Genomic DNA, 115,343 nt, shown 5'->3' on the forward strand with positions numbered 1-115,343 from the left:
CGTTAGTAACCGTTAATGCCCCTGCTGAAGAAATTGCTATTGAAATTCAACCAGACCAATTACGTAAATACAACCTTACTCTAACGGACATTACTCAAGCTATTCGTCGATATTCGGCAAACTATTCAGCCGGCCAATTACGTACTGATGCAGGATTAATTGCGGTTCGAATTGAGAATCAATTTTACAACGGCGAAGAGTTTAGACTAATACCCGTTAAAATTGGTGATAACGGCTCTAAAGTGCTACTAGAAGACGTTGCCATCATTAAAGATGGATTTACCGAAGGTGTTCGATACAACAAATTCTCTGGTCAAAACTCGGTATTTATCCAAGTAAATGCCACGAAAGATCAAAATTCAATCGCTGTATCAAATTCGGTTAAAAGCTATATTGAACAGCGTAACCCTACGCTACCAGCGGGCATGGAACTAAAAGTACTTGTAGATATGACGTACTATTTAAAAGCTCGACTCAATATGATGCTGTCGAACCTTTTTCAGGGCTCTATCTTAGTCGCCATTATGCTAACTATATTTTTGAGATTTAGACTGGCATTTTGGGTCATGATTGGTTTGCCAGTGTGCTTTTTAGGCGCGGTTATGATGATGCCAATCTTTGGCGTTAGCATTAACGTTCTTTCACTCTTTGCATTCATTATGGTGCTAGGGATTGTGGTGGACGATGCCATTGTCATTGGCGAAAGTGCCTATACCGAAATAGAAAAGCACGGTGGCGGAGTTGAGAATGTTGTACGTGGCGCGAAAAAAGTTGCCACTCCAGCAACCTTTGGTGTATTGACTACTATAGCGGTATTCGCTCCGTTTTTTGCATCAAGTGGCCCACAAGGTTCGTTCTTTTATAACATTGCGACTGTGGTTGTATTTTGTTTAATATTTAGCTTGATAGAGTCGAAACTTATTTTGCCTGCTCACTTGGCGCACACTAAATTTAGCCCGATTAAAGAAAATAGCCTTCGCCATCGCTTTAACAAGCGCTTTAATTACTTTGTGAATGTTAAGTACAAAAATTTCTTAAAAAAATGTGTTGAGTGGCGCTGGGCAGTGATGATGGCCTTTGTTGGTATATTACTGGTCAGCATCGCGATGATGGCTGGTAGTCATGTACGTTTTGTACCACAACCTAAAGTACCTCACGATTTCCCTGATATTCGAATTGAAATGAACCAAACGGTTTCAGATCAACAAACCATTGACGCAATTCAAAAGATTGAAGAGATGGTGAAAAGAGTCGATCGTCAAATTGAGCAAGAAACCGGTCAAAAAATGGTTCGTGATATTCTAGCGTTTAACCAAGATCGCAGTTCAGGTCGTATAGTTATCCCTTTAGTTGATGAAGAGTTACGTCCATTTGACACCTTTGAAATTGCTCGTCGTTGGCGTGAACAAATGCCAGATATTCCTGGAATGAAATCTATCACCGTACAAGACCAACTAATGGGCGGTGGCGGTGGCCAAGGTGGAGGCGACTTCGGTTACCTACTCTATGGTCCTGATTTGCAGCAACTAAATGTTGCGGGTCGTGAGTTCATCACTATGCTATCTAAAGAGCCTGGTTTATTCGATATAAGTTCAACAATTGACCCTGCAAGCAAAGAGATTCAATTAGATCTTAAGCCAGTTGCTTACGACTTAGGCTTATCGTTACAGTCGATTGCTGGTCAAATTGGTGCAAGCTTTTATGGTGGTGAAGCACAGCGAGTTTTACGTGGTGGTGAAGAGATTCGCGTTATGGTTCGTTATCCACAATTAACACGCGAACAGTTCAGTGAGTTAAAATACGCCATCGTGACCACTCCTTCTGGCAAAGAAGTCATGTTAGGGGATGTTGTAACTCTCACTGAAAAGCCAGGTATAAGCTACATTCGTCGTGAAAATGGTTTCCGTAGTGTTTATATATACGGCTCGATTGATGAAGTGGTGGTTGAGCCTAATGAAGTGGTAAAACGCATCAAAGACGAGCTGTTACCTAAGCTGAAATCAGATTTCCCTGGTGTTAAGACTGAACTTGGTGGTTCGATTGAAGAAGAGCAGGCACAGCAAAACGAGCAGATCATGTTCTTTGTCGCTGGTTTGCTTATGATTTACATTTTATTGGCAGTACCGCTAAAGAGTTATGCGCAACCATTGATCATAATGTCGGTAATTCCTTATGGTTTTGTTGGTGCAGTTTGGGGGCATTACTTGTTTGGTATGGACTTAAGCATGATGTCAACGTTCGGCCTCATTGCAGCCGCAGGTGTTGTTATCAATGACAGCCTAGTAATGACAGATTATGTAAACCAAATGCGTAAACAAGGTCAATCTGTCGCACGTTCAGTTATTGACGCTGGCTGTGTGCGCTTTAGGGCAATAACACTGACATCAATTACAACATTTGTGGGCGTATTGCCTATTATGTTCGAAACCAGCTTACAGGCACGAATTGTTGTGCCTATGGCGGTTGCACTTGGTTTTGCCGTTTTGTTTGCTACGTTTGTTACATTGATTTTAGTACCTTGTTTATACATGGGCTTAGAAGACTTTAAAAACATCTTCCGTCGTAAGAGCAAAGTATCAACAACAATTGATAGCACTGATTATACAAACTACACAAAACCAGTTGCTGATTCAGAATAAGCATTTTTGCTCTAACTAGAGCAACTCGCTTGTACCAAAAGCCCTCTTAGCGCCTGATACGCAAGAGGGTTTTTATTTGCCATTTTAAAATTAAATCACTACTCTAGCGTTTTTATTTTGCCAGTTCGTAAACTTCAAACGGAGCCCTTTGGTGGTCGATTTAACTTTACTCGCGGTATTTATTCCTACCTTTTTTATTGTCAGCGTAACCCCTGGCATGTGCATGACGTTAGCGATGACGCTAGGTATGACTATTGGAGTAAAACGTACATTATGGATGATGCTAGGCGAAGTCATTGGTGTCGCTATCGTCGCGGTTGCCGCAGTTATCGGTGTGGCGGCTTTGATGCTTAAGTTTCCGACTGTGTTTACGGTATTAAAATTTGTTGGTGCAGGTTATCTAGCTTGGATTGCAGTTCAGATGTGGCGCAGCAAAGGAAAAATGGCAATATCTGACAATCCAGATAATGCCGTTATTCACTCAAACATAGGCTTATTTAATCAGGGCTTAGTAACGGCGCTGGCAAATCCTAAAGGCTGGGCATTTCAGGTTTCACTTTTACCACCCTTTATTAACCCAGATCTTGCACTACCCGTTCAACTAACCGTACTTGTGCTTATTATTATGTGCTCTGAATTTGTCTGCATGATGATGTACGCCACCGGCGGAAAAACCATTGGTCGAGTGTTAACCAAAAGCCAAAACGTGCAAAGGCTGAATAAGGTCTCGGGCTCCCTAATGATGATGGTCGCGGTGTGGTTAGCGTTAGGCAACTAGCGACTTTTCGCATTATCACAGCAACCTAATTAGTTTGAGTAGCGTTGTATTACACGTTACTCATCATGTTTATTCAAGAAGTCTAAAACCTGAGGGAAATGATCTTCTACGGCCGCAGGCGCGGTAAGAATATCAATGTGGTCGTAGTCTTTGGCGTTACCATTTTGTTTAGAAAGAAGTGTAAAACTGGCGTTCGGATTTTGGCATTCATCCATAAAAAGCTTTACGTCTGTTTGATGTCCTAATGAGTAATCGCTCACCCCTGTCAAATGCCAAGTTGGCGGCCAATTTGTGGATTTTGCGGCCTCTGCATAATCAAAAGCATCAATAGGATCAATCCATTTACTCTTGCTTACCCAAGCGATACTTTCAATAATTGCTTGTCTTGGCTCGGAATCGGCACCCACGTTCATTTTTTTTGCATCTAAATAGCCCGCCTTTTTGGTATACCAAGGTGCAAACCACTTCCAAAATAGATCAACTTTAAGCAAACGCTCTATGTTCATCACCGTCACTTGGCGCTTAGTACCAAACTTTACCATCGACTTCACTTTTTTATGTAAGTCCGGAAAACGAATGTAAGCACTTGCAAACATAACACCACCCCAAGAATGACAAATCACATGACATGCTTGTTGAGTTTCTTGATAGACATAGTCAACCAGCGCAGGAATATCTTTTGTCGTCACGTCATGATAACCATGATCGTTTTTTTCTTTTACCGATGGTGTACTAAAACCTCGGCCACGGTAGTCCGCAACAAAAATATCAAATCCTTGTTTTGCTAGATAACCAGCTAAGCCTTTTCCTGACTTAGTATAAAAAATACGACCATTCTCGATAGAACCATGGAGCATCAGAATTGGAGTGCGCCTTTGCTCGGAATTTTCCGTATGAATTCGACGAACATGTAATTGGTGGCCATGACACTCTACAAAATGTGAGCTTTGTTGGATTTGGGCTGAATGCAAAATAGTTACTCCACTGGTCGGATGACGATAAGCTTAATCATAACCACAAGAATATCAATGTAAATTGTATGTTTACTTTTTTGTGGCCATCACTAACACTAAGGTATTGAACCAATAAGGATACATATGGCTTTAGAACTGCAACGAGAAAAACTTAATGACGTTTTAGCTTATCTCAATAGCGTATTGTTAGGCAAACAGGAGCAAGTACAGCTAGCGGTGACTTGTTTATTAGCCAATGGTCATCTTCTTATTGAAGACTTGCCAGGTATGGGCAAAACCACTTTGTCACATGCATTAGCCGATGCCTTTGGGTTGGACTACCAGCGCTGCCAGTTTACATCTGATATGTTACCCGCCGATGTTATTGGTGTATCTATTTTTGATCAGCAGCAACAAGCATTTACCTTCCATAAAGGCCCTATTTTTTCACAACTACTACTTGCCGATGAAATTAATAGAGCGAATCCTAAAACGCAAAGTGCGCTTCTAGAAGCCATGGAAGAGCAACAAGTTAGTATTGATGGGACCACTCACACACTACCAAATCCACATTTTGTTATCGCTACACAAAACCCATCACATCAAAGTGGCACCTATCCACTGCCAGAGTCTCAGTTAGATAGATTTTTAATGCGAATCCAAATTGGTTACCCACCAGCCGATGCTGAGTTTAAGTTATTAAGTAAGACTCGTTCGACAAACTTAAGTTCTAGTAATGCCGATGACCTCAACGATTCTAAGAGCATGGCGATTTTATCGGCTGATGACTTAGCCCAACTTCAACATGCTTCGCTTCAAGTTCATAAGTCAGACGAGGTCATTCGCTATGTTATGCGATTGTTAGCCTATTCACGCACAGAGAATCTATTCCCAAATGCTTTATCACCTCGAGCGGGTGTTGCGTTGATGTCGGCAGGGCAAGCTTTTGCTTATATTAGCGGTCGAGATTTTGTGACGCCAGATGATATACAAACCGTTTTTGGTCCCGTTGCCGAACATCGACTTCGGGCTGGACGAGGAGCGATGTTTAACACAGACTTTAGCGCACAAATATTGGAAGCTGTGCCGGTCCATGACTAACCTGTTTCAGTCACCAATAAAAAGTTGGTTAAAAAGACGGTTCCCGCCGTCAAATCAGATGTCATTAGGCCATAAAAACATTTTTATTATGCCTAATAGTCATGGGTTTTGGTTGTTGTTCTGTATTCTGGTTTTGTTTATTTTGGGCACCAATTATCAAAATAACCCTATTTTACTGGTTTGCTTTTTTATCATCAGTATTGGTATTTACGCAATTCATACCGGATTTAACAATTTAAATGGTCTTACTATAAAGTTACTAAGTGTTAATAATGTCTACGCGGGGCAACATTGCACTTTGACCTTTGACATTTCTCATTCAACTTCTAACAACAAAGCCCAACATTTAACGGCAATAGTCGATGGTAAAAGGCACCTTCTTAAGCGTTCGTTAAGTCAGCCAACCATTTTTAGTTTATCTCTTACCCAAAGCCGTCGAGGCAAATTTACGTTGCCACCTATTATTTTTCGTAGCGACTTTCCCTTCGGCCTAATCAAAGCTTGGAGCTACTTCAGAGCGAGCTCAACGATAGTGGTTTACCCAACACCCGTAACCTCTGACTGGCAAATGATTGCACAAGCTGCACAGGATGATTTGGGGCTTGGTAATGATATCGATGTAATTAATAGTGGTGACACCAACTTTGAAGGCATAAAAAGCTATATACCAGGTGCAAGTTTATCGCACGTGGCGTGGAAGCAAGTGGCCAAGTCTTCTAGTGATAATTTAATGCTAAAAGAGTTCGTAGATTCAGAGCTGCACAGCATATTTTTATCGTTGGAGTCAGTGCCCTCAGCGTCGTTAGAGCTTGCATTAAGTCAGCTTACCGCCGCGTGTTTAGAACTACATCAAGCAAATAAACCTTTTGGGTTGTACTTGCAGCACAATGCACTTGCAACTATTACCGTTGCGCCAAGCGCTTCACAAATACACCTTGAACATTGTTTATCAGCTTTAGCTACATTTGCACAATCGAGTACAGACAATGATGAAAATAACTAATTATCGTTTGCCACATCTCGCCATTGTGTCGTTTGGCCTCGCGTTGCTAGCATCTATTGTTCTGCTAAAAGAAGCATTGATATTTAGCATTATTTCATCATCAATATTACTTGTTATCGGCAAGGTATGGTCCGCCTATAAAAGGCCAAATTTAACCTACTTTTTTAGTGGCAACTTAATGAAAAACATAGGCGCATTATGCCTAGCCTTGATGATAGTGCCACAGAGTATGAGTAGCGGGCTGTTAAATAGTATGGTGAACTTGTTATTTGCAGGCTCTGTAATGTGGCTATTTACCGCAAATCATAAAAAAACGACATGGAGTATTCAGGTTTTTATATCTATCGCGCTGTTGGTGTCTGTGTCTTTTATCTATCAACAATCACTTGAATATGCGCTACTTGGTTTTGTTATTTTAGTAGTGGGAATATTTGCCTTATTTCAAACTCAACATCACTTTTTACAGTCAGATGTTAATGAGCCTTTAACGTCTAACTTTGGTCTAAAGTCTTTTTCTATCATGATCTTCATAGGTGTAGTTGGCAGTGGCTTACTGTTTATTGTCATGCCTTCTCTCACCCCTTTTTGGAAATTGCCGCAACAAAAAGTAACACCAACCGGATTGAGCGATAGTATGACACCCGGCGATATTGCTAACGTTGCAAAATCATCTAGATTGGCCTTTCGCGCAGAATTTGCCAACGCGACAAACCCAAGTCACGCTGATATGTACTGGCGAGTTTTAACTATGGAGGAGTTTGACGGTAAATCGTGGCGACAAGCCGAACGTCGCAAAACGACAAAGTCGCGTCGTGATGAAATAGACAAAGCAGCGTTAGAACAACTCACACAAAACGCAGATCGATCCCTTAACTATTCGGTTATAGCTGAGCCTAATCAGCGTTCATGGTTGTATAGCTACGGCACCAGTTTTAGTACTAACCAAGACATATTTCTACTTAAAGATACTCGACTCATTCGCAATAAAAATGTAACACAAAGATTGAAGTACGACGCTAAACGACTTGCTAAGGACAACGCATTAGCGTTAACCGAAAGTGATGTTGCTATTAACACAAGGTTACCCAGCTCTGCACAACCAAAAGATAAAAGCTCTGCGACTTCACTCTTAAAAACAAAACAGCTGGCGGACGCTTTATGGTTAAAAGCTAAGGGCAATATTGAAGAATACAATCTTTTAATACTTAACTATTTTACTGAACAAAAGTTTACCTACTCCCTATCACCACCGCGTTTGTCTGGCGATCACGTAGACCAGTTTTTGTTTGTTACTCGCACCGGATTTTGCGCCCATTTTGCAAGCGCACACGCGGTTTTATTGCGGTTAAAAGGCATTCCTGCGCGTGTTGTTACTGGTTACCATGGTGGCGAGTTTAACCCTAATGGTAACTACTTTAACGTCTACGACAGCAGTGCCCATGCTTGGGTGGAATATTCAGCAAATAAGCTCAATTGGCAGCGGACCGATCCTACCGCTGCGGTTTCTCCAACACGCATTAGCCAAGGTATTGATCAAGCCTTATCACTGACAAATCAGGCAACAAACGATGCACTATCGATAGTAAAAAAAACGCCGTGGTTAAACATGTTAAGACAACACATTCAGTCTTTAGACTATTACTGGACAGTTTGGGTGTTAGATTTTGATCAGACTAAGCGACAAAATTTTATTTCATCGATGACACAAAACTTAAAGTGGCATCATCTGCTGTTGGTGATAATCGCGATTATTGTCATGTTACTCGGCTGGTTTACTTTTTCTAAATTACGGTCTCGTCGAACTATGTCATTAACGGAAAAACTGATTAAAAAGCTGTATAAACAACTTTCACATAAAGCAGGCGACTCGGAGTTAAGCGCCTATTCAGATCATGCACAAATCACTCAAATACCGACATTTAATTCACTGACATTAATGCAACACAAAAGCCTATTAATTGATAAGTACCCTCAATTTAACAATGAAATCACCGAGATTATCTCTGCGTTTGATCATTTCCTTTATGCCAAAAACTCTTCTTTAACCTACCAATATTTGTCCAACAAAATAGCCTCTATTTAAGTCTCATACTGTTTAAATCGGTTAAAATTAAACGAACACTTTGTCATCAAAGCGTCATCTTGCTTTCTTAAATCTGTCATTTTTATTCAGTAGATTGTGCTGCAGATATTTCAGATTAACTTTTTTATATACCTAAATTTAAATAAAACAGTTCGACTTTCGGAGAGCAAAATGGAACTTAAAAACATCTTTCGCATTTCACTAGTAGCAGCGGCCGTTTCTTTAACAGCTTGTGGTGGCGACATAAACATTACCCCTACAGTAAATGACAACAGCACAGTGACAGACAACAGTGTAAACAACTCAAACAATGTTGCAGCTCCTGAACCTGTGGTTGCAGTGGAGTGCGCAAGCTACGAGTCTTCAGTTGGTACTGTTGAAGGTGTTCAATCTGGCGATGACTGTTTGTACAATGATTCTTTCGCGAGCAAAAATATTTCAATCATGTCAAACATTACGTTTGAAGCATTACCAAATAACGGTGTTCACGTGTTTGATAATGCCCTTCAAATTGGTGAAGATGGCGATACAACTACAGGCTTTGTTGTGCCAGAAAACGGTCCAACAATGACAGTAAAACCCGGCGCAACCTTAGCGTTCAAATCAGGTGAAGCGATTATTCGTATTGCTCGTGGTGCTAAAATCCAAGCGATAGGCACTATCGATGCCCCTATCGTATTTACCTCTGCAAACGCTTTCCCTCGCTTAGACGATGCAGGCCAAGGCGCACAATTTGCAGACTGGGGCGGAATCATCATTAACGGTAACGGTATTACTGACCAATGTACTGATGCAGAACGTGCGGCATCAACTTGTAACGTAGCTTCTGAAGGTATTACTTCATACTTTGGCGGTAACGACAACGCTGACTCAAGTGGCTCTATCAAGTACGCAAAAGTGTGGTATGCCGGTTCAGGTCCTCGCGTAGGCGGTGAAGGTGATGACTTAAATTCATTAACGCTTAACGCAGTTGGTTCTGGTTCTTCTTTTGATTACATCCATATTCACCAAGGTTTTGATGACGGCATTGAGATCTTTGGTGGCGCAACAACGCTTTCACACGTTGCGGTAACTGATACCCAAGATGATTCATTTGATTTTGACGCAGGTTGGCAAGGTTCCGCTGAATTCCTATTTGTTAAGCACGGTACGGTAAATACTCGTGACGGCCAAGTTGCAAATATGGGCAATAACGGTTTTGAAACTGATGGTGAAAAGGGCGATACGTCGGCTGAAGCACCTGTAACAAATCCAACTATTTCAAACGTAACCATTATTACTACCGATGCTAATTCAGTGCGTGATGACGACCCTTCTCAAGCCTTTAAGTTTGATGATTCAGTTAAGTCTATGTACAAAAATGTATTAGTTGTAAAAGAAGCTGGCGCCAATACATCTTGTGTTGAGCACAAAGCTGATGGTGAGAAGAATGCCGATGCAATCACATTCAGTGGTTCGGTTATGGCTTGTGCGTCTGAGTTTGCGGGTGAAGCAACATTTGGAACTAGCGCGCCTGTCGCACTGCAAGGTACAGCTAAAACAGAATGGTTTGATAACGGCGGTGTTAACCAGCGTATCGCAGCAGGTTCTGATGTATTAGCTGCTGATGGTTTTTCAACAAACACGTCTTCTACGGCAATTACAGTAGCCGCGGATGCAACGGGTGCAGCAAACTTCATTGGTGCCGTGTCAGACCAAGATACAACATCTAATTGGTACAAGTGGGTTGAAATGGCAGTAACTGCTGCTTCTAACGACTAACCACTAGATTAATTAAATGGGCGCCTTATGAACGGAAATCTTCTACAGGCGCCTTTTTGTTGATGACCCAATTAGGATTCAAACATGTTAAATCGACGCAAGCTCAAAACCATCAGTGCAGCGGTCACGCTTGGTTTATTGGCACAAGCCAATATAGCCATCGCTGCCGATGAGGATGAAATAGAAGAGGTTGTTGCCGTTGGTACTCGTCTACAAGGCAGTGCTGCAGCAGTAATCGAAGAACGACGTGGACAAGCATTTGTAGCCGATATTTTAGGTGCGGAGCAATTATCTCGCACTGGCGATAGTGACGCTGCTTCTGCTCTTCGCCGAGTAACGGGCCTTACACTCGTAGACGGTAAATTTATTTATGTTCGAGGACTCGGTGAACGTTATTCAAGCGCACGTTTAAATGGTGCGAGTATTCCTTCGCCTGACTTAACCCGAAACGTTGTACCACTTGATATATTCCCATCTAGCATTATCGAAAGCTTATCTGTTCAAAAAGCTTATTCGCCATCTATGCCAGCGGCATTTGGCGGTGGTGCGATAAATATAAGAACAAAAACGGTACCAAAAGAATTTACCGCTGGTATTGAAATAGGCGCTAGCTACGACTCTTCTGCGGACAATGGTTTTACTTATAACCGTGATGATTCAGGTATCTCAAGTAACCTAAAAGAAGCCATTTCTTTTTACCGTGGTGACTTTGACACTGCTTCAATCGTAAATAAAAACGGCTTATTATCTGACGATTCAAGTTCAGCTGGTCAAAAAGCTAACTTAATTAACCAGGAACTATTAAAGTCTCTACCTAGAGAAATGGGCTTGTCTAAATCTTCATTGGATCCTGCTTACAATATCAAAGCGCATATTGGTAATAGCTTTGTATTAGAAGACTATGACGTTGAATTAGGTTTCTTAGCTTCCGTTGCCTATGACACAAAGTGGGATGCAGCAGAAAAGCGCACGGCAGTTCTTTCAAAAGATTTTGCTGATAACTGCGCAAAAGAATTAAAAACCTCTGATGACGCTCTCAACTCATGTTTTGAGACCATGAAAGACTCAGTTGAAACCACTGAGTCTGAGCGCATGAATGCCGTTCTTAACTTTGGTATCAAATACGATGCGCACAGTGTGTCATTGTCTAACTTACTGTTAACAGACAGTGAAGATGAAACAGATGTGTCAATACAGCAAAGTCCTGGCGGCAGTTCAGTGTTTTCCATTGTAGGCGATGGTCGTGCAAATCGAAATCATGACTTTAAGTATGAAGAACGTGAGCTAAAAGTAACTCAGCTTGTTGGCCAACACACGTTTGTAGATATGAGTGGAATTGGTTTTGATTGGCAATATACACGTTCAAAAGCCACAACAGACATTCCAGTTAATGCCACGTATCGCTTTAGAGATAACTTTGAAGGCGGCGAATATGCCAACTCAATTATCACTGGCGACCAAAACCGAGCGGTGTATTCATACACGGACATGGAAGATAGAGTAACGTCTTACGGCGGTAACTTTACCTTACCTGTTTATGCAGGTGATTTTGAACTTGAGTTTAAAGCCGGTTACGACTTTAGCGACCGCGCTAGAATTTATGAAACATCTAGTTTTGCCGTTAATAACAACTCTGGTGTTGCCATTGAAATCAACGACGGTTCACAAGACCCATTAACGAACAGCGAATATCTGACTGACGAATTCCTAAATGGTCAAAGTATTTTATTGTCATTTAATGAGCCAACGGCGCCTGATGCTGATGATTATTTAGCAGCTCAGAAAGTTGATGCTGGTTACGGCGCATTTGACATGATTTATCAGAATGCGTGGCGTGTTAGTGGTGGTTTCCGCTGGGAAGAGTTTAAACAAACATCAATTGGTACTTCATCTCTTATTTTTACTCAAGAAGACTTAAACATCTTTTATGATGAGCAGAAAATTGCCGATGGTACTATTCAAGAAGATGACATATTCCCTGCACTTTCATTTACTTACATGGGCGGTCAAAACTATCAAGTTCGCTTAGGTTATGGTGAAACTATTGTTCGTCCAGACTTACGTGAAGTTGTGCCAGTATCTTACTTTGATCCATTAACGGATATCCGCACTTTTGGTCGAGTTGGCTTGCAAAGTAGCCCAATCAAAAACTTAGATTTACGTTATGAATACTATGGTGATGCCGGTGATAACTTCTCAATTGCTGCTTTTTATAAAGACATAGATGCACCAATTGAAACCGTGTTAAGAATTGGTGATGACGACTATTCAGCAACCTTCACAAACGGTGAAACTGCTGAAGTTTATGGTATAGAAGCCGAATGGTTATACGACTTAACATCATTGTCTGACGGTTTGTTTACCTCTGGTAACGTTACCTTGTCGGATTCTGAAGCTGAGATTGATCCTGCGTTTGCTGGTAATTTAACAAATCCAGTTAAGCGCATGACAGGTCATTCAGAATATGTTGTTAACTTGCAGTTAAACTATGACTCTTCTGACGGTAACCATAGTGGTTCATTAGTGTATAACGTGTTTGGTGAGCGCATCCTGGCAGCAGGTGTAGCGGGCCGTGATGATGCTTATGAGCAACCATTCCATTCATTAGATATTGTTTATACCTACTACCCAGACTTTAACTCGAAAATTAAATTCAAAGTTAAAAACTTACTAAACGAAGATCAAGAAGTGACGCAGTCCGGCATTGTGATACGTGAAAAGGAAGTGGGCATGGGCTTTAGCATAAGCTATACCTATGAGTTTGATTAACGAATATTGCTAACAACTTACTCCCAAATTTAAAGCCATTTAAATGAACTCCCTGCTTTTAAATGGCTTTTCAATTTATATTCGTCTTTTTGGCACTTTATCTCTGCACGGTCACAATACATTAATTTATCAGTAACCTAGATGTCACATTCAGTCGTTTTAATTGAATAACTCTTAATCTATATTACGTTGATCATGCAAACTTCACTCGATAGCAACATTTCAAACGACCTAAATATAAAAAAAACACTACATACCGGTGATCTAGATAGCGCTCAATATTTAGAACAGTCGATGGAAATGACACTCTCACTCGAACACCTAAGACAGTTAGTTCACCGCCCATCAATTACCCCAAACGACGCCGGTTGCCAGCAATATTTAGCTCGCATTATGAAACAATGGGGCTGTTCAGTTGAGTCTTTCGAAAAGCAGGGTGTGAGCAATCTGATCGCAAAAATTGGTACAGGTCCCATTAGAATTGCATTTTCAGGCCATACCGATGTTGTACCTGCGCCATACCCAGAAAACTGGACATCCGACCCTTTCACTCTCGCTATTGATGGTGACAAGATTACGGGCCGCGGCGTTGCCGATATGAAAGGCGGTATCGCGTGTATGCTGGCGGCTTTTGATCTTATAAAAACGCAGTTAGATTTTGAACAGTTTACCTTTTACTTTTTAATTACCAGTGATGAAGAAGGTGAAGCTGAATTTGGCACCCAAGAAATTATCGATAAGTTAGAAGATCGTAATGAATTGCCACATTTATGTATTGTGGGTGAGCCAAGTAGCCAGACGCAGGTTGGCGATGTGTTGAAAATTGGTCGTCGCGGGTCCTTATCAGGTGAAATAACTATTTGGGGCCAACAAGGACATGTCGCCTATCCCACATCGGCAAACAATGCGGCACATAAAGCCATGACATTAGGCAGTTGGTTGAGCAGTTTGTCTTGGGACGAGGGTACAAAAGATTTCCCTGGCACTCATTTACAAATTACTGCCATAAACACCGGTGAATGGACCGATAACATTATCCCTGGGCAATGCACGTTGCAATTTAACGTCAGGTATAGCCACAAAGTTACTCAAGAAGAAATCATTAAACGTATTAATGATGGTTTGATGCAACTTAAGCAGTTAACTAGCGATATTAATGTGGTTTGGTCTAGACCTTGTATTCCTTACCTAACATCAGTAGAAATCGAAGATTCACATTATATCGAAGACGAAATTGATTCAAATATACAAAACTTTGACTTAATTATTGAGGCTGAAAAAGCCATTTTCAGCGAAATAAATATGTTTCCTCGGTTATCCGTGTCTGGCGGCACTTCAGATGGGCGTTTTATTGCAAATAAGGGCGCTCAAGTTGTAGAGCTTGGCTTACCTAACCACAGTATTCACAAAGTAAATGAGCATATTCACACAAAAGACCTTTTTCACTTGACGAAAATTTATAAACGCTTACTTTTAAACCTGATGGCTAAATAATATCGAATTTACTTTTTCTGTTGTGTAATAAATGTAATTCGCTTTTAGTAGTAAAGTTGTTAGCATCTCTATTAATAACAATAAATTGGAAGGAAACACCATGCAACTGAATACCGAACTCGTAAACAAAGCCATTGATATGGGCTTTGAGTATGCACCTAAATTAGGCTCAGCCATTTTAGTTCTAATTATAGGTTTGTTCATTGTTAAGCTATTTAGTAAAGGCTTTGAAAGCATGCTTAACAAGGGCAATACCGACGCTTCTTTAAAGCCGTTTTTAAGCGGCATAGTAAATATTTTACTAAAAGTACTTCTGTTTATTACTGTGCTTGGCATGATTGGCATAGAAATGACATCGTTCATTGCCATTTTAGGTGCTGCCGGCTTAGCCATAGGCATGGCATTATCTGGAACATTACAAAACTTTGCCGGCGGCGTGATGATCTTAATCTTCAAGCCTTATAAAGTTGGTGACTTTATTGAAGCGCAAGGCTTCGCTGGTACTGTTGCGCAAATTCAGATTTTCAATACGATATTAAGAACCGGTGATTTCAAAACTATCATCATTCCAAACGGCGCGTTAAATAACGCTTCAATGGTGAACTATTCTAAAGAGCCACGTCGTCGTGTCGATTGGACTTTTGGTATTGCCTATGGTGATGATGCTGATGTTGCAAAGCGCGTAATCAAAGAGTTATGTGATGCTGACGAACGTATTCTTAAAGATCCTGAAGTGTTTATTGCATTACACTCGTTAGCAGATAGCTCAGTAAATTTTGTCGTTAGAGCTTGGGTAAAATCAAGTGATTACTGGCCTGTTTATTTTGCGATGAATGAAAGCGTTTATAAGACATTCCCGAAAGAGAATCTCAATATTCCATTCCCACAAATGGATGTTCATGTTCATAAAACAGAAAGCTAACTTATAATTAGCTTGTATATACAGGTTTGGGTGAGTGATAACTTCGAATCTGTATAACTGTTAAGTACTATATTAAGAAGCGACATTATGTCGCTTTTTTTGTGACGTCTCTATGACAGTTGCAACAAAACTTTAACATTCCTGTCGTCTAACTGACATTTATCCTACCTAGAATTACTGCATCTTGATTTGATGGAGTAATTAAATGAAACGGTTCACTTTAGCAGTAATTACTGGCGCCTTAGCCTTAAATACTGTCTTTGCTACCCAAGCTAACGATCTGAAACCGGTAATAAAAGCCGGTAAAGAAATATCTAACCTTGCCGTGAATTCACAACAAAAAATTAATGGCATTGCTGAGCAAACTCAAACAAAGTTTCAGCAATACCAAATGGTCAATAAAGAGATCGAAGGCTTAAACATTTATAACGCCCAGCTTCAAAAGCAACTTCAAAGCCAGTATGACGAAATGAAGTCTTTGAATGCCGATATTGACCGTGTATCTGTTATTGAACGCCAAATTACTCCTTTGATGATTCGCATGATTGACGGTTTACAAAAGTTTGTAGAGCTTGATGTACCTTTTCTTCCAACCGAGCGAGCAGAACGCATTTCTAGTTTAAAAAACATGATGGACAGGGCCGATGTTGCGGTTTCAGAAAAATTCCGTCGTGTCTTAGAAGCCTACCAAGTTGAAATGGGATACGGACGCAGCATAGAAGCGTACTCAGGCTTAATTAACGTTGAAGGCCAGGAACGTGATGTCGACTTCTTACGAATTGGTCGCGTTGCACTGATGTACATCACTCGAGACGGTTCAGTTGCCGGTGTATGGGACAACGAAGCAAAAAACTGGCAACCAGCTGAAGATGAGTTTCGTATGCACATCACTAAAGGCCTAAGAATGGCTAAAAAACAGCTAGCTCCTGATTTATTGGTTATGCCAATAAAAGCAGCGCCATAACCACATAGTAAAATTAGAAAGGTTTATACAAAATGATTAACTTATTTAAACCAACTTTGTTGGCTATATTAGGCGCCGGATTAGCCTTTTCAGTAAGTACTCAAGCTGCACCAGCGGCTTTAAATTTAGATCAACTATTACAACAACTTGAGAAAGGTAAGCTAAACCAAACTCAAGAAAACAAAAACCGCGAAGCGCGCTTTAATGCAGAAAAAGAGGCGCAAACTGGTTTACTCAATCAAGCAAATAAAGAAAAAAGCGATGCATTAGCATTGTCTGAAAAGCTTGAAACAGAATTTGAACAAAATGAATTTAAGCTGGCTGATGTTTCTGAAGCACTGAATAAACGCATGGGCTCTTTAAAAGAGTTGTTTGGTGTTTTACAGCAAGTGTCTGGCGATACCGCTGGTAAACTAAAGACCTCTAACGTTTCTGCTCAGTTTCCAGGTAGAGATGTATTTTTTGAAAAGCTAGCTCAAAGCATGGGTGGTTCTTCAAAGCTCGCGTCTATAGAACAGATTGAACAAGTATGGTTCCAACTTCAAAAAGAAATGACCGAACAAGGCAAGGTAGTTCGCTTTGAAACGGATGTTGTTGAAGCCGGCGGCGCAAAAGTATCTAAAGAAGTGGTTCGTGTTGGTGCGTTTGCTCTTGTTGCTGATGGTAAATACCTTACGGTTTCACCAACAACTGGCACAGTTGCAGAGCTTGTTCGCCAACCAACTGGTCGCTTTACTGATACCGCAGCCGAACTGCAGTCTTCAAACAATGAAATTGTTCCTTTTGCACTAGACCCTACAGGCGGTTCAATATTAAACCTTTTAGTTCAAGCGCCTAGCACTAAAGAGCGTGTAGACCAGGGCGGTACCGTTGGTTATATCATTATTGGCATTGGTTTAATCGCTTTCTTAATTGCATTTGAGCGTTTTGTTTCACTTAGCCTAATCAGCGCAAAAGTTAAACGCCAAATGAAAACCGATACACCTAAAGATGACAATCCACTGGGCCGTATCTTAAAAGTTAAAGATCAATATCCGCATGTTTCATTCGATACCTTAGAGCTTAAGTTAAGCGAAGCTATTCTGCGCGAGATGCCAAAGATCACTCGTAATCTTACCTTAGTAAAAATCGTTTCAGTTATCGCTCCGCTATTAGGCCTACTAGGGACAGTAACCGGCATGATTAAAACATTCCAAGCAATCACTTTGTTTGGTACTGGCGACCCGAAATTAATGGCTGGCGGTATCTCAACAGCGCTGATGACTACCGTACTTGGCCTTGTTGTAGCTATTCCAACGGTTGTTTTATCTACCATGTTGAATACGCGCAGTAAGAACATCTTGTTTGTATTACAAGAACAAAGCGCCGGCATTATTGCTGAGCGTTCTGAAAAGCAATCTAACGCTGAGTCTAAACCGTCTGCTTCATCGACGAGTGACAAACTGTAACGTATCGCAATCAAGGAGCGCACTGTGTTGTTTTTCACAGAGACCTTAGAGGCAATTAGAGAGTTTATGGACACGGGTGGCGTTGTTCTCAGCGCCATCGCAGCAATGATTTTTGTGATGTGGTTGTTAATTTTAGAACGCGTTTTATACACGCTTAGCGGTTACAAACAATATCAAGGCGAATTGATTCGTCGCTGGAAAACTCGAAGCGAAAGAGACTCATGGAATGCTGAGCAAATTAGACAAGCTTACATTGCCAGAGCAAAACAAAAATTAACGGTTAACTTGCCACTCATAGCTACGCTAGTTGCACTGTGTCCGCTAATGGGCTTGCTAGGCACGGTAACCGGAATGATTGAAGTATTTGATGTAATGGCGATTAGTGGCAGCGGCAACGCACGCTCAATGGCAAGTGGCGTATCAAAGGCCACGATTCCAACAATGGCTGGCATGGTTGGAGCATTATCAGGGGTTTTTGCTAACACATGGGTGCAACGCAAAACCAAACGTGAAATTGAACTATTAGAAGACCATTTGCCGATGGACCATTAAGGGTTCAGGCCTTTGTTAGGAGAATAAAATGAGAGCGCCATTAGCCAATTTAATGCAAGAAGAAGAGCAAGAGAACATTGATTTAACACCTATGTTAGACGTTGTTTTTATCATGTTGATCTTCTTCATTGTTACCGCGTCTTTTGTAAAAGAATCGGGTATCGACGTTAATCGACCTGAAGCTGCAACTGCGGTAAAGAAAGAGCGTGCCAGTATATTGGTCGCTATTTCTGACAAAGGTGAAATTTGGATTAACAAACGCCAAGTTGATGTTCGTGCTGTGCAAGCAAACATTGAGCGCCTTAAAGCGGAAAACCCGCAAGGTTCTGTGGTAATTCAAGCTGATAAGAAGGCCACAACTGAAACGTTAATTAAGGTTATGGATGCCTCTCGAGCGGCGGGCGCATTTGACGTCTCTATCGCTGCATTAGAAGGCTAGGAAAACGTATTATGTTCATTCGTTTATTAACAGCCGTTGTGATTGCAGGAATTATTACAACCGCTTTATTTTACGGTATGCAGGCGCTTATTAAGTCTGGAGATTCGGCTATCACCGATCCAGCACAAGGTAGCGTTTTGGACTTTATTCGTTTGAAGCCTGAAGAAACCGTACAAAAGAAAGATCGTAAACCGAAAAAGCCACCTCAACCACAAGAGCCACCTCCGCCAATGGAGCAACCTCAAATGTCTCCTGATATTGCAGATGCGGGCGATGCTGGTTTTGATTTTAGCGCAGATGTCAGTGGCGATATGGCTTTACAAAGTGGATTAGCACTTGAGTCAGGTGACGGTGAATATTTACCAATTGTTAAAGTATCGCCGGTATATCCTCGCAGAGCTTTACAGCGCGGCATTGAAGGCTACGTTATTGTTGAATTTGTGGTTGATAAAACCGGCGCCGTTAAGTCACCTATTGTCATAGAAGCAAATCCTGAAGGTTTGTTTGACCGAGCAGCTTTAGACGCCGCCCTTAAATTTAAATATAAGCCTCGCGTAGTAAATGGCGAAGCAACGGAAGTAAGTGGCGTACAAAACCGCATTACTTTTGAAATTAACGGATAATTCGGAGCAAATACTGTGAAAACACTTATTACGTCCTCTCTCATTGCGACTAGTTTACTTTTGGGCAGCTCATTTGTTGGTATTGTACCTAATGTTGATTTTGCCAACGCCCACGCGGAGCAAAAACGTAAGCGCACGCCATCATTGAATTCACGAGTATATAGCCAGTTAGCAAGAGCACAGCAACTTGCTGATGGCGGCGACGTAAAAGGTGGATTAGAAGTTTTAGACTCCGTAAAAGCGAAATCAGGCAGTTTAAACAGCTACGAAACCGCAATGATGTATAACTTTTATGGGTTCATTTACTACAACGCAGAACAAATGGCAGAAGCAATGGCAGCATTTGAGCAAGTAATAGCCCAAGATCCAATTCCGGAGTCGCTAGAAAAGAGTACGCTTTTCTCGTTAGCACAACTTGCTATGGCTAACGAAGAGTACACTAAAACCATCTCATTTTTAGAACGATGGGAAAGCATTAACGAGGGTGAAATTCCAGTTAAGAATAATGTACTTAAAGCGCAGGCAAGCTATCAAGGCAAACGTTATCAAGACGCAGCTCAATATATTGACTTAGCATTAGCTGAAGCAAAAGCTCAGGAAGTTGAACCGAAAGAAAACTGGTTTGTACTGCAACGTGCCGCCTATTTCGAATTAAAACAGCCAAAAAAAGTAGCCTCAATTTTAGAAGAAATGGTGCGCCGTTTTAACAAACCTGAATATTGGGTACAGTTAGCTGGAATGTACGGTGAGATTGGCGCTGAAGATAAACAACTAGCCGTATTAGAAGCGGCTTATCAGCAGGGTTATATTTCTAACCAATCTGACTTTAGAAATCTTGCTCAAATATATTACTTTAATGGCTTACCGTACAAAGCAGCGATGGTGATGCAGCAGGGAATTGAACAAAATGTATTAACCAAAAACGTAAAAAACGTTAAGTTTTTATCACAAGCATGGTTAACCGCTAAAGAATACGACAAAGCCGTTGAGACTTTAGAAGTACTATCTGCGTTAGAAGATACTGGTATCGCCCACCAGCAAATAGCAGAAATTAGGCTTCAACAAGGAAAGTATAGGGAAGTGATCAGTGCTGCATTTGAAGCAGAACAGCGCGGTCAACTATCAAATCCCGGGAATTTATATCTCGCCCTTGGTATGGCTCACTTTAACTTAAAAGAATTTGAAGCTGCCATCGACGCATTAAATATGGCAGCGGAATATAAAAATGTTCAAAAAATGGCAACTCAATGGCTTAAGTTTGTAGAAAAAGAGAAGTCGACTAGCGAGCAATTAGCCTCAAATCACAATCCCAGAACCAATAGCTAAACGATAATAATTACTTCGACAATTTATCGGCGACATTGCTTGTTTTTAACTATGCTTATGACAACGCCAATGCATAGGATTCGAAGTAATGAACCTTTATCAATTAGTCTATATTAGCAGAGCAACAGAAGCCTTTAGTGACGAGAAATTAAGTCAATTATTAACAAAAGCAAAAAGTAACAATACAAACTTAGATGTGACAGGAAACTTAATTTACAACGGTGGCGTTTTTCTCCAAGTTTTAGAAGGGGATATGAAGGTCATTTTGAGTTTGTACAAAAAAATACAGCTCGACGATAGGCATCACAAAGTTAAAAAAGTTTACTTTGAACCAGCAAGCTTCAGATTATTTAGTCGTTGGTCAATGAACATGATGAATCTGGATTGCGAGAAGCCTAAAAATCTTCAAATTATAAAAGATATACTTGATGCAATTGATGAGGATAAACTAGTGGACGGCATGTCACCGCCCATCAGGCTATTAAAAGAGTTTTCTAAAATAAGTTGATTTTAACAACTCTTAAATAAATTAATCTGGTCGGTTACATCAAAGATGAGTTTCTGATCACGCCTACCGCCAAGCCTTCAATGGCAAAGTCTTGATAGTTTAAGTCTACTTTGATTGGGTCAAACTCTGGGTTTTCGGCATGAAGAATTACTTGGCTACCTTTGCGCTCCAGTCGTTTAACCGTTACATCCTCTTCAACTCTTGCTACAACAACCTGGCCATCACGAGCGGTTTGCGTTTTATGAACCGCCAATAAGTCACCGTCTAAAATACCGATATCTTTCATGCTCTCGCCTTCAACTTTGAGCAAAAAGTCAGCCATTGGCGAAAACATCGCTGGGTCTATGTTTACATGACGATCAACATGCTCCATGGCTAGAATAGGAGACCCGGCCGCTACTTTACCAACTAATGGCAAACCAATATCGTCGTTTGCCACTTCTTCAGTTAATCGAATCCCGCGAGAGGTGCCTGGTAGCATTTCGATAAAGCCTTTTTTTGCTAATGCCTTTAGGTGATCCTCAGCAGCATTGGCTGATTTAAATCCTAAGGTTTTAGCAATTTCCGCTCGTGTAGGTGGCATTCCTGTTGAGGTGATTGAGTCTCTAATTAAATCTAAAATCTCTGATTGTCTTGCAGTAAGTGGGCGCATCATCTGTTTTTCCATACAGTAACATAACTGTCAGTATATACAGGCATTCTGGTTGTGCAACATAAAATTAATAAGAATGGTGGGATTTTAGTTAACCTTTGTTAAAATCCCCTGTTGCTTTCATTTTTGTATTAAGGTTTTTATGTCCATTTTAAATGTATTGATGTATTGGTTAACTCGTCCGTTTATCCGTACACAACTAGTCACAGACGAGAAAAATACCGAGAACGGTATTGATTCAAACAAACCGATTTCTTATGTCCTTATGACTAACTCATACACGGATAAGTTAGCCTTAAAACAAGCGGCTAAACGCCTTAACCTACCTTCACCATTTGGTAAAATCGACATTGAAGGTGAGTCAGTAAAACGCACTATTGGTGTAAAGCCCGTTGACTCTATTTTCATGAATGAGAAACACCATGCTAGACGCGCTTTAAAAACCGGTCAGGCAATGCTTGAGTTGGTTGAGCGCACTGGACAAGATATACAGTTTGTCCCGGTAATGATTTGTTGGGGAAGAAACCCTGGCACGGTGAAAAACAGCAATCGTAAAACGCGCTTAATGGATATCATTACGCAAAAATTACAAACCACTCCATTTAGAAAAATGATGATCGTTCTTTTATATGGTCGTCATAGCTTTATTCGTATTAGTAAACCGGTATCTCTACAAAAAATGGTTAACGACTTTGGTACGTCTGAAGATACTGCTCATAAGCTATTACGCGTGGCGCGAATTCACTTTGAGCGCCAGCGAATTGTAGCAACAGGCCCAAAAGTAATGGCTCGCCAAGCCTTTTTTAATAGTATGTTGGCTAGCCCTGCATTAAAAAAAGCGTTACAGGAGGAAATGGAAGATAAAGACATTTCTCTAAATGAAGCCAAAGCTAATGCTAAAAAACTACTGGAAGAAATCGCAGGTGATTACAACGAAAATTATATTCGTATGGGCTCTCGCGTTTTAACTTGGGTTTGGAACAAAATATATAATGGTATTCGTGTCCACAATGCCGACAAGTTAAGAGATTTGGCGCAAAAAGGCCATGAGATTGTATATGTGCCTTGTCACCGCAGCCATATGGATTACCTGTTACTTACTTATGTTATTTATCATGAAGGTCTTGTGCCACCGCATATTGCCGCTGGTATCAATCTGAACTTCTGGCCTGCAGGCCCTATTTTTAGAAAAGCTGGCGCTTTCTTTTTACGACGCAGCTTTAAAGGCAACAAATTATATTCGGCGGTTTTCCGTGAGTATCTTTCACAACTCTTTATCAAGGGTTATCCGGTTAAATACTACACAGAAGGCGGTCGCTCTAGAACTGGACGCTTGTTGTCACCTAAAACCGGTATGTTAGCGATGACGATTCAGTCTATGCTTCGTGGTGTTGATCGCCCTATCACTTTAGTTCCGGTGTATATCGGTTATGAACATGTCATGGAAGTAAATACGTATCTAAGCGAACTTAAAGGTAAAAGCAAAGAAAGTGAGTCTATTTTTGGTATTTTTAAAGCCTTAAAGAACCTTAAGAACTACGGACACGGTGATGTAAACTTTGGTGAACCTATCAGTCTAAATGAAATTTTAAATGATCAGGCTCCAGAGTGGCGATCACTTATCAACCCAACAGATGTAGTTAAACCTACTTGGTTAACACCTGTGGTCAATCATACGGCAAATAAAGTCATGGGCTCGATTAATGATGCGGCTGTATTAAATACGGTTAATTTGTCGGCGTTAGCACTGTTAACCTCGGACAGCCATGCGCTTCCTCGTGTTGAAATGGAGTCGTTAATTGAATTTTATATTGGCCTACAAACATCAGTTCCGTACTCAAACTTAGTTAAAACGCCAAGCGAGTCAGCATCAGAGATAATTGATGAAGCTATTTTATTAGAAAAAGTAGACTCGGACAGTGATGAGTACGGCACTATTATTAAGTTAGATAATAAAAATGCGATATTGATGAGTTACTATCGCAATAACGTTGTTCATCTATTTGCGATCGCTGCTATTGTTGCTGCAGAGCTTACTCACGCCGGAAAAACGACTCGAGAATTGATTCAGCAGAAGGTTAAACATATTTTACCGTTATTAAAAAACGAGATGTTTATTACCACCAGCGATGTTGATGGATACGTAGAGAAAACACTAAATTACTTTACTGACAACGATATTATAGAAACGAAAGACGACTTTATTTCGATTAAAAACCGTTCTTCTATGGGTAGTTTGCAGCTGAGTTTATTAGCCAAAATAATGAAAGATACGTTGCAGCGCTATGCATTAACGTTCAACCGTATACAACAAGTTCACGGTATTCAACGTGGCGAGCTAGAAAGCGATTGTTTGAAGCTTGCTAAACGACTATTAACTCTGCATGACATTAAAGCACCTGAATATTTTGATAAGAAAATCATCTCTAGCTTTGTGTCATGTCTAAAAGAGCAAAAATATGTGCATACAGATGAAGCTGGCCTTATGCACCTTACTGATGATGGCAAGTTAGCGGCAGATCAAATTAACTCGTTGTTAGAATCTGACATATTGCAATCATTGCAGTCATTAGGTTAATTACTATTAAATAGAACGGCTTTTAAGTTTGGCTAAACTTATTACGGTTTAATAAAAAGCCCCAGACTATTAATAGTCTGGGGCTTTTTTGTATGCTAATTCTAATAATACTCAACGGTACTATCAGCAATCCCATGTTTTAGTTAGTTGATCCAAGTTGTCACTCACTAATCTTTTGGAAACGCTTTATAGTCTCGAATAACCCCTTCTTGCATCGCCGAGGCTATAAGCTCACCTTTTTGATTAAAGAACTGACCTTTAACTAGGCCACGACCGCCACTAGCGCTAGTACTGTCCATATCAAACAAAATCCAATCATCCATTCTAAACGGACGATGAAACCACATTGAGTGGTCTAACGTAGCAACTTGCATGTCTGGCAGTATGTGACTGCGACCATGAGGGAATAGTGCCGTCGGTAAAAAGTTAAAGTCAGACGCATAAGCCAATAGATATCGATGAATACGCTCATCATCCGGTAGACTGCCATTGGACTTAATCCAGACTTGACGGCGCCCCGGCATTTTCTGTGGCGCAAACGGGTCATTTACTTGAACATGGCGGATTTCGATTGGCTTTTCACCTGCAATAATAGATCGCAAAGTGCCGGGTATTTTGTCGATGTTTTCTTGGAAAAACTCGTGTTCGGATTTTAGTCCTTCAGGACCCGCAACATTAGGCATTTCAGGGCTGTGCTCGTAACCAACCTCTTCAGTTTGAAATGACGCTGTCATATAAAAGATTGGCTTACCATACTGTAAAGCTCTTACTCGTCTGGTGCTAAATGAGCGACCATCACGAATATTTTCAACGTCATAAACAATCGGCTTTTTGTCATCACCTGGACGTAAAAAATAGCTATGAAATGAGTGTACAAACCTATCTTCGACGGTTTCTTTTGCTGCACTCAATGCCTGCCCAATAACTTGGCCACCAAATACTCGACCAAACCCAAGGTTTTGGCTCTGCCCTCTAAATAGGCCTTCTTCAATTTTTTCTAGGGCTAAATGCCCTAATAAATCTTCTAACACTTTACTCATTTATAACCCTAATTTATGGCGTGCTTACAGGCAGCCTGCCAATTTATTTCATTCGCCATCAGACGTTGTTTTGATACGTAGTGGATAACAGAACCTGGTTGGATTTGGAAATCGTTACTTGGGTTCAATTTCATTTCCATACCAATTCGATCTTTTGCTACCGCAAGTAAAATTGCATTATGTTGCTGTTTTAAATAATAGAATAATTGTCCAAATTGGCTAATTGGTGCATCAATTGGAACCTCAGTAGAAAATTGCGTTTCACCACACAACGTCGACATCATCTCTTCAAGCAGTTTACTACTCCCTGGATCTTGCATTGAACGAACCAGCATTTCTGCAGTTCTTGACGAATTTGCCTCTACATTAGTTGTGTAGTTTTTTAGCATTTCTACCTTTTCATCTTCGTCAAAATAGGCCGATATATGGCAATCATCTGCAATTATTTTACTGAGCTTGAGGGCAGTAGTGAACGTCATATCATCATTTTCGCAATCAACAATAACTCTATCGGCATGATTAGCGGCTACACGATCTAACTCATCGTTGTCAGTGAACGATCTAAGTTTAGCAAACTCAACCATACTGTTGTCGTAAAATGGGTGATGCATATCTTGCGTAACACATAGGAGTATTTTGCGTTGCATGCGTTTGTTGTCACCTAATATATGCTCAATTATTTTTGGTGTTCGACGCTCATGCCAACCAAAAATTAAGATATGTGTATCTAAATAACGAAAATCTTTTTCACCCGTCATAACTTGCCTCAACACCTTGCTAATCGATTGACCCATTTTCCCTAACAGTGCTCCAAATATCGCTAAGCCCAGTGGAATTTGAAATAGTGCAACAATATATTTACCAGCCTCACTAGCTGGACTTAAATCGCCATAACCTACCGTACTGGTAGTTACCACGTAATAATAAAGATACTCATGAAACTCCAGTAACGACAACTCATTTGCCCACCTTAGCAGTGTCCAACTAAGTGTGGCGTGCAACACAAGTAGTGTTATTAAAGCTGGCCAAGTGATTTGGCTAAATTGCTTCCATAAGAATCGGGTAAATTTATTTACTACCACGACAGATTCCTTTTACTCTCTAATTTTTGTTTACTGTATTGATGTAATCTTGAACTTGTCGTTCAAGCTGAGATAGTGTTACCGAGCCATTTTTCAAGACATGATAATGAAAAGCTCTCACATCAAACTTAGCGCCTAACGCCTGTTCCGCTTTTTTTCTTTGCTTTTTAATGGTGATCTCACCGATTTTATAGGACAAGGCTTGTCCGGGCCACGATATGTATCTATCCACTTCAGTCTGGATATTATGTGCGGATAGTGCACTATTTTGGGTCATGTAATCAATCGCCTTCTGCCTACTCCAACCTTTTATGTGCATACCGGTATCAACGACTAACCGTAATGCTCGCCACATTTCATAGGTCAGTCGGCCAAAGTTTGAATAAGGGTCTTGATAAAATCCCACTTCGAGCCCAAGCCACTCCGAATAAAGTCCCCAACCTTCTCCAAACGCAGAAAGATAATATGACGATCGGTATTTTGGTGTGTTTTCAAGCTCTCTCGTTAACGAGATTTGCAAGTGATGACCCGGTACGGCCTCATGTAGAGTTAACGCTTCAAGCTCATACAAAGGTCGTCTATCTAAGGCATAAGTATTTACCCAATAGTATCCGGCATCGGTATCTTTTGCCGCCGATACATATCGACCTGTCGTATATTTAGGTGCGATGTGTTCAGGCACAGGAGCCACACCATAAGGCGTTCTAGGTAATAATTGAAACAATTTCGGTAATTCTGCATCCATTTTTTTAGCGATAAAACTCGCTTCCATCAGCAGCTCTTTCGGCGACGTTGCATAAAATTGCGGGTCGGTTCTTAAAAAGTTTAAAAATTCGCTGAAACTTCCTTCAAACCCAACTTGCTCTATCACTTTTGCCATTTCTAAGCGTATACGAGCAACCTCGTCCAAACCAAGTTGATGAATTTGCTCTACCGTCAACTCTGTTGTGGTGTAGTGTTTGGCGCGATTTTGATAATACGCTACGCCGTTTGGTATCGAATCAATTCCAATGGTTCGCTTAGCGTTCGGGGTATATTCATGAACCATAAAGTCACGAAATGATTGATATGCAGGATTTACGAATTCGCTTATAACCGCTTTTGCTTGTTGCTGATAAGTGTGACGTTTGTTTTCCGGAAGAAAGTCCAACTTAGTAAAAGGCTGGTAAAAGACACTTTTTGACGGTTCATTTGATATTAAGCCATCAATACTTTGCTCATAGCCTTCTAAAACGACCTGTGGTTGCGTATAGCCAATTTTAATGCCTTCTTTCATCCAGTATATGTTTTGCTCAAAATATACTTTGAAGGCTTTGAGTCTTTGCAGATAATTATCTATATCTGTTACAGAAGAGAGTTTTGTATTGGACGGTAAAAACGCAAGTGACGTATGAAATCCACCTTCCGCCGTTAATGGCATATAGTGGCTATTGAACTTTATTTGATCTAAATCGTTTTGTAAGCGATGAGTTAATATCTGTAAATTAATTTGATTCTGTTCAGACAAAGACACACTTTCAAACTTTTTTAACTCAGCAAGCAATGTAATTAATACTTGTTGGTTCGCTTTGATTCCATCGGGAGATAGGTCTGGCAGTTTTGCTGCGCTGTTGGTGTCTCCAAAATAGCTTGCAGTTAATGGATTTGCTTTTAGGTAGGCTTGCCAAACTTGATCGGCTGTGACTTGAAATGCTTTGTTGCTGGTACTGGTACTGGTACTGGTACTGGTACTGGTACTGGCCAAAAAATTATTGCTTGTGCATGATATTAACAACATTGAGATAACTAATATAACGGCTTTTTTAAAGTATACAGACGTAACGACCGACTTCATTTTACTCTCCTGTTAATTAATTCTTCGAGGTTCCCAACAAAGATCGCCAAACTTTGCGCCTAGGCTTTGTGGCTTCATACTTGTCTTGAAAGCGATTCCAGTGAGGGGCAACGACATGCTCAACATTCTGACAAAAGCTCTGCTTATCAGGGACCTGAGTATCATACATAGAATCTTGTAGCCAGACCAATTGGATTAACTTTATTGTTAAATCAATTAGATCGGCATATTCATTTATGCGTACTGAATCCGCGTTTATTAACGAGATCTGTCGCGCCTTTTTTAACAGCACATCTCGACAGCTTTCATTAAATCCAGCCAACTCTTGTTTAGAAAGACTTGGCATAAGAAGCGCATCTTTCATGACTAACAAGCGACTAAACTTCTGGTTTTCAAACCAAAAGTTTACAACAGACATAATGTGACATGTTGCTTTGTCTGAACCTTTAAATGATCGTTCAGGTTTTTCAATACGCTCAAAACTATTAACGCACTCTACCCATAACTGTTCGTATATCTCTAAAAATATGCCTTCCTTTGATGAGAAGTACAGGTACACAGTTCCTTTAGCGATTCCGGCTTGGTTTGCTATTTGCTGGATAGAGGGAAGGTCACCTTGAGTGTAAAGCTGATTGGCTGCGTCTATGATCGCTTGCTTTTTGGCTAACTTTTGAGCGTCACTGCGCGCTTTTAGTACTGACATTTATTCTCTTATTGTGCATTTTGTAAAAATATAGAATTAAACACTGATTATTACAGTATTTCCTTGACCTGAAAATAAAAGGAATTTAGTTTACTAGCCTAACCTATAAAAATATTCTTGTGTAATTGAGATTGTATATACATATTCCACTACAATCCCCATGAAGCATTTTAGTTAGTCGTTTCGGAGTCGGTACTTAATGAAATATCAGGATACTATGGAGCAAGCAGACCAAAAGCTTCAAAAAGCTTTAGGTTTTTTAAAGCAATATCGCTTGCCAGCTAGTCCTATAAACTACAGCGTCGTTTATGAATATGTTGCTGACTCGAACGCAGATTTAATCCGTGAGCTTGATTCTGATATCAAATCAGGTCGCACAATAGACTCATTCCTAATGGAGTCTTTATTTCAACGACACTTACTCGTCGCAGATGACAACCAAGGCGCTTTGGTAAAAGATATAAATGCCGTTGTCGACGCGACAACCCGACACGCCTCGAAAGCTCAAAAAGACACGTCAAATTACATTACTATGCTGGATGAAGGCTTATTACTATTAGATAAAAGTGATATTCAAACTTCTCAGCAAGTCATTGAACGATTATTAAAAGTTACTTCTTCGATGAAAAGTGCGCAAAAGGTATTAGTTAATGCACTTAAGCAAGCGCAAAAACGAACCGCAGCATTACAACAACAAATCAACGAAGTTGAAGAAAGCCGTAAGCTTGATCAGTTGACAGGTCTATTTGACCGAAGCGTCATGAACGCAACGGTTGATATGTGGTTACAAAGTGATATTACAAAAATAGCTGCCATTGCAATAAACCTAGATCACTTTAAACAGTTTAATGATAACTATGGCGTAACCGTCGGTAATGTCATCTTGTCCAAAGTGGCCCAAAAAGTTAAAAGTTATGTTTCAGATTCTGGTTTACCAATTCGAACTGGAGGTGAAGAGTTTTTGGTTCTTATTCCAGAGACATCAAAACAAGCGGCTAAAGAAGTCGCAGAAAAAGTTAGACTTGGTGTAGAAAAGCTGCAATTTGTAAATGCAAAGAGCAAAGAAAAACTGCCTAAGATCACTGTGTCATTAGGTGTTACAGAGTTTAATGACAAACTTGGCCTTGATGGCACAATACAACGCGCAAACTCTGCTCTTAGAATGGCAAAAGCAACAGGTCGAAATCGCGTTTTTGTTGACTAAATTTGTTCAAATATAGACACTGGTTTCGCGATTTTGAAGCCCTGAATACCAGCACAACCAACTTCTTGCGCCAAAGTTACTTGCTCATCAGTTTCAATGTTAGGAATAATTGCTTTCACTCCTAATTTGTCCACCAGCTCACAGATCATTTTTAAGTAATCACGATTTGTATTGGTCAAATCTTTTTGAATATAACGACTATCAATTTTTAACCAATGCAGTTTCATATCAGAAAAACGCGACAAACTACTAGAACCACGACCAAAATGATCAATTGCCACTTCTACACCATTGTTTGCCAACTTATAGCTAATATCACGCGCCTGTGTGGTGTGTGCTAAATCAATTTCATCAAATTCCATGATAATACTTTTCGCAACATCAGGCTCTTCAGACAACCAAGTAAAGAGCCAAGTTTGAAACGCCGTTGAATGAAACGAGAATGCTGATACATTAATTGATATTTTTCCATTTAACGCACCAAGCTGAAAATGTTTCTGTACTTCTAATAGTATTTTCTTATCAAGGTTTTCCGTTACTTCATACTTCTCAGCCAGAATAAGTATTTGAGGCAATGAGAGAGTCACTTCGTCGACAGAAAGCTTGGTATATAACTCAGTAAATAACTTTTCATTAGAAACCGGGTCGACAACAGGCTGAACAAAAAACTCAATTCGAGCTCTATCTATTGCGTGGATAAGCTCTTCTTTAGATTTGAAAAGTGCATTGCTATTAGACTCGCCATTAGACTTATCCATGTAAAATCGTTTATCTGTCTTTTTAGCATACTTTAGCGCTTCGTCCGTTCTTGTAGTGATTGACTGAGGCGTATCTTGCTCCAATATCTCACTGGCGCCTAAATAACATCCGCCTAGTTGCTCTAGCGCTTCACAATCTTCCAGTTGCCTCACAATAAGTTTGCTGTATTCAAGGATTTCTGACGTACCTTGATGCAATAAAAGAAGCGCAAAGTCTTGCTCATTTAGCTGAAACAGTGGCGCATTCTTGCCCATTCCTGTGACTCGTTCTACAACTTTAATGACATATTCCACAACTTCTTGATACGCGGAAAAGCTCTCATCATGTCTAAGCTTTGTAATGTCATGCAAGTGAATCATTACCAGTCCACCCATCAATCGCTCATTTTTTCGATTAAGGAAATCGGACAACGTAAGTTGAAAATATTCTCTATTAGGTAAACCTGAACTTGCTTCGTGGTACAGATTGTCTTTCAGGCTATCAAGTTGCTGTTGCTGTTGTGAAAAGAGTGCTTTTACTTGATTTGTCATAGCATTGTGCACTTCAATCAGTTGCTCAAACTCGGCAATTCCTGAATGAGTTGTAATTTGTGGAAAGTGCTTATTGGTTACAGCTGCAGCTTGTTTTTTTACGGCAAGAATAGGCTGCAAAACAATATTTATTAATGCAAAACCAAGTGCCCATGCAACTAAGGCAACAAATACAGTCACTGCGATAATATCGACAAATTGCTTCCAAACAAATTGATAAAATGCGAACGGGTGAATTTGAACTTCTAGATAAGCTAATCGATCTAATCCTTGGTATATCTCTTTTTTACCTACAATGGGTTCGACCGGAAAAAGCTTTATAAACCAGACTGGTACTTGCGCAGTTTGATCTAAGTCGTTTCTTTCATACAACCTAGGCATTAAATCATCATTTCCAAAAAGTGAAATTCTAGAATAGTTGCCGGAGTCGTAATAGGTATCAATTTTTGATTTGTAAGCCTGTTCATTGCCATCTACAACGGCTTTTTGAATGGGAGCGACTAAATATTGAACGGACGTATTAGATTGATTAACTAATTCTTGAATCGTTAATTGACGAATATTTATTAATGAAAGCCAAGCGTATCCAATAACTAAAAGTGCAATTATGACACTTTGAATGACAACTAACTGGCGTGATAACTTCATAAATTCCTGCGATATTTATCTTAAATAATAGTGAGTTGTTGTGCACCATTTGTCACGCGAGCATTGTTACGGCTAGTTAAAATGTGTTTAGGATCAACAACAGATATGATTTCTACTTCTGATTGATATTTTTTTACTGAGCTTGAACGCTCAATGATGTCCGATGATGTTATTAATTTTACTTGATCGTCACCAAACCAAGCTAACCAAACCTGTCTAGACAAGTTCTCTTTATTTTGTACGTATACCAAGCGAAACTGTTCTGCTGGTAAACCAAGTTCCTTTACCATTATCCATTTTGAGAAGGCAAGCTCTGCTTCTGTTGCTTCGCCACTTTCAAAAAGCTCTCGTGGGGTTTGAACAACTTGTGTTGGAGAATTATTATTCAGCGAGATAAGTGAGCTTAAGGCTTGTATACGTTCTAATTTTTCAACGTCAGATAAAAGATTGTTTTGAAGCGAAAGCTGTTGCCATTGCACGCGCAACAAAGCCTGCTGATTTGCATCGGCAAGGGATATGCTAAACAGCATGGTTACAAAAACAACCAAAATTCGCATTTGTTCGCTCAAAATTTATTCGTGAAAAATGAGTCTAGCAAATAACTTTACAATTATTAAAGATATTTATTCTAAACCAAGCATAAACAACATTAGTATTACATTTCTTCGTCACTGTTATTTGGTATTCATCCAACATTTCAGTAAACTAACCACAACTTATTCCAGTATGACGTGAAGATCAAATGAAAACTGACAATGAATCATCAGGTAAGACCCATTTCGGCTACCAAACCATAGATAAAAACGACAAAGAAAAAATGGTTGCGAGTGTTTTTCATTCGGTTGCAGCTAAATATGACATTATGAATGACCTAATGTCGTTTGGCGTTCATCGTCTTTGGAAGCGCTTTACAATTGATGCTAGTGCCGTTCGACCTGGAAATAAAGTCTTAGACTTAGCTGGCGGAACTGGTGACCTAACCCGCAAGTTCAGTGACATTGTTGGTTCTACTGGCCAAGTTGTTCTGGCCGATATTAATGACTCGATGATTAAAGTTGGTCGAGAAAAATTACGTAACAAAGGTTATGTCGGTAACATTGAATACGTGCAAGCTAATGCTGAGGCACTGCCATTTGCTGACAATACTTTTGATCTTGTCACTATCGCATTTGGTTTACGAAATGTTACAAATAAAGATAATGCACTTGCGTCAATTTTTAGAGTATTAAAGCCAGGTGGCCGCTTATTGGTATTAGAATTTTCTAAACCTCAGCAGGAATGGTTAAATAAAGCATACGATTTTTATTCGTTTAATATTTTACCAACAATGGGTGGCGTTATTGCGAACGACAAAGATAGCTACCAATATCTGTCTGAATCGATCCGCATGCACCCAGATCAAGATACCCTGAAGTCGATGATGGAAGCCGTTGGGTTTGAGCAAGTTGAATACCACAACTTAACTGGCGGTATTGTTGCTTTACACAAAGGGTTCAAATTTTGATTTTAGTGCAGCAGGCTTTATTTTCAATTGCGGAACCTGCGCTTAATAAAGCGCTCGCGCACGATCACTCTGCTGCATATAAACTAGGTTCGCTTGAAGCTAAATCATTAAGTGTTGAGTTAACCGACATCAACTTCTCAGTTAATCTGAGTGTCAACAATGGCAAGCTAAGATTGTCTAGCGAAACCTCAATAAGAGATTGTTTTGTTAAAACTGAATTGTCACATATAAAGAAGCTCTCGGATGCAACTCAAATTACGTCATTAATTAAGCAAGATTTACTAGAACTTGAAGGTGAGCTAAGTGTCGCTCAAAAGTTTTCAGCCTTGTTTATCGACAATGGTATTGACTGGCAAGAGTGGTGTTCTTCTTATTTAGGTGATGGTCTTACACATAAGTTGTTTAGTTCGGGCAAAAAAGCAGTTGATACGCTAAAGCGTAAGCAAGTTGATCTTGACTATACGCTTCAAACAGCACTTACTGAGGAGCTAAAAGTGGTTCCAAGTAGCATTGAAGTAGAGCTATTTTCCAATCAAGTAGATTTAGTTTCTGCGCGCACCGAAAAACTAATAGCATCATTAAACTCTATTAAGGAAAAGATGTGAGACTAATTCGCTTCTTTCAAATCTTTCACACTTTTTTATATTTCAGAATTTTTGCACTGATACCTAAAAAGCTTTTACCTTGGTATGTGAAGGCCGGAATAGCCTTGTTGTTTTGGTATCCCAAAGTGTCAGCGTCACAATCTAAAAATGTTAATCTAAGGCTGGCTTTAGAACGCCTTGGGCCTGTTTGGATAAAGTTTGGCCAAATGCTTTCAACTCGCAAAGATTTGCTATCTGTGGAGTTGAGTTTTGAACTGAGTAAACTGCAAGATCAAGTTCCACCTTTTGATTCAAAGCTAGCTATAGATACAATAAAAAAAGACTTACGCTTGGCAAACATCGAAGACTTGTTTATCGATTTTGATACTACACCTCTAGCCTCTGCCTCGATTGCACAAGTTCACACTGCGACTCTTAATGTTGCTAGTACCGAAGAGCCTATTAATAAAGAAGTTATTGTCAAAGTCATTCGACCTAATATCGATAAGTTAATTCAGGCCGATGTTGCACTCATGCTTGGGTTTGCAAATTTGGTAGACATGGCTTTAAAAGAAGCCAAACGACTTCGTCCCGTGGAAGTTGTAGAAGAATATAAAAAGACCATTTTAAACGAACTAAATCTTCAACAAGAAGCCGCAAACGGACAGCAGTTACGTCGTAACTTTGATCAGTCAGATGATTTATACATTCCAGAAATATATAGCGATTACTGCTCGCAGAATGTACTCGTTATGGAGCGTATTTATGGTATTCCTGTATCCGATATTGCGCAGCTTCATGCCCAAGGGTCTGATTTAAAGAAGTTAGCAGAACGTGGCGTTCGTGTATTTTTTACTCAGGTATTTCGAGATAGTTTTTTTCATGCTGATATGCACCCTGGTAACATTTTTATATCACGTGAAAACCCGTCTGACCCAAAATACATAGGCATTGATTTTGGCATTATAGGTACACTTAACTCAGAGGATAAACGTTACTTAGCCGAAAACTTTGTTGCGTTCTTTAATCGTGATTATCTAAAAGTGGCTCAACTGCATGTGCAATCAGGCTGGGTTCCAAGCCATATTAATGTAGAACAGTTTGAAATGGCTATTCGCTCTGTCTGCGAGCCAATTTTTAATAAGCCACTTGAAGATATTTCTTTTGCTCAGGTGCTTATTGGCTTATTTGATACGGCTCGCCAATTTGAAATGCAAGTTCAACCGCAACTCGTTCTACTCCAGAAAACATTACTTTATGTAGAAGGGTTAGGAAGGCAACTTTACCCTCAATTGGACTTGTGGGAGACCGCTAAACCGTTTTTGGAAGACTGGGTTAACGAACAAATGGGCGTGAAAGCTTTCTTAAAGCATACAAAACAGAACCTGCCATATTGGCTTGAAAAAGCACCTCAAATGCCAGAGTTGGTCTTCAGTAGTTTAAAAAGTATTGAGAGTCTTCCGCAGGTCAAACAAGACTTTGTGACGGAATATAAACTGATGCAACATCAACAACAGCGTTTTCTTACGCGTTTATGCATTTTTAGTGTTAGTTCTGTGGCCGTTTTACTAATTACTTTATTTGCTGATGTGAACAGCGATATTAGATGGTTTACTGCAGACTGTTTGCTAGCCATATTAGCTATAATTAATGCATGGAAACTGCGTCATTGATTTAATGAAACCCATAATGCGCTTCAAAACGGAGCGCGACACCTATATCTCGCTCAAAATCACCATAAATATGGCCATTTATTGGATCATCCACCAGCCTAGCTCTATTAAACTCAACAAACGGTTCAAACTCTAAAAATATCCAACTTCGAATGGCTTTTTTTCTAATACGGACACTGAATTTGTAAAACTCCGGCCGATAATTGGGCTCTACAACTCCAGCAGCCGTCGCACCTATTATTAACGCTGTTTTATCAGTTAATGCTGAAATGGAATATATACCGTTACGCCAAGTCGCCGCCTCGTAACTTTCTCGGTCTTGAAGCAAGTAACTAAACCTAAGTTCATTTTTTAGATTAATGGCGTAAGCAGTATCAATTAAAAGTCGCCCCGCAAGCCCATCAGAATAATAGTATTCAATAGACGGCTGCAGATTTATGATCAGTTTATCTGACCAAAACTTTTCATTGTAAGTAATGCTAGATCTAACATACATCTGTCCATCGCCGGTACCGATACGCGAGGAGCTAGACAGGTGTTCTGTACTTGCATGCATAAACCGCACAGCTGCGCCAAGCGATCGCTGACTGGACTTTAGCGCCTCCGGACGCACAGTCTCATAAGGCAAGCTATTGAGATCTTCTTGTTCGTTATCTGACAATATAAGTTCTACTTTATTTTCTAAGTTAGGTAATTTTGCTCTTACTCTAAACTTTACCGGTAAATTCGACCATTCCCCCTGTCGAGGTTCCCAACCAATGTTTATGTGCCCCCATGCTTTAGCTTTGTTTTTACCTTGCTCGGTTTCGGCAAATTTACTGTCGATCCAATTTGCCGTCCAATCCATAGATGAGCCAACGGTTTCCATCATTGAGTTGACGTCAACAAATAGTACTTTTAAGCGTTCTTCTTTCTGATTTTCTAGTAATTTTCGGGACACATCATCAAGGGCTTGTTGTTCACCCTTTGCTGCACTTTTTGTTAACTTTTCAGTTGCGGTGGGGCACGGATTCAAAGGGTTTTTATGGTTGTCAGTTTGCGATTCTTTAGGTGAGGAAATACATGTATCTGTTGAATCAACATCTACTGCAAAAAGTTGTTTTGATGTACTTTTGTTACAGAACAATAATAGAACTATAACTACCAATCCTTGTAGGTTATATTTATACATAGTATCCATTAATTATCAGCGTTAAAGTGAGTCATATACATATGATTTGGTCTAATATCACTTTATAATAGCAGGAATTTTTTAAAAGGGGTTTATTATGGGTTTTGGTGGCATAAGTATCTGGCAACTATTGATTATTTTAGCAATCGTGGTTCTTTTGTTTGGAACTAAACGATTAAAAAATATAGGCACAGACCTTGGTTCTGCCATAAAAGGTTTTAAAAAGTCAGTGAATGATGAACCCCCTTTAGAAAACAAAGATAATGTGTCAGAACAACTAACTAAAGACGCTGACTTTAAAGCTGAAGCTAAAAAAGAAACGGATAAGTAGCAGTATATGGGCTTCTGGGAATTTATCGTTATAGCAATTGTTGGCACTATAGTTTTAGGTCCCGATAAACTTCCTGGTGCGCTTAGAAAATTGGTTGAGATGAAACGAAAGCTGTCACAAATGACTCAAGGTTTGTCGGCAGAGGTTAACGAACAATTGCGCATTCATGAGCTTCATCAAAATTTAAAAGAGGCTGAAAAAAGTGGTTTAACGGGGCTGTCACCTGAATTACAAAACTCTGTTGATGAACTTAAAGCAGCGGCTAAAAGTGTAAACCCCAACTTTATTGATGAGTCAGCATCAGTTGCTGACGATAATGATAAGCAGATTATTAATAAGCCGAAAGATCCCGTCACTAACACAAACGAACCTAAAGCATGACAACTCCAAGCTCTCCGCTGATAGAACACCTTATTGAAATTAGACAACGTTTAATTCGTTCTGTACTTGCTGTATTAATTTGTTTTCTCGGCTTAGCTTATTTTGCTAACGATATTTACACCCAAGTGTCACAACCACTTTTAGACGTATTGCCCGATGGCGCCAGTATGATTGCTACGGATGTCGCAGCGCCTTTCTTTACACCTTTTAAAATGGCATTCATGTTTTCAATTATGTTGGCGTTTCCAATAATTCTTCATCAAATGTGGGGATTCATTGCGCCAGGGCTTTATAGTCATGAGAAAAAACTTGCTGGGCCAATACTTTTTTCGTCGGTTTTCTTGTTCTATGGCGGAATCGCTTTTGCATACTTTATTGTTTTTCCAATTGTGTTTGCGTTCTTTACCAGTGTTGCTCCCGAGGGCATTACCATTGCCACAGATATAAGCAGTTATTTAGATTTTATTCTAAAATTATTTTTTGCTTTTGGTTTAGCGTTTGAAGTCCCGATTGTTGTTTTTGTTTCTTGCTGGGCTGGTGTAACTACAGTTGCAAAATTAAAAGAAAAACGTCCGTTTGTGGTGGTAGGCGCGTTTATTCTTGGGATGTTGCTAACGCCGCCAGATGTAATTAGTCAAACATTACTCGCGATACCTATGTGGTTATTGTTTGAGTTAGGTTTGTTTTTAGCTACTTTAGTAAAGCCTCGTAAATAATTATTAAGGGCGGCAAAAGCCATGCGTAACTTCGTTATCTTTATCTTTGTTGCCTTGTCATTTTTTTCAAAGGCTGAACCCGCCCCGTATCAAATTGATTTAAACAAGGGCTCTGTCAATTTAGTTCCATATGTCGAGTACAACATTGGCAATGACGATCCTCTTGAAGCTCCACCTATAGAAGGTTGGAGCTCATTAACTCAAGACTTCATCAAGTTAGGTTACGATCAACGCGTTCATTGGTTTCGTTTTGGTTTAAACAACCGAAATCCTAATCCAACTTCTTTATACGTTGAACTAGATAATGCCTTGTTAGACAACGTTACTTTTTACATTTTGAATAATGGCAAGGTACGCAGTGTTCAAAATCTAGGTGATAACTATAACTTTAAGTTGCGCCCTGTATTACAAGAATCATTTGTCATTCCAGTTTCACTGTTGGCTGGTGAAACGATAGAGGTATATATTGCGGTTCAATCGGAAGGGACTGTTAACTTTCCCTTAGTGTTGTGGCAAAAAGAAGTGTTTCAGCAACAGGAAAACTATGACCGTCTGATGGCTGGCCTATTTATTGGTATTATTATCGCTGCGATATTTGCCTATGTCATTGTTTATGTTTTCAGTCAGTCTCAAAACGCAATTCTTGATGCGTTTTTAATGCTTTCTCTTTTGATGATTACTTTGACCATGAATGGTTATGCGTTTCACTATATATGGCCAGACTATCCGTTAATGCAGCAACATGCGGTATTTCTATTTAGCTGTATTGCTATGGGTTGCTCGGCTTTATTAGCGCGGAATTACATTAGCAGTGTCTATGATCAACACCCATTAACTCGTAGTTTTTTGTTTATTGCTATCACCTCTGTGCTGATTATCCCATTAACTTTTTATCTGAGTTACCAATGGGGTCTGTATTTAATAATGGCGGCCGCGATAGTTATTTGTAGTTTTCATATATATTCCGGATTTTGGCTCTGGAAGCAGGGCGTTCACGAAGATCAAGACTTAAATTTAGGGATTGCAGTGTTACTCGCAACCATGCTTTTTATAGCAGTAAATAGCTTTACTCAAGCTAACTTACCATTTACTAACTTAGACTTATTACAACTGGCTATGTTAGTCATTGTAAGCATTCTTTCTGTAAGCATGATTAAAAAACAAATAGAGCGAGACAAAAACACCACACTACAGATCAACGACGTAGATGTGGAATTAACTGACGACCTACAAACCCAGTTAGCAGAACAAAATTTAGAGCTACAGTTAACATTGCGTGAGCTTGAAGATAGAAATACTGAGTTAGAAAAAATAAATACATTAGATGCGTTATCCGGAATTCACAATCGTCGTCACTTTGATAAACGAATTCAAGCCGAAATAAGACGCTCTCGACGAGAGTTATCACCACTTTCATTAATAATGTTTGATATTGATCACTTTAAATCGGTCAATGACAAATTCGGACACGTTGCTGGTGACGAAGTCATTAGAACGGTCGCTCACATTGCTGAAGAATTGCTAAACCGCTCTTCTGATGAAGTATTTAGGTACGGTGGCGAAGAGTTCGCTATTTTATTGCCAAATACTGAGATTTCTGGTGCAGACATGTTAGCGCAAAAAGTTAGAGAAAATATCGAAAGTGCGTCAATCGCTACATCATCTGGTAACGTAAAGTGTACGGTTAGCCTTGGCGTCGCTTGTACGGGGAAAGAGCATAATTTATCCCCTGAGCAGTTTGTCGAGTGCGCCGACAAGGCTCTTTATGCGGCCAAAAACCAAGGTCGCAACTGCGTTGTAGTTCAAAAAATAGAGGAATAAGTAATGTTAGATAAAAGTACAGGTCAGTTTCCAAACATCCGCATGCGAAGAATGCGTAGCGATAATTTTTCTCGTCGCCTTATGCAAGAACATGCAGTTACGGTAAACGACTTAATTTATCCAATGTTTGTACTAGAGGGAACAAATAGACGTGAAACTATTGAGTCTATGCCTGGTATTGAGCGCTTATCTATTGATTTATTATTAGACGAAGTTAAAGAACTAGTTGAGCTTGGCATTCCTGCGATTGCCATATTCCCGGTTACGCCTCTTGACCAAAAGACTGAACTTGCAGAAGAAGCCTATAACCCACAGGGTTTAGCTCAAAAAACGATTAAAGCGGTTAAAGAGTCATTTCCTGAGATCGGTGTAATCTCTGACGTTGCTCTCGATCCGTTTACCGTCCATGGGCAAGATGGAATTATTGATGATAACGGCTACGTTTTAAATGACGTGACAACCAAAACTCTGGTGAAACAAGCTCTTTCTCATGCCGAAGCGGGCGTCGATGTTGTTGCACCTTCAGATATGATGGATGGCCGAATTGGTGAAATTCGACAAGCTCTTGAGGATAACGGCTTTCATAATGTAAAAATCATGGCTTATTCCGCAAAGTACGCCTCTAGTTATTACGGTCCATTCCGCGATGCTGTTGGTTCAGCTGGTAATTTAAAGGGTGCGGATAAAAAAACGTATCAAATGGATCCTGCAAATTCAAATGAAGCAATGCGAGAAATAGCATTAGACTTACAAGAAGGTGCAGATATGGTTATGGTTAAGCCTGGCATGCCATATTTAGATATAGTTCGACGTGTTAAAACTGAGTTTGAAGTACCTACTTTTGCTTACCAAGTAAGTGGGGAATATGCCATGCATATGGCTGCCATTCAAAATGGCTGGCTTGCTGAAGAAGCTGTTGTGATGGAGTCTTTACTCGCGTTTAAACGCGCCGGCGCAGATTGCATTTTAACGTATTTTGCTAAATCCGCTGCAACGTGGCTTAATAACAAATAGTTATTTTTGATATGTATTAGACAAATCGTCTTAGACTAGAATAAGTTGCCAGCCTTGCACCCCTTGATAGCTGGCTTCTTGTTGTAACTCTGCAGCGCTTAATGGATTTTTATCTAACCACCCCTCTGGTAGATGTATAGACAACTTCTCTTGCTCAACGGACACCTTAATTTCTGGCAATACTTCGTCTGAACGGCGTAACGATAATATAACTGCCAATCTAATAATTCGAATTAACCGCGTTGCAAGCAATACAGAGGTGGAAGTTTGCTGTGATATTGCATTTGTATCTATATCATCTCTGTGGTTTCGTACGATTGCTGTCAATAGCTTCTTTTGAGCTGACGTAAACCCTGGAAGATTTGAGTTAGCTAATAGATAACTGGCATGAATTTGTTGATCTTTATAAGACACTTGTAAACCAATTTCATGAACTAAAGCCGCCGATCTAAGCATGTCGATTGCTTCAAATTGGGCTAGGTTCCAGCCTGGTTGAGTCTGCATTGCGATTGCAATACTCAAATCAGCTACTCTTTGCGCATGTGCATGGTCGATATGGTAACGAGCGATTACACTGTTAATTGTTCTTTGCCTTACATTAAGCTTAGTGAGTTCTGGCAACATTGAATATAGCTGCCCCTCTCTTAATGCACCGCCAGCGAGTGTCATGCCTTTTAGACCAAGCTGTTTAAATATAGCAATTAAAATGGCAAGACCACTTGGGAAAACGTGACGACGCTCTTGAACTAGACCTTTAATCGCAAGCTTCTCTAGGAGTTCATATTCAATTGCTTGGTTTTTTATGACTTCTAAACGCTTCAATGTAATTACTTCGTCAAAGCCTTGTGCCATGAGTATTTCTTGGATTGCCTGCACTGTGCCTGACGCACCTACCTCTTCCTGCCAATTAAAATTATTATATTTATCTTTTACTTTATTAATTTCAATCTCTGCGGCAGCAATGGCATTAGAAAAATTTGCTTTAGACAGTCGACCATTTGGAAAATAACGCTCTAAGTAAGTGACACAACCGACATTGATACTACAAAATATCTTGGGATCATGACCTTCACCGGCAATTAGCTCAGTGCTTGCACCACCAATATCGACGACTAGCTTCTTTTTATCTGAACTTGAAGTATAAGCCGCACCTTTATAAATTGTTTGAGCCTCTACTTCACCAGAGATTATCTCGATTGAGTGGCCTAATATTCTTTCGGCGTTTACTAAGAAGGTATCTACATTGGTAGCTAAACGTAATGTTGCGGTACCAGATATTTTAATATTTTGTCGCGGGATATCTTGGAGTCGCTCTGCAAAAAGATTGAGACATTCCCAACCCCTTTGCATAGCTTCATCCGAAAGCATCATGTTGCTGTCTAAGCCTGATGCAAGTCGGACTTTTCGTTTTACTCGACCAATAATCTGGACACTACCAGCAATTACCTGAGCGATCATCATATGAAAGCTGTTCGACCCTAGGTCTACTACTGCGTAGCTAGTATTATTGTCCATCTAATTACAGCCTCAACTGATATTAGGAGCTTCTGCGACGTTGCCCATGATGATGTCTACGTTTTGTATAACGAGGCTTTGGAACATCATCTAGCAACGCTTCTGAATCATATTGGCTAACTGGTATAGCATGACCAATATATTCTTCAATCGCTGGAAGGTTATAAACATACGATTCACAAGCAAAACTAATCGCACTTCCACTTGCACCTGCACGACCTGTACGGCCAATTCGGTGAACATAATCTTCACGATCATCCGGTAAATCATAATTATAGACATGCGATACTTCTGGGATATGAAGTCCACGAGCGGCAACGTCTGTTGCAACTAAGAAATCTATATCACCTTTGGCAAAAGCTTCTAGTATGGATAAACGTTTTCGCTGGTTCACATCACCAGTTAACAAGCCTGCGCGATGCTTATCTGCTTTTAACCAGTTATATACTTGCTCACACGAGTGTTTGGTATTCGTAAATACGATTGCTTTTTCTGGCCAATCATCTTCGATAAGAGAGAGAAGCAATAGTGGTTTTTTATCCGACTCTGGGTAAAACAACTCTTCAGAAATTCGTGTACCTGTCATACGTTCAGGTTCTACTTGAACATGCGTTGGTTCATTCATGTGTGAATAAGCAAGTTCTTTAACTTTGTAACTCATAGTTGCTGAGAAAACTAAGTTTACACGTTCTGTGCTTGGAGGCATTTTACTAAACAGATAGCGAATGTCGTTAATAAAACCTAAATCGAACATACGATCGGCTTCATCTAAGACAACGGCTTGAATGCTATCTAAGTTGTAAATACCTTGTTTTAAATAATCAATTACGCGACCAGTCGTACCAATCAGTACGTCTACCCCTTGTTCTAATTGTTTGCGTTGACTTTCGTAGCCCTCGCCCCCATAAACAAGACCTAGTGTTAAACCAGAAGCTTCCGCAAACGCAACTGCGTCTTTGTGAATTTGAATGGCTAACTCTCGGGTTGGCGCTAAAATAATAGCTCTTGGTTGACCTTTTGCTTCTACATTAAGAAGTTTATTAAAGGTCGCAGTAAGAAATGCGATGGTTTTCCCGGTCCCTGTTTGTGCTTGACCTGCAATGTCGGCACCTTTTTCGATTAAAGGCATACACATAGCCTGAATCGGGGTACAATTTGCATAACCAGCAGAGGATAGGGCTTTTAATACATCTGGATGTATTGAAAAGTCGGAAAATTTTGTTTCAGTTAAATGTGTCTTAGTCATAACGGATAAGCATAACCTTTAGCCTTGCAATAAGAAACAAATTAATCACAATAGAAGTACATTATTTATATATTAAACGCGGAGTAAGAAATGAGCGACAAAATTATTAACATAACTGACGATAGTTTCGATTCGGTTATCAGCAGTGACAAACCTGTTTTAGTAGATTTATGGGCAGAGTGGTGTGGTCCTTGTAAAATGATTGCTCCTATTCTAAGTGAAGTAGCCGAAGAAATGTCTGATAAAGTTACTATTACTAAACTGAATATCGATCAAAACCCAAATACGCCACCTAAATTTGGTGTACGCGGTATACCTACACTTTTGCTATTCAAAAATGGCGCTGTAGTTGGTACTAAAGTAGGTGCGTTAAGCAAAACTCAACTAGTTGAGTTTTTAAACGACAATATTTAATTATTAATTTAGTAGTCGTATATTTCATTAAGCTTGGTATTACCAAGCTTGTATATACAACAAAGACTTTCTAATTTATGTTCAGTATTAAATTGGAATAACGTTAGTATTTTTATTTAACTGAATTTCTTTAAGAAGAGACTCAACGAAAGCGAGTCTCTTTTTTTGTCCCATGGTTCTGCTTTACCAATTCCCCAAATAGGTCCTGGCCAGGTTAAGTCATCTTCAAACCTTGCCACTATATGCCAATGTAATTGCTCTACGAGATTTCCTAAATTAGCAACATTGATTTTTTTACACTGCGTCACGGCTTTTAAGGCTTTAGCAACTGCATTGCTTTCTACTATCAACTGTTGAGCTTGCTCAATCTTAAGCGAATGAAGCTCTGTCGCACCCTCTATTTTCGGAACTAAAACTAGCCAAGGATAGCGTTGATCATCTTGTATTCTCAATTGGCTAATCGGCATATCTGCAATCAAAATTGAATCTCGCTCTATGCGATGATCTAAAGTAAACATATATGACCCTGAATTAATTTAATATATGAATTATACGCACTTTCTGAAAAACAAATAGATTAAGTACACACGAGTTGCAGCGACTGCGCAGAGCAGGATGCTCAAGTGCCGCGCAGGCAGGATGCCTAAGAGTGGCCACCGTGATGGTTTTAAGGAATTCTAAACGAAAAAAAGCCCGCTATCATAAGATAACGGGCTTCTTCGAATGGGAGCCTGGCGGGTCGACTGCATGGACGCAGTCGGTTGATTGCGTCGGGAACGAGCAATCTAGAGCGTTAGCGAGCCGCCTTAATTGTTTAACGCCTAGAACGAAAAAATCCCACAACCTTTCGGTTATGGGATTATTCAATTGGGAGCCTGGCGGTGAGCTACTCTCGCATAGCAAATGCTACACTACCATCGCCGCAGCTGCGTTTCACTTCTGAGTTCGAAATGGAGTCAGGTGGTTCCACAGCGCTATTGCCACCAGGCAAAGCTGTTTGTAATCGATGTTTAATAAACACCGCTTACTTAAATTGTCTTAACAATTAGAAAGCTAAATAAAATAAGGTAACCTTGATTATCTCTCTAGGAGAACACTTAAGCGTTGTATGGTTAAGCCTCACGGGCAATTAGTATAAGTTAGCTTAATGCCTCACAGCACTTCCACACCTTACCTATCAACGTTGTAGTCTTCAACGACCCTTTAGGACAGTTAAACTGTCAGGGATGACTCATCTCGAGGCTCGCTTCCCGCTTAGATGCTTTCAGCGGTTATCGATTCCGAACGTAGCTACCGGGCAATGCCATTGGCATGACAACCCGAACACCAGCGGTTCGTCCACTCCGGTCCTCTCGTACTAGGAGCAGCCCCTCTCAATCATCCAACGCCCACGGCAGATAGGGACCGAACTGTCTCACGACGTTCTAAACCCAGCTCGCGTACCACTTTAAATGGCGAACAGCCATACCCTTGGGACCGACTTCAGCCCCAGGATGTGATGAGCCGACATCGAGGTGCCAAACACCGCCGTCGATATGAACTCTTGGGCGGTATCAGCCTGTTATCCCCGGAGTACCTTTTATCCGTTGAGCGATGGCCCTTCCATACAGAGCCACCGGATCACTATGACCTACTTTCGTACCTGCTCGACGTGTCTGTCTCGCAGTTAAGCTTGCTTCTACCATTACACTAACCGTACGATGTCCGACCGTACTTAGCAAACCTTCGTGCTCCTCCGTTACTCTTTGGGAGGAGACCGCCCCAGTCAAACTACCCACCAGACACTGTCCACAACCCCGATAAGGGGCCAATGTTAGAACATCAAACATACAAGGGTGGTATTTCAAGGATGGCTCCACCTGAACTGGCGTCCAAGTTTCATAGCCTCCCACCTATCCTACACATGTAGGCTCAATGTTCAGTGTCAAGCTGTAGTAAAGGTTCACGGGGTCTTTCCGTCTAGCCGCGGGTACACAGCATCTTCACTGCGATTTCAATTTCACTGAGTCTCGGGTGGAGACAGCGTGGCCATCATTACACCATTCGTGCAGGTCGGAACTTACCCGACAAGGAATTTCGCTACCTTAGGACCGTTATAGTTACGGCCGCCGTTTACCGGGGCTTCGATCATGAGCTTCTCTTGCGATAACCCAATCAATTAACCTTCCGGCACCGGGCAGGTGTCACACCCTATACGTCATCTTTCGATTTAGCAGAGTGCTGTGTTTTTAATAAACAGTTGCAGCCACCAGGTCACTGCGACCCACTTCAGCTCCGACAGCAAGTGCCTTCACCTAATGTGGGCGTACCTTCTCCCGAAGTTACGGTACCATTTTGCCTAGTTCCTTCACCCGAGTTCTCTCAAGCGCCTTAGTATTCTCTACCTGACCACCTGTGTCGGTTTGGGGTACGGTTCTTAATCATCTGAAGCTTAGAGGCTTTTCCTGGAAGTATGGCATCAATGACTTCATCACCTTAGTGACTCGTCTCGTATCTCAGTATTAGCCGCCCGGATTTACCTAAGCAGCCTACCTACATACTTTCACACGGACAACCATCGCCGTGCTCACCTAGCCTTCTCCGTCCCCCCATCGCAATGATTAAAAGTACAGAAATATTAATCTGTTTCCCATCGACTACGCATTTCTGCCTCGCCTTAGGGGCCGACTTACCCTACCCTGATTAGCATGGGATAGGAACCCTTGGTCTTTCGGCGTGGGGGTTTTTCACCCCCATTATCGTTACTCATGTCAACATTCGCACTTCTGATATGTCCAGCACACTTCTCAATGCACCTTCAGCCACTTACAGAACGCTCCCCTACCTAGCGAATAAATTCGCTACCGCAGCTTCGGTGTTATGCTTAGCCCCGTTACATCTTCCGCGCAGGCCGACTCGACTAGTGAGCTATTACGCTTTCTTTAAAGGGTGGCTGCTTCTAAGCCAACCTCCTAGCTGTCTAAGCCTTCCCACATCGTTTCCCACTTAGCATAAACTTTGGGACCTTAGCTGGCGGTCTGGGTTGTTTCCCTCTCCACGACGAACGTTAGCACCCGCCGTGTGTCTCCCGGATATTACTTTACGGTATTCGGAGTTTGCATGGGGTTGGTAAGCCGGGATGGCCCCCTAGCCCAAACAGTGCTCTACCCCCGTAAGTATTCGTCCGAGGCTCTACCTAAATAGATTTCGGGGAGAACCAGCTATCTCCCGGTTTGATTAGCCTTTCACTCCTAGCCACAGGTCATCCCCTAACTTTTCAACGTTAGTGGGTTCGGTCCTCCAGTTGATGTTACTCAACCTTCAACCTGCCCATGGCTAGATCACCGGGTTTCGGGTCTATACCTTGCAACTTATTCGCCCAGTTAAGACTCGGTTTCCCTACGGCTCCCCTATTCGGTTAACCTTGCTACAAAATATAAGTCGTTGACCCATTATACAAAAGGTACGCAGTCACAGAACAAGTCTGCTCCTACTGCTTGTACGTATACGGTTTCAGGTTCTATTTCACTCCCCTCACAGGGGTTCTTTTCGCCTTTCCCTCACGGTACTGGTTCACTATCGGTCAATTGGGAGTATTTAGCCTTAGAGGATGGTCCCCCTATCTTCAGTCAAGGTTTCTCGTGCCCCGACCTACTTAATATGTCCAACATGGCTTGTCGTGTACGGGACTATCACCCACTATCGTTGCACTTTCCAGAGCATTCCACTAAACCATGCTGATTCGGCTGTTTCCCGTTCGCTCGCCGCTACTTAGGAAATCTCGGTTGATTTCTTTTCCTCCGGGTACTTAGATGTTTCAGTTCTCCGGGTTCGCTTCGCATAGCTATGTATTCACTATACGATACCCTAAAAAGGGTGGGTTTCCCCATTCGGAAATTCTGGTTTATAACGGTTTTTATCACCTTAACCAGACTTATCGCAGATTAACACGTCCTTCATCGCCTCCAATTGCCAAGGCATCCACCGTATACGCTTATTCACTTAACCATACAACCTTAAATGCTCTCGCAAATTCAGTCGTAGTTTATGTGTCATATTTATTGGTTACTTGACTTGTATAAGGTCAAGAACCTGACATAAATAACGCTTGAGTTTTCTCTTACAGTGATAATCAAAATTATTTTTTTAGTTGTTGAATAACAAATAAATAAACAATAATGTTTACCTTATTTTTTTATCAGCTTTCCAAATTGTTAAAGAGCATGAGTTTATAAAAAACTCTAAACGATGCACACTAACTAATGTGTATGGTTTAGGGTTTTGAATCGAGAAACTGAGTGTCAGTATGGTGGAGCTACGCGGGATCGAACCGCGGACCTCTTGAATGCAAATCAAGCGCTCTCCCAGCTGAGCTATAGCCCCATACTGAAGTCACGTCATTAAAACGATTATTCCAAATCGATGATTTGGTAGGCCTGGGCAGACTTGAACTGCCGACCTCACCCTTATCAGGGGTGCGCTCTAACCAGCTGAGCTACAGGCCTATCGTTTATGCTACAAACTCTCGAATGCAGCTAACAGCTTGCAGCTTTCTCGCTCATTATTCGTAATTAATTATTTGTGTGAACACTCTAAAGGTGTAACTTCGTTTATAAGGAGGTGATCCAGCCGCAGGTTCCCCTACGGCTACCTTGTTACGACTTCACCCCAGTCATGAACCACAAAGTGGTAAGCGCCCTCCCGAAGGTTAAGCTACCTACTTCTTTTGCAGCCCACTCCCATGGTGTGACGGGCGGTGTGTACAAGGCCCGGGAACGTATTCACCGTGGCATTCTGATCCACGATTACTAGCGATTCCGACTTCATGGAGTCGAGTTGCAGACTCCAATCCGGACTACGACAAGCTTTATGGGATCCGCTTACTCTCGCGAGTTCGCAACCCTTTGTACTTGCCATTGTAGCACGTGTGTAGCCCATCTCGTAAGGGCCATGATGACTTGACGTCGTCCCCACCTTCCTCCGGTTTGTCACCGGCAGTCTCCTTAGAGTTCCCACCATTACGTGCTGGCAACTAAGGATAAGGGTTGCGCTCGTTGCGGGACTTAACCCAACATTTCACAACACGAGCTGACGACAGCCATGCAGCACCTGTCTCATAGTTCCCGAAGGCACTAAAGCGTCTCTGCTAAATTCTATGGATGTCAAGAGATGGTAAGGTTCTTCGCGTTGCATCGAATTAAACCACATGCTCCACCGCTTGTGCGGGCCCCCGTCAATTCATTTGAGTTTTAACCTTGCGGCCGTACTCCCCAGGCGGTCTACTTAATGCGTTAGCTGCGCAAGACAACTCTTAAGAGTCAAACTGCTAGTAGACATCGTTTACGGCGTGGACTACCAGGGTATCTAATCCTGTTTGCTACCCACGCTTTCGTACATGAGCGTCAGTGTCGACCCAGGTGGCTGCCTTCGCCATTGGTATTCCTTCAGATCTCTACGCATTTCACCGCTACACCTGAAATTCTACCACCCTCTGTCGCACTCTAGCCATCCAGTTTCAAATGCAGTTCCCAGGTTGAGCCCGGGGCTTTCACATCTGACTTAAATGGCCGCCTGCGTACGCTTTACGCCCAGTAATTCCGATTAACGCTCGCACCCTCCGTATTACCGCGGCTGCTGGCACGGAGTTAGCCGGTGCTTCTTCTGCGAGTAACGTCACACCTAGCCGGTATTAACGACTAAGCTTTCCTCCTCGCTGAAAGTGCTTTACAACCCGAAGGCCTTCTTCACACACGCGGCATGGCTGCATCAGGCTTTCGCCCATTGTGCAATATTCCCCACTGCTGCCTCCCGTAGGAGTCTGGACCGTGTCTCAGTTCCAGTGTGGCTGATCATCCTCTCAGACCAGCTAGGGATCGTCGGCTTGGTGAGCCTTTACCTCACCAACTACCTAATCCCACTTGGGCTTCTCTAAAGGCGGGAGCCGAAGCCCCCTTTGAGCCGTAGCTATCATGCGGTATTAGCAGTCGTTTCCAACTGTTGTCCCCCACCTAAAGGCAAATTCCCAAGCATTACTCACCCGTCCGCCACTCGTCAGCAACTAGCAAGCTAGTTCTGTTACCGTTCGACTTGCATGTGTTAGGCCTGCCGCCAGCGTTCAATCTGAGCCATGATCAAACTCTTCACTTAAAAGTTTAATCGCTACTCATTGAATTCTGTTCAAATAAATTTTCGTTCAGACACTCAATCAATAGTTTACAAGTGCTAGCCTGTTTCCTAAGAAACTCTAGCGTGTTTGTTACTACTCTTCGGAGTGCCCACACAAATAATTAATTACAAATTGTTAAAGAACGTTCAGAGCCTTTCTGCTCTTGGTCGAGACCTTGTCTCAACCGGGATGCGCATTCTACACTTCCCTAATTCGTTGTCAACGTTTTTATCAAATCTTTTTCAATATTTTGAAGAAGTTTTCTAAACCGTTTTGAGCCTCATCTCACAACCTTTACTTAACGTTTCGAGCTGTTTGATGTCTCCCTGACAACGAGGACGCATTATAGAGATCTAATTCCGTTGCGCAAGTGCTTTTTTGAAAAACTTTTTTGTTTGGCTATAATAACTACAAACCGCATATTTATTGGCTTATTTGTTCAAAAAGTAGGATATTTGGGCCTTACCTTAGCTAATGGGAGCTAATCATGAGAAACATTAAATCTTATAAACGTATAACACCTACAATAAAAGAAAACTGTTACATAGATGATAGTGCTGTTCTTTATGGTGACATCACTTTAGGCGAAGACGTAAGTATCTGGCCACTAGTTGCGGCTAGAGGCGATGTTAATACAATTTCGATAGGTGCCCGCACTAACGTTCAAGACGGAAGTGTGCTTCACGTTACTAGAAAGTCTCAAGGTAACCCAACTGGCAACCCGCTAATAATAGGTGAGGATGTAACGATTGGACATAAAGCCATGTTGCACGGGTGCGAGTTAGGTGATCGTATACTCGTCGGTATGGGCGCGATCATTATGGACGGTGTGGTAGTTGAATCTGATGTAATCATTGGCGCGGGCTCTTTAGTTCCACCTAATAAAAGACTAGAAAGTGGATATCTTTATGTTGGGAACCCAGTCAAGCAAGCAAGACAACTAAAAGAAGACGAAAGGGCATTTTTAACAATCTCTTCGAATAATTATGTGTTGTTAAAAAATGAATATATAGAAGAACAAGCTAACTAATACCGACTTTGCCATATCTAGTTAATATAAGAGCGTTAACTAAGCTCTTATATTAACTATTAACTATTAACTATTAACTATTAACTATTAACTATTAACTAAAAAGTTTCTTATTTTTTCGGTATTGGGTCGAACTTTGTGCCAAACATAAAACGCTTCGGCCGCCTGTTCTACTAACATACCTAAGCCGTCAATCACCTTAATGCTACTATTATTCGCCAACGCCCATGTTAAGAATGCATTTTCTTGTTGCGAATAAACCATATCATAGGCCGCTATGGCGTTTTCAAATACACAGGGATTCATTTCAGGTATTTCGTTATATATCGATAACGAAGTAGCATTAATAACGATATCGTAGTTATTGGTTACGTCCACCAAACCAATTGCACTTAGAGAGTCACTACCCATTTCAGTCACAATTCGCATAGCTTTGTCTTTTGTTCGGTTTGCTATGGTTATGTGCGCTGGTTTTACTTCTAATAATGATGGTATGCATCCTCTAACAGCTCCACCAGCACCTATTATAAGTATATGTTTATTCTGCAACTCTAACTTATTAAATAATAAGTCCTGCACCAAACCCTGACCGTCGGTATTATCCCCACACAAAACGCCACTCTTCATATAAAGAGTATTAACCGCTTTGGATAACTCAGCGCGCGCTGATACCTGATCACATAACTTGTAAGCCCGCTCTTTATATGGATAAGTAATATTGGCTCCCGAAAGCCCATCCGCAAACATCTTTTTAATTTCTACTTCAAACTCATCAGACTCCAATAAACACTTATCGTAAGTCATTTTAATATTCAACTGTTCTGCAAACTGTTGATGTATAATAGGCGACTTCGAGTGCGCGATTGGATTACCAATTACTAAAAACTTATTCATAGGTTTCTTATGTTAAATAAACTGAAATCAAAACTAATGGGCTCTAAAACAACCCAGTCTAATCAATACCATTCACACTTATCGCCTAAGCGGACCCCTTATGAGCGCATGGGCAAAGACAAAGTGCTATTGCTCGCAAATACCTTTTATGACCAAATGGAAACAAATATAGAAGCAAAAGAGCTTCATGATATCCATCCAAAGCCTATGAACGCAATTAGAATTAAATTTTATGAGTTTTTAAGTGGCTGGTTAGGGGGACCTGATTTGTTTGTTGAAAAGTATGGGCACCCACGTCTTCGAGCTCGTCATCTTCCATTTGCTATTGACAATAAAATGTATCAGCAATGGATGATTTGTATGACTAATGCTTTAGACATAGTTTTAGAAGACGACCCAGTACTTAAAGCCGATTTGAGAATGAAGTTTGATCAACTTGCTGCTCATATGATTAATCAGTAATAAAAAAGGCACTCTTTTAAATTAAGTGCCTTTTTTAGTCATCTCGCAATATTCGCTTTTATAAATTCAAATAATTCTGTGGTTTCAAATACCTTTCATAAAGCTCAGCTTCTGCAGAGCCATCAGAAGGAGAGTATTGGTACTCCCATCGTGCTAAAGGCGGCATCGACATTAATATCGACTCTGTTCGCCCTCCAGTTTGAAGGCCAAATAGGGTTCCACGGTCATAAACCAAATTAAACTCTACATAACGCCCGCGGCGATATAATTGAAATTGTCTTTGAGAGTCTGAAACGCTTGAATCTTTTCTACGCTCAACTATTGGCTTGTAAGCATCTATAAAACCGTTGCCGACCGCTTTAGTAAATGCAAAACAATTATCGAAGCCCCATTCATTTAAATCATCAAAGAATAATCCACCGACGCCTCGAGTCTCGTCTCTATGTTTTAAATAAAAGTATTCGTCACACCACTTTTTATATTTTGGATAAACATCTTTCCCAAACGGCTGACAAAGATCAAATGCGGTTTGATGCCAATGAACCACATCTTCTTCGATAGGGTAATAAGGCGTTAAATCAAAACCACCACCAAACCACCATACGGGTTCAGCACCTTCTTTTTCGGCAATAAAAAACCTTACATTTGCATGTGTCGTTGGTATATGTGGGTTACGCGGATGAATAACGAGAGACACTCCGCAAGCATTAAAACTTCGACCTTCTAGCTCTGGCCTATGTGCTGTTGCTGATGAAGGCATATTCGCACCAAATACATGCGAAAAATTAACACCCGCTTGTTCAAAGATAACACCGTCTTTGAGAACTCGGCTTCGGCCACCGCCACCTTCTTCTCGTTCCCACTGATCTTGTTCAAATTGACCGCCATCCATGTCGGCTAACTGGTTAGTAATATAGTCTTGAAGCTCCATAAAAAAGGACTTCGCTTGTTCCAGTAACTTATGCTCTTGCAAAACTTAACTCCTAAATACTTCACCGGTGATTGAATGTTTAATAACTGAAGGCTTTTCACTTCCCCCTAATGCCTCATCGACATAAATGGCGACTTGCGAACCAAATACTTTTATTGCTTCTGCCAAGTTTTTACAGACCGGTTCAGTTGTTCTATTTGCGCTAGTCGATACAATCGGTTTATTAAACGTTCGACAGATTCGCTGAATAGTAGGGTGCGCACTGATACGAATAGCTATCATATCACTACCGCCGGTAATCCATTTAGGTGCAGATGCTTTAGCTGGCAGCAACCAAGTAACAGGGCCTGGCCAAGACGAAAAGATTTCTGGACGCTTTTCAATTGGAACTTTATCAAAATCGAAGTAGTCATGACACTGTGATAGGTTTTGCGCCACTAATATAAGACCTTTCTCTACTGGACGTTGTTTAGCTGCTAATAGCTTCATAACCGCTTCTTCATTATCCGGATCACAGCCAATACCCCAAACCGCCTCAGTAGGATAAACAATTAAACAGCCTTGCTGTAATGCTTCAATTTCATTTGTAGGATTTATTAAAGTTGATTCCGTCATTTTCTTTGCTCAAATTGTATCGTGTTAGTGACTTATTCGATTTCATAATTACATGTTTTAACTATGCAGCGTTTGATATTATTTTTATCTACCACAAGTATAGGACTTTCGCACGAAGGACAGCTCTCGTTGAGAGGCTTATCGTTCAAAAGAAAGTCACATTTAGGATATTGGTCACATGCATAAAACACCTTGCCCTTTTTGCCTGACCGCTGGTGAAGCTCTCCTTTTTCACATTCTATACAAGGAACGGGTTCGTAATCTTCATCGTCGTCTTCTTTAACAATAAAGTTACAGGTAGGGTAGTTCATGCAACCAATAAACATGCCATAACGGCCCGATTTAACTGCAAGGTCATCTTCACAAATAGGACAACACACATCATCTAAAACTTTTACAACTTGCACTTCTGATTGCGTTGACATTGGTTTAGTAAAATCACAAACGGGATAGCCAGAACAAGCCCAAAAAGCGCCTTTGCTACCCGATTTTATACTCAGTTCAGCCTCGCATTTTGGGCAGTATTGTTTATTAGTTTGATTAGATGAAAGGTTGACCTTCGAGTCAGAAGTCATAAATACCAGAATGTTGTGAAGACTATGGAGTGGATCTTAGCCACTCCATTTGTTTTAGCAATGAAATTTTATATTAAACGCCCATTTTTAATGGAGTAGACCCGCAGGCTCCTCAAACACGAGGTTTTCCATTTGCTCAAATGCAGCTTCTTTACCTGGAACATTGAACAAGACCATTAATACAACCCATTTTAAGTCATCAAGTCCAATTTGAGACTCTTCAAGCTCCATAACGCGGTCTATAACCATTTCTCTTGTTGCTACGTCTAACAGGTTAATTTGTTCTAGGAATAACAAAAAGCCTCGACACTCAGTATCTAACTTCATTGTTTCTGCAACCGTATAGATACGAGTAGAAAGGGCGGTTTGCCCAATAATGAAAGGTGCTATATCGTTAGATTGCAGGTCAGCAAGATCTTCTAACCACATTAGCGCTTTATAAATATCGTCTTCATGAAAACCAGCCTTTTTGAGCTCTTTGGTAAGCTCGCCTTCGTCAACCCATAACTCAGCGCTATCGTTGACAATGTTTTCAAAAAGGTACAAAAGGATATCAAACATAACTTGCCCCTTTGTTATTTATTATTAGAGTTAGTGTTTACCTTAATATATCCGCCGGGCACGGCGTTTATACGCCCCAAAATTTCCAATTCCAACAATTCTTTTAATACCTGATCCACTGGCAAATTTGAACGTTGTGAAATGACATCAACTGAGGTGGCTTCATGATCAACACTAGCTAACATTTGTGACTCTGCCAAGTTGTTTTTATCAATATTACTAAAACTACTTGAATCAGATACGTTTAAATCACGAGAGCAGATCAGCTGTTCATACTCCTCTAATATATCGGCCGGACATTGAACAAGCTTAGCGCCATGTTGCACTAGATTGTGACAACCCGTTGAAACAGGACTAAATATATTTCCAGGCACAGCAAAAACATCTCGATTAGCCTCCAACGCATATTTTGCAGTTATTAGCGAGCCACTTTTTAAAGCAGCTTCAACTACAACAGTTCCATAACTCAACCCTGCAATCACTCTATTGCGGCGAGGAAAATGAAAAGACTGTGGCGTATCGAATGGAAGAAACTCTGATAATAAAAGACTATTTTTAGTAATTATATCTACAGCTAGTTGCCTATGCTTTTTGGGATATATATTCGCATGCCCAGAACCCATAACAGCTATTGTATAGCCACCAGCATCTATAGTTGCTTGATGTGCCACACCATCAATCCCTAGCGCAAGACCACTTGTGACGACTATTCCGTTTTTTACTAAAGCAGAAGCAAGATATTTAGTGACCTCAATACCATAAGCCGTTGGGGCGCGTGAACCAACAAATGCAATTTGTGGTTGTGACAATAATTCAATATTACCTTGAGCAAATAAAACAATTGGCGGTCTTGATGTTTGTTTTAAACTATTGGGATAAAGCTCATCTTCTATAGAAACCAGCTTAATTTGATGACGGATAATATAATTTTCAGTGTTAACGAGGTAATTAGATGGATGCTTAATACTTTGCTGTAAGAAGGTAATCTGCTTTGAAGATAAGCCCATTTTGCTTAACTGTTCATTCGACTGATAACACAACTCTGTTAAGCTCTTTAGCTCCTTACATAACCTAAGTAGTGTTGCAACGCCCAGTCCAGGACATTGCAACAGAATCAGCCACTCTCTCATTTAATAAGCGCTCCATTTGGATCACCTACAAAGAAGGAGTGTTTATCTTATCTCCAACATAAATAGGTGATGAGTTTTTTGTTATAATTCCATAACTTACTTTTTCATAAACTTTGAAAATCATGACTTGTCCAACTTCCTCATATGGCATGTCATATATCCCTTTGTGTTCATCACCTCTAAATAGGTTCTTAACAACACCAACAAACTTTTCGTATCTAGTTGCGTCTTCTTGATATTTAGGACCAAGACCTTGATCTACTACAGTTGGTGATTTGCGAGATATCGTAAGGATATTGCCCGCTAAAACCTGAGAATCTTGCCCTTTGTTAATAATAACAACATCATATTTACTTACGCCGGCTAAATCAGAAGGCGTCGCCACAATCGTGCCGTCTAGCTCAGTATCAATTTTTGCCATTTTAAAGAAGGCAGGTAAGTCTTGTCCTTGTCGAATGGGCATAACAACGTCACTTGCTCTTACTTCTTGTTTGGCTGTCGTTATTCTGATTTTGCCGGGCACACCCTCTGAAGGATCACCTGAATTAATTAAATCGGCGACTGCAACAAGCACAGCTTCATAACCTAAAATATCTTCTGAGTCTGGATCAACATACGCCTTACCTTTACGATATATGGCAAATTTACTTTCAGATTTTAAATCACCTTTAATATAGAGTAAGTCTCCAGGTAATGCTCTTTTTACAGTGCGATCTGTACCTAGTACGTAAGGCAGGCTCTCCAATGTGTCTTCATCAAGTGCCAGTTCATAACTCAAAAAGGATTCGATTGCATTTAAAGGGACCATTGGAATAGGTTCGTCTTTTTTATAGGCAATGCGTTTTTGCGGAGATAAGCTAAACGATCGTTTAGCCATGACCAACTTTGGCGAACCATCTGCCTCATAAACTAGTTTTAGTTGATCACCTGGGTATATAAGGTGCGGGTTTTTAATCTGCGGATTGAATTTCCACAATTTTGGCCATAACCATGGATCGTTTAGAAATAAACTTGATATATCCCATAGTGTGTCACCTTTCTTCACGACATATTCCGAAGGCGCATCTTTGCGGATCGTTAATGTATCAGCTATTAATGAAGATATGTGAAGTGAACTAATAACAAGCGCAAGCGTCATTAAGCGGATTAGTACACGCATTCCCTTTTTCCTATAATTATTATTATCAACATGTTGTTCTGTTAATAGTGAATCTAAACAGTTAAAATTACAAGTACACGATGTTATTTGGCGAGGCATAGATAAATTATGGCAATATTAAACGTATTACGTTTCCCTGATGAGCGATTACGCACGGTCGCAAAACCTATTGAAGTGGTTGATGACACTATAAAAACACTTATCGACGACATGTTTGAAACCATGTATGACGAAAACGGAGTAGGACTTGCAGCCTCTCAGGTTGATCAGCACGTTCGTCTATTTGTCGCTGACTGCTCAGAAGACAGAGAAGAACCACTAGTATTTATTAACCCAGAAATCATTGCCAAAGATGGCAGCATGATTAATGAAGAAGGCTGTTTGTCTGTTCCTCATTGTTATGCAAAAGTTGATCGTGCTGAAAAAGTCACAGTTAAAGCATTAGACCGCGATGGCAATCCTTTTGAATACGAAGCTGAGGGTTTATTAGCTATTTGTATCCAACACGAAACTGACCACTTAAATGGTGTTCTTTTTGTTGATTACTTATCTCCTCTTAAACGCGAACGCATTAAGAAAAAGTTAGCAAAAGAAGCTAAATTAGCAGCTCAAGAAGCCTAGGTATTATATGTCCTCAACGCCATTAAGAATAATCTTTGCTGGTACTCCAGAGTTCGCGGCAGAACATCTTTCACATCTTATTTCTGAGAAATTCGATATTGTTGCTTGCTACACTCAGCCAGATCGTCCAGCTGGTCGTGGTAAAAAGTTGCAACCTAGCGCAGTGAAGCAAGTTGCGCTTGCACATGATATTCCAGTTTATCAACCCGTATCATTGAAAGATGAAGATGCGCAACGTGAACTTGGTTCGCTAAACGCAGACTTAATGATCGTTGTCGCCTACGGTCTTATATTGCCAAAAGTAGTCCTTGATATACCTAGACTTGGCTGTATTAACGTGCACGGCTCTATTTTGCCAAAATGGCGAGGCGCCGCTCCTATACAAAGAGCAGTATTAGCAGGCGATAAAGAAACGGGTGTAACCATTATGCAAATGGACGTTGGCCTTGATACTGGAGACATGCTATTTATTGAAAAGTGTGACATTTCTGATTCTGACACAAGTGGCAGTGTCTATGAAAAGTTACAGCAACTAGGTCCTAAAGCGCTGGTGTCTGCTGTTTATAAAATTGAGAGTGGCGATATCGCTCCTACACAACAAAATAACGATGATGCCACCTACGCACACAAATTAACTAAAGAAGAAGCGGTTATAGACTGGAACGAGTCAGCCGAACAAATTGAGCGGAACATAAGAGGTTATCAACCTTGGCCGATGGCTACCGTGCAATTGAGCGGTAATACAGTGAAAGTATGGCAAGCTGAAGTGCTTGATGATTTATCACATGAGCCTGCAGGGACTATTTTGTCCGCCGACAAAAACGGTATAAAAGTCGCCACAGGAAAGGGAATAGTTAATCTTCTTCAACTTCAACCACCTGGTAAAAAAGCCATGACAGCTACTGACTTTGTTAACGGCCGTGGTGAGTGGGTTACACCTGGAATAGTGCTCAAATGAAAACCAATAATGTAAGAGCCGCTGCCGCAGAAACGCTACTCGCTGTTATGGATAAAGGAACTTCGTTATCCGAAGCTTTACCCAAGGCTCAATTAAAAATAGCAGCCAAAGATCACGCTCTACTGCAAGAAATGTGTTTTGGCGCTATTCGCTTTTTTCCAAAATATGATGCTATTACCAATCAATTACTTACCAAAAAGTTAAAAGGCAAACAACGCGTATTTCATCACTTGATAATTGTTGGTATTTATCAGCTTGAAGAAATGCGCATCCCGCAACATGCTGCAGTTGCTGAAACAGTGCAAGCTGCGGTTAGCCTTAAAGCTCAGGGATTAAAAGGGCTAATCAATGCTTGTTTGCGCAACTTTATGCGAAATAGAGATGCACTTTTTGCCAAAATATCAAATCCAGTAACCGACTTTAGCCACCCAAGTTGGTTCATAAAGCGAGTTCAAGAAGCCTATCCTGAAAATTGGCAAGATATCCTAAATGCCAATTTAGAGCGCGCTCCAATGTGGTTAAGGGTTCATACTAACAACGTATCAACGGCACAATTTTGCGATGCGTTAGATGAAGCGAAAATTGAATACTCTCAACCATTAGCTGATAAGAATGCCATTTTGTTGGCTTCCCCAAAGCCTGTCGATAAGCTCCCAGGTTTTGAACAAGGTTGGTTTACTGTGCAAGATGGTGCTGCTCAACATGCCGCTCATATTTTAGCGCCTCAGGATAACGACGTTATATTAGATGCCTGTGCTGCACCTGGCGGTAAAACATGTCATATTTTAGATTTAGCGAATTGCCAAGTAACTGCCGCAGATATTGATCAAACTCGACTAGATAGAGTGACAGAAAACTTAACGCGATTATCAGAGCAAGCAACGCTAGTATGTGGTGATTTGACGATTCCAGCTACGTTACCTGATACGCTTTACGATCGGATATTACTGGATGCACCTTGTTCAGCAACTGGTGTTATAAGACGTCACCCAGACATAAAGTGGCTCAGGCGTTCAGAAGACATTGATAACTTAGCTCACGTTCAAAAAGACATCCTTAAAACGTTATGGGCTCGATTGAAGCCCGGCGGTACTTTGGTTTACGCAACATGTTCTATTTTGCCGAGTGAAAATAGAGATTTAATGACTGCATTTTTGTCAAGCCATGCTGATGCTAAACTTATCCCAATTGATACACCACTTAACACGCTTGAGTCGGGAAAAAATCCAGGCTGGCAAATTTTACCGAGTGAGCATAGTATGGATGGATTCTATTACTGTCGCATACAAAAACAACAATAAAATTGATAGGTTAGCAAGCCCAATACTATGAAGATAATTATCTTAGGAGCAGGCCAGGTTGGTGCCACACTAGCGGAAAATCTAGCTGGTGAAGAAAATGACATCACTATGGTAGATATTGACGCAGAGCCACTTCACGCCCTGCAAGATAAATATGACTTACAAGTGGTAGTTGGTCACTGCTCTCATCCCGATGTATTAAGGCAAGCTGGGGCTGAGCATGCTGATATGCTAATTGCTGTTACTCGCAGTGATGAAGTAAATATGATGGCCTGCCAAGTTGCATATAGTATTTTTAATACACCAAAAAAAATCGCTCGTATCCGATCTCAAGAATACCTTCTTTATCAAGAACAACTGTTTCAAAATAGTGACCTGCCTGTTGATAAATATATCGCCCCAGAAGAGCTTGTTACCAAATATATCCATCGCTTAATTGAGTCGCCGGGGGCATTACAAGTCCTAGAGTTTGCAAACGGTTTAGTTTCATTAGTTGCAGTCAAAGCTTATTACGGTGGTTTATTAGTTGGTTACGCCCTCTCAACGTTGAAAGAACATATGCCAAATGTTGAAACGCGCGTTGCTGCAATATATCGAAAAGGCCAAGCGATTAAGCCGGTCGGTAATACCGTGATTGAAGCGGATGATGAGGTCTTTTTTATTGTTGCGACAAAGCATATTCGCCAAGTTATGGAAGAGCTACAAAAGCTTGAAGATAGCTATAAACGGATAATGATTGTAGGCGGTGGTAATATTGGCGCAGGTCTGGCAAAAATATTAGAAAAACGCTATCGAGTAAAATTGATTGAGGTTAATCAAGAAAGAGCTGAACGCTTATCGCAATTATTAGAGCATACAACCGTATTTACAGGCGATGCGTCTGATCAAGAGTTACTCGCGGAAGAACAGATAGAACAAACCGACGTGTTTATTGCCGTCACGAATGATGACGAAGCTAATATCATGTCCGCCATGTTGGCCAAAAAAATGGGCGTACAAAAGACCATGGTTCTTATTCAACGAAGTGCATACGTTGATTTGGTTCAAGGTCGAGATGTTGATATTGCCATATCTCCACAACAAGCCACTATATCGGCGTTATTAACTCATGTTCGAAAGGGTGACGTGGTTAATGTATATTCACTTAGACGTGGCGCAGCAGAGGCAATTGAAGCGATTGCTCACGGTGATAAAAACACCTCAAAAGTAGTCGGTCGTTCGATCCAAGAACTAAAACTTCCACCTCAGACAACCATAGGCGCGATTGTAAGAAATGCAGAGGTGATCATCGCTCATGACGATACAGTCATAGAAAGTGAAGATCACGTAATTCTATTTCTTATAAACAAAAAACATATTCATGAAGTAGAAAAGTTATTCCAAGTATCAGCGTTGTTCCTTTAGCTTTATTCGATTATTCGATTTAAAAGAATAGAGGACTGCGCTCTAATAGCGCTGACTAACTCTTTTTCCCCAGAGAAGTTATAAGATTTAATTAAAACCTTGTTTGAAACGCCTGTAATAAACTTATCTTCAATTAAGGCCGGTATTTCTGCATCGGACGATTCTGTAATTTTACGAATAGCTAATAAACAGGAGTCAGGTGAGCGGTAAAACTGCGATAAACATTGTAAATCTGCGTGATTTTGTTGTGTTGACCAAGTTAGGTAATCTGAGTCGCTTTGACGATGCTCCCCTTGTGGTGACAGCTTTTGGCGATAAGACAGTTCTCGCCAGCCAACATCTACTTCCATTTTTAAGGTTTCATCAAATCGGGCGCTCCAGCGCTTGGCCCAGCAAGAGGTCGATTTTTGCAACGCTTTAAGCATTAATACACTCACCAAACCTGTACTCGCATCTGGCTTTAAGCCTAAACGCACTGTCATAAATTTACTTTTTTGCCAAAAGCTTATTACTTTTGCATCGTATCCAAAACTAGTGCTCAAAAAGTCGATGTTCCCATGTTGCTTAAAATGACATTCGAGCTTGTTTAAAAATACGGTTCCAACACCCTTTGACTGCCAATGCGGGGACACTGCAATCCTAACAATTCTTGCATAATTAAAATAACCGGCATTTTTAAAGCCACAATGTGCGATTAATGATTGGGGCGCTAAATGACCTCTTGGTCGTCTAATACCTTGCCAAATAGCCCCCATTAATTCCTTGTTATTATCTGCATCAAAGCCACCCTCTAAGGATATTAGGGCTGTAGCAGCTAACTGATCCCCTTGATAAAGTGAAAATATTTGCATACTTGGATTATCTAACATCGACCGCAAGTCATTTGGCGTTGTTTGATAGTGTGCTTCGGTTAATAAACCAAATAGCTTGGCTACTTGACCGCTTTTCACTAAATCCAAAGGCACTTCACGTTTTAACGTTAAAGTGTCTAAAACTATATCCAGAAGGGGTATCTCCTGAATTCTCTTGTTCGTAGCATCTATATCCACACAAAAACATAGGCTGGTATTAATTATTCGCTCTAAATTATCTGATTCAGTCCAACGAATAGGTTGCTTCATTGTTAGGTGCTGAAAGGAACATGAATGTTTAACTAACCAAGGTTTCAATTTGTACTCTAGCCCTCGGCCTGTTCCTTCATATCCGTGAATAGTCGTTGCCAAAATTACTTTAGGTACTTTATTTACTAGTTGTTGCACCACTGAAACTGGAATGCTAGCGGCCTCATCAATAATCAGTAAGTCTATATCATCAATCTGTTGACTCGCTCGTTCAATAATATGATCGGGTGAATAAAAGACTGCACTATGCTTAGGGTTCGCAATTACACTCTCAAAGTGCTCGATCAGTATTGATGTCGACTCTTTGCTAGATGAGGTAACAACAATATTGAAGTCAGTATTAGCGGCTACGTTATGGTTCACCCAATCCGCTGTGCTTAAACCAACCACGGAAGACTTTCCTCGGCCTCGATCAGCACTAATTAACAATCTCTGGCCGAATGGCTGATCAGCTACTGGGTATCTACTCTGCAAACCACCTAATAACTCGTGAATCTTACCGGCGATATATCTTTGATCTGCAGTGACATACTTTGAGTCGGTAGATACGTCATTCTTTTCTAAATGGGGGTTTGTTGAATGTTTTGCTTTTGACAAAATACTCGAAGACGTTTTTTTTGTTGGGCTTACTTCGGCCAACGACTCCGATGGGTTTGTAAGATTATAAACATAGACCCCGTTGTTGAGGTTTTTTTGAAGTACAGACAGTAGATGCAAAACAAAGTTATTCGTTAAATCTTTAGGTTGATAACGCTCTGCAAGAAATCGATGTTGTTCCGGATCATCTAACGTTAGCCATTTTTCATCTGATGGTGTTATCAGGACCAAAACACCACCTTGCCGAACAATGCCTGATAAAGCGGCAAATGCATCAGCATTAAACCCTTGGTACGCGTCATAAATTAAAATATCACACTCTTGGCCTAGATATTTTCGGAACTTCTTAAGTCGCCACTCGTTTTTTCGTTGTACAGACCGATCTTTAATTAAGCCAGGTTCTATAAATGCAACCACATCTAACTGGTCAATAGTTGGCAATGACTCTTTATGTTCACTTTTGTTTAGAAAGTTATTTGGCGTGTTTTTTTCGGAATTGACTTTAGATAATGCTAATAACGCATTAAGTTGTTGATAACACTGCGCTTGAGAACCACACAAGCGAACTAACCCGCGTTGTTTCTGCTGGGTCAATTCACTGTGCAAATGCGTAATGTAATCTACAAACTGAGTCATTTATATCGCTGTTAATTTCGCGTAAGTGGTAACCAACCATTTTGCACCAAACTGATCAAAATTAACTTGTATTCGTGCGTGCTCTCCATCACCCTCACAATTTAATACTGTGCCTTCACCAAACTTTGCATGCACAACACGCTGTCCTAGCGAAAAGCCAGTTCCTGTAAATTTAATATGACTCGTTGCCGCTTTAGGTTTTGGAGAGTATCCAGAACCGGAGCCATAACCAGTGGAGCTGCCATAGCTAGAGCTACTGCTTCGATACGCTGGTTGGCTAACCGATGTCGTCAATTTTACGTGATAAAGACACTCTTCCGGTATTTCCGAAATAAAGCGAGACGGACGATGATGATGCTCTTGTCCGTACATCCGACGCACTTCAGCATAAGTAATAAATAGGCGCTGGCGTGCTCGTGTCATACCGACATATGCCAGTCTTCGTTCTTCTTCCAATCGCTCAGGTGCATCTGCGCTTTGTTGACTAGGGAACATGCCTTCTTCAACACCCACCATGAAAACTAGTGGAAACTCCAAACCTTTAGCACTGTGTAACGTCATCAACTGTACGGCTTCTTCATAGTCGTCAGCTTGCGACTCACCAGACTCTAAAGAGGCATGAGATAAAAATGCAGAAAGTATTGGCATTTCTTCCATGTTCTCGTCCGGCTCATACTGCTTACATGCCGTCACAAGTTCTTCTAAGTTTTCTACTCGAGTTTGGCCTTTCTCACCTTTTTCTGCTTGATACATAGCCTTAAGACCTGACGCCTGTATTGCCTGATCCGCTTGTTCGTGCAACGGTAGTTCTGATACGTCTGTTTCTAACGTTTCCACCAGCTCGATAAACTTTTTTAATGCTCCAGAAGCCCGAGGTGACAATCTATTCTCGTTAATTAATCGACCACTTGCTTGCCACATTGTAATGCTTTGGCTTCGCGCTGCATCTCTAATAGTTTGCAGTGTTTTATCACCAATACCGCGAGCGGGTGTGTTTATTACTCGCTCAAACGCAGCGTCATCATCACGATTTGCTAATATTCTTAAATAGGCCAGTGCATCTTTAATTTCTTGACGTTCGAAGAATCGAAGACCGCCATAAATCTTATATTTTAAACCTGCTCGTAATAATGCTTCTTCAAGTACTCGAGATTGAGCGTTGTTGCGATATAAAATGGCGGTGTCAGAAAGACTGCCTCCATCTTCTTGCCACTTTTGAATATTTCCAACTACAAAACGAGACTCTTCTAACTCGTTGAACGATGAGTATACGGCAATTGGATCGCCTTCTTTATCTTCTGTCCATAAGTCTTTACCTAAACGATCACTGTTGTTTGAAATCACCGCATTTGCTGCTTTGAGAATATTGGCCGTTGAGCGATAGTTTTGTTCTAAGCGGATCGTCTCCACATCAGCAAAGTCTTTTTGGAAGTTGTGTATATTCTCGACTCTTGCTCCACGCCAGCCATAAATAGACTGATCATCATCGCCAACAATCATGACATAGGATTGATCTTCGCCATCTGCCACGCCGCCAGGGTGTCCGCCTGATATCAATTGAATCCATGCATATTGAATGCTATTGGTATCTTGAAACTCATCCACCAACACATGACGGAAGCGTTTTCTGTAGTGGCTAAGGACATCAGCATGTGTTGCTAAAACTTCATGGCTACGTAAAAGTATTTCAGCAAAGTCTACGAGGCCAGCTCGGTCACAAGCTTGCTGATAAGCTTCATAAACTTTCAACATTACTTGTTCAGTTGGATCAAAGGTATCGATATGCTTTGGCCTTAGTCCCTCGTCTTTTTTACCATTGATGTACCACATGATCTGTTTGGCCGGATAACGTTTTTCGTCAAGATTAAGGCTTTTTAATAAACGACGAATCAACCTATGCTGGTCGTCAGAGTCGATTACTTGAAAGCTTTCTGGAAGTTTTGCTTCTCTGAAATGAGTTCTTAAAAACCTATGGGCAAGACCGTGAAACGTTCCGATCCACATACCATGGTTACTAAACTGAGAACCAACCGTACCATGCCCCATTACTGACTCTAAACGATGACGCATTTCTGTAGCAGCTTTATTGGTAAAGGTTACCGCCATAATTGAATAAGGGGATACATGGTGTGCCCTGATTAAATAACCAATCCGGCTAATTAGAACTTTGGTTTTTCCCGATCCTGCACCTGCCAATACCAGCATATTCTGCGGAGGAGCAGTTACAGCTTCGTGTTGACGTTCATTTAATTCATTAAGTTTGAGCGCGGCTAAACCGTGATGATCTGGTTCCTGATTAGGAATAAAAACGTCCATTATGTACTGAGGCCTTAAACTGGATATAAAAACAGGTTTTGATTATAGCAGTTGTAGTAAATCATCCAAGTCTGAATATTCAGCATTAGGTAAAGAAGCACCAACCGACATGGGTTCCTTTGCAGGGTTATACCAAAAACTATTCGTTTTGGCGTTTTGTGCCGACTTTAAGTCTGATTTTATATTGTCACCGATGTGTAAAATTGAACTCAGTTTTATATCTAAGTGGTTGGCCGCCATATTGAGCATGTCGGGGTGCGGTTTCATTTTATTGCCGTTTGCACCAGCACGGTAGTAGCCAACAAAGTAATCGGCTAACCCAAGTTTATTAATATCGGCATTCCCATTCGTCACTGCAACCAGAGGATATTTACTTTTTAATGCGTCGAGCACCTTAAATGTCTTGTCTTCTATTTGAAAATTGGAACGTGCTTGGTAAAACACATCGAAGGCTTGTTTTATTAGTTTACTTTTATCTAAATCATTTATCTTATATGGCGCTAAACCTAATTCTATTGAAGCTTTTCTCCACAACGTCACATCATGCTTTAAACTAGGATCTTGCGAAAGTGACTGGTGTTTTAGCAATAACCAAGGAGCAATTCCCGCTGATTTGATATCTGGAATTTTACTACACAAGAATTCGAACTGCTTTTGCTCGGCTATGTGTATAACCTCTTCGTTATAATAAAGAGTGTCGTCTAAATCAAAACTGAGAGCTCGAATGGGGGATGAAAAGTTACGGTAAAATTTTAAAGCCAAATCTATTCCTACTCTATAAAAGTTTAATCATCGGACTTATCACTTACACAATTTCGTCCAGAGCTTTTTGCATCATACATTGCCTTATCAGCTCTACGCAGCAAAATATCCACTGGTTCATTTGTTTGGTATTGAGCAATACCAAAGCTGGCTGTTACTTTTATTGCTTTTTTCTCATGGACAATAGCGTGTTGCATAAGAGCAACTCGAAGGGAGTTAGCTAATTGTAGTGCTTCTTTTTTTGTTGAGTCAGGCATAAGGATTGCAAATTCTTCGCCTCCTATTCGGCCAAAAATATCCGTTTCCCTAAGTCTATCTTGTATTACAGATGCCACATCCATTAATACTTTATCGCCAACCTCATGACCAAACTGATCATTAATATGTTTAAATAAATCAATATCAAAAGTAATTATACTTAACGATGTGAATTGTCGGTCTGAACGTTTTTTTTCTCTACTCAAATGCTCCATGAAGCTACGACGGTTATCAATACCCGTTAACGCATCTGTCATAGCCAACCGTTTTAATTGCTCTTCTAATTTTTTTCGTTGCTGAATTTCTGTCTTTAATAATTGATTATCACGTTCTTTTTCCTGCTCTACAGACCATGCAATTCTGAAGTTTTTGTTTATTGTGTAAGACATTGATAAACCGATTGTGTTTGATAGGAACATAAACGTTGTTGCAAAGCCTAAACGAGAGTCTTCAGTTGAGAACAAAAAGATGGCTGCTAAAGTATAAAGTAGAATGAGAGCTAACGCGGTGACACATTGTTGAACTAAATTTAATGGTACAAAAATATAAACTAATATTGTTAAAAATGAACAACATATTGCCAACTCAAAGAGTGTTGCAGGAGCTGCCATCCATTTGCTGTATATATAAAAGGTGATAAATAAAGCGGTGAGGAATAAACCTAAAAAAACATTTACAGTTTTATGAACAACACTCGCTTTTAAATTTCGAGTAATTGTCATATAACAAATCAAACCCGCAATACCAACAAACAGTTTAATAAACATGTTTATTAGCATTACCTCAGGCGCTAAAAACTCAACGAATCGATCAGATATTAAAAAAAAGGCAAAAAACAGCGATAAAACAAATATACCACGAGCAATCGCAACTGCATTTATAGCAAAACGTTCCGTATTGTATTTGTTTTCTAGATATTTATTTTCAAATATAGGCCACCAGCACTTAAGTTGGTAACCCGTTTGTTGCCATGACTTGTTCATAGTCCATATGTTTTTTTTATTATACTAATTGCACTATAGATTAATTTTTAACCAAACGCTCGTGTTTAATCAATTTCTAAACCTAGTTGGTTTAAGTAAACTTCCATGAACTCAACTCGGTGTTTTGCCAATAGCTTTCCATGATTAGTTTTCATTGAATCCGCTGTTTTAAATAGCTTTTCGTAAAAGTGATCAACGGCTGAAGTTTTACTATTTGGTGTTCTTGTTTCGCAAAATGGATCATCCCAATGATAGATTTTACTTCCCAACTTGCCCGATACGGCAAAACAACGAGCGATTCCAACTGCGCCCAGGCCATCTAGTCGATCTGCATCTTGCACAACCTCAGCTTCTAACGTTCTAGTCGGTATATTTGCACTATAACTATGAGCTTCAACAGCGTGAAACACTGATTCCAGCTTATGCTCAGGAAAGCCGTTTATTGATAAGAACTCAACGGCCTTTTTAGCAGCCAAATGACTCGAAGTACTATTTCTAGGATCATCTTTTGCGAAGGTGACACAATCATGTAACCAAGCGGCTGCTTTCACAACCCATAAGTCAGCTTTCTCAGCTTCAGCGATAATGGTCGCATTTTTTACAACTCGCTTTATATGATTAATATCGTGCGCAGTGTCATGAACAACTTGTTCCAACATGAAGTCGTGGCAGACTTTTTCGAGTATTTCTAGCGAATTAATTTTTATTGGGAGCATAACAAACCTATAATCGGCGTAAGAAGTAAGTATTATGATAAATAAATTAAGGTATTTCAGGAATTTTTATGTCTACTTTTAAGCGAATTAGTATTACCGACGCACATCAAATGATCAGCAATAACCAAGTTGTGATAGCTGATATCAGAGACGAGCAGTCATTTTCCGCTGCGCATGTTGAAAACGCATTTCACCTTACAAATGGTACGTTAAATACTTTCGCTCAGAACAACGACTATGAACAAACGGTTTTAGTCTTCTGTTATCACGGCAATAGCTCGCAAGGCGCAGCACAGTATTTAGTGGAACAGGGGTTTGAAGATGTGTATAGCGTAGATGGTGGATTTGAAATGTGGCGCCAGAACTTTCCATTTGTTAGCTCTGATAATTAGCCAATGAATTTTATTGGGCAATTGGGATCACAAAGAGCATGTTTAGCTTTTTGTGATTATCTCAAAGTAAATGGTTTAACTTTTCGTGTAGAAGAAGCGCACGACAGTGGCCTGATTAGTTATTCTATTTACACTTCTGACAGTGACTTTAAAAATGTCGAGCTGGCATTTGAACGATTTATTGCCGATCCACACCACGAAGATTTTTTAAACGCATCTTGGCAACTTGCAGAGCCTGTAGTCTCAACCTCTAGTCAAAGTTTGGGGTTATTTACTATATGGTCAAGTGTTGGTTTGTTAACTCGTGCAATCACAGCTTTATGTATTGTCATTTTTGTCGTGTCATATTTAGGCTGGTATCGAGAAGTATTTTTTGCACTTAAGTTTAACTGGACCTTGTCTGAACCATATCGATTAATCACGCCAGCTATTATGCACTTAAGCGCTGTACACCTTTTGTTCAACTTAGCATGGTGGTGGTACTTAGGTGGAAAAGTAGAGAAAACTCTCGGTTATATCACTCTCATTCAAGTTTTTATTATTTCAGCGTTAGTATCAAATGTCTTGCAGGCTTATTTGGTCAGTGATCAATTTGCTGGCTTGTCGGGTGTCAATTATGCCCTTGCTGGTTTTGTATGGACTTGCGGCGCTGTCCATAAGTCAACAAAACTCTATCTGCCTAATAACCTTTTTATCTTTTTGTTAGTTTGGATGGCTATTGGCTTTATTGACGTATTACCTATACCAATGGCAAATTGGGCTCACTTAGGTGGTTTACTCGCTGGGGTGATGTTGGGCTTACTACTCGTTAAAAAGTTAAAATAAAAAAGGGAGTCAAGCTCCCTTATTATTTGATTATAAAACTTTCGCGTAGTTAACTACGACACCTTAGCTATATAGATACTTAGTAAAGATTAAGTCTTTAATTACTGGATGACCGGTTTCCTTTTCCATCAGCTCTTTTAGTTTTTCTAAAATCAACATTCTTATTTCTTCTCTGCCAGTCATAGATTTAACTTTTTGTTCTGGCTGACGAATCAATATATCTATAATGGCATCCCGCAGTAACGGCGCATGATGTTCAACAACCGGTACATTTTGTACGTCTTCAATCATTAATTCTGCCGTAATTCTTACAAATCCGATTCGTCTTTTATTACTTACATAGTTTGTAATGATATCTGGCTCAAAACCATAGTAACCAACATTTGGTTTTTCATCCGCTGCCTGCGAACCGAATGAGCTGGTCAATATAATTATTGCGATCAAAATACGTAACAAAACGTTCACCCTTTGTTTTTATCAGTTAGCGCTAATTTTAGTGAATTATATAGGTTCTACCAGCTTTTATTTTGAGAAGTTAAGATAATTTTTGCTACCATACGCTTTCGTATCTAAATGAGATGATTATTTTGTTTCCTATTGAATTACCGGAAAATTGGCAAACCGCCGAAGACAATGAGCTTTTGGCCCTGCAAAAAGGAATACAGCATTGGGTCTGTGCTGAAAGTTCGTTAACTGTAAAAGTTAAAGAGCTCGGTGTGTCTTTCTCGGTAGAAGTTATAAATCAATGTTATAAATCTCTTAGTATCACTACAAAAAAAATATTAAACACGTCGGACAATGTTGCTCTGATTAGAGAGGTTGTATTAAAACAGGGTGATACACCTCTTATATATGCACAAACCGTCATGCCTGAGTCTACAATTATAGGAACAGAAGCAAGACTTGCCGAACTTGGGAATCAGTCATTAGGGCAGATTTTGTTTCAAAGCCATCATGCTACACGTGGCAAAATTGAAATATCTCTAGTAGAAAAGGCTTCACCTCTGGGCTCATATATTGAACAACACCTAAATCAACCAATTATAGAACCCTGTTTTATACGCCGATCAATCTTTCATCTAAATGATAAACCATTACTTGTGAACGAGTGTTTTTTACCTGCATTAATCATTAATTTAGAGGACTAAAGCATTGCGCTGGCAGTTATCATTCGACAATTTCAGTTCCTATCTACAATTAATGAGAATGGACAAACCAATTGGTATCTATTTATTGTTATGGCCAACTTTATGGGCTTTGTGGATAGCATCTTTCGGCGTTCCAAACTGGCATTACACTCTAGTATTTGTCTTAGGTGTAGTCTTAATGCGCTCTGCCGGTTGTGTTATTAATGACTATGCTGACCGAAAGTTTGATGGCCACGTTTCTCGAACATCACAACGGCCGATTCCATCAGGCAAAGTCACACCAACAGAAGCGCTTCAGTTATTTTTTGTACTTATCGTTAGTGCATTTTTCTTAGTATTAACTCTAGACATTTATGTTGTTATTTTGTCTATCGGAGGTTTACTTTTAGCGTCTATTTATCCATTTATGAAGCGCTACACCCACTTTCCTCAAGTCGTTTTAGGTGCTGCTTTTAGTTGGGCGATTCCAATGGCATTTATGGCGGTTCAAGCTGATCTTCCCATTGAGATGTGGGTACTTTATTTTGCAAATTTAACTTGGACGATTGCCTACGATACTTTTTATGCAATGGTTGATAAAGACGATGACTTAAAAATAGGCGTAAAGTCGACGGCAATTGCATTTGGAAAAAATGATTTACTTATAATAGGTCTTTTACAATTAACAACTCTTTGGTTATTTGTTCAGTTGCATGCCTACCTAAGTTGGCATTGGCCAATGACTGTAGCAATTGCAGCAAGTGCAACTATGTTTGTGATGCAATTATGGGATTGTAGAACTAGAGATAAAGCAAAATGTTTTAAAGCGTTTTTAGACAATCATTATGTTGGTTTAATTATATTTATCGGTTTAGTTATCGAATATTGGATATTTTAAGTGATAACTTTTTCGATCATATTGCCATTGGCCATCATTTGTTTTTTGGGCTTTTTATTGGCTCGCTTTAATTGGCTTTCAAAACACCAAATAGATTCATTGTCGTCACTATGCTTTACGTTTTTGATACCGCTGTTTTTATTCAAAAGCACGTCTCAAACCGATTTATCATCTGGCTTATCATGGACTTGGTTTGCGGCTATGTATTTAGGCATTTTGATCACCTTTTTTGGTTTATTTACTATTTTAAAAAAGGTGGCTCGACGCAGTAACGCCAACGCGTCGGTATCGTCTCTCACTGGTACCTATTCAAATACAGTATTAATATCAATTCCAGTTCTGATAGGTTTACTTGGAGAAAAAATAGCGGGACAGGCTTTTGTCTTAATTGCTTTTCATAGTGCGATGTTATTTATTATTACCGAACTTTATATCAACTCCCTTACGCTTAAAAACATCATAAAGAGCCTAAAAAATCCAATTGTAATGAGTATTTCTGCGGGTCTGTTATTTAACCTATCAGGTGTGAAGCTTCCCAATCTACTGTTACAGCCATTAGATATGATATCGATCTCTGCAATTCCACTAGCATTGTTTGGGTTAGGTGCAGCGATGAATTACTTGCCGATCAAAGGTAATCGGTCTGAGGCTTTTGTATTGAGTGTTATCAAGCTAATTATGTTACCCGGTGTTGTTTATCTTTTAGCGACCTATCTGTTTAAGCTTCCATCACAAGCAACGTTAATTGTTGTTTTGCTAACCGCCAGTCCTACAGGTGTTAATGCCTTTATTCTCTCTGCTAAACATAAGGTGCAAGAAGGTATAAGCGCTACGACAGTAGTATTTTCTACATCATTAAGTGTCATTACTGTGACCGCATGGAGTTATTTTTTAACTCACTAGATTTTATGTTACCAATGACTTTTCAAAGTCGAGTAACTTTTGTTTGTTATCTAATCCACCAGCGTAACCTGTCAATGTGCCATTTGCTCCAATAACTCGATGACATGGGACAACTATAGCTAATGGATTTTTACCATTCGCTGCGCCCACCGCTCTAACGGCTTTAGGATTATTAATGAAGTTCGCCAATTGACCGTACGACCACGTTTCTCCCAACGGAATTTTTGTTAGGGCACGCCAAACTTGTTTCTGAAATTTTGTACCATAGCTACTTTGAAACTCTAATAACGCATCGAAATTAAATGACTCGCCTTTAAAATAACAATCTAGCTCACTTTGTACTAAATCCAACAAGGGGTGGTTATCATCATTATGTCGGTTTTTTCTTTGTTCTTTATCTATAAGCTCTATATACCATAAGCTCTCATTTCCATTTTCATCATTGGCATTTACACCTATCTCAATAACTCCAATTGGCGATTTCATCCACCTGGTTAACAAGTTTTTTGGCATCGGCTGTTTAACGGCACTCATAACATATTCCACATATTAAAGGTTAGATAAGTTCGCCATGGGGAGGCGTTACCAGGTTCGATTAATGGAAAAATATCTAATGCTTTTTTAATTCCCAAATCGCTATCTAACCAAATATCAGTATCAGATAATCCTCGCATTTTTGCGTACTCAACGGTCCAAGGGCCAATACCTTTTAATGTTAACCACTTCTGAGGGTCTGCACCGGGATTATCTAAACAATACTTTGCTAAACGGATAAGTGTTTGTTTTCTAGCATCGGGTATTTTTAAAAACAATAATCGAGACTTTGCTATTTGTTGTGGTGAAGGAAACCATCTATATTCAGTACCATCGATAGTATCTTTATCACCAAGTTCTTCAACAAGCTGATTTAGTAGATTTGTTGCGGCTTTTACAGAAACTTGCTGGCCTAAAATGGCTCGGACGCCAGCCTCAAAAACATTCCAACAACTCGGAATTCGGATGCCGGGCGTTACGTTATGTTCTGGTAAGCCAGCGGTCATTAATGCTTTTGTAATCACACCTACGTTCGCATTAAGATCAAATACTTGCCTTATTTTTTGAACAACCGAATAAAGGTATTTTGGATCGTCGATAACAATACTGACGTTAAACCCTTGCTTATCTGGCCGATGAACAGCGTTAAAGCGTCCCTTGACGAAGTTATCCCCATCAGGCCATAAGAACGTACGCCCGTATGAACTCGTGCCCACGTACTCCATTGAGGATATCTTTCTGAACTCTACAAAATTATGCCAGTGTTCCCAATCAAAAGGAGGTTGATAGTTAAGTTGTAAACGAATGGGATCGTCGGTAGCAGGGTGCTTGCGGATTTCTGAAGGCGTTTTTGTTGTTATTTTTTTAAAACTGTCGTTAAAACGACGAACATTATTAAATCCACTCGCAAACGCTACATCTTGAATCGCCATATGTGTCTGGTGTAGTAGGGACTTTGCAAATAATATTTGTTGGTGTTGAACATAATGTTTTGGAGACACTCCTAACTTCTCTACAAATAACTTTCTTAAATATCGATCTGTTATACCTAATCTAGTAGCCAAATCACCAAGTTTTAGGTCATGAAAGCCTTCTTCATGAATAATATTAAGTGCCCTTTGTACAGTGGTTTGTGTGCCGTTCCATGCCGGTGAAAATGGCGCTGATTCTGGCCTACACCGAAGACATGGACGATATCCAGAAACCAATGCTTCGTTAGCAGTTTGAAAGTATTCTACATTTTGTTCTTTAGGTGGGGTCGCTGGGCAGATAGGGCGACAAAATATCCCTGTCGTTTTTACAGCAACATAAAATACGCCATCAAAGCGAGGATCTCTTGATAAACGAGCTTGTTGATATGATTGCAATTCCATTCTGATACCCAAATACAAACCGACTAGTTATTTGAGTCTAACGTATATTCTTTATAAAACTAGATGAAAACGGAAATCAATGTTTTAAGTTTTCGAAGTTACTACCCTGAAATAGTAAATAGTATGTCGGTCAGGTTAACAACCCATTGATGATCTTTTAGATTTACTCTGCGGCCTTTTACAATTATGCCATCATCAATTAATAAATTGCGTTGATTTATGAACTCTGGTGTTCCTGGCTTAAACGCTATTTCACCTGATGATCTAACTACTCTAAACCAAGGAACCGGCTGCTCATTAACACCATCTTTTGGAATAAATTGTAAGCTTTTACCAACCAACCTGGCTCTGCCTGGAAGTCCTGCTAAATCTGCAACTTGCCCATAGCTACAAACCTTGCCTTGTGGAATTAGCTGTACTGTCGTCCAAATTTTGTAATAGGCAGTATTCATACGCGGGTAGAGGTTTGCTTGAAAATTAATTAAGTTCCATGTGGAACCAAACTATCATTTTTACATAGACTTAAAAAATTCATATCGTTGCATTAAGTGTTCTTGCAAGCTTGGCTCAGCAAAGTGCTGGTGGATATACTTTATGATTTCTGGGCGGCTCATTAAGCCTCTTTTTTCTTTATAAGCCCAGAAAGACGCCATCAAATCGTGTTGAATAGCGTCTTGTTCGGTCTGAGGTTTTATCGCTATATTGTGACTCATAGTAACCCTAGCATTTAAATTGGTAGCGTTAGTTTACGTAAAACTTTATCAATATACAGCGATAATTTAACTAATCCATTGGTAAAAAGTTACTAGCTCCATCGTGGCGTGAAAGGAATATTCGCTCTGAACGCGCGTGAATTGCTTGTTTGTACTTACGCCAAGCTTTCACCGCAAAACTATCACTGTCAGTTCCCTCACATATAGCCTGTTGGAAGTGTAGCTCATCATCATTTTCTGGAGTTCTAATCTTAGCTTCTAACTCTCGCAATGTATGACCATGAGACTCTAAATATTCAGCCTCTCTAATTGTAAATACGCCACTACGACGAAACCCATGTGGGAAGTTATGATCGTCGTAATAATTGTATTTGCCTGCACTAATGTTTTCCATATTAAATCCACCTATCAAATTAAAATAAACGAATCGCCAAATACTATTGGCTAGTTATATAGATTGTTTGCGACAAATCTGTGGCGTTTTTATTACATATTTTATAAAAAGGGAAGTTTTATTTGCACAAAAATCACGCATAAAAAAACCCAGCATAAGCTGGGTTTCAAAAACATCTGTAAGGAAGCTGAATTAGCCTTTACGAATTTGTTTGATAACACGTAATTGTGCGATAGCGCGTGCAAGCTGCGCTGCAGCTTCTGCGTATTCAAAGTCATTCCCAGAGTCCTCTATATGCATTTCAGCCGTTTTCTTAGCTTCTAATGCAGCAGATTCATCTAGATCTTCCGCTCGAATTGCGATATCCGTCAACACAGAAACACTACCAGGTTGCACTTCTAAAATGCCACCGGCAACGTAGAAGAATTGTTCTTCACCGTGCTGTTTAACTACGCGTACCATGCCAGGTTTAATGGCAGTAAGTAAAGGCGCGTGACCTGGGTAGATACCCAAATCACCTTCACTACCTGTTACCTGCAACGTTTCAACAAGACCAGAAAATAATTTCTGTTCCGCGCTTACTACGTCTAGGTGGACAGTCATTGCAGCCATTTTACGCTCCTATTTACGTATTCTTATTTAGCTTTTTCTAAAGCTTCTTCAACCGAACCAACCATGTAGAACGCTTGTTCTGGTAGGCTGTCGTATTCGCCGTTTAAGATTCCTTTAAAGCCAGCAATTGTGTCTTTAAGAGAAACGTATTTACCAGATGCACCGGTGAATACTTCTGCAACGAAGAAAGGTTGAGATAAGAAACGTTCAATCTTACGAGCACGAGATACAGTCTGCTTATCTTCTTCAGATAATTCGTCCATACCAAGAATCGCAATGATGTCTTTTAGTTCTTTATAACGTTGAAGTACTGTTTGTACACCACGTGCAACATCATAGTGCTCTTGACCGATAACTAATGGGTCAAGCTGACGAGAAGTTGAATCTAGTGGGTCGATCGCCGGGTAAATACCTTTTGATGCGATATCACGAGATAGTACAACTGTCGCGTCTAAGTGAGCAAACGTTGTTGCTGGTGATGGGTCAGTCAAGTCATCCGCAGGTACATAAACCGCTTGGATTGAAGTGATTGAACCAGTCTTAGTAGAAGCGATACGCTCCTGTAGTACACCCATTTCTTCAGCAAGAGTAGGCTGGTAACCTACCGCTGATGGCATACGACCAAGAAGTGCTGATACTTCAGTACCTGCTAGTGTGTAACGGTAGATGTTATCAACGAAGAAAAGAACGTCACGACCTTCGTCACGGAACTTCTCAGCCATTGTCAAACCAGTTAACGCTACGCGTAAACGGTTTCCAGGAGGCTCGTTCATCTGACCGTAAACTAGAGATACTTTGTCTAGTACGTTTGATTCATTCATCTCATGATAGAAATCGTTACCTTCACGTGTACGCTCACCAACACCGGCGAATACTGAGTAGCCGCTGTGCTCGATTGCGATGTTACGGATAAGTTCCATCATGTTTACGGTTTTACCAACACCGGCACCACCGAATAGACCAACTTTACCACCTTTAGCAAATGGACAAACAAGGTCGATAACCTTGATACCAGTTTCTAAAAGCTCAGTTGAGCTAGATTGTTCTTCATAAGAAGGCGCTGCACGGTGAATCGTGTAACGTTCTTCTTCACCAATAGGACCCGCTTCATCAATTGGGTTACCTAATACGTCCATGATACGACCTAACGTAGCTGTACCAACTGGAACTTCGATACCTTTACCAGTACCAACTACTTGCGCACCACGTGCTAAACCGTCAGTAGTACCTAGAGCGATTGCACGAACAACACCGCCACCTAGCTGCTGCTGAACTTCTAGCGTAAGACCCTCTAGGCCACCGCTAGTTACTTTAATCGCGTCATATACCGCAGGTACTGCATCTTGTGGGAACTCTACGTCCACAACCGCGCCAATGATCTGTACGACCTTACCTTGACTCATGACATTTCCTCTAAAATTGTTTTTAAACCTAAACCGCTGCAGAACCAGCACATATCTCAGAAATTTCCTGAGTAATGGCGGCCTGACGTGCCTTGTTGTATACCAATTGTAACCCGTCAATTAACTCACCAGCGTTATCGGTAGCGGCTTTCATCGCAACCATACGCGCAGCTTGTTCTGACGCAGCGTTTTCTACAACGCCTTGATATACCTGAGATTCAACATAGCGAACCAATAACTTTTCCAATAATACTTTTGGATCTGGTTCGTAGATGTAATCCCATTTATGAGACATGTCTTCGTTTTCTGCTTTTGGTAAAGGTAGTAACTGATCGATCGTTGGTTGTTGTGTCATGGTATTTACAAACTTGTTGTAAACCACAAACAAGCGGTCGATTTTGCCTTCATTATACGCTTCTAACATGACGCGTACTGCACCAACTACATCTGTAACAGATGGTGCATCACCTAAGCCTGTTTTAGCGGCTACTACTTTGCCACCAAATCGGTTAAAGAAACCTACAGCTTTAGTACCTATAGCTGCAAAGTCTACTTCAACACCGTCTTCAACGTATTTTTTAACGTCGTTTGCAACAGCTTTAAACTCGTTTGAGTTCAAACCACCACAAAGGCCTCGGTCAGACGAAATTACCACATAACCTACACGTTTAACCTCACGCTCTTCCAAGTATGGATGGCGATATTCAAGGCTACCGTTTGCAATGTGACCAATCACTTTACGCATTGTTTGTGCATATGGACGGCTTGACGCCATACGGTCTTGAGCTTTCTTCATTTTAGAAGCCGCAACCATTTCCATAGCACTGGTGATCTTTTGAGTGTTTTTAATACTCCCGATCTTACCTTTAATCTCTTTTGCGCCGGACATGTGATTCTCCGATTAACTTTCAACGAAAGAGAAAGCCGAAGCCTTCTCTCAACTTATTTACCAAGTTTGAGTGGCTTTGAACTTTTCAATGCCAGATTTCAAGCTTGCTTCGATATCGCCGTTGAAGTTACCGGTCGCATTAATGTCATTCATTAGTTCAGTGTGTTCACTATTCATGAATGAGATTAAAGCTGCTTCGAAGTCTAATACTTTAGAAACTTCGATGTCCTTCAGGTAACCTTTTTCAGCAGCAAATAATGAAACACCCATGTCAGCAATTGACATTGGAGCATATTGCTTCTGTTTCATAAGCTCAGTTACGCGCTGACCATGCTCTAACTGAGCACGAGTCGCTTCATCTAGGTCAGATGCAAACTGAGAGAAGGCCGCTAATTCACGGTACTGCGCAAGTGCTAGACGAATACCGCCACCTAGCTTCTTGATGATCTTAGTTTGAGCTGCACCACCAACACGAGATACCGAGATACCAGCGTTAACTGCTGGACGAATACCTGCGTTAAACATATCTGACTCAAGGAAGATCTGACCGTCAGTAATTGAAATTACGTTAGTCGGTACGAATGCTGATACGTCACCCGCTTGAGTTTCAATGATTGGAAGTGCTGTAAGTGAACCAGTTTTACCAGTCACTTTACCTTCAGTATAACGCTCTACATATGTCTCATTTACACGAGCAGCACGCTCTAGTAGACGTGAATGTAGGTAGAAAACGTCACCTGGGTATGCTTCACGACCAGGAGGACGTTTAAGAAGCAATGAAATTTGACGGTAAGCAACAGCTTGCTTAGACAAATCATCATATACGATAAGTGCATCTTGACCGTTATCACGGAAGTATTCACCCATAGTACAACCAGAGAAAGGAGCTAAGAATTGTAACGCTGCAGACTCAGAAGCCGTAGCAGCAACAACGATGGTGTTTTCTAATGCACCGTGCTCTTCTAACTTGCGTACAACGTTTGCAATTGTAGATGCCTTTTGGCCGATTGCTACGTATACACATTTAATACCAGAGTTTTTCTGGTTGATGATTGCATCGATTGCTAACGCAGTTTTACCTGTTTGACGGTCACCGATAACTAATTCACGCTGGCCACGACCAACTGGAATCATTGCATCAACAGACTTATAACCAGTTTGAACTGGCTCATCTACTGATTGACGTTCGATTACACCTGGTGCAATTTTTTCAACAGCTTCAAAACCAGCTGCATCAATTGGACCTTTACCATCAATTGGCTCACCTAGTGTGTTAACAACACGACCAAGTAGTGCGTCACCAACTGGAACTTCTAAAATACGACCAGTTGATTTTACTTTTGTACCTTCTTGTAGATCCGCATAAGGACCCATAACTACTGCACCTACAGAGTCACGCTCTAGGTTAAGTGCGATAGCGTAACGATTACCAGGAAGCTCAATCATTTCGCCTTGCATACAGTCAGCAAGACCGTGAATGCGAATGATACCATCTGTAACAGATACGATTGTACCTTCGTTACGAGCTTCGCTGACAACGTCGAACTGTTCAATACGTTTTTTGATCAGTTCGGCGATTTCAGTTGAGTTAAGTTGCATGCTCAAATCCCCAATTACGATTGCAATACATTTGATAAACGGTCTAATTTGCCACGAACAGTCGCATCAATAACGGTATCACCCGCCTTGATTAACAGACCGCTGACAACCGCAGTATCAATGTTGCAATTCAGCTTAATTTTGCGTGCTAGACGTTTTTCTAAAGAAGACACCAAACTTGTTTGATGCGCTTCGCTTAATTCAGTTGCAGAAGTTACTTCAACTTCAATTTCATTCTCGTACAGTGCTTTTTGTTCAGCGAACAATTCAACAACTGCAGGAAGGGCAACTAAACGTCCATTTTCAGCCATAATCTTTACAAGATTTTGGCCTCGTTCATTCAGTTGTTCACCACATACTTTGATAAATAAATCAGAAGTAGTCTCTGGTGAGTGAGAGCCTGCTAAAAAAGCTTTGATGTTTTCGTTTTTAACCACTTCAGCGGTAAACGTTAACATATCAAGCCATTCAGCTACTGCTCCGCTTTCAACAGCGAAATCAAACGCAGCTTTGGCGTAGGGACGAGCTACTGTAGTCAATTCAGACATTTGCTCTATTCCTCTGCTTATAGTTCTGCAACTAGTTTATCTAGGATATCACTGTGGGCAGCAGCATCAATTTGACGCTCTAAAATCTTCTCTGCACCAGCAATGGCTAAAACAGAAACTTGTTGACGAAGCTCTTCTTTAGCTCGGTTACGCTCAGCGATAACCTCAGCTTGACCTTGAGCAATGATTTTCTCACGCTCTTCGTGTCCACGAGTTGTTTCTTCATCAACGATCTGCGTTGCACGCTTTTTCGCTTGCTCAATGATTTCAGCAGCTTGCACTTTAGCGTCTTTCAACTGTGCTTTCGCTTTTTCTTGAGCAAGTTCTAAGTCTTTTTCTGCACGTTCACCGGCAGCAAGACCATCCGCTATTTTATTTTGGCGTTCTTCGATTGCACCGTTTAGTGGTGGCCACACATATTTCATTGTGAACCAAACAAAAACGATAAATGCGATAGATTCGCCTAATAGAGTTGCATTAAGATTCATTAACGCTCTCCTTACTTAATAATATTGTTCGAATGAAAATGTTTGATTAAGCAAGTACGAACAACATGTATAACGCGATAGCTACACCGATCATCGCGATAGCGTCAATAAGACCCGCTACGATGAACATTTTTACTTGTAGCTGAGGTGCTAGTTCAGGTTGACGAGCAGCTGATTCTAAGAATTTGCCACCTAATAGACCGAAACCAATAGCAGTACCAAGAGCACCTAAGCCGATTAGTAGAGCAACAGCGATAAATAACATATGTATCTCCAGTTTTTAATGTTTAAAGTTTAAAGTTAAATGTAAAAAGTAATTCTTTGCGGGCTTCCTGCCCTTAACCCTTCGGGTCCAGCTAAGCTGTTCTAATTTTATCCCGAAAAATTAGTGTTCTTCGTGCGCCAAGCTCAAGTACACGATGGTTAACATCATGAAAATAAATGCTTGAAGCGGGATTACTAGCAAGTGGAACGCTGCCCATATAAAGTGAGCTGGTAATTGCCAAAGGCCCATTAAACCGGCTATCAATATAAAGATTAATTCACCTGCATATAAGTTACCAAACAAACGAAGCGCTAAAGACATTGGTTTCGCAAGTAGTGAAATAACTTCTAATATAAAGTTGAACCAGTACAACCAAGGTGTATTAAACGGGTGAGCGTATAGCTCTTTCATGAAACCGCCGAAACCTTTGATCTTAACTGAGTAATAAATCATTAAAACAAAAACACCTAAGGCTAATGCCGCAGTCATGTTTAAGTCTGTTGTAGGAACAACCTTCATGTAGATGTGAGAGTTACCAGATGCAATTGTTTCCCATGACTCACCACCAATTAAAGCGGCTAGCGTTGGTAACCAATCAACTGGAATAATATCCATAAAGTTCATTAGTAGAACCCATACGAATATAGTTAATGCTAACGGCGCAATTAAAGGGTTTTTGCCATGAAAAGTGTCTTTAACACTTTGCCCAACAAATTCCACAATCATTTCAACAAAACATTGAAACTTACCAGGCACACCGACGGTTGCCTTTTTTGCTACGCTACGAAACGAAAGAATAAACACCAAGCCTAAGATGATTGACCATGCCAACGTATCAACGTGCCATGTCCAAAAACCTTCACCCACTGACGCATTCGTCAAATGGTGCTTGATGTAACCCTGAGTAGTGAGTTCACCAGACATTGTTTATTTCCCAAATGTTTAAAGTTTAAAGTTTTAATAAAACTGATTGTGAAAACTGACTTATTTTCATTATCAAAAAGCCTGCAAATAACGCCGGAAATACAACCGGTAGCAACTTAATGGCAAAAACAAATAGTGCGCCAGTGATCATTATCTTTACTGTCTCTCCACGATACATTGAAGCTGCAACTTGTTGAATTCGTTGCGCACCTGTAAATCGAAATGCATACACAGTAAAGACAAAAGAGGGAAGTACATCTAACATGGCGCCTATAAAAAAGGACTGTCCAGTTCGCACTTCCCAAAAAATTCCAATAAAAAAGGCAATAACAACAGCAAAGCAAGTTTGAAACGCTAAAAACTTAAAGGCGTTATTACGATGCTTGGTTGAAACGTGTTGTACCAAAGCCATTTTCCTACAAGTATTGTCTATTTATAATCCAGCTAATCGACTACAAATCAATCATAGTGATAATTTGACCGTTAGCTAGGATAAAATCAGGCGAAATTATACGTTTAAATAGAGGTTTTGCAAGTATGAGTGGCTTTTTACAAAGGGAATGATAAATGTGGTTGAACAATACTATTTGGTAATAAATTTACATGTGTATTTATAGACAAATAGGTAATTGAAATAAAAGACTTTATTGCTAGAGTTAAGCTGTAGTAAAGCTACTTTTTTTAACTAAGTAGTGACAAAAAAGTGTTGTTTTTTAATAATTTACTTTTTGTCACTACCATTTTTATAAAATATAATTATTTTTCGTTGGTCAAGTGAGCAATGATACCGTCTAATTCATCAAGTGATGTGTAAGATATAACCATTTTACCTTTCCCTTTGCGGTTATAGCTTATATCAACTTTAGCACCTAACCGTTCTATCAACTGTTGCTCCAGTAACTTAACGTCTGGGTCTTTTTCAACAATGGCTTTTTCGGCTTGTTCTTGCGTTAAGCTATTCACCAATTTTTCTGTATCTCGAACTGTAAGATCTTTTGCTACAACTTTTCGTGCCGCTAAAATTTGCTCATCACCAGATAAAGCAAGTAGTACTTTTGCATGGCCAAACTCTAAGTCACCATGCTCCATTAGCGTTTTTACATCATCTTCCAATTTATTTAAGCGTAAATAATTTGAAACAGAAGTACGTGATTTACCAACAGCGTCTGCTACTTCTTGATGTGTTAACTCAAACTCATCCTGCAATCTTTGCAAAGCAATAGCTTCTTCCATTGCATTTAGGTCTTCTCTTTGAATATTTTCAATTAATGCAATAGCAACCGCAGCTTCATCTGGCACATCTTTAATTAAGCAGGGAACGTTATCCAGTCCGGCAATTTGTGAAGCACGCCAGCGACGTTCACCAGCTATAATTTCATATTGCTCTTCGTTTATTGGTCTAACAACGATTGGCTGAATGATGCCTTGATTACGAATTGAAGCGGCCAATTCTTCCAGCGCTTCAGGAGACATATCTTTACGTGGTTGGTATTTACCAGGAACGAGCAACTCTATAGCTAAATTGATTAAATTTTTACGTTCTGTATTTTCGTCAGTCACTTCTTGATCAGCAACTTGAGGTTGATTGTGCGCTTGAGTTGCTAAAAGAGCATCAAGACCTCGACCTAATCCACGTTTACGGGGAGACATATATATCCTTTACACTACAATTTAATTATTTATTTACGCCGCAGCGTTTTTATTTGATCGACGTAACATCTCACCAGCTAATGCAAGATAAGCTTTTGCACCTGATGACGATTTGTCATAATACATAACTGGTGAACCAAAACTAGGCGCTTCAGCTAATCGAACATTTCTTGGGATGACAGTACGATAAACTTTATCTCCAAAATGATGTTTTAACTGTTCTGAAACATCATTTGCTAGTCTATTCCTTGGATCGTACATCGTTCGTAAAATCCCTTCTATTTTTAGCTTTGGATTTACGATACTAGCAAGCTGACTAATAGTATCCATTAGAGCGGTAAGCCCTTCAAGTGCATAATATTCGCATTGCATAGGTACGATTACAGAATCAGCAGCAGCCATCGCATTTACAGTCAACATGTTTAATGATGGCGGACAGTCAATAAAAATAAAGTCGTATTGATCTTTGATTTTGTCTAATGCATTTTTTAATCGTAATTCACGACCATACATTTCCATCATTTTAACTTCAGCGGCGGTAACGTCACCATTAGCAGCGACAACATGGTACCCACCAGAAGTTTCAGTTTCCACGACTTGCTCAAAAGGTACATCTTCAACCAATAAATCGTAGGCACTAAATTCAACTTCGTACTTATCTATACCCGATCCCATGGTTGCATTGCCCTGAGGATCTAAATCAATTAACAAAACTTTACGTTTTGTTGCTGCCATAGAAGCCGCTAGGTTAACGGCTGAAGTTGTTTTACCAACCCCACCTTTTTGATTGGCTATTGCTATTATTTTTGCCACGTTAGTCTCAATCCCTTTAATCAATCGTTACGTTTACTCAACACAACTAAATGACGCTCGCCTTCTAATTCAGGCACGGTTAATTGAATAATTTCTTCAACTTTAACAAATTCAGGTAAAGCTTCAATTTCTTCTTGATCAAGTTGACCTTTTAAGGCGAAAAAACGGCCATCTTTCGCAACAAGATGATGACTCCAGTGAACCATGTCAGAAATAGAGGCAAAAGCTCGACTTAAGACACCAGCATATTGCCCATGATGGTCTTCAACTCGGCTTAACATTGGCGTCACGTTTTTTATACCGTGTTCGTGGTTAACTTGCGTAATAAATCTTATTCTTTTTCCAAGCGAATCTAACAAAGTAAAATCACTATCTGGATTGGCAATCGCTAATGGCATTCCTGGTAAGCCAGGTCCCGTACCAACATCGATAAATTTATTATTTTTATTTGGTGTTTTCTGTAAGTAAGGACTTACAACCAAACTATCAACGATATGTTTAATTAACATTTGTTGAGGATCACGTACCGAGGTTAAATTATAAGCCTTATTCCATTTATTAAGCATTTCAACATAACCAACTAATTGGTCTATCTGTAAATCAGAATAATGTAAGTCTGTTTTTTCTAACAATTGAATAAGTTTATTTTTTAACATGGCTTAAATTTGGCGATTTTTAAAATAGATAAGAAAGTATAGCGAGCAATGCTCGCCATACCTAGAGAATATTTTGATTATGTTATGGAAGAAGTTTACGCTGATTTTTTTAAAGCGTTGTGTTTTTTCAAATACACTAAAATCATTGATATTGCCGCCGGTGTAATACCAGAAATACGAGCAGCTTGGCCGACTGTATCTGGTCTAGCATCTTCAAGTTTCGCAATTACTTCATTTGATAAACCGCTAATAGAAGCGTAATCAAAATCATTTGGGATTAAGGTATCTTCATTTTTTTGTTGTTTTGCGATCTCTAACAATTGACGATCAATATAACCTTGGTATTTGATCTGTATTTCAACTTGTTCAGCGGCTTGTTTATTTTCATTTGCAGGACCTACACCTTCAATGTTCATTAGATCTTCATAACGAACTTCTGGACGGCGAATTAAGTCTTCTAAACTTGCCTCACGCGATATTGGGGTTTTCAATAACTCGTTTACTTGATCTAAAGCAGCATGATCTTTATGGATCCAGTTTGATTTTAATCTTTCTTGCTCAACGGCTATTTGTTCAATTTTTTGATTGAATGTTTTCCAACGCTCGTCGCACACAAGGCCTAACTCTCGACCTTTTTCTGTTAAACGAAGATCCGCATTATCTTCTCTTAACAAGAGTCTGTATTCAGCACGGCTAGTGAACATGCGATAAGGTTCTTTAGTACCAAGCGTTGCTAAATCATCAATTAAAACGCCTATGTAAGCTTGATCTCGACCTGGTGACCATGCCTCTTTTTCTTGTGCATGCAATGCAGCGTTTAACCCTGCTATTAAACCTTGTGCACCAGCTTCTTCATAACCAGTTGTGCCGTTAATTTGGCCGGCAAAAAAGAGCCCATTAATAAATTTGGTTTCTAATGACTGTTTTAAATCACGTGGATCAAAATAATCATACTCAATTGCGTAACCAGGACGAGTGATATGTGCGTTTTCAAAACCTGCAATTGAGTGAACTAACTCTATTTGTACATCAAAAGGCAAGCTTGTAGAAATACCATTTGGATATAGCTCATGAGTAGTTAAGCCCTCTGGCTCTACAAATATTTGGTGCTTATCTTTATCTGCAAATCGAACAATTTTGTCTTCGATTGAAGGGCAGTAACGAGGACCTATACCTTCAATAACGCCTGAGTACATCGGAGATCTATCTAAACCACCACGAATAACATCGTGTGTTTTTTCGTTCGTGTAAGTTATAAAACATGGGATCTGTTCAGGGTGACAACCGTCTTTACTGATATACGAAAAGTTTGGTGTTGGTGTGTCACCTGGTTGTGCTTGCATAACAGAGAAGTCTACTGTTCGAGCGTCGATACGAGGAGGAGTACCTGTTTTTAGTCGATCAACTCTGAATGGTAATTCTCTTAAACGATCCGCTAAAGCGATTGAAGGAGGATCGCCTGCGCGGCCTCCTGAGTGATTTTCTAAACCAATGTGTATCTTTCCACCTAAAAAGGTTCCAACAGTCAATACAACGCTTTTGGCTTTGAATTTGAGGCCCATTTGAGTCACAACACCAACCACACGATCGTTCTCTACGATAAGATCGTCACAAGATTGTTGGAATATCTTTAAGTTCTCTTGGTTTTCTAAAGTTGTACGGATTGCTGCTTTGTAAAGTTGACGATCCGCTTGGGCTCTTGTTGCTCTAACGGCTGGGCCTTTTGAAGAGTTTAAGGTTCGAAACTGAATACCACCAGCGTCTGCAGCAAGTGCCATTGCTCCGCCAAGAGCATCTATTTCTTTTACTAAATGACCTTTTCCAATACCGCCAATTGCTGGATTACATGACATTTGGCCTAACGTATCTACGTTGTGCGTTAGCAAAAGCGTATTTTGTCCCATGCGCGCTGCCGCTAAAGCAGCTTCAGTACCTGCATGTCCACCACCAACAACGATGACATCAAAATGTTCAGAAAAGATCATGATTACCTCAATACAACTAAAAAACGGATCCTTAAAAAAGGGCGCGTATTCTATCTTGGTTTGGTAAGGATTGAAAAGGTTATTTTTTACTCAGAGAATGGTCTAAATTATAAGTTTCTGATCACTCTATTAATATAAGATCTATTTAAAGATCTTTTATTTTTATTACTATTAAGCATCTACCTTTCTGTGTGTAAGCTGTTTTTCCTTAATTAAAATAGGATCTTATAGTGATCAATAACTGTGATCTAACTTGGATCAAGTGTGTTTAAACCCTTGGATAAGTAGCTCTTTTATCCACAGCCAAATACGCTGTAAAAGTTACCATCTGGATATCTCCAGTTAGATCAAACGATCTTAACGATCTTATGCACAGGAGATATAGCTCAATAACATCTCTGTGTGCATATTGTTAGTAACTAGGATTAATCCTGTGATCAGGTTAATGATCGGCTAATTTGGCTATGTTGATGTGTATAAGTAGATCTAATTAACTTATGTTAAAAAAGATCGTTATATTTTTTAGATCCAGGCAAATAAAAGTGATTATGTATAAAATTACATAAAAATCGGCCCGTAATCGTTTATGATCTGGGTCTCTTTTGTTATTTGGACCTTCGTTTTTATGCAATTAAATTTTTTTCTTAAGCCAGTTTCTCTGGTTTTTATTCTTTGTATAGCAGCTTGCTCAATACCAGAACCTGCGAAGGAAGACGTGTCTCCAACTATAACTTTACGTATTATGGAGACCACAGACATCCATATGTACTTCGCTAACTATGATTATTTTAGAAAAACTAAGACCGAATCGATAGGCTTTGTTAACACGGCAACGTTGATCAAAGAAGCACGATCAGAAGTGCTGAATTCTGTTTTAATTGATAATGGTGATCTATTACAGAATAGTCCTCTTGGTGATTATGAAGCTCAAATTCGTAGAGATAGCATATTGACCGGCGATACACATGTTGCTTTTAAAGCGATGAATTTAATGAATTACGATGTAGCAAACATTGGTAATCATGAGTTTAACTTTGGTCTTGAGTTCTTAAAAGCCTCTATTAAAGGAGCAAACTTCCCTTATATAAGCGCAAACGTTTATGAGAAAAGTAAAAACGATGAAGTAGTTAACACTTTTTCGCCATACCTTATAAAGGCCAAAACATTGGTTGATGGCAATGGTAATACTTATGACATCAATATTGGTTACATTGGCTTTGTTCCGCCTCAAATAATGCAATGGGATAAAAGTCATCTTGAAGGAAAAGTATTTGCAGAAGACATCATAAAAACAGCACAAAAATTTGTTCCAGAAATGAAAGCTAAAGGTGCGGACATTGTAATCGCTATTCCTCACTCTGGTTTGTCGATGCAAGATCATAAAGAAGGTGCAGAGAATGTTGCCTTGATGTTATCTAAAGTCCGAGGCATTGACGCTATTTTGTTTGGTCATCATCACCGATTGTTCCCAGGCGATCCTGCTTTTGATGGCTTTGAGCATTTAGGTGTAAATAATAAAACTGGAAAACTCAATGATGTTCCTGCTGTTATGCCAGGCTTTTTTGGTAACCACTTAGGTTTAATTGATTTAGAGCTAACGTTAAGCGATAACGGCCAATGGTCTATCAAGGAGTCTACTGTTTCTGTCAGAGCAATAGCTAGTGGTTCAAAACGAAATGATACTTTTGTTGATCTTGCTGAGGCCGATAAAGCAGTTTCTGAAGCTATTAAGCCGGAGCATGAAGCGACCATAAAGTGGATATCAGAATCTTTTGCAGAACTTGCACACCCTATTAATAGTTATTTCTCTTTGGTACAGGATGATCCTTCGATACAAATTGTGGCTAACGCACAAATAGAGTGGGGGAAACGTTTTATATCAGGAACTGAGCTTGATGGCCTGCCAGTTTTGTCTGCAGCCGCACCATTTAGAGCAGGCAGGAACGGTTTTGAAGACTTTACCTATATTAAAGCTGGTAAGGTCTCGTTATTAGATGTTGTTAGCTTATATGTGTTTCCAAATACAATTAGAGTAGTGAAACTTACGGGACATGATGTAAAGGAATGGCTTGAGCGTTCGGCAGGTCAGTTTAATCAAATAGATCCAACATCGCCAAAAACTCAATACCTGCTAAATGAAGCATTTCCAAGTTTTGATTTTGATGTTATCGATGGTGTTACCTATGAAATTGATATCACGCAGCCTTCTCGCTACAACACGGAAGGGCATCTTCAAAATGATTCTGCTCATCGTATTGTAAATCTAAAATACAAAGGTTTACCAATTAATTTAGATGATGAGTTTCTTGTGGTGACTAATAATTACAGAGCATCTGGTGGGGGCAAGTTTCCAAATATCGATGGAGTTTCAAGAGAGACGTTTGAAGGACCAGACGAAAACAGAACTGTATTAAGAAGTTATATTCAAGCCCAATCAAATATGAATAAAGGTGTTGGCATTAAAGCTAATCCTGACGGCAACTGGCGTTTTAAGGCGATTAAAACCTCGGTCAAACTTGACGTTATATTTAAGTCTTCACCTTCATTAAATGCTCAAAAGGTCTCTGAAAAAATTAATGTTATTTCTATTACTGACCCTGTGCGTGTTGATAATGATGGACTTGCGTTTTACCAGATTGACTTAACTGCAAACTAGTAAAAAATGAGCAGTGATGTACTTTATGTATCGCTGCTCATTATATTGGCGCTAACTTAAATGAAGACGCAAAATTGAAGAAAGTTATGTTTAAGCTAATTTATCCAATTGAACTTTTAATAAAGGAAGAATGATATCTTCTGGAAGTTCATCAGACATGGCATCCGCTAAAATTGGTGCAAACATACGGGTTGCGTTTGCGTTAGACAACAATTCATCTAATGATACAGCTGCTTGGCAGAACGTATCGTAACTAGAGTCACCTAAGCCTATTACAGCAAACTTTTTGTTTTCTAGGTTTGGCGACGTTTTTAGCCACTTCTCAAAGTTCTTTAAATTGTTTGGAACGTCACCAGCACCATGTGTTGACGTGCAAATAAGCAAGGTTTCCTCATCGGACAGCGGTAAGTCCGATAGTTGATCAATCACTTCAGCATTTAAATCATGTTCATTTAACAGCTCTAAAACTTCATCTGCGACATATTCTGCAGTGCCGGTTTCGGTTCCAACAATTATCTTAATCATGGCTATTCTTCTACTTTTTATTTGTCTTACTTACCGATACAGAACGAACTAAATATTCTGCCTAATAAATCGTCTGAACTGAATTCACCGGTAATTTCATTGAGGTGTTGTTGAGCGATTCTTAATTCTTCTGCCAAAATTTCACCGGCAATAAATGAATGAAGTTGCTCTTTACCTTGAAGTAAGTGCGAATATGCTTTGTTTAATGCATCAAGATGACGTCTACGAGCCATAAAGGTGCCTTCCGTACTTCCTTGAAAACCCATTGCAGCTTTTAAATGCTGTTTCAGTTCTTCAATACCAAGCTGTTGCTGAGCTGAAATAGAAATGACCGGGATATTGTTGATCTCTGTTACTTGAGATGTGCTTTCACCAATTAGGTCAATTTTATTTCGGATAATACTAAGTGGCATATTTTCTGGAAGTTTATCCATAAACTCAGGCCAAATATCATTTGGGTCTATATTTTCACCACTTGTTGCATCAACCATCAGTAATACTTTGTCAGCATCATTAATTTCTTGCCATGCTCGCTCAATACCAATTTGTTCAACGGTATCTGGGCTTTCTCTAAGGCCTGCTGTGTCGATAATATGTAACGGCATACCGTCAATGTGGATATGTTCTTTCAATACGTCTCTGGTGGTTCCTGCTATGTCAGTGACAATCGCACTGTCTTTACCTGATAGCGCATTAAGTAATGAAGACTTACCAGCATTAGGTCTGCCTGCAATAACTACTTTCATTCCTTCACGAATAATTGCCCCTTGTTGGGCTTGGTGTTTTACCGAGTCCAAATAATCGATAATGCCATCAAGATCATTTGCTACCTTTCCGTCAGATAAAAAGTCTATTTCTTCATCTGGAAAATCAATGGCTGCTTCAACATAAATACGCAGTTGGATCATTTTTTCAACAAGGCTGTTTATTTTGTTAGAAAACTCGCCTTGTAGAGATTGAAGCGCTGACTTTGCCGCTTGTACAGAGTTACTTTCAATTAAGTCGGCAATGGCTTCAGCTTGAGTTAAGTCAATTTTGTCATTTAAGAATGCACGCTCACTAAACTCACCCGCTCTAGCTAACCTTAATCCGTCTATTTTTGTGATTTCTTGTAAAATGAGATCAATAACAATTGGACCGCCGTGGCCTTGGAACTCAACAACGTCTTCACCAGTAAAAGAGTTTGGTCCTTTAAAAAATAACACAATGCCTTGATCAAGCGTTGTGCCGTCTGAAGACTTGAAAGACATATACTCAGCTTGACGAGGCTCAGGACAACGACCAACAATATGAGCTGCAATGTCTTTTGCTTTTGGTCCAGATACGCGAATAATACCTACACCTCCTTTTCCAGGTGCGGTTGCTTGAGCTGCAATTGTGTCATTGTTTTCAAATGGGCTGGTCATATCTGGTCTCTGTTGCGTTTAAATTGAAAAAGGCGACCCTCAGGCCGCCTTTTATTGTACTTTATTTTTCAGGTTAAGGGGTTAGCCTTTTTTGGCAGCCGCTTTTTTATCTATATTTTTGTATATAACTAACATCTGAATAATAGAAATTAAGTTAGAAACAAACCAGTATAAAACTAGACCTGATGGGAACCATAGGAAGAATACTGAAAATAGTACAGGCATCCAGGTCATCATTTTTTGTTGCATCGGATCAGCTGATGGCGTTGGAGACAACTTCTGCATTAAGAACATTGATGCACCAAATAGAATTGGCAATACAAAGTAAGGGTCTTTTGCTGATAAGTCTGTGATCCACAAGCCAAACGGTGCATGACGGAGTTCAACACTTTCTAGGAATACCCAATACAATGCCAAAAGAATTGGCATTTGTAATAACAGAGGTAAACAGCCACCCATCGGATTCACTTTTTCTTTACGATAAAGTTCCATGGTTGCTTGACCAAACTTCTGACGGTCATCACCAAAACGTTGTTTTAGTTGTTCCATTTTTGGTTGTAAAGCTCGCATTTTAGCCATCGACTCGTATTGCTTTTTAGTCAGTGGATAAAGGATCATTTTCACGACAATTGTGATGATAATAATTGCGATACCCCAGTTACCAACTACGCCATATATGAACGCTAAACCAGAGAAAAGGATTTGACTAATAAACCATAAAAAACCGTAATCAACTGTTAAATCAAGAGTATCGTGAATTTGACTTAACTCTTCTTGGTTTTTTGGACCTGCAAACAACGTTGAATTCGTTTCTATTGTTTGACCTGGTTGAATACTAATAGCAGGTGACTTAACGCCAATGATTGCAGCGCCACCATTATTAATTACGCGAGAGTAAATATTGTTTTGATCCGTTTGTGCTGGAACCCAAGCACTAACAAAGTAATGTTGGATCATACCAACCCAACCGCCAAGCGTATTTTTGTTTAAGCGCTCATCGGCCATGTCGTCAAAGTCGTATTTGTCGTAGGCTTCGTCAGCAGTAGAGTAAACACCACCACGATAAGTCGGCATCATCATACTACCTTCGTGTTCAACAATATCCTGTTTTAGCTGATAAAAAGGTTGAACCTGAGCAACTGTTGAATTGTTATTTGTAACAGTAAACGAGACATCTACCGAGTGTTTTGCACGTTTAAAAGTAAACGTTTTAACAACAGACAAACCGTCTTTAGATGTATATGTTAACGGCACTACCAAGCTATTGTCTTGTAATAGCCACTCTTGTTGAGTTGCACTATAAACTGGACGGCCATCTGTTGAAGCATCTGGACCTTGAGCGCCAACTAAACCTGACATCGCAACATAAGCAGGGGTTTGTTGTAGTAGTACAAACTTTTCTTCAGACAAATGTGTACGGTCATATTCGAGTAACACGGCTGAAACAACGTCACCACCTCGAGGGTCGATTAAAACCTCTAGAGCATCAGTCGTAACTTTTATCAGCTGTGTAGAAGCTACTTTTGCAACTTCGGTTACAGGTGCCGTGTCTGACTCAGGTAAATCAGCAGAAGTGTTTTTTACACTAGCTTTAGGCATACCATTATCAGTTATGACTTGTGTATTCTCAGGCGATGTTTGCTGAGGTACTGGCGTGTTGTAATCGACTTGCCATTGTTGGAATAGCAAAAAGCTAACCAAGGCTAAACCAATAACTAAGAACGAACGTTGCGATTCCATAGCGCTTACTTCTCTTTATTTTCTGTGTTAATTGATGTTGAGTTTGGTACTGGATCAAATCCACCATCACTAAAAGGGTGGCATTTTAGAATACGTTTGGCACTTAACCAAGAACCTTTTGCAGATCCATGCTTATCTAATGCTTCAATAGTGTATTCTGAACAACTAGGATAAAAACGGCATTTAGCCGGGAACCAAGGACTGATAAGGATTTGGTAGCCACGTACTATTTTTTTAAGGATTGTTCGCAACGGAGCGCGATTTTTTTCCATAATTTATTCAGCTGTTTATTTAGTTTCTCGTTGTCAACTTTGCCGATACCATCTCGAGCAATGACTACTATATCAATATTTGGCAATGCGTGTTGATTTAAACGAAAACTTTCTCGTGTTATACGCTTAATACGATTTCGACCTACAGCAGTTTTTTCTTTCTTTTTGGCAACAACAAGTCCAACACGAGGGTGTGTTAAATCGTTATATTTAGCAAGAAGTGTAAAGTGGTCTGAAACAGCTTTGACCGGGCGGTCAAATATGCGGGAAAAGTGCGAGGGAGTTACTAAACGTAACTCCCTTGTAAAAGTGAAGTTATCCACTTTTTACTTAGAAAGAACTTTACGTCCCTTCGCACGACGACGAGCTAGAACAGCACGGCCGTTTTTAGTTGCCATACGAGCACGGAAACCGTGTGTACGTTTACGTTTTAGTACGCTAGGTTGAAATGTACGTTTCATATTAAATCCATCCGATCGGTTATTACTACAAATTATCCCGCAGGTCGCGACCCCTGCAGGGCCCCAAAAAAGGACGCCGAATAATATAGATTGATCTTCTTTTAGTCAATCAAAATGATCTATTAATTTTTAAGTTCACATTTTATTCACAAAACGAGGTGTATATAAGAAAAAAATGTGGATAACATTGTTTTAAATGTAACGTAAAAGTCTTCTAATTCATCCGTCTTTTTGCTTTAAAACGTGATTATTAGGGACGCAATTACACCACCATTACAGTGATTAATATTTAGTTAAATTTAATACTGTTTTAATGCTCATTGTTGGTTGAGTTTGTGGATAAAATTAAGGCATAATAGCCGGTGCGCTTTTACAAAGTGTATTAATTATAACCGGACATCATAATAGGATATTCAGTGTATCAGTCTCTTTGGCAAAATTGCCTACAGGTTTTAGAACAAGAGTTGTCTCAACAACAATTCAACATGTGGATCAGGCCTCTGCAACTCCACAGTTCAGAACAGTTAATTACCCTGTACGCACCTAATCGTTTTGTATTAGATTGGGTAAGAGATAAATATATGAATCGTATTACTGAACTTCTTGTTCAATATAGTGACGGTTCTCCGGCGCCGAGTTTGAACTTCGATGTTGGCTCGAAAGTTAATACACAACCACAAACTATTTCACACGCAGCAGCGACAAGTAACGTTAATAGAACTCAGTCGCAGAGTATACCTTCATCGTCTAGTCCAGCTTCAGCTCATCAACAGACTGCAAAACCCAAAGCTGTGTTTCGCTCAAATATTAATGACTCTTATACATTTGACAGCTTTGTTGAAGGTAACAGCAACCAATTAGCTAGAGCTGCCGCGATGCAAGTAGCAGATAATCCAGGTGGTGCGTATAACCCATTGTTCCTATATGGTGGAACGGGTTTAGGTAAAACTCACTTATTACATGCAGTTGGTAATGGGATAATCCAGAATAAAAAAGACGCCAAAGTTGTATACATGCATTCTGAGCGTTTTGTTCAGGATATGGTGAAGGCGCTACAGAATAATGCTATTGAAGAGTTCAAGCGTTACTATCGTGGATTAGACGCACTACTAATAGATGATATTCAATTCTTTGCTAAAAAGGATCGGAGCCAAGAAGAGTTTTTCCATACCTTCAATGCTTTATTGGAAGGAAATAAACAGATTATTTTAACCTCAGATCGATACCCTAAAGAGATAGATGGTGTTGAAGATCGACTTAAAAGTCGTTTCGGTTGGGGTTTAAATGTGCCAATTGAGCCGCCTGAATTAGAAACTCGAGTAGCAATTCTGATGAAAAAAGCACATCAGAGTAAAGTTAAGTTACCAGAAGAGGTCGCATTTTTTATTGCGAAAAGATTGCGTTCAAATGTACGAGAGCTAGAAGGTGCATTGAACCGAGTAATAGCAAATGCTAATTTTACCGGTCGACCAATTACAATTGATTTTGTTAAAGAAGCGTTGCGTGATTTACTTGCCCTGCAAGATAAGTTGGTAACAATAGATAACATTCAAAAAACCGTTGCCGAATATTTCAAAATACGAGTTGCTGATATTTTATCAAAACGTCGTAGTCGCTCTGTTGCAAGACCAAGACAAATTGCTATGTCGTTGGCAAAAGAATTGACAAATCATAGCTTACCAGAAATTGGTGACGCGTTTGGCGGGCGAGATCATACGACAGTGCTTCATGCCTGTCGTAAAATAAAAGAATTAAAAGAAGAAAGTCACGAGATAAAAGAAGACGTGCAAAACTTAATGCGAATTTTGTCGTCATAGTGGGGAATGGATAAATGCATTTTATTATAAGTAAAGATTCATTGTTAAAACCTTTAACTATGGTTTCTGGTGCTATTGAGCGTAAGCATACGCTTCCTATTCTTTCTAATGTGCTAATTGAAGCGTCGTTAGATGCCGTAAAATTTACTGGTACGGATATGGAAGTAGAATTGGTGGCGTCAACGACAGCAGATAACGTTATTCAAGCGGGTGCTATTACAATACCTGCTAAGAAGTTATTTGATATTTGCCGATCACTTCCTGGTGATGCGGAAATTGAATTAAAAGTAGATGGCCATTCCGCGGTCGTTAAATCCGGAAAGAGTAGGTTCAGCTTATCAACTCTTCCAGCAAGCGATTACCCAAACTTAGAAGAGTGGCAATCGGACGACCAGATAGAAATATCAAGGCATACGCTAAGAGCCCTAATTGAGAGAATCAATTTTTCTATGGCAAACCAAGATGTTCGTTATTATCTAAATGGTATGTCTTTTGAGCTAGAGTCTGATGTTATTCGAACAGTTGCTACCGATGGTCACCGCCTGGCATTAGCTCAGCAGCCAATAGCCGTTGGGGTAAAAGAGCAGAAACAAGTCATTGTCCCTCGTAAAGCTGTTTTAGAGATTTTACGCTTAGTTGAAGACAATGATGAGCTATTACAAATTCATCTTGGTAATAATCATATCAGAATCATTGATAAGCAATTTGTTTTCACTAGCAAGCTCGTTGACGGCCGTTTTCCTGATTATCGTCGTGTATTACCTCAAGGTGGTGATAAGACAATCGTTGCAGATAAGAACATGCTTAAAGATGTCTTTCAACGAGTTTCTATTTTGTCTAACGAAAAGTTCAAAGGCGTGCGTTTAAATCTAAGTCATGGTGAATTATTGGTTAGCGCAAATAACCCTGAACAAGAGCAAGCAGAGGAAACCGCGTTAGTAGATTACGCAGGTGGCGACTTGGAAATTGGTTTTAACGTTTCATATATTATTGACGTATTAAATAATATTAATACTGATACGGTTAAAATTATGCTGGCTGACGCAAATAGTAGTGCGTTAATAGAGGGTTTTGACGACGCTTCAAGTTTGTATGTCGTTATGCCAATGAAGCTTTAGGCTCGTTATTTTAATGCTTGTAAAAAAAGTAAATGTTGTTGGGTTTAGAAACTTAAGAAACATATCAATTGATACAAGCGCTAGCGTTAACTGTTTCTATGGTAAGAATGGTAGCGGTAAAACGAGTTTACTTGAGGCTCTTTATTTTTTAAGTAGAGCAAGATCTTTCAGAAGCAATAAACGAAATCATTTAATCAATGTGGATGAAAGTTATTTAGCAGTTGCTGCTCTATTAGAACAAAATGGTGAACACCGTTTAGGTTTAGATCTAGACGAAAAAGGAAATAGTCGATTAAAGCTTGATGGCGAAATTCTTAATAGGTTGTCAGAAGGCACGTCATTATTTCCAGTTCAACTAATAACACCAGAGAGTTTTGACGTGTTTTTTAGTAGTCCTAAAGCTCGCCGAGGTTTTTTAGATTTTGGATTGTTCCACGTGGAACATGAATATCAAAAGTGTTGGTCAGACTATCAAAAGCAGCAGAAGCAAATAAACGCGTTATTAAAAACGGGTAACGCGGACCAGAGAGAACTGGTGTTTTGGTACAAAGGTTTGGTTAATAGTGCAGCAAAAGTAGAAGACTATCGAAACCAATTTATCGTAAACCTACTGCAGCCAATGCTAAATGAATTGACTCGTTCGTTACAAAATCAAGAAACAGTAGAATTACTGAAAGCGATAGAAATTAAATATAAATCAAAAATTTTTGATGCAACAGATGACTTAGATAGTGCGATAAGAGCGCAAATATTTAAGGATCAGAAATATAGACAAGTAGGCTTCGGCCCAAGTAAGGCAGATATACTCTTCACCCAAAACGGTGAAGATATTACAAATATGCTATCTCGAGGCCAAAGTAAAATGTTGTTTTACTTACTGGAAGTCGGGATGGTTAGGTTGGTAAAAAACATTAGTAACAAAAATATGTTACTTTTGATTGATGACTTGCCTTCCGAAGTAGATGAGTTTACGCGTGAAACAATGCTTGAGATGTTGTTAAATTCTGAAGCTCAAGTATTTGTAACAGGGATAGAAAGTAAAATAGCAATGGAATTTAAAAAATATACTAATTCTGTGAATGTGTTCCACGTGGAACATGGAGCAATTAAACCAGAGAATATGGAGCAGTTATGTCCGTAGAAAATGAATATGGTTCGTCTAGTATTAAAGTCTTAAAAGGCCTTGATGCAGTTCGAAAACGTCCTGGAATGTACATCGGTGATACTGATGATGGTTCTGGCCTACACCACATGGTGTTTGAAATACTAGATAACTCTATTGATGAAGCCTTAGCCGGCCACTGTAGCGATATAGTTGTAAAAATTCACTTGGATGGATCTGTTTCTGTTCGAGATAACGGTCGTGGAATCCCGACAGAAATTCACCCTGAAGAAGGTGTATCAGCTGCGGAAGTAATCATGACCGTTCTTCACGCCGGTGGTAAATTCGGTGGAGAAGATTCTGGATATAAAGTATCTGGTGGTCTTCATGGTGTTGGTGTTTCAGTTGTAAACGCGTTAAGTGACAAGCTTGTTTTAACAGTTCGTCGTGATGGCAAAGTACATGAACAAGAATATCATTTAGGTGAGCCTGTAGAGCCTCTAGCAGTAGTTGGTGAGGCAACTGAAACTGGTACTGAAGTTCGTTTTTGGCCTAGTGCAACAATATTTTCAGATGTGACTTTCCACTTTGATATATTAGTTAAACGTATACGAGAGCTTTCTTTCTTAAACTCAGGCGTTTCAATTCGTATCATGGATGAGCGTGACGAAGATAAAAAAGAACACTTCTTCTTTGAAGGCGGTATCAAAGCTTTTGTAGAATATTTAAATCAGAATAAAAACTCTGTTAATGAAGAAATCTTCTACTTCTCATTAGAAAAAGATGATGGCATTGTGGTTGAGGTAGCGATGCAATGGAATGACTCTTATAAAGAGCACATTCTATGTTTTACAAATAATATTCCTCAGCGAGATGGTGGAACTCATTTAAGTGGATTCCGCGGCGCATTAACTCGTACGCTGAACAACTACATGACATCTGAAGGTCTGAACAAAGGCAAAGGAAAAAGCTCTGTAGATGTTTCTGCTAGTGGTGATGACGCAAGAGAAGGTTTAACGGCTGTAATTTCTGTAAAAGTACCAGATCCTAAATTTTCTTCTCAAACAAAAGATAAATTAGTCTCTTCAGAAGTTAAATCGGCGGTTGAACAAGCTATGGGTGAAAAGTTAGGTGAATACCTAATTGAGAATCCATCGGTTGCTAAAAACATCATTATGAAAATAGTGGATGCGGCAAGAGCGCGAGAAGCGGCAAGAAAAGCACGTGAAATGACACGCCGAAAAGGTGCGTTAGATATTGCTGGTTTACCTGGTAAGTTGGCAGATTGCCAAGAAAAAGACCCGTCAAAATCTGAACTATATATAGTGGAGGGTGACTCGGCCGGTGGTTCTGCAAAACAAGGTCGTAACCGTAAAAACCAAGCAATCTTACCGTTAAAAGGCAAAATCCTTAACGTTGAAAAAGCACGTTTTGATAAAATGATTTCGTCTCAGGAAGTTGGAACACTTATAACAGCACTTGGTTGCGGTATAGGTCGTGACGAATACAATCCTGAAAAATTGCGTTACCACAATATCATTATCATGACCGATGCCGACGTCGATGGATCGCATATACGAACTCTTTTACTTACATTTTTCTATCGTCAAATGCCCGAGCTTGTAGAGCGAGGTTATATTTATATTGCGCAACCACCGTTATATAAAGTTAAAAAAGGTAAACAAGAGCGCTATATTAAAGATGATGAAGTATTGACTGAATACTTAACAACACTTGCCCTTGAGGGAGCTACGCTTCATGTAAATCAAGATGCGCCAGCAATAAACGGTGTTGAATTAGAAAAGTTAATCAAACAGTATCACAAAGCTGAAAACGGTATTTCTAGGCTTAAGAAAAAAATTAATATAGAAATATTACGTAACCTAATGTTCTTCCGCCCGTTAACTGATGACAAGTTGAAAGACGAAGCAACCATTACAGACTGGCTAGAGTCATTTGTTAAATATCTTAACGATAAAGAAACAGAGTCAGTAATCTATAATGCCGTTATCAATCGCGATGAAGAGCGTAATATTTGGGTTCCAACAATCCGTGTTCGTCAGCATGGTGTAGACAGAGACTATACATTAACAAAAGACTTTATTAACTCTACTGAGTTTAAAGAAATAAGCTCTGTAGGCGAAATCAATATTGATTTATTGGAAGATGGCGCTTACGTAAGTCGTGGTGAAAAACGTTTCCCTGTAGACGATTTCGGAATGGCCGTAGACTGGCTAATGAAAGAATCAAAGCGTGGCTTATACATTCAGCGCTATAAAGGTCTGGGTGAAATGAATCCAGAGCAACTTTGGGAAACAACAATGGATCCTGAATCCCGTCGTATGCTGCAAGTTACAATTGAGGACGCAATTGGCTGTGATCAACTGTTTACTACACTAATGGGTGATCATGTTGAACCTAGAAGAGCGTTTATTGATCAGAACGCCCTTAAAGTTGCTAACTTAGACGTATAAGTTATGCGTTAATTTAAGAAGCCTAGTCGTTCTAAACTGCTAGGCTTTATTTATTTAAGAGTTTGAATTTTTACGACAAAGTAAAATTGGTAAAGACAAATCATGAGCAAATATAATATCGATACATTCCAAGGTCTAATATTGGCGTTACAAGAATATTGGGCTAGACAAGGTTGTGTAATAATCCAGCCTTTGGATTTACCAGTTGGGGCAGGAACGTTTCATCCTATGACGTTTTTACGCTCGTTAGGACCTGAGCCAATTAGTTCAGCTTATGTTCAGCCGTGTCGTAGACCGACAGATGGTCGATATGGCGAAAACCCTAACCGTTTGCAACATTACTACCAGTTTCAAGTGATGCTAAAACCATCACCAGACAATATCCAAGAGTTGTACCTTGGTTCTCTAGAAGAGCTAGGTATCGATACTCTAGTCCATGATATTCGTTTCGTAGAAGACAACTGGGAGTCGCCAACACTTGGTGCTTGGGGGCTTGGCTGGGAGGTTTGGCTAAATGGTATGGAAGTAACACAGTTTACCTACTTCCAACAAGTTGGCGGACTTGAATGTAAACCAGTTACTGGCGAAATAACATATGGTTTAGAGCGTTTAGCCATGTACTTACAAGGCGTAGATAGCATCTATGACTTAGTGTGGACTGACGGCCCTATGGGCAAAGTAACTTATGGCGATGTTTTCCACCAAAATGAAGTTGAACAATCAACCTACAACTTCGAATATGCGGACGTAGATACACTTTTTAAAGAGTTTGATGAAGCCGAAAAAGCAAGTCAGCTACTAATTGAAAAAAGTTTACCTTTACCGGCGTATGAGCAAGTAATGAAAGCGTCACACGCATTCAACATGTTAGACGCTCGCCATGCGATATCCGTAACTGAACGTCAGCGCTATATCTTACGAGTTCGAGCTTTATCAAAAGCCGTTGCACAAGCATATTATGATGCTCGTGAGGCATTAGGTTTCCCAATGTGTAGCGATCAAGTTTCAAAATAGTAGGGCATTAATATGAAAGATAATTTTTTAATAGAACTAGGTACGGAAGAACTACCACCAAAAGCCCTCAAGAAACTAGCGGTAAGCTTTAAAGATGGCTTTGAAGCACAGCTTAAGCAAGCAGAGTTAAGCTTTGACAATATAGAATGGCTAGCAGCCCCAAGAAGATTAGCTATCCGAGTAACAAATTTAGAATTTAATCAAGCTGATAAATCTGTAGAAAAACGTGGTCCAGCGACGTCCGCTGCGTTTGATGCAGACGGTAATGCTACAAAAGCTGCCCTCGGCTGGGCAAGAGGTTGTGGAATCGATATCTCTGAAGCGACTAGATTATCGACGGATAAAGGCGAATGGTTACTTCACAAAGCCGTCGTGCCGGGTAAAACACTAAATGACCTATTAGAAGGTTTTGTTAAAGCCGCACTAAAACAGCTGCCGATCCCTAAACCAATGCGTTGGGGTTCAAGTGATGCAGAATTCATACGTCCAGTGCATACACTAATTACTATGTTCGGTGACAAAGTAATTCCAATTGAGGTGCTTGGTCTAACATCTTCAAATCAATCACAAGGTCATAGATTTCATCATCGTGGTAAAGTGACTATCACGAATGCTGACAGCTATGTAGAAGAGCTAAAGCAAGCATATGTAATGGTCGATTTTAATGAGCGTCAAACCGCAATTAAAACTCAAATCGCACAAATATGTGAAGTTAATAATGCTGTTGTTAAAGGCGACGTCGATTTGTTAGACGAAGTTACATCATTAGTTGAATGGCCAGTTGCATTAGTTGGAACATTTGAAGACAAGTTTTTAGAGGTACCACAAGAAGCCTTAATTTATACGATGAAGGACGACCAAAAGTACTTTCCGATGCTAGACGAAAACGGAAGTTTGTTACCGAAATTTTTATTTATTAGTAACATTGAAAGTAAGCAGCCAAGTGCTGTCATCGAAGGAAATGAAAAAGTAATTCGTCCTCGATTAGCAGATGCTGAATTCTTTTACAACACTGACAAGAAAAAGACCCTTGAGTCTAGACTTAGCAGCTTAGAAAGTGTTTTGTTTCAAAAGCAACTTGGAACATTAAAAGAAAAGTCAGAACGTATTTCGGAATTGGCGGGTTATATCGCAACGCAAATTAATGCGAATGCCGATCATGCTAAGAGAGCGGGTTTGTTAGCAAAAACAGATCTAATGACAGAAGTTGTTATGGAGTTTACCGACATACAAGGTGTGATGGGTAAATACTACGCACTAAATGACGGCGAAAGCCCAGTAGTAGCCGACGCGTTATACCAGCAGTATTTACCACGTTTCGCTGGTGATGAATTACCGACATCACTAGAAGCATGTGCGGTTGCCTTAGCAGACAAATTTGACACGTTAGTGGGTATTTTTGGAATCGGACAATTTCCTAAGGGTGATAAGGATCCATTCGCATTGCGTCGCGCTGCGATTGGTATTATTCGTATCATGATAGAGAAAGAACTTGTTCTAGATTTTAAAGATCTTGCTACATTCTCATCAACGTTATTTGGCAATAAGTTAACAAATACCAATGTTATAAATGATGTGTTTGATTTCATGTTAGGCCGTTTCGAGGCGCACTATCGTGATCACGGCGTAACAGTAGAGGTTATAAGAGCTGTTGAAGTTAAAAAGCCTACCTCTGCATTAGACTTTGATAAACGCCTAAAAGCGGTAGTCGAGTTTTCTAAATTGCCGGAAGCAAAAGCGTTAGCTGCAGCAAACAAACGTGTAAATAACATATTGAATAAAAATGCAAAGACGAGTTTTGATGCAATAAATGAAACATTACTTGCTGAAGATGCAGAAAAACAACTCGTAAGTAAAATAGCAGCTATTGGCCCAGGTGTTGAAGCTGATTTTACTAACGGCGATTATAGCAAAGGGTTAACGGCGTTAGCCGCATTACAAACAGAAATTGATACGTTTTTTGAAAATGTAATGGTTAATGATGAAAACGAAGCTATTAAAAACAACCGTTATGCGATTCTAGGACGTTTACAGTCTTTGTTTATGCACACGGCTGATATTTCAGTTTTATAGCCTTACAATTGATATGAAAGCCCAGTTTAAACACTGGGTTTTTTTTTACTTAGGCATTTGGCCTCAATATTGCTTCGTATTATGACAGCTAATAATTGCCTAATATTGATGGCTTAGTAAAAACATGGCAAACACCAAAATAGTCATTATTAAACGAGAAATAAAATGAAAAACACATTCATAATTATTGTCACTATGCTGCTATCAAGTTGTGCTAATCATGCACAAAAGGACTCAACCGGAATTTATTTACGTTCTGAATTTTCTTGGTGGGAAGCACAGGCAAAGTATGAATTTAAAAAGTTTGATGATGGAAAAGCCAAAGTTGTAGCAGAAATTCAAAATGACGGTAAACCCTATAATATTAAAATTGCTGATAAGGCTTGGTCTGTTGGCCGGAACTGTGGTGTTTCCGAAGGAACGAATAAAGAGATAAAGTTAAATGAAACACGGTCATTAGCTTGCTCGTCAAAAGAAAATAACGATAGCTTAATGCCATTAGCTAATGCTTTTACATTTTACCCAAAAAAGAAGGGCAGTTACATATTTACCCTTGATATTGTACTAGGGCAAATCGTCAGTCTTACCATCACAGAAAATTAGACACGATTAAGCTCGACTTTACTTTACTGACTGACTTGTAAATCAACTATTTATTAATGAGCTATAAACTTATTCAACGATAACGTTAGAATGCTACAACTCTATTTCGGCCTTGTTCTTTGGCTTTATACAGCCTGTCGTCTGCAGACTTTATTGCCGTACTAAAGTCATCGCTATTTGTGATTTCTGAAACGCCAAAACTACTTCGGATGGTTAACGGCTTACCATCTTCTAAAATGAGAGGAGTCTCCTGCAATGAAACTCTAATTTTCTCGGCTATCTTTGTTGCCTTATCTATACCCATTTGAGGTATACAAATTAAAAACTCTTCACCGCCAACACGGCACAGAACGTCAGTATTCCTTAGTGCTTTTTTAATTACATTAACAGCATGTACGATGGCTTTATCGCCAACATCGTGTCCATAAGTATCATTTATTACTTTAAAATGATCTATATCCGTCATTATTAATGAAGCTGGCAACAGCAGGCCTGCGTTGGTCTTTAAATATGGAAAGTACGACGCTTCTAAAAAACGTCGATTCGGTATATCTGTAAGTGCGTCAGTATTTGCATCTTGCTTGTGCTTGATGGAAACCGTTTCAATTTTTGAATGGCTTTGATAACGATAATATTCGTTGATAAAAGAAAATATAATGATAACTATTGTAGAAAGTAAAAAGCGACTCTTCTCAGCCTCACCATAGCTAGCTATTAGAATACCGTCTGTATATAACATGTAAAAACTCATCACAACAAACGCGCCGGAGAAGTACGAACCCCATTTTGGACCCATAATAGAGTAGACAATTAGCGGGTAATACATTACCCAATATAGAGCGGTATTCTCTGTTCCACCTGAGTAAATTAAACAAGCATTAAATATCAATACGCCAGTGCAAAGTACAATTCTGCCGAGTTGTTTAAAGGACGTTAAGTAAAACAAAAACGCACTTATTAAAACCAAAATCAGTGTTCCGGCAAGAGACGACGACAAGAAAGGTGAGTATTTATCGTAATTAGCAATAAGTAGTCCAGATAAAACTACAACAGCCAATGAAATCATTGCCAATAAGGAAGTGTTCTGGCGAACTTGTTCCACGTTCTGCACATTATCTGTGTTTATATAGCGATGCCACTTTTCATGCTTTTTTTGCATTACGAGAAATCCTTTAAAATGCCTTTATTTATGTTCCCTTTTTTACTACAAAAATAAAAGGGGTTTCGTCAATATTTTGCTCAATGAGCTCGTGTCCCATAAAGCGACAAAAAGACGGAATATCTCTCACTGTAGCAGGGTCGTCAGCTTTTACTAACAGAGTTTCCCCTATGGCCATGCTACGAACTTCTTTTCGAATCATCATTACTGGCTCTGGGCAACGCAGGCCTAAAGCATCTAGGACCTTGTCCGTTTCTATCATAACTATGTCTCTAATAGTTTTAGCTAAAATAGTTATTAATAACTAAATGTAACAAAAGATGAATGGAATTTTATAACGATAAAAAAAAAGTGCAATGGATCATGTCCATTGCACTTTCGTTATTTGACGTTATTTCAGGTTATGGACGTTCAAAAATAGTCGCAATACCTTGGCCAAAACCAATACACATAGTTGCTAGACCATACTTAGCGTCCGCTCTTTCCATATTGTTAATCAGCGTTGTAGATATTCTCGAGCCTGAACAACCAAGTGGGTGACCAAGTGCAATAGCGCCACCGTTTGGATTAATATCATCCATACGATTTTCAATGCCTAAGCCTTTAACAACAGACAATGCTTGAGCGGCGAATGCTTCGTTTAATTCAAATTGACCTATGTCTTGAATATCAATGTTTGCACGTTTAAGTGCTTTTTCAGTGGCAGGAACTGGACCCCAACCCATAGTTGAAGGCTCACAACCAGACACACCCATTGCTTTAATTTTAGCGCGATACTTAAGACCAAGCTCATTGGCTTTTTCTTCGCTCATCACTAACATGCCTGAGGCACCATTAGACAATGCAGAAGACGTTGCCGCTGTTACTGTGCCATTTACCGGGTTAAACACTGGACGAAGTGGTGAAACTGTTTCCATTGTAGTTTGTGGACGAATTACTTCGTCGTAGTCACACATGGTTAATGCACCATTTTCGTCATGGCCTTCAACAGCAATGATTTCATTAGCAAAACGACCTTCTAGAGAGGCTTCATAAGCTAAACGGTGTGAACGAACACCAAACTCATCTTGTTGCTCACGGCTAATGCCATGTTTTCGAGCAAGCGCTTCTGCTGTTAGGCCCATTGAGCCAGCAGCTTGTGCTGTGTTTAAGTTTAATCCTGGGTGGAAATCTAAGCCGTGTGTCATTGGAACGTGAGTCATATGCTCAACACCACCAATAATAAACATGTCGCCTTGATCAGCCATTATCTTGTTGGCTGCATCATGAAGGGCTTGCATAGAAGAGCCACATAAGCGGTTAACTGTTACAGCAGGAACTGACGTCGGAATACCCGCCAATAAAGCAGCTTGACGGCCTACGTTAAAACCTTGCTCTAGAGTTTGCATTACACAACCCCAGATTACATCATCAAGCTCTGCTGGGTTAACCTTTGGGTTACGCTCTAGCAAAGACTTCATTACTGCCGCTGATAAGTCTTCAGCACGTACATTTTCGAACATACCATTTCTGGCTTTTGCCATTGCAGTACGAACGCAATCTATAATCACTACATTTTTCATTTTATTCGCTCCTACTTACCTGTGTATGTGCCATAAAAAGTTTGACCAGCTTCAGCCATTTGACGTGTTTTATCAGTTACATGATAAATCTCACCTAGGTCTTTGTACTTGTCGGCTTTAGCAACGAAGTTAGCAAGACCTACCGTATCAACGTAACGGAATACACCACCGCGGAATGGAGGGAAACCAATACCATATAAAAGCGCCATATCAGCTTCAGAAGGAGAGGCAACAATACCTTCCTCAAGACAACGAATAGTTTCGTTAATCATCGGGATCATTAAGCGGTCAATGATGTCTGCTTTATCGAACTCTTTGTCCATTGCTGCAACGTCACCCAATAAAGATAGTGTTTCATCTTTAATTTGCTTTTGAGGACGTCCGCGCTTGTCTTTAGAGTGCTCGTAAAAGCCTTTACCATTTTTCTGACCAAACATTTTACTATTATAAAGAACAGAAATGGGGTCTTTTTCTAGCTTTTGCATTCTTGTTGGGAAGGCTTCTGCCATTACGTCAGTACAATGATCAGCCGTATCGATACCTACAACATCTAATAACATCGCAGGACCCATTGGCCAGCCGAACTCACGTTCCATCACTTTATCAACTTGGGCAAAGTGTGCGCCGTCGTTAAGTAATAAGCTGAAACCAGCGAAGTAAGGGAACAATACGCGGTTTACGAAGAAACCAGCACAGTCATTAACCACAATCGCTGTTTTACCCATCTTAGTAGCGTAGGCAACCGTTGCAGCAATAGTTGCATCAGATGTGTTTTCGCCGCGGATTACTTCCACTAACTGCATTAATGGCACTGGGTTGAAGAAGTGCATACCACAGAAGTTTTCTGGACGTTTTAGGCTTTTTGCTAAACGATTGATAGAGATGGTTGATGTGTTTGAAGTAATGATGGCATTGTCTTCAACTAAACCTTCTACTTCAGCAAGAACTGACGCTTTTACATTCGGATTCTCAACAACCGCTTCGATAATAAAGTCAGCTGACTTTAATGACTCGTTGCTCAATGATGGCTGAATGTTGTTTAAGGTTGTTGCCAACTTAACACCGTCGATACGACCTTTAGCTAACTTTTTGTTAAGTATTTTAGAAGCTTCCGCCATACCTTGATCAAGCGCACCCTGTGCAATGTCTTTCATTACGATAGGTGTGCCTTTAGAAGCAGACTGGTAAGCAATACCACCGCCCATGATACCAGCACCTAGTACCGCAGCTTGTTTAACTTCGTGAGTATTTACTTTACCCGCTTTTTTCGCCAAACCTTTAACATACTGGTCATTCATGAAATTACCAATCATGGCCGTTGCTGCATCGGTTTTAGCTAATTTTGCAAAGTAACGGTTTTCAACACGCATCGCTTCGTCACGGGTCATACCCGCAGATTCATATACGCTATCTACAGCAGCAACCGGCGCAGGGTAATGTTTACCCGCTTTTGCCATTACCATTGTTTTGGCAACAGTCACTGCGTTTTCTAATTCAGTAGGGCTAAATTGAATAGGTGCTAGTTTTTGAGCTCGGCGAGCTTGCCAATCTAGTTTGCCTTCAATCGCTTGTAACAACATAGACGTTGCTACATCAATAATCTTATCGTTGCTAGTGAACGCGTCTACCGCGCCCATTTTAAGCGCATCTTTTGGCTTTTTAGGACGGGCAGATGTAATCCATTCAAGAGCATTATCAGGTCCAATAACTCGTGGTAAACGAACCGTACCACCAAAACCAGGAATTAAGCCTAAGTTGTTTTCTGGTAAACCAACTTGTGCAGTTTCGTCTACAACACGGAAGTCAGTTGCTAGACAAAGTTCAAAACCACCACCTAACGCAAACCCAGAAATAGCCGTTAGCGTTGGGACTTTGATGTCTTCGATGCCGTCAAACATGTCAGAGCTAGACTTTACCCAATCAACAAGAATGTTTTCGTCTTGCTTAAAAGTTTCTAAAAACTCAGTAATGTCTGCACCTACAATAAAGGCTGATTTAGCAGAACGGAACAACACAGCTTTGATTGAGCTGTCTTCATTAATCGCTTTTGTAGCATCTTTACAGTCTTGAATAGTTTGTTGATCAAACTTGTTGACTGAACCAGGGGCATCGAATGTAAAGTGGGCAATTCCATGCTCACCCATAGTTACATTGACAGTTTGGCCTTTAAAAATCATTGTTGTACTCCCAAAATTAAATGGTACGACCAGTTGATATTGTCTTGTGAGTGTCGCCTTAAATACCGCAAAAATCAATGTTTTTCCTTAAATAGCCATGTAAGGAAAAGTGCACAAATTAATATTTGCTCAAAGAATATTAAAAATAAGGTCAAACACTCAACGATTTTTGTTAAGTTAGTTTAGACTAAAATACTCAGTACATCTTTGGTGATTGTTCATGGCTGTAAAACTCGGAAAAAAAAGCTTTGCTTGTATTGTTCTTCTTATATCATCACCACTTTTTGCAGGTGCTACAAACAAAGCTAGCAGCGAGAACATAAATCATACACCCGAACTTCTTTTTGAGGAGTTTGAAGACATAGCATCCTCAGGTAATACTGACGAATATCTTCGCCTAGTAAACCAATTTAACTCGCATCCTTTATTCCCTTACGCGAAAGCTTCTTATTTAAGTAAAACATTAAGTATCGATAAAAAAGCGGTCATAAATGAGTTTGTTAATGAGTTTAAAGGAGCGCCATTTACGAACTCTTTAGAGGTTAAGTGGTTACATTATTTAGCCAATAACAATTACCGTGACGCGTTTTTCGATGCCTTTCAGTACGGAATAGATCTTACTTTAGATTGCCAGTATTTGAGTTGGCAACTAGACGGCAATGCAAAGGTAACAAGTTTGCATAATGAGATCGTAAATATTTGGGTGTCTAACAAGTCGTTACCCAAACAGTGTGATGGTGTTTTTAACAAGTGGTTCGACAGCAACTTAGTAACGAGTGACATCGTTTTAAAACGAATAGAGTTGGCGGCATTATCTAAAAACTTTAATTTAGTACGTTATTTAAAACGATATTTGCCCGAACATAAAAAATATCTGAGTGACTTATGGATTAAAGCCGCGTCTAAGCCTAACTCAATTTATCAGCGAGGGTTCTTTTTGTTGAAAAACAAAGATGAATTAGCGATTTTACGATCACAAGCTAGTAAGTTAGCGTTTGCAAACCCTGAGCGTTTTTATAAGTGGTGGGTGGCTAGTGGAAAGTCAGTGTTTTCAAAGATTGATGGTAGCGTTTATGTTGATAAAACGGTAGCGGTTGCATTGGCCGTAAATAAATCGCCCATTTCACTTACGCTTTTAAATGAATTACCTGACGATACTGTTGATGAAAGTGTTAAGCAGTGGCGATTAGCAAGAGCGTTAGCAACCAACAACTGGAATATCGTGTTGACTACAGTTAATCAATTACCGGAATTGTTTCAAGTAGACCCAGCGGTTGTTTTTTGGCGGGCACGATCAGAAATGGAAATAGGTAACCTGCAGTACGCAACTCGATTATTAAGCGAACTAGCAGAACGCCGAGATTATTATGGTTTTATGGCAGCATCCGCGTTAGGCCAAAAACTTAAAATGCGACACGAACCACTAGAGATTGAAGCTTCGGTAAAAGCTAATATCGAAAACCACCCCACATTTCAACGAGCGTTAGCATTGTTCAACAATAATTCTCTGTTGCGGGCGAGGCAAGAGTGGAACTACTTAGTTAGCGATTTACCTGATGATTTGATGTTGGCAGCCGCTGAGTTGGCCGCCGAGTCTGGCTGGGTAGACAGGCCAATATTTACCTTATCAAAAGTTGATTACTTAAATGACGTAGAACTGCGTTTTCCTTTGGCATTTAACGATATTATTCAGAAACATGCGTTGAGTAGTGATTTACCCGCGAGTCTCATATACGCGATTATACGTAGAGAAAGTTCTTTCATTGAAGATGCTTTTTCATCAGCGGGAGCCGCAGGATTAATGCAAATCAAACCTGCAACTGCCTCTGTAGTGGCTCGTCAGCGTATTTCTAAGTACGACTTGTTCGAACCAGATACTAATTTATTGTATGCCACATCGTATCTTGAGAAATTGTTGTCAAAAACGGATCAAAATCTAGTGTTGGCCGCCGCATCATACAATGCGGGCTTTAATAGAGTTAAAAAGTGGCTACCAAAAACATCAATTGATGCTGACGCTTGGATAGAGTCAATACCGTATAAAGAAACAAGGAATTATGTAAAGGCTGTGGTTGCATATAAACAAGTTTACCAGCACCTTCTGAACGAAGAGACAAGTATTACAGCTGACATCACAAGTCTAACGGTTGAACCGGAAATTTAACGACTGCGCTTAATGTATCAAAATATCGGTGTTACACTCCTAACCATATACAAATAGGAGTATAGAAAATGACACTAATGAATAACTTAGCGGCGACATATCCAGCTCATATTGAACGTTTACAGGCGTTAACAAAAGACATTGTACAAAAAGAACGTTTAGACGGAATTGTCATTCATAGTGGTCAACCTATGCGTCAATTCTTAGACGATATGTACTACCCATTTAAGCCTAACCCTCAGTTTAAGGCTTGGGTGCCTGTTATTGATAATCCTCATTGTTGGTTGATTTTAAATGGCACTGACAAACCTAAACTCATATTTTATCGTCCAGTCGACTTTTGGCACAAAGTGCCAGATGAACCGACAGAGTATTGGACCGAATGTTTTGATATTGAATATCTGAAAAACCCTTCAGAAGTAGAAAAGTTACTGCCTTATGATAAAGCTAATTTTGCTTATTTAGGCGAATATGTAGACGTTGCTAAAGCGCTAAACTTTGGTCACATTAATCCAGAGCCAGTTGTTAATTTTGTTCATTACCACAGAGCGTATAAATCGGATTATGAAAAACATTGTTTACGTGAAGCAAACCGATTAGCCGTACTATCTCATAATGCGGCAAAAAATGAGTTTTTAGCTGGTGGTTCAGAGTACTCAATTCAGCAAGCTTACTTAGCCGCTAGCCAGCAGATGGAAAATGATACACCTTATGGCAATATTGTCGCGTTAAACGAAAATGCAGCCATCTTGCACTACACCCACTTTGACCGCGCTGCCCCTAAACAACATCGTAGCTTCTTAATTGACGCTGGCGCGCAATGCAATGGCTATGCAGCTGATATTACTCGTACTTATACAAAAGAGCAGAATCAGTTCAGTGATATTATAAAATCATTGGATGATGTTACCGTTAAGATGGGTAACGCTTTAAAACCAGGTGGCAGCTACGTTGATTTGCACATTCAAACGCACCAACACATCGGTGCAATACTAAAAGAGTTTGGAATTACCAATGTAAGTGCAGATACAGCGGTTGAAAGCGGTTTAACAAGTACGTTTTTCCCACATGGTCTGGGTCATCACTTAGGATTGCAAGTTCACGACATTGGCGGCTTTATGGCTGATGAGCGCGGCACGCACATTGCCTCGCCAAAACAACATCCTTTTTTACGAACAACCCGTCCAATTGAAGCTGATATGGTATTTACCGTTGAGCCTGGTTTGTACTTCATTGATTCACTTCTTGGCGATTTAGTTGGTACGGAACGCCACGCTATGGTGAATTGGGATAAAGTTACAGAGCTTAAACCTTTTGGTGGGATTCGCATCGAAGACAATATTATCGTGCATCGTGAGAAAAATGAGAACATGACACGAGATCTTGGTTTAGAATAACCAGACTGTAATTAAGAATAAGAAAAACAATGCAATATCGCGCCATTATTCGAATACTAGGCTTACTGGTTTGTATCTTCAGTTTAGCCATGTTACCACCGTCCATCGTTTCGGTTTTTTATCGTGATGGTGGCGCTTTGCCTTTTGTTCTTGCGTTTTTCTTTGCTCTTGGTGCAGGTGGTTTAATTTACTATCCGAATCGTCATCAAAAATCAGATCTAAGAGCAAGGGAAGGCTTTTTAATTGTTGTCTTTTTTTGGTTAGTTCTGGGCTCATTTGGTGCCTTACCTTTCATCTTTTCTGTATCACCTGAAATTAAAATTGCCGATGCGTTTTTTGAATCCTTTTCAGGACTAACCACTACTGGAGCGACGGTATTAACTGGGTTGGATGAGCTTCCCAAGTCATTTCAATTTTACCGACAGCAATTACAGTGGTTAGGCGGTATGGGTATTATCGTATTAGCTGTCGCTATTTTGCCGTTATTAGGTGTTGGTGGTATGCAGTTATATCGTGCTGAAACCCCAGGCCCAATGAAAGACAGCAAGATGACACCACGAATAGCCGATACGGCAAAACACTTGTGGTACATATACGTCATACTCACATTAGCTTGTGGCCTGTGTTATTGGATTGCCGGTATGTCTGTGTTTGATGCAATTTGCCACGCGTTCTCAACCATCGCAATTGGCGG

102 protein-coding genes, 2 tRNA genes and 3 rRNA genes (2 of these 107 only partly in view) are annotated in these 115,343 nt (G+C 40.0%); 49 read left to right on the forward strand and 58 right to left on the reverse strand.

Annotated features, from left to right (window positions below; translation table 11 throughout):
• A protein-coding gene (locus ACZ1GV_RS12805; protein WP_472674501.1) for an efflux RND transporter permease subunit crosses the window boundary here: on the forward strand, positions 1-2,639 show its 3' portion. 529 nt of this gene lie to the left of the window's left edge; 2,639 of the gene's 3,168 nt are visible here — the last part of the coding sequence; its start codon lies beyond the left edge, outside the window; it ends in the stop codon at positions 2,637-2,639.
• 151 nt (positions 2,640-2,790) lie between these two features.
• Positions 2,791-3,417 carry a LysE family translocator gene (locus ACZ1GV_RS12810; protein WP_472674502.1) on the forward strand — a complete coding sequence of 209 codons (627 nt, stop codon included), beginning with the start codon at positions 2,791-2,793 and terminating at the stop codon, positions 3,415-3,417.
• Between the two features lie 56 nt (positions 3,418-3,473).
• Here the strand turns inward: ACZ1GV_RS12810 and ACZ1GV_RS12815 are convergent, their stop codons facing one another.
• The gene (locus ACZ1GV_RS12815) at positions 3,474-4,388 is read right to left on the reverse strand and encodes an alpha/beta fold hydrolase (protein WP_472674503.1); all 915 of its coding nucleotides are present in this window, start codon (positions 4,386-4,388) and stop codon (positions 3,474-3,476) included.
• A 126-nt stretch (positions 4,389-4,514) separates the two neighbouring features.
• Between ACZ1GV_RS12815 and ACZ1GV_RS12820 the strand changes: the two genes are divergently transcribed.
• From ACZ1GV_RS12820 to ACZ1GV_RS12885, 14 genes are all read left to right on the forward strand, one after another.
• Positions 4,515-5,471 (forward strand): AAA family ATPase, encoded by a 957-nt coding sequence (locus ACZ1GV_RS12820; RefSeq protein WP_472674504.1) that lies wholly within the window; start codon positions 4,515-4,517, stop codon positions 5,469-5,471.
• Positions 5,464-6,474: a DUF58 domain-containing protein gene (locus tag ACZ1GV_RS12825; RefSeq protein WP_472674505.1), complete on the forward strand. Its 1,011-nt coding sequence runs from the start codon at positions 5,464-5,466 to the stop codon at positions 6,472-6,474. The genes ACZ1GV_RS12820 and ACZ1GV_RS12825 overlap by 8 nt, the downstream gene beginning before the upstream one ends.
• The gene (locus ACZ1GV_RS12830) at positions 6,458-8,557 is read left to right on the forward strand and encodes a transglutaminase TgpA family protein (protein WP_472674506.1); all 2,100 of its coding nucleotides are present in this window, start codon (positions 6,458-6,460) and stop codon (positions 8,555-8,557) included. The genes ACZ1GV_RS12825 and ACZ1GV_RS12830 overlap by 17 nt, the downstream gene beginning before the upstream one ends.
• Before the next feature lie 171 nt (positions 8,558-8,728).
• Positions 8,729-10,318, forward strand: coding sequence for a hypothetical protein (locus tag ACZ1GV_RS12835; protein ID WP_472674507.1), 1,590 nt, complete (start codon positions 8,729-8,731; stop codon positions 10,316-10,318).
• Between the two features lie 84 nt (positions 10,319-10,402).
• Positions 10,403-13,087 carry a TonB-dependent receptor plug domain-containing protein gene (locus ACZ1GV_RS12840; RefSeq protein WP_472674508.1) on the forward strand — a complete coding sequence of 895 codons (2,685 nt, stop codon included), beginning with the start codon at positions 10,403-10,405 and terminating at the stop codon, positions 13,085-13,087.
• A 195-nt stretch (positions 13,088-13,282) separates the two neighbouring features.
• Positions 13,283-14,581, forward strand: coding sequence for a succinyl-diaminopimelate desuccinylase (gene dapE, locus ACZ1GV_RS12845; RefSeq protein WP_472674509.1), 1,299 nt, complete (start codon positions 13,283-13,285; stop codon positions 14,579-14,581).
• A gap of 100 nt (positions 14,582-14,681) precedes the next feature.
• Positions 14,682-15,503 (forward strand): mechanosensitive ion channel family protein, encoded by an 822-nt coding sequence (locus ACZ1GV_RS12850; RefSeq protein ID WP_472674510.1) that lies wholly within the window; start codon positions 14,682-14,684, stop codon positions 15,501-15,503.
• 205 nt (positions 15,504-15,708) lie between these two features.
• Entirely contained in the window at positions 15,709-16,467 is a 759-nt protein-coding gene (locus tag ACZ1GV_RS12855) for a DUF3450 domain-containing protein (RefSeq protein WP_472674511.1), read from the forward strand.
• Positions 16,468-16,502: 35 nt separating this feature from the next.
• Entirely contained in the window at positions 16,503-17,915 is a 1,413-nt protein-coding gene (locus tag ACZ1GV_RS12860) for a MotA/TolQ/ExbB proton channel family protein (RefSeq protein WP_472675898.1), read from the forward strand.
• A gap of 24 nt (positions 17,916-17,939) precedes the next feature.
• Positions 17,940-18,467, forward strand: a complete 528-nt coding sequence (locus tag ACZ1GV_RS12865) for a MotA/TolQ/ExbB proton channel family protein (RefSeq protein ID WP_210560802.1) — start codon at positions 17,940-17,942, stop codon at positions 18,465-18,467.
• 28 nt (positions 18,468-18,495) lie between these two features.
• Positions 18,496-18,906: an ExbD/TolR family protein gene (locus tag ACZ1GV_RS12870; protein ID WP_472674512.1), complete on the forward strand. Its 411-nt coding sequence runs from the start codon at positions 18,496-18,498 to the stop codon at positions 18,904-18,906.
• Positions 18,907-18,917: 11 nt separating this feature from the next.
• The gene (locus ACZ1GV_RS12875) at positions 18,918-19,529 is read left to right on the forward strand and encodes an energy transducer TonB (protein ID WP_472674513.1); all 612 of its coding nucleotides are present in this window, start codon (positions 18,918-18,920) and stop codon (positions 19,527-19,529) included.
• Between the two features lie 15 nt (positions 19,530-19,544).
• Complete coding sequence (locus ACZ1GV_RS12880; RefSeq protein WP_472674514.1) at positions 19,545-20,855, forward strand: tetratricopeptide repeat protein; 1,311 nt, start codon at positions 19,545-19,547, stop codon at positions 20,853-20,855.
• A gap of 88 nt (positions 20,856-20,943) precedes the next feature.
• A complete protein-coding gene (locus ACZ1GV_RS12885; protein ID WP_472674515.1) occupies positions 20,944-21,363 on the forward strand; it encodes a BLUF domain-containing protein in 420 nt (139 codons plus the stop codon).
• Positions 21,364-21,397: 34 nt separating this feature from the next.
• Here the strand turns inward: ACZ1GV_RS12885 and lexA are convergent, their stop codons facing one another.
• Complete coding sequence (lexA, locus tag ACZ1GV_RS12890) at positions 21,398-22,015, reverse strand: transcriptional repressor LexA (protein ID WP_472675899.1); 618 nt, start codon at positions 22,013-22,015, stop codon at positions 21,398-21,400.
• A gap of 142 nt (positions 22,016-22,157) precedes the next feature.
• Here lexA and plsB point away from each other — a divergent pair, with 142 nt between their 5' ends.
• Positions 22,158-24,593, forward strand: coding sequence for a glycerol-3-phosphate 1-O-acyltransferase PlsB (gene plsB / locus ACZ1GV_RS12895; RefSeq protein WP_472674516.1), 2,436 nt, complete (start codon positions 22,158-22,160; stop codon positions 24,591-24,593).
• A 167-nt stretch (positions 24,594-24,760) separates the two neighbouring features.
• On the opposite strand, the gene tesB is transcribed toward plsB, so the two are convergent.
• The 4 genes from tesB to ACZ1GV_RS12915 are packed head-to-tail and all read right to left on the reverse strand — an operon-like array spanning position 24,761 to position 29,252.
• Complete coding sequence (gene tesB / locus ACZ1GV_RS12900) at positions 24,761-25,633, reverse strand: acyl-CoA thioesterase II (protein ID WP_472674517.1); 873 nt, start codon at positions 25,631-25,633, stop codon at positions 24,761-24,763.
• A gap of 8 nt (positions 25,634-25,641) precedes the next feature.
• Entirely contained in the window at positions 25,642-26,715 is a 1,074-nt protein-coding gene (locus ACZ1GV_RS12905) for a potassium channel family protein (RefSeq protein WP_472674518.1), read from the reverse strand.
• Positions 26,716-26,734: 19 nt separating this feature from the next.
• Positions 26,735-28,549, reverse strand: coding sequence for a DUF885 domain-containing protein (locus tag ACZ1GV_RS12910; protein ID WP_472674519.1), 1,815 nt, complete (start codon positions 28,547-28,549; stop codon positions 26,735-26,737).
• A 16-nt stretch (positions 28,550-28,565) separates the two neighbouring features.
• A complete protein-coding gene (locus tag ACZ1GV_RS12915; protein WP_472674520.1) occupies positions 28,566-29,252 on the reverse strand; it encodes a TetR/AcrR family transcriptional regulator in 687 nt (228 codons plus the stop codon).
• Between the two features lie 199 nt (positions 29,253-29,451).
• Between ACZ1GV_RS12915 and ACZ1GV_RS12920 the strand changes: the two genes are divergently transcribed.
• Positions 29,452-30,456 (forward strand): GGDEF domain-containing protein, encoded by a 1,005-nt coding sequence (locus ACZ1GV_RS12920; protein WP_472674521.1) that lies wholly within the window; start codon positions 29,452-29,454, stop codon positions 30,454-30,456.
• Here the strand turns inward: ACZ1GV_RS12920 and ACZ1GV_RS12925 are convergent.
• Positions 30,453-32,393 carry a bifunctional diguanylate cyclase/phosphodiesterase gene (locus ACZ1GV_RS12925; protein ID WP_472674522.1) on the reverse strand — a complete coding sequence of 647 codons (1,941 nt, stop codon included), beginning with the start codon at positions 32,391-32,393 and terminating at the stop codon, positions 30,453-30,455. The two genes, ACZ1GV_RS12920 and ACZ1GV_RS12925, sit on opposite strands and share 4 nt — an antisense overlap.
• A 20-nt stretch (positions 32,394-32,413) precedes the next feature.
• Positions 32,414-32,950 (reverse strand): hypothetical protein, encoded by a 537-nt coding sequence (locus ACZ1GV_RS12930; RefSeq protein WP_472674523.1) that lies wholly within the window; start codon positions 32,948-32,950, stop codon positions 32,414-32,416.
• Between the two features lie 185 nt (positions 32,951-33,135).
• Between ACZ1GV_RS12930 and ubiE the strand changes: the two genes are divergently transcribed.
• Genes ubiE through ubiB form a run of 3 tightly spaced genes read left to right on the forward strand, consistent with a single transcriptional unit; the run spans position 33,136 to position 36,154 of the window.
• Positions 33,136-33,897 carry a bifunctional demethylmenaquinone methyltransferase/2-methoxy-6-polyprenyl-1,4-benzoquinol methylase UbiE gene (gene ubiE / locus ACZ1GV_RS12935; RefSeq protein WP_472674524.1) on the forward strand — a complete coding sequence of 254 codons (762 nt, stop codon included), beginning with the start codon at positions 33,136-33,138 and terminating at the stop codon, positions 33,895-33,897.
• 5 nt (positions 33,898-33,902) lie between these two features.
• Positions 33,903-34,502, forward strand: a complete 600-nt coding sequence (locus ACZ1GV_RS12940) for a ubiquinone biosynthesis accessory factor UbiJ (protein WP_472675900.1) — start codon at positions 33,903-33,905, stop codon at positions 34,500-34,502.
• A complete protein-coding gene (ubiB, locus tag ACZ1GV_RS12945) occupies positions 34,499-36,154 on the forward strand; it encodes a ubiquinone biosynthesis regulatory protein kinase UbiB (protein ID WP_472674525.1) in 1,656 nt (551 codons plus the stop codon). Before ACZ1GV_RS12940 ends, ubiB begins: the two co-directional genes overlap by 4 nt.
• Before the next feature lies 1 nt (position 36,155).
• On the opposite strand, the gene ACZ1GV_RS12950 is transcribed toward ubiB, so the two are convergent.
• Positions 36,156-37,325 carry a hypothetical protein gene (locus tag ACZ1GV_RS12950; RefSeq protein WP_472674526.1) on the reverse strand — a complete coding sequence of 390 codons (1,170 nt, stop codon included), beginning with the start codon at positions 37,323-37,325 and terminating at the stop codon, positions 36,156-36,158.
• 97 nt (positions 37,326-37,422) lie between these two features.
• Here ACZ1GV_RS12950 and tatA point away from each other — a divergent pair, with 97 nt between their 5' ends.
• Genes tatA through hemB form a run of 5 tightly spaced genes read left to right on the forward strand, consistent with a single transcriptional unit; the run spans position 37,423 to position 41,588 of the window.
• Entirely contained in the window at positions 37,423-37,656 is a 234-nt protein-coding gene (tatA, locus tag ACZ1GV_RS12955; RefSeq protein WP_472674527.1) for a twin-arginine translocase TatA/TatE family subunit, read from the forward strand.
• A 6-nt stretch (positions 37,657-37,662) separates the two neighbouring features.
• Positions 37,663-38,037: a Sec-independent protein translocase protein TatB gene (gene tatB / locus ACZ1GV_RS12960; RefSeq protein ID WP_472674528.1), complete on the forward strand. Its 375-nt coding sequence runs from the start codon at positions 37,663-37,665 to the stop codon at positions 38,035-38,037.
• Positions 38,034-38,753 carry a twin-arginine translocase subunit TatC gene (tatC, locus tag ACZ1GV_RS12965; RefSeq protein ID WP_210560785.1) on the forward strand — a complete coding sequence of 240 codons (720 nt, stop codon included), beginning with the start codon at positions 38,034-38,036 and terminating at the stop codon, positions 38,751-38,753. Before tatB ends, tatC begins: the two co-directional genes overlap by 4 nt.
• Positions 38,754-38,774: 21 nt before the next feature.
• Entirely contained in the window at positions 38,775-40,574 is a 1,800-nt protein-coding gene (locus ACZ1GV_RS12970; RefSeq protein ID WP_472674529.1) for a sensor domain-containing diguanylate cyclase, read from the forward strand.
• 3 nt (positions 40,575-40,577) lie between these two features.
• Positions 40,578-41,588, forward strand: a complete 1,011-nt coding sequence (hemB, locus tag ACZ1GV_RS12975; RefSeq protein WP_472674530.1) for a porphobilinogen synthase — start codon at positions 40,578-40,580, stop codon at positions 41,586-41,588.
• A 30-nt stretch (positions 41,589-41,618) separates the two neighbouring features.
• Here the strand turns inward: hemB and gppA are convergent, their stop codons facing one another.
• Together gppA and rhlB are read right to left on the reverse strand one after the other, a co-directional pair.
• The gene (gene gppA, locus ACZ1GV_RS12980; protein WP_472674531.1) at positions 41,619-43,103 is read right to left on the reverse strand and encodes a guanosine-5'-triphosphate,3'-diphosphate diphosphatase; all 1,485 of its coding nucleotides are present in this window, start codon (positions 43,101-43,103) and stop codon (positions 41,619-41,621) included.
• A gap of 22 nt (positions 43,104-43,125) precedes the next feature.
• The gene (gene rhlB / locus ACZ1GV_RS12985; RefSeq protein ID WP_210560781.1) at positions 43,126-44,349 is read right to left on the reverse strand and encodes an ATP-dependent RNA helicase RhlB; all 1,224 of its coding nucleotides are present in this window, start codon (positions 44,347-44,349) and stop codon (positions 43,126-43,128) included.
• 90 nt (positions 44,350-44,439) lie between these two features.
• On the opposite strand from rhlB, the gene trxA reads away from it, so the two are divergent.
• On the forward strand, positions 44,440-44,763 hold the full coding sequence (trxA, locus tag ACZ1GV_RS12990; RefSeq protein ID WP_472674533.1) for a thioredoxin TrxA: 324 nt from the start codon (positions 44,440-44,442) through the stop codon (positions 44,761-44,763).
• Between the two features lie 116 nt (positions 44,764-44,879).
• Here trxA and ACZ1GV_RS12995 read toward each other — a convergent pair whose 3' ends face one another.
• The 6 genes from ACZ1GV_RS12995 to ACZ1GV_RS13020 form a co-directional block, all read right to left on the reverse strand.
• Entirely contained in the window at positions 44,880-45,281 is a 402-nt protein-coding gene (locus ACZ1GV_RS12995) for an HIT domain-containing protein (RefSeq protein ID WP_472674534.1), read from the reverse strand.
• A gap of 355 nt (positions 45,282-45,636) precedes the next feature.
• A 5S ribosomal RNA gene (gene rrf, locus ACZ1GV_RS13000) occupies positions 45,637-45,751 on the reverse strand.
• A 120-nt stretch (positions 45,752-45,871) separates the two neighbouring features.
• Positions 45,872-48,750 (reverse strand): 23S ribosomal RNA (locus ACZ1GV_RS13005).
• A 299-nt stretch (positions 48,751-49,049) separates the two neighbouring features.
• Positions 49,050-49,125: transfer RNA gene (locus ACZ1GV_RS13010), tRNA-Ala, on the reverse strand.
• Positions 49,126-49,170: 45 nt separating this feature from the next.
• Positions 49,171-49,247, reverse strand: a tRNA-Ile gene (locus ACZ1GV_RS13015).
• A 108-nt stretch (positions 49,248-49,355) separates the two neighbouring features.
• Positions 49,356-50,889 (reverse strand): 16S ribosomal RNA (locus ACZ1GV_RS13020).
• The 16S, 23S and 5S rRNA genes sit together here with 2 tRNA genes alongside, the layout of an rRNA operon.
• Before the next feature lie 506 nt (positions 50,890-51,395).
• Between ACZ1GV_RS13020 and ACZ1GV_RS13025 the strand changes: the two genes are divergently transcribed.
• Positions 51,396-51,938: a gamma carbonic anhydrase family protein gene (locus tag ACZ1GV_RS13025; protein ID WP_472674535.1), complete on the forward strand. Its 543-nt coding sequence runs from the start codon at positions 51,396-51,398 to the stop codon at positions 51,936-51,938.
• Between the two features lie 87 nt (positions 51,939-52,025).
• On the opposite strand, the gene aroE is transcribed toward ACZ1GV_RS13025, so the two are convergent.
• A complete protein-coding gene (gene aroE / locus ACZ1GV_RS13030) occupies positions 52,026-52,832 on the reverse strand; it encodes a shikimate dehydrogenase (protein WP_472674536.1) in 807 nt (268 codons plus the stop codon).
• Between the two features lie 9 nt (positions 52,833-52,841).
• Between aroE and ACZ1GV_RS13035 the strand changes: the two genes are divergently transcribed.
• Positions 52,842-53,294 (forward strand): group II truncated hemoglobin, encoded by a 453-nt coding sequence (locus ACZ1GV_RS13035; RefSeq protein ID WP_472674537.1) that lies wholly within the window; start codon positions 52,842-52,844, stop codon positions 53,292-53,294.
• 58 nt (positions 53,295-53,352) lie between these two features.
• Here ACZ1GV_RS13035 and hemF read toward each other — a convergent pair whose 3' ends face one another.
• The 6 genes from hemF to ACZ1GV_RS13065 form a co-directional block, all read right to left on the reverse strand.
• Positions 53,353-54,267, reverse strand: coding sequence for an oxygen-dependent coproporphyrinogen oxidase (hemF, locus tag ACZ1GV_RS13040; RefSeq protein WP_472674538.1), 915 nt, complete (start codon positions 54,265-54,267; stop codon positions 53,353-53,355).
• Positions 54,268-54,270: 3 nt separating this feature from the next.
• Positions 54,271-54,840, reverse strand: a complete 570-nt coding sequence (tsaC, locus tag ACZ1GV_RS13045) for an L-threonylcarbamoyladenylate synthase type 1 TsaC (protein ID WP_472674539.1) — start codon at positions 54,838-54,840, stop codon at positions 54,271-54,273.
• Between the two features lie 32 nt (positions 54,841-54,872).
• The gene (locus tag ACZ1GV_RS13050; RefSeq protein ID WP_472674540.1) at positions 54,873-55,415 is read right to left on the reverse strand and encodes a DNA topoisomerase family protein; all 543 of its coding nucleotides are present in this window, start codon (positions 55,413-55,415) and stop codon (positions 54,873-54,875) included.
• An 87-nt stretch (positions 55,416-55,502) separates the two neighbouring features.
• Positions 55,503-55,976: a DUF494 family protein gene (locus tag ACZ1GV_RS13055; protein ID WP_472674541.1), complete on the reverse strand. Its 474-nt coding sequence runs from the start codon at positions 55,974-55,976 to the stop codon at positions 55,503-55,505.
• 14 nt (positions 55,977-55,990) lie between these two features.
• Positions 55,991-57,106, reverse strand: coding sequence for a DNA-processing protein DprA (gene dprA / locus ACZ1GV_RS13060; RefSeq protein WP_472674542.1), 1,116 nt, complete (start codon positions 57,104-57,106; stop codon positions 55,991-55,993).
• A gap of 25 nt (positions 57,107-57,131) precedes the next feature.
• On the reverse strand, positions 57,132-58,265 hold the full coding sequence (locus ACZ1GV_RS13065; RefSeq protein WP_472674543.1) for a LysM peptidoglycan-binding domain-containing protein: 1,134 nt from the start codon (positions 58,263-58,265) through the stop codon (positions 57,132-57,134).
• A gap of 108 nt (positions 58,266-58,373) precedes the next feature.
• Here ACZ1GV_RS13065 and def point away from each other — a divergent pair, with 108 nt between their 5' ends.
• From def to trkA, 4 genes are read left to right on the forward strand one after another with little or no spacing between them, the layout of a single operon-like run.
• Complete coding sequence (gene def, locus ACZ1GV_RS13070) at positions 58,374-58,886, forward strand: peptide deformylase (RefSeq protein ID WP_210560771.1); 513 nt, start codon at positions 58,374-58,376, stop codon at positions 58,884-58,886.
• A gap of 7 nt (positions 58,887-58,893) precedes the next feature.
• Positions 58,894-59,844 carry a methionyl-tRNA formyltransferase gene (fmt, locus tag ACZ1GV_RS13075; RefSeq protein ID WP_472674544.1) on the forward strand — a complete coding sequence of 317 codons (951 nt, stop codon included), beginning with the start codon at positions 58,894-58,896 and terminating at the stop codon, positions 59,842-59,844.
• A complete protein-coding gene (gene rsmB, locus ACZ1GV_RS13080; RefSeq protein ID WP_472674545.1) occupies positions 59,841-61,145 on the forward strand; it encodes a 16S rRNA (cytosine(967)-C(5))-methyltransferase RsmB in 1,305 nt (434 codons plus the stop codon). The genes fmt and rsmB overlap by 4 nt, the downstream gene beginning before the upstream one ends.
• Positions 61,146-61,172: 27 nt before the next feature.
• Complete coding sequence (trkA, locus tag ACZ1GV_RS13085) at positions 61,173-62,549, forward strand: Trk system potassium transporter TrkA (protein ID WP_210560768.1); 1,377 nt, start codon at positions 61,173-61,175, stop codon at positions 62,547-62,549.
• A 2-nt stretch (positions 62,550-62,551) separates the two neighbouring features.
• On the opposite strand, the gene ACZ1GV_RS13090 is transcribed toward trkA, so the two are convergent.
• The 5 genes from ACZ1GV_RS13090 to ACZ1GV_RS13110 all read right to left on the reverse strand — a co-directional run bounded on the left by ACZ1GV_RS13090 (position 62,552) and on the right by ACZ1GV_RS13110 (position 69,938).
• On the reverse strand, positions 62,552-64,903 hold the full coding sequence (locus ACZ1GV_RS13090; protein WP_472674546.1) for a GNAT family N-acetyltransferase: 2,352 nt from the start codon (positions 64,901-64,903) through the stop codon (positions 62,552-62,554).
• Entirely contained in the window at positions 64,904-67,219 is a 2,316-nt protein-coding gene (gene uvrD / locus ACZ1GV_RS13095) for a DNA helicase II (RefSeq protein WP_472674547.1), read from the reverse strand.
• A gap of 42 nt (positions 67,220-67,261) precedes the next feature.
• Positions 67,262-67,981, reverse strand: a complete 720-nt coding sequence (locus ACZ1GV_RS13100) for an HAD-IA family hydrolase (RefSeq protein WP_472674548.1) — start codon at positions 67,979-67,981, stop codon at positions 67,262-67,264.
• Positions 67,982-68,004: 23 nt separating this feature from the next.
• Entirely contained in the window at positions 68,005-69,222 is a 1,218-nt protein-coding gene (locus tag ACZ1GV_RS13105) for a GGDEF domain-containing protein (RefSeq protein WP_472674549.1), read from the reverse strand.
• 65 nt (positions 69,223-69,287) lie between these two features.
• Positions 69,288-69,938, reverse strand: a complete 651-nt coding sequence (locus ACZ1GV_RS13110) for an HD domain-containing protein (protein WP_472674550.1) — start codon at positions 69,936-69,938, stop codon at positions 69,288-69,290.
• Between the two features lie 68 nt (positions 69,939-70,006).
• Between ACZ1GV_RS13110 and glpE the strand changes: the two genes are divergently transcribed.
• Both glpE and glpG read left to right on the forward strand, forming a co-directional pair.
• Positions 70,007-70,330: a thiosulfate sulfurtransferase GlpE gene (glpE, locus tag ACZ1GV_RS13115; protein ID WP_472674551.1), complete on the forward strand. Its 324-nt coding sequence runs from the start codon at positions 70,007-70,009 to the stop codon at positions 70,328-70,330.
• 3 nt (positions 70,331-70,333) lie between these two features.
• The gene (gene glpG, locus ACZ1GV_RS13120; protein ID WP_472674552.1) at positions 70,334-71,155 is read left to right on the forward strand and encodes a rhomboid family intramembrane serine protease GlpG; all 822 of its coding nucleotides are present in this window, start codon (positions 70,334-70,336) and stop codon (positions 71,153-71,155) included.
• Between the two features lie 63 nt (positions 71,156-71,218).
• Here the strand turns inward: glpG and ACZ1GV_RS13125 are convergent, their stop codons facing one another.
• Positions 71,219-71,620, reverse strand: coding sequence for a flagellar basal body-associated protein FliL (locus tag ACZ1GV_RS13125; RefSeq protein WP_210560761.1), 402 nt, complete (start codon positions 71,618-71,620; stop codon positions 71,219-71,221).
• 122 nt (positions 71,621-71,742) lie between these two features.
• Here ACZ1GV_RS13125 and ACZ1GV_RS13130 point away from each other — a divergent pair, with 122 nt between their 5' ends.
• Genes ACZ1GV_RS13130 through ACZ1GV_RS13140 form a run of 3 tightly spaced genes read left to right on the forward strand, consistent with a single transcriptional unit; the run spans position 71,743 to position 74,083 of the window.
• On the forward strand, positions 71,743-72,303 hold the full coding sequence (locus ACZ1GV_RS13130) for a chorismate--pyruvate lyase family protein (RefSeq protein WP_472674553.1): 561 nt from the start codon (positions 71,743-71,745) through the stop codon (positions 72,301-72,303).
• 4 nt (positions 72,304-72,307) lie between these two features.
• Positions 72,308-73,180: a 4-hydroxybenzoate octaprenyltransferase gene (gene ubiA / locus ACZ1GV_RS13135; protein WP_472674554.1), complete on the forward strand. Its 873-nt coding sequence runs from the start codon at positions 72,308-72,310 to the stop codon at positions 73,178-73,180.
• Positions 73,181-74,083: an AEC family transporter gene (locus ACZ1GV_RS13140; protein WP_472674555.1), complete on the forward strand. Its 903-nt coding sequence runs from the start codon at positions 73,181-73,183 to the stop codon at positions 74,081-74,083.
• A 3-nt stretch (positions 74,084-74,086) separates the two neighbouring features.
• Here the strand turns inward: ACZ1GV_RS13140 and ACZ1GV_RS13145 are convergent, their stop codons facing one another.
• The 18 genes from ACZ1GV_RS13145 to mnmG all read right to left on the reverse strand — a co-directional run bounded on the left by ACZ1GV_RS13145 (position 74,087) and on the right by mnmG (position 88,929).
• Positions 74,087-74,617: a methylated-DNA--[protein]-cysteine S-methyltransferase gene (locus ACZ1GV_RS13145; RefSeq protein ID WP_472674556.1), complete on the reverse strand. Its 531-nt coding sequence runs from the start codon at positions 74,615-74,617 to the stop codon at positions 74,087-74,089.
• Positions 74,614-75,990: a DNA-3-methyladenine glycosylase 2 family protein gene (locus tag ACZ1GV_RS13150; protein ID WP_472674557.1), complete on the reverse strand. Its 1,377-nt coding sequence runs from the start codon at positions 75,988-75,990 to the stop codon at positions 74,614-74,616. Before ACZ1GV_RS13150 ends, ACZ1GV_RS13145 begins: the two co-directional genes overlap by 4 nt.
• 101 nt (positions 75,991-76,091) lie before the next feature.
• Positions 76,092-76,442 (reverse strand): MGMT family protein, encoded by a 351-nt coding sequence (locus ACZ1GV_RS13155; protein WP_472674558.1) that lies wholly within the window; start codon positions 76,440-76,442, stop codon positions 76,092-76,094.
• Between the two features lie 60 nt (positions 76,443-76,502).
• Complete coding sequence (locus ACZ1GV_RS13160; protein ID WP_472674559.1) at positions 76,503-76,703, reverse strand: DUF3283 family protein; 201 nt, start codon at positions 76,701-76,703, stop codon at positions 76,503-76,505.
• A gap of 70 nt (positions 76,704-76,773) precedes the next feature.
• Positions 76,774-77,097: a DUF413 domain-containing protein gene (gene maoP, locus ACZ1GV_RS13165; RefSeq protein WP_472674560.1), complete on the reverse strand. Its 324-nt coding sequence runs from the start codon at positions 77,095-77,097 to the stop codon at positions 76,774-76,776.
• Positions 77,098-77,289: 192 nt separating this feature from the next.
• Entirely contained in the window at positions 77,290-77,709 is a 420-nt protein-coding gene (locus ACZ1GV_RS13170) for a F0F1 ATP synthase subunit epsilon (RefSeq protein WP_210560753.1), read from the reverse strand.
• 23 nt (positions 77,710-77,732) lie between these two features.
• Positions 77,733-79,112 (reverse strand): F0F1 ATP synthase subunit beta, encoded by a 1,380-nt coding sequence (gene atpD / locus ACZ1GV_RS13175; protein WP_472674561.1) that lies wholly within the window; start codon positions 79,110-79,112, stop codon positions 77,733-77,735.
• 28 nt (positions 79,113-79,140) lie between these two features.
• Complete coding sequence (atpG, locus tag ACZ1GV_RS13180) at positions 79,141-80,001, reverse strand: F0F1 ATP synthase subunit gamma (RefSeq protein WP_472674562.1); 861 nt, start codon at positions 79,999-80,001, stop codon at positions 79,141-79,143.
• Positions 80,002-80,058: 57 nt separating this feature from the next.
• Positions 80,059-81,600: a F0F1 ATP synthase subunit alpha gene (gene atpA, locus ACZ1GV_RS13185; RefSeq protein WP_210560750.1), complete on the reverse strand. Its 1,542-nt coding sequence runs from the start codon at positions 81,598-81,600 to the stop codon at positions 80,059-80,061.
• A 14-nt stretch (positions 81,601-81,614) separates the two neighbouring features.
• Positions 81,615-82,148 carry a F0F1 ATP synthase subunit delta gene (gene atpH / locus ACZ1GV_RS13190; RefSeq protein WP_472674563.1) on the reverse strand — a complete coding sequence of 178 codons (534 nt, stop codon included), beginning with the start codon at positions 82,146-82,148 and terminating at the stop codon, positions 81,615-81,617.
• A gap of 17 nt (positions 82,149-82,165) precedes the next feature.
• Positions 82,166-82,636 (reverse strand): F0F1 ATP synthase subunit B, encoded by a 471-nt coding sequence (atpF, locus tag ACZ1GV_RS13195; RefSeq protein ID WP_472674564.1) that lies wholly within the window; start codon positions 82,634-82,636, stop codon positions 82,166-82,168.
• Between the two features lie 46 nt (positions 82,637-82,682).
• Entirely contained in the window at positions 82,683-82,901 is a 219-nt protein-coding gene (gene atpE / locus ACZ1GV_RS13200; protein WP_105051295.1) for a F0F1 ATP synthase subunit C, read from the reverse strand.
• A 120-nt stretch (positions 82,902-83,021) separates the two neighbouring features.
• The gene (atpB, locus tag ACZ1GV_RS13205) at positions 83,022-83,825 is read right to left on the reverse strand and encodes a F0F1 ATP synthase subunit A (RefSeq protein WP_210560747.1); all 804 of its coding nucleotides are present in this window, start codon (positions 83,823-83,825) and stop codon (positions 83,022-83,024) included.
• Positions 83,826-83,850: 25 nt separating this feature from the next.
• Positions 83,851-84,237 (reverse strand): ATP synthase subunit I, encoded by a 387-nt coding sequence (locus ACZ1GV_RS13210; protein WP_472674565.1) that lies wholly within the window; start codon positions 84,235-84,237, stop codon positions 83,851-83,853.
• A 344-nt stretch (positions 84,238-84,581) separates the two neighbouring features.
• Positions 84,582-85,475 carry a ParB/RepB/Spo0J family partition protein gene (locus ACZ1GV_RS13215; protein WP_472674566.1) on the reverse strand — a complete coding sequence of 298 codons (894 nt, stop codon included), beginning with the start codon at positions 85,473-85,475 and terminating at the stop codon, positions 84,582-84,584.
• A gap of 33 nt (positions 85,476-85,508) precedes the next feature.
• Positions 85,509-86,288, reverse strand: coding sequence for a ParA family protein (locus tag ACZ1GV_RS13220; protein WP_472674567.1), 780 nt, complete (start codon positions 86,286-86,288; stop codon positions 85,509-85,511).
• A gap of 20 nt (positions 86,289-86,308) precedes the next feature.
• Positions 86,309-86,944: a 16S rRNA (guanine(527)-N(7))-methyltransferase RsmG gene (gene rsmG, locus ACZ1GV_RS13225; protein ID WP_472674568.1), complete on the reverse strand. Its 636-nt coding sequence runs from the start codon at positions 86,942-86,944 to the stop codon at positions 86,309-86,311.
• Between the two features lie 95 nt (positions 86,945-87,039).
• Positions 87,040-88,929: a tRNA uridine-5-carboxymethylaminomethyl(34) synthesis enzyme MnmG gene (gene mnmG, locus ACZ1GV_RS13230; protein ID WP_472674569.1), complete on the reverse strand. Its 1,890-nt coding sequence runs from the start codon at positions 88,927-88,929 to the stop codon at positions 87,040-87,042.
• Between the two features lie 625 nt (positions 88,930-89,554).
• On the opposite strand from mnmG, the gene ACZ1GV_RS13235 reads away from it, so the two are divergent.
• The gene (locus tag ACZ1GV_RS13235) at positions 89,555-91,585 is read left to right on the forward strand and encodes a bifunctional 2',3'-cyclic-nucleotide 2'-phosphodiesterase/3'-nucleotidase (protein ID WP_472674570.1); all 2,031 of its coding nucleotides are present in this window, start codon (positions 89,555-89,557) and stop codon (positions 91,583-91,585) included.
• A gap of 90 nt (positions 91,586-91,675) precedes the next feature.
• On the opposite strand, the gene ACZ1GV_RS13240 is transcribed toward ACZ1GV_RS13235, so the two are convergent.
• From ACZ1GV_RS13240 to rpmH, 6 genes are all read right to left on the reverse strand, one after another.
• On the reverse strand, positions 91,676-92,110 hold the full coding sequence (locus ACZ1GV_RS13240) for a flavodoxin domain-containing protein (RefSeq protein ID WP_472674571.1): 435 nt from the start codon (positions 92,108-92,110) through the stop codon (positions 91,676-91,678).
• A 26-nt stretch (positions 92,111-92,136) separates the two neighbouring features.
• Positions 92,137-93,516, reverse strand: coding sequence for a tRNA uridine-5-carboxymethylaminomethyl(34) synthesis GTPase MnmE (mnmE, locus tag ACZ1GV_RS13245; RefSeq protein ID WP_472674572.1), 1,380 nt, complete (start codon positions 93,514-93,516; stop codon positions 92,137-92,139).
• A gap of 81 nt (positions 93,517-93,597) precedes the next feature.
• On the reverse strand, positions 93,598-95,256 hold the full coding sequence (gene yidC, locus ACZ1GV_RS13250; protein ID WP_472674573.1) for a membrane protein insertase YidC: 1,659 nt from the start codon (positions 95,254-95,256) through the stop codon (positions 93,598-93,600).
• A gap of 5 nt (positions 95,257-95,261) precedes the next feature.
• On the reverse strand, positions 95,262-95,528 hold the full coding sequence (gene yidD / locus ACZ1GV_RS13255) for a membrane protein insertion efficiency factor YidD (RefSeq protein WP_472674574.1): 267 nt from the start codon (positions 95,526-95,528) through the stop codon (positions 95,262-95,264).
• The gene (rnpA, locus tag ACZ1GV_RS13260) at positions 95,483-95,851 is read right to left on the reverse strand and encodes a ribonuclease P protein component (protein ID WP_472674575.1); all 369 of its coding nucleotides are present in this window, start codon (positions 95,849-95,851) and stop codon (positions 95,483-95,485) included. The genes yidD and rnpA overlap by 46 nt, the downstream gene beginning before the upstream one ends.
• A gap of 3 nt (positions 95,852-95,854) precedes the next feature.
• A complete protein-coding gene (gene rpmH / locus ACZ1GV_RS13265) occupies positions 95,855-95,989 on the reverse strand; it encodes a 50S ribosomal protein L34 (protein WP_155696850.1) in 135 nt (44 codons plus the stop codon).
• 416 nt (positions 95,990-96,405) lie between these two features.
• On the opposite strand from rpmH, the gene dnaA reads away from it, so the two are divergent.
• The 7 genes from dnaA to ACZ1GV_RS13300 all read left to right on the forward strand — a co-directional run bounded on the left by dnaA (position 96,406) and on the right by ACZ1GV_RS13300 (position 106,190).
• On the forward strand, positions 96,406-97,806 hold the full coding sequence (dnaA, locus tag ACZ1GV_RS13270; protein ID WP_472674576.1) for a chromosomal replication initiator protein DnaA: 1,401 nt from the start codon (positions 96,406-96,408) through the stop codon (positions 97,804-97,806).
• 14 nt (positions 97,807-97,820) lie between these two features.
• Positions 97,821-98,924: a DNA polymerase III subunit beta gene (gene dnaN / locus ACZ1GV_RS13275; RefSeq protein WP_472674577.1), complete on the forward strand. Its 1,104-nt coding sequence runs from the start codon at positions 97,821-97,823 to the stop codon at positions 98,922-98,924.
• Between the two features lie 13 nt (positions 98,925-98,937).
• The gene (recF, locus tag ACZ1GV_RS13280) at positions 98,938-100,065 is read left to right on the forward strand and encodes a DNA replication/repair protein RecF (protein ID WP_472674578.1); all 1,128 of its coding nucleotides are present in this window, start codon (positions 98,938-98,940) and stop codon (positions 100,063-100,065) included.
• The gene (gene gyrB / locus ACZ1GV_RS13285) at positions 100,056-102,500 is read left to right on the forward strand and encodes a DNA topoisomerase (ATP-hydrolyzing) subunit B (protein WP_472674579.1); all 2,445 of its coding nucleotides are present in this window, start codon (positions 100,056-100,058) and stop codon (positions 102,498-102,500) included. The genes recF and gyrB overlap by 10 nt, the downstream gene beginning before the upstream one ends.
• Before the next feature lie 102 nt (positions 102,501-102,602).
• Positions 102,603-103,514 (forward strand): glycine--tRNA ligase subunit alpha, encoded by a 912-nt coding sequence (glyQ, locus tag ACZ1GV_RS13290; protein WP_472674580.1) that lies wholly within the window; start codon positions 102,603-102,605, stop codon positions 103,512-103,514.
• Between the two features lie 12 nt (positions 103,515-103,526).
• Positions 103,527-105,587 carry a glycine--tRNA ligase subunit beta gene (gene glyS / locus ACZ1GV_RS13295; protein ID WP_472674581.1) on the forward strand — a complete coding sequence of 687 codons (2,061 nt, stop codon included), beginning with the start codon at positions 103,527-103,529 and terminating at the stop codon, positions 105,585-105,587.
• A 165-nt stretch (positions 105,588-105,752) separates the two neighbouring features.
• Positions 105,753-106,190, forward strand: a complete 438-nt coding sequence (locus ACZ1GV_RS13300) for a hypothetical protein (RefSeq protein WP_472674582.1) — start codon at positions 105,753-105,755, stop codon at positions 106,188-106,190.
• Between the two features lie 85 nt (positions 106,191-106,275).
• Here the strand turns inward: ACZ1GV_RS13300 and ACZ1GV_RS13305 are convergent, their stop codons facing one another.
• From ACZ1GV_RS13305 to fadB, 4 genes are all read right to left on the reverse strand, one after another.
• Complete coding sequence (locus tag ACZ1GV_RS13305; RefSeq protein ID WP_472674583.1) at positions 106,276-107,349, reverse strand: GGDEF domain-containing protein; 1,074 nt, start codon at positions 107,347-107,349, stop codon at positions 106,276-106,278.
• Between the two features lie 28 nt (positions 107,350-107,377).
• Positions 107,378-107,611, reverse strand: a complete 234-nt coding sequence (gene tusA, locus ACZ1GV_RS13310; RefSeq protein WP_472674584.1) for a sulfurtransferase TusA — start codon at positions 107,609-107,611, stop codon at positions 107,378-107,380.
• Between the two features lie 139 nt (positions 107,612-107,750).
• The gene (fadA, locus tag ACZ1GV_RS13315) at positions 107,751-108,911 is read right to left on the reverse strand and encodes an acetyl-CoA C-acyltransferase FadA (protein WP_472674585.1); all 1,161 of its coding nucleotides are present in this window, start codon (positions 108,909-108,911) and stop codon (positions 107,751-107,753) included.
• Positions 108,912-108,922: 11 nt separating this feature from the next.
• A complete protein-coding gene (gene fadB / locus ACZ1GV_RS13320; RefSeq protein ID WP_472674586.1) occupies positions 108,923-111,088 on the reverse strand; it encodes a fatty acid oxidation complex subunit alpha FadB in 2,166 nt (721 codons plus the stop codon).
• Positions 111,089-111,308: 220 nt separating this feature from the next.
• Here fadB and ACZ1GV_RS13325 point away from each other — a divergent pair, with 220 nt between their 5' ends.
• The 3 genes from ACZ1GV_RS13325 to ACZ1GV_RS13335 all read left to right on the forward strand — a co-directional run.
• Positions 111,309-113,252 (forward strand): lytic transglycosylase domain-containing protein, encoded by a 1,944-nt coding sequence (locus tag ACZ1GV_RS13325; protein WP_472674587.1) that lies wholly within the window; start codon positions 111,309-111,311, stop codon positions 113,250-113,252.
• A 77-nt stretch (positions 113,253-113,329) separates the two neighbouring features.
• Complete coding sequence (gene pepQ / locus ACZ1GV_RS13330; protein ID WP_472675901.1) at positions 113,330-114,649, forward strand: Xaa-Pro dipeptidase; 1,320 nt, start codon at positions 113,330-113,332, stop codon at positions 114,647-114,649.
• Between the two features lie 29 nt (positions 114,650-114,678).
• On the forward strand, positions 114,679-115,343 hold the 5' portion of the coding sequence (locus ACZ1GV_RS13335) for a TrkH family potassium uptake protein (RefSeq protein WP_472674588.1). It continues 787 nt past the right edge of the window; the window shows 665 of its 1,452 coding nt (coding positions 1-665); it begins with the start codon at positions 114,679-114,681; its stop codon lies off the right edge, out of view.

It is taken from the genome of Psychrosphaera sp. HA2-10, assembly GCF_055693745.1.

Excerpts from the sequence above, each read along its gene's own strand:
- fmt (WP_472674544.1), top strand. The coding sequence starts at position 58,894 with ATGTCCTCAACGCCATTAAGAATAATCTTTGCTGGTACTCCAGAGTTC.
- ACZ1GV_RS13325 (WP_472674587.1), top strand. The coding sequence starts at position 111,309 with ATGGCTGTAAAACTCGGAAAAAAAAGCTTTGCTTGTATTGTTCTTCTT.
- plsB (WP_472674516.1), top strand. The coding sequence starts at position 22,158 with ATGTCCATTTTAAATGTATTGATGTATTGGTTAACTCGTCCGTTTATC.
- ACZ1GV_RS13240 (WP_472674571.1), bottom strand. The coding sequence starts at position 92,110 with ATGATTAAGATAATTGTTGGAACCGAAACCGGCACTGCAGAATATGTC.
- ACZ1GV_RS12820 (WP_472674504.1), top strand. The coding sequence starts at position 4,515 with ATGGCTTTAGAACTGCAACGAGAAAAACTTAATGACGTTTTAGCTTAT.
- atpA (WP_210560750.1), bottom strand. The coding sequence starts at position 81,600 with ATGCAACTTAACTCAACTGAAATCGCCGAACTGATCAAAAAACGTATT.
- ACZ1GV_RS12830 (WP_472674506.1), top strand. The coding sequence starts at position 6,458 with ATGATGAAAATAACTAATTATCGTTTGCCACATCTCGCCATTGTGTCG.
- tatA (WP_472674527.1), top strand. The coding sequence starts at position 37,423 with ATGGGTTTTGGTGGCATAAGTATCTGGCAACTATTGATTATTTTAGCA.
- atpD (WP_472674561.1), bottom strand. The coding sequence starts at position 79,112 with ATGAGTCAAGGTAAGGTCGTACAGATCATTGGCGCGGTTGTGGACGTA.
- ACZ1GV_RS12950 (WP_472674526.1), bottom strand. The coding sequence starts at position 37,325 with ATGTATAAATATAACCTACAAGGATTGGTAGTTATAGTTCTATTATTG.
- glyQ (WP_472674580.1), top strand. The coding sequence starts at position 102,603 with ATGAGCAAATATAATATCGATACATTCCAAGGTCTAATATTGGCGTTA.
- glpE (WP_472674551.1), top strand. The coding sequence starts at position 70,007 with ATGTCTACTTTTAAGCGAATTAGTATTACCGACGCACATCAAATGATC.
- ACZ1GV_RS13055 (WP_472674541.1), bottom strand. The coding sequence starts at position 55,976 with ATGTTTGATATCCTTTTGTACCTTTTTGAAAACATTGTCAACGATAGC.
- tesB (WP_472674517.1), bottom strand. The coding sequence starts at position 25,633 with ATGAGTAAAGTGTTAGAAGATTTATTAGGGCATTTAGCCCTAGAAAAA.
- tsaC (WP_472674539.1), bottom strand. The coding sequence starts at position 54,840 with ATGACGGAATCAACTTTAATAAATCCTACAAATGAAATTGAAGCATTA.
- ACZ1GV_RS13145 (WP_472674556.1), bottom strand. The coding sequence starts at position 74,617 with ATGAGTGCCGTTAAACAGCCGATGCCAAAAAACTTGTTAACCAGGTGG.
- atpF (WP_472674564.1), bottom strand. The coding sequence starts at position 82,636 with ATGAATCTTAATGCAACTCTATTAGGCGAATCTATCGCATTTATCGTT.
- ACZ1GV_RS12930 (WP_472674523.1), bottom strand. The coding sequence starts at position 32,950 with ATGCGAATTTTGGTTGTTTTTGTAACCATGCTGTTTAGCATATCCCTT.
- ACZ1GV_RS12825 (WP_472674505.1), top strand. The coding sequence starts at position 5,464 with ATGACTAACCTGTTTCAGTCACCAATAAAAAGTTGGTTAAAAAGACGG.
- ACZ1GV_RS12835 (WP_472674507.1), top strand. The coding sequence starts at position 8,729 with ATGGAACTTAAAAACATCTTTCGCATTTCACTAGTAGCAGCGGCCGTT.
- gyrB (WP_472674579.1), top strand. The coding sequence starts at position 100,056 with ATGTCCGTAGAAAATGAATATGGTTCGTCTAGTATTAAAGTCTTAAAA.
- trxA (WP_472674533.1), top strand. The coding sequence starts at position 44,440 with ATGAGCGACAAAATTATTAACATAACTGACGATAGTTTCGATTCGGTT.
- ACZ1GV_RS13050 (WP_472674540.1), bottom strand. The coding sequence starts at position 55,415 with ATGACTTCTGACTCGAAGGTCAACCTTTCATCTAATCAAACTAATAAA.
- fadA (WP_472674585.1), bottom strand. The coding sequence starts at position 108,911 with ATGAAAAATGTAGTGATTATAGATTGCGTTCGTACTGCAATGGCAAAA.
- ACZ1GV_RS13215 (WP_472674566.1), bottom strand. The coding sequence starts at position 85,475 with ATGTCTCCCCGTAAACGTGGATTAGGTCGAGGTCTTGATGCTCTTTTA.
- mnmG (WP_472674569.1), bottom strand. The coding sequence starts at position 88,929 with ATGATCTTTTCTGAACATTTTGATGTCATCGTTGTTGGTGGTGGACAT.
- ACZ1GV_RS12910 (WP_472674519.1), bottom strand. The coding sequence starts at position 28,549 with ATGAAGTCGGTCGTTACGTCTGTATACTTTAAAAAAGCCGTTATATTA.
- ACZ1GV_RS13090 (WP_472674546.1), bottom strand. The coding sequence starts at position 64,903 with ATGACTCAGTTTGTAGATTACATTACGCATTTGCACAGTGAATTGACC.
- rsmB (WP_472674545.1), top strand. The coding sequence starts at position 59,841 with ATGAAAACCAATAATGTAAGAGCCGCTGCCGCAGAAACGCTACTCGCT.
- rpmH (WP_155696850.1), bottom strand. The coding sequence starts at position 95,989 with ATGAAACGTACATTTCAACCTAGCGTACTAAAACGTAAACGTACACAC.
- ACZ1GV_RS12875 (WP_472674513.1), top strand. The coding sequence starts at position 18,918 with ATGTTCATTCGTTTATTAACAGCCGTTGTGATTGCAGGAATTATTACA.
- ACZ1GV_RS13170 (WP_210560753.1), bottom strand. The coding sequence starts at position 77,709 with ATGGCTGCAATGACTGTCCACCTAGACGTAGTAAGCGCGGAACAGAAA.
- hemB (WP_472674530.1), top strand. The coding sequence starts at position 40,578 with ATGTTAGATAAAAGTACAGGTCAGTTTCCAAACATCCGCATGCGAAGA.
- recF (WP_472674578.1), top strand. The coding sequence starts at position 98,938 with ATGCTTGTAAAAAAAGTAAATGTTGTTGGGTTTAGAAACTTAAGAAAC.
- ACZ1GV_RS13155 (WP_472674558.1), bottom strand. The coding sequence starts at position 76,442 with ATGAATACTGCCTATTACAAAATTTGGACGACAGTACAGCTAATTCCA.
- mnmE (WP_472674572.1), bottom strand. The coding sequence starts at position 93,516 with ATGACCAGCCCATTTGAAAACAATGACACAATTGCAGCTCAAGCAACC.
- ubiE (WP_472674524.1), top strand. The coding sequence starts at position 33,136 with ATGAAAACTGACAATGAATCATCAGGTAAGACCCATTTCGGCTACCAA.
- ACZ1GV_RS12885 (WP_472674515.1), top strand. The coding sequence starts at position 20,944 with ATGAACCTTTATCAATTAGTCTATATTAGCAGAGCAACAGAAGCCTTT.
- ACZ1GV_RS13235 (WP_472674570.1), top strand. The coding sequence starts at position 89,555 with ATGCAATTAAATTTTTTTCTTAAGCCAGTTTCTCTGGTTTTTATTCTT.
- ACZ1GV_RS13160 (WP_472674559.1), bottom strand. The coding sequence starts at position 76,703 with ATGAGTCACAATATAGCGATAAAACCTCAGACCGAACAAGACGCTATT.
- def (WP_210560771.1), top strand. The coding sequence starts at position 58,374 with ATGGCAATATTAAACGTATTACGTTTCCCTGATGAGCGATTACGCACG.
- ACZ1GV_RS12915 (WP_472674520.1), bottom strand. The coding sequence starts at position 29,252 with ATGTCAGTACTAAAAGCGCGCAGTGACGCTCAAAAGTTAGCCAAAAAG.
- rsmG (WP_472674568.1), bottom strand. The coding sequence starts at position 86,944 with ATGTTAAAAAATAAACTTATTCAATTGTTAGAAAAAACAGACTTACAT.
- ACZ1GV_RS13035 (WP_472674537.1), top strand. The coding sequence starts at position 52,842 with ATGTTAAATAAACTGAAATCAAAACTAATGGGCTCTAAAACAACCCAG.
- glpG (WP_472674552.1), top strand. The coding sequence starts at position 70,334 with ATGAATTTTATTGGGCAATTGGGATCACAAAGAGCATGTTTAGCTTTT.
- maoP (WP_472674560.1), bottom strand. The coding sequence starts at position 77,097 with ATGGAAAACATTAGTGCAGGCAAATACAATTATTACGACGATCATAAC.
- trkA (WP_210560768.1), top strand. The coding sequence starts at position 61,173 with ATGAAGATAATTATCTTAGGAGCAGGCCAGGTTGGTGCCACACTAGCG.
- ACZ1GV_RS12855 (WP_472674511.1), top strand. The coding sequence starts at position 15,709 with ATGAAACGGTTCACTTTAGCAGTAATTACTGGCGCCTTAGCCTTAAAT.
- ACZ1GV_RS12870 (WP_472674512.1), top strand. The coding sequence starts at position 18,496 with ATGAGAGCGCCATTAGCCAATTTAATGCAAGAAGAAGAGCAAGAGAAC.
- ACZ1GV_RS12970 (WP_472674529.1), top strand. The coding sequence starts at position 38,775 with ATGCGTAACTTCGTTATCTTTATCTTTGTTGCCTTGTCATTTTTTTCA.
- ACZ1GV_RS12920 (WP_472674521.1), top strand. The coding sequence starts at position 29,452 with ATGAAATATCAGGATACTATGGAGCAAGCAGACCAAAAGCTTCAAAAA.
- tusA (WP_472674584.1), bottom strand. The coding sequence starts at position 107,611 with ATGATAGAAACGGACAAGGTCCTAGATGCTTTAGGCCTGCGTTGCCCA.
- dnaN (WP_472674577.1), top strand. The coding sequence starts at position 97,821 with ATGCATTTTATTATAAGTAAAGATTCATTGTTAAAACCTTTAACTATG.
- fadB (WP_472674586.1), bottom strand. The coding sequence starts at position 111,088 with ATGATTTTTAAAGGCCAAACTGTCAATGTAACTATGGGTGAGCATGGA.
- dprA (WP_472674542.1), bottom strand. The coding sequence starts at position 57,106 with ATGAGAGAGTGGCTGATTCTGTTGCAATGTCCTGGACTGGGCGTTGCA.
- pepQ (WP_472675901.1), top strand. The coding sequence starts at position 113,330 with ATGAATAACTTAGCGGCGACATATCCAGCTCATATTGAACGTTTACAG.
- lexA (WP_472675899.1), bottom strand. The coding sequence starts at position 22,015 with ATGCGCCCACTTACTGCAAGACAATCAGAGATTTTAGATTTAATTAGA.
- ACZ1GV_RS13305 (WP_472674583.1), bottom strand. The coding sequence starts at position 107,349 with ATGCAAAAAAAGCATGAAAAGTGGCATCGCTATATAAACACAGATAAT.
- aroE (WP_472674536.1), bottom strand. The coding sequence starts at position 52,832 with ATGAATAAGTTTTTAGTAATTGGTAATCCAATCGCGCACTCGAAGTCG.
- ACZ1GV_RS13300 (WP_472674582.1), top strand. The coding sequence starts at position 105,753 with ATGAAAAACACATTCATAATTATTGTCACTATGCTGCTATCAAGTTGT.
- ACZ1GV_RS13150 (WP_472674557.1), bottom strand. The coding sequence starts at position 75,990 with ATGGAATTGCAATCATATCAACAAGCTCGTTTATCAAGAGATCCTCGC.
- yidD (WP_472674574.1), bottom strand. The coding sequence starts at position 95,528 with ATGGAAAAAAATCGCGCTCCGTTGCGAACAATCCTTAAAAAAATAGTA.
- gppA (WP_472674531.1), bottom strand. The coding sequence starts at position 43,103 with ATGGACAATAATACTAGCTACGCAGTAGTAGACCTAGGGTCGAACAGC.
- atpG (WP_472674562.1), bottom strand. The coding sequence starts at position 80,001 with ATGTCCGGCGCAAAAGAGATTAAAGGTAAGATCGGGAGTATTAAAAAC.
- ACZ1GV_RS13025 (WP_472674535.1), top strand. The coding sequence starts at position 51,396 with ATGAGAAACATTAAATCTTATAAACGTATAACACCTACAATAAAAGAA.
- glyS (WP_472674581.1), top strand. The coding sequence starts at position 103,527 with ATGAAAGATAATTTTTTAATAGAACTAGGTACGGAAGAACTACCACCA.
- ACZ1GV_RS12995 (WP_472674534.1), bottom strand. The coding sequence starts at position 45,281 with ATGTTTACTTTAGATCATCGCATAGAGCGAGATTCAATTTTGATTGCA.
- ACZ1GV_RS12850 (WP_472674510.1), top strand. The coding sequence starts at position 14,682 with ATGCAACTGAATACCGAACTCGTAAACAAAGCCATTGATATGGGCTTT.
- ACZ1GV_RS13065 (WP_472674543.1), bottom strand. The coding sequence starts at position 58,265 with ATGCGTGTACTAATCCGCTTAATGACGCTTGCGCTTGTTATTAGTTCA.
- tatC (WP_210560785.1), top strand. The coding sequence starts at position 38,034 with ATGACAACTCCAAGCTCTCCGCTGATAGAACACCTTATTGAAATTAGA.
- uvrD (WP_472674547.1), bottom strand. The coding sequence starts at position 67,219 with ATGGACGTTTTTATTCCTAATCAGGAACCAGATCATCACGGTTTAGCC.
- atpE (WP_105051295.1), bottom strand. The coding sequence starts at position 82,901 with ATGTTATTTATCGCTGTTGCTCTACTAATCGGCTTAGGTGCTCTTGGT.
- atpB (WP_210560747.1), bottom strand. The coding sequence starts at position 83,825 with ATGTCTGGTGAACTCACTACTCAGGGTTACATCAAGCACCATTTGACG.
- rhlB (WP_210560781.1), bottom strand. The coding sequence starts at position 44,349 with ATGACTAAGACACATTTAACTGAAACAAAATTTTCCGACTTTTCAATA.
- ACZ1GV_RS12840 (WP_472674508.1), top strand. The coding sequence starts at position 10,403 with ATGTTAAATCGACGCAAGCTCAAAACCATCAGTGCAGCGGTCACGCTT.
- ACZ1GV_RS13110 (WP_472674550.1), bottom strand. The coding sequence starts at position 69,938 with ATGCTCCCAATAAAAATTAATTCGCTAGAAATACTCGAAAAAGTCTGC.
- ACZ1GV_RS13210 (WP_472674565.1), bottom strand. The coding sequence starts at position 84,237 with ATGGCTTTGGTACAACACGTTTCAACCAAGCATCGTAATAACGCCTTT.
- ACZ1GV_RS13105 (WP_472674549.1), bottom strand. The coding sequence starts at position 69,222 with ATGAACAAGTCATGGCAACAAACGGGTTACCAACTTAAGTGCTGGTGG.
- dapE (WP_472674509.1), top strand. The coding sequence starts at position 13,283 with ATGCAAACTTCACTCGATAGCAACATTTCAAACGACCTAAATATAAAA.
- atpH (WP_472674563.1), bottom strand. The coding sequence starts at position 82,148 with ATGTCTGAATTGACTACAGTAGCTCGTCCCTACGCCAAAGCTGCGTTT.
- yidC (WP_472674573.1), bottom strand. The coding sequence starts at position 95,256 with ATGGAATCGCAACGTTCGTTCTTAGTTATTGGTTTAGCCTTGGTTAGC.
- tatB (WP_472674528.1), top strand. The coding sequence starts at position 37,663 with ATGGGCTTCTGGGAATTTATCGTTATAGCAATTGTTGGCACTATAGTT.
- ACZ1GV_RS12925 (WP_472674522.1), bottom strand. The coding sequence starts at position 32,393 with ATGAAGTTATCACGCCAGTTAGTTGTCATTCAAAGTGTCATAATTGCA.